Here is a 100,478-nt window from a genome sequence, read left to right as displayed (position 1 = left end):
CCTCGCCAAAGACTGGGAACGCTCCATCGAGAGCTCGACCGCGTGGGCGAATATCGCTTCTATCCGGATGCTAACCCGCAGAATTGCGCGACTTTCAGCCGCATGACAGACTTTTGAATCGGGCTCTTAGGCTTTGCCGCCTAGCAATGTGGCGTCCGCTCCGGGGATAAAAGTTTGGTGCGGGCCGGGAATATCGAGGACACATACAGGAGACCATGATGAAGCTTTTCCGTGACCTGCTCGCCAACGAAGACGGCGCGACCGCAATCGAATACGGCCTGATCGCCGCCCTGATCGCCGTCGCCGCCATCACCGCGATGGCTTCGCTCGGCAACTCGCTCTCGAACACCTTCTCGCTGGTGTCGAACGACATGAACAACGCGCAGGACGGCAAGTTCTAAGAACTTCCGCGCGCTTTGCGAAAACGGAAAACGGGTGGGGTTTCCCCGCCCGTTTTTTCGTGCGCGCAGCAAGTCTTCCAGTGCGCGACGATCCCTGGATGATGCACGCAACCGTCATCCGGGCGATGCATTCATCGCACAGGTTCATGGGAAGCGCGGCTGAGAAGCGGAATCACCCGCCGATGCGCAGGAACCGTTCCGCACGCAGGCTGCGCAGCGCTTCAGGCTTGCGCCCGGCCAGCCCGTCCAGTTCCTCGCCGATCGCCTTGGCCAGTGCCGCAGCGGCTGCTGCCGGATCGCGATGGGCCCCGCCGACGGGTTCAGGCACGATCCGGTCGATCACGCCCAGCGCAAGCAGATCCCGCGCGGTCACTTTCATGGCCTCGGCGGCGTCGGGTGCCTTCTCCGCAGTGCGCCACAGGATCGAGGCGCAACCTTCGGGCGAAATAACCGCATAGACCGCGTGTTCGAGCATCAAAACGCGCTCGGCGCTGGCCAGCGCAACCGCTCCGCCCGAGCCGCCCTCACCGACGATCGTGGCAACCATCGGCACACCGAGTGCAAGACAGGCCTCGGTCGAGCGGGCGATGGCTTCGGCCTGGCCACGTTCCTCAGCCTCAACCCCCGGAAACGCACCCGAGGTGTCGACCAGCGTTACGACCGGAAGGCCGAACCGGCTGGCCAGTTCCATCAGGCGCACCGCCTTGCGGTAGCCCTCCGGCTTGCCCATGCCGAAGTTGTGGCGGATGCGGCTTTGCGTGTCGTTGCCCTTTTCATGGCCGATCAGCATCACGCGGCGGTTGCCGAGTCGGGCAAAACCACCGACGATGGCCTGATCCTCGCCGTAAAGGCGGTCACCGCCCAACGGCATGAAATCGGCAAAGGCTTGCGCCACATAGTCTTGAAAGTGCGGGCGCGCCGGGTGACGGGCGACTTGCGTCTTCTGCCAAGGCGTCAACGCCTTGTAAGTGGCCGCAAGCAGTTCCGCCGACTTGGCCTCAAGCCGCCGAATCTCCGTTGAAAGATCCAGGTCACCGCTTGTGGCAGTGTCGCGCAATTCGGCAATGCGCGCTTCGAGCGCGGCGACCGGCTTTTCGAATTCGAGATACGAAATCATGACACTGCGCGCTACGCAGGCGGCGAGCTGCGGTCAACCACCGATACGCACTTGTCCCTGCGTGACCCCCAGCGGATGGCGTTGATTGACCAGCGTGACCAGCCGCGACGCATCGACATGGGTATAGATCTGGGTGGTGGCGATGTCGGCGTGGCCAAGCAGGGTCTGCAGAACGCGCAAGTCCGCCCCGCCTTCGAGCAAGTGGGTGGCAAAGGCATGGCGCAACACGTGCGGGCTGACCTTCTCGGGATCGAGCCCGGCGCGCGCGGCCAGATCGCGCAACAACTGGAACAGCCGCACCCGCGTAAGGTGCCCGCCACGTGGACTGGGGAACACATAGCGCCCACCGGCCACGCGCAAGTCCAGCCAGTGCGTCAGCGCTTTGCCCGCTCGCGTTCCCACCGGCACCAGCCGCTGCTGCCCGCCCTTGCCGGTTATCGTCACGAACGGCGCATCGCGCGGCACCGCCGCCAGCGGCAATGACACAAGCTCGGTCGCGCGCAGTCCCGAACCATAGAGCAGTTCGAGCAATGCCAGCAACCGCACGGCGACAGGATCGCCATGCGCGGCATCGGCCTCGGCCAGTTCGAACAGCGCGGTGATTTCGGCATGGCTGAGCAGGCGCGGCAATGGCCGGCGGGCCCGCGGACGCGGCAGCGCGCCGGATGGATCATCCTCGCGCAGGCCCTCGTCCTGCAGGAATGCGTAGAACTGCCGCAACGCAGACGCCTTGCGCGCCAGACTGGCCGGGGCCAGATCACCCCATGCTTGCCCGAGTTTCTGCAAAGCCGCCCGGTCGGCCCCGGCGAGATCACCGATGACCGCTGTGGCCCCTTTCAGATCGCGACCATAGGCGGCCAAGGTATTGGCCGATGCACCGCGTTCGGCGGACAGCATGGCCAGAAAAGCACGGACAGGATCATCCGATCCGGTGCTCATCAGACCCGCGACACCGCCTCTGCCGCGATCATCCGTGCTTCCCCGTCAAGCCCGACCCGGCGCAAGGCCGAAACGATGTGATACAAGTGCAGCCCGGTCATGTGGTCCCACCGATCGCCCTGCATACCGAACGCTGCGAGCAAAGCGACCAGCGCCGGATTGTCCGATTCCGCCGCGGCATCGATTGCGCGGGTCCAGCGGGTTTCGCGGGCCAGATCGAGTTTCAGCTTGGCAGCGACCTCGCGCGCGGTGTTGGCGTCGATCCGGCCAAGTCCGGCCAGCCCCGCGACAAGGAAGCGCGCGCGCAATTGATTGCTGCTGTCATCACCCGAAACGAACGAATCGAGGTTGGCGGTGGAGATTGCCGAGAGCTTGCCCGGAGAGGCGAGCATGATCAGCCCCCAAGCCTCGCTGCCGACCGACAGGTATGGTGCCCAGCGCGCAGCGTTACGATCCAGCCCTGCGGTCAGCATCGAGGCGATCAGCCCTTCGGCATCGCCCGACAGCCCCTGTTCGGGGACCATCCGGGCAGCGGCGTAGGCGGTGAGCACAAGGCGCGAAAAGGCCCGGTCGGGATCGCTCGCATCGCCCCACAGATCCTTGATCGCGCTCAGCCGATCGCCCGCCTCGGGGGCAGTATAAGCCGTGCGCAGTTTGCCGGCGAGCGGCCCCCATACGGCGTCGGGCTCTTCCAGCGCGGCAATCTGTGCGTAAAGATCGATCATTGCCGCGCTCGACAGCACGCCCCGTCCGGCAGCGATATCGGCGGCGCGCGCGCGCGCGGCGAGGCTCAACATCGGCGCGCGCGTCGCCAGCAAGGCATAGCCCGCACCCGATGAGGCGCGCAGCGATTCGGGCGGCTCGATCCCGGTGGCAAAGGCAAGGCCGGTGCGCCACGCGGTCAGCGCATCGACGCCCTTCCATTCGATCGTCACTGCCCGGCGCGAATGCGCGGCCGCTCCGGCAAATTTCTGCGCCAACAGGATGTCGATGCGATCGCCGGTGCCCTTGCGCATCGCCTGATCGAGCCGCGCCATCGCCGGGGCCCCTTCGCCCCCGGTGAAAGCAAGGCAGATCGCGCGCGACAGATCCCAGTCCCAGCCGGGATGCGCAGCAGCCGTCAGCGCGGTTACCGGGCAGATCCCCACCGGATCGGCAGTGGCCAGCATCGCTGCCAAGGCAGCGTCTTCAAGATTGCGGGTATAGAACCCGTTGTCGACGGCCTGAACCAGTTGCCGCGCAGCATCGGCCTCCCCCATGCGCAACAGCACTTGCGCGCGCGCTGCCGCCCAATCGGCGCCGTTCATGCCGACCGGCGTATCCAGCCTGCTCGCCAATGTGCGGCGCAACAGGATGTGCCCCCAGCGCGACACCAGCCGTCCTTGCAAATGGTCAAGGATCGGACCGACATAGGCGCCATTAAGGTAGTGCGTCGATGTAGCGGGCAGACCGCCATCGGCCTCCGCCAGAAAGCCGACCTGGGCCAAACTGCGCTGCGCCTGCGGCGGAATGTCGACCTTCGGCGTGGCCGAGCGGATCAACTGGTCGATCAACGCCGGATCGATATCGTCGAGATTGTCCACCGGCGCTGCTGCTATCTGCGCAGGTGCATCGCGACCGGTCGTGCCGGCACTGACTCCGGCGTCCTCGGGCACTTGGGCGACAAGTGGAGCGGGCCCGCGTGCAACTGGCTGAGCCGGGCGGGCAACAGGTGTTGCCGTACCGCCCGGTTTGGCCGCAGCAACAGGTCCGGTCGGCTTGGCGGCAGATTGAGCACCCGGCCGGGCGGCGGGCTTGGCGGTTGCAGAGGGTGTCTTGGCCGTCGCTGGCGCGCGCGGCGCACGTTGCGGCGCTGCGGGCTTGTCGTCAAAACCGGGTGGCAGAAGCGATTCCTGTGCAGCCACCGCTCCCGACAGCCCGGCAACGACCAGTCCGGCGCACATCAGCAGTTTCACGCGCCGCGACGTCATTGGCCGTTTCCAGCCGGTGATGCGCCTTGCGCTACCGGTTGCTCGATCCATGTCGTTGGCCGGGGGCCACCCATCATCCATGCCACCACCAGTAACACGGTCGCAGACGCCAGCAAAAGCGCGACAGCAACCAGCCAGAAACCCTTTTTCACCAGACGTTCACCCGGCTCGCTCCATCCGCATCGTGGTCAGGCCCCTTGCATCGCATCGCTCGGAAGCTTGCTTGGGGATGCACAGGTGCTTGCGCTTGGCCCTAGCGCAAGTATAGCCCGCCCGGCAATGGAGCATGACACTCTCACACCTGCGGAAATCGACCGCATCGCGCGCGCCATCGATCGCCCGGTCGTGCTGGTCGGCATGATGGGCGTGGGCAAGACCACCGTCGGCCGCAAGCTGGAAACACTCACCGGCCTGCCTTTCGTCGATGCCGACGAGGAGATCGAGCGCGCAGCCCACATGACCATCCCGGAAATCTTCGCCACTTACGGCGAAGCCTATTTCCGCGATGGCGAGCGGCGGGTCATCAGCCGGTTGCTTGGCACCGGCAGCCGGGAGGACGCCAAGATCCTTGCGACCGGCGGCGGCGCCTTCGTCGATCCCGACACCCGCGCGCGGACGCTGGAAAAAGCAATCGCGGTGTGGATCGACGGCAGCGTCGAAACCCTGCTCGAACGGGTATCGCGCAAGGACAACCGGCCGCTGCTGCGGCAGGGCAATCCGCGCGAAATTCTGACCCGGCTGCGCGACGAACGGGCGCCATTCTATGCCGAGGCGCCGATCCACATCATGAGCGGCCATCAGCCGCACGGCGTCACCGCGCACCGCATCTTGAGGGCAATCGACCAATGGCTGTGATCCCGGTCGCCATCGCTGGCGCTCCTTACGATGTGCGGATCGAGACAGGCGTACTGCGCAATGCAGGCCATCACTGCAGACCGTTCATCCGCAAGAACCACGTAGCCGTCGTCACCGACAGCAACGTTGCCGCGGCGTGGCGCGATACGGTCACGGATTCGTTCGCGGCAGAGGGCATCACATCGCACTGGCTGGTGCTGCCGGCGGGTGAGGCGACCAAATCGTGGGCGTATCTGGCGCAAGTGGTCGATTTCCTGCTGGCGCAGGAAGTTGAACGCCGCGACAACGTGGTCGCGCTGGGCGGCGGCGTGATCGGCGACCTGACCGGCTTTGCCGCCTCTATGGTCAAGCGCGGCTGCGGCTTCATCCAGTTACCGACCACACTGTTGGCGCAGGTCGATTCGAGCGTCGGCGGCAAGACCGCGATCAACACACCGCTCGGCAAGAATCTGGTCGGCGCGTTCCATCAGCCCTCGCTGGTACTGGCCGATCCGCTGGCGCTCGATACGCTGCCCTTGCGCGACACGCGCGCAGGCTATGCCGAAGTCATCAAGTACGGGCTGATCGATGATGCACCGTTCTTTGCATGGTGCGAAGAAAACGGCGCGAAAGTGCTGGCCGGTGACGCCACGGCACGCGAAATCGCCATTGCGCGCTCGGTTGCGGCAAAAGCGCGGATCGTGGCGGCGGACGAGAAGGAGACGGCGGGCGTGCGCGCGCTGCTCAACCTCGGCCACACCTTCGGCCACGCGCTTGAGGCAGAAACCGGCTACTCCGACCGCTTGCTGCATGGCGAAGGCGTGGCGCTTGGTATGGTGCTGGCCGCGCGGTTCTCGGTACGTCAGGGGTTGATGCACGGGCAGGATGCCGAGCGCATCGCCGCGCACATCGGATCGGTCGGCCTGCCCGCATCGCTGGCTGCGCTGGGCCTGGATTGCGACGGGCGCAAGCTCGCCGACCACATGCTCCACGACAAGAAGATGGACGCGGGCACCCTGCCTTTCCTGCTGCTGCGCGGCATCGGGCAGACGTTCCTGGCCAAGGACGTGAACCTTACCGACATCGCCGCGTTCCTTGACGAGGAGCTGGCGCGCAGTTGAGCTAACCGCTCAGTCGGGCACGAGATCGCCGGGCACCAGATCAATGGCTTCGAAGTCGGTCAGTGCCGACTGGCGCAGCAAGGTGCGATGGCATTCACAAGCCTGCCGTTCATAGCAAAGTAGCGCGGTGCGGCGCGTCCCGGCCAGTTCGCGCAACCGGCCTGCGGCGATGATCGCTTCGGGCAAGTCCAGTTGGACGGCATAGATCCGTTCGAGCGCAACATGATCGTGGCGGCGCGCGGCGGCGCGACCATCGGCCGGTGTGCCAAGCGCGCGGAAATGGACGTAGTCGATCCCCGCCTGACGCAAATTGGCTGCCAGCGCCGTCTTGGAAAAGCCGGGGCGACGCGACAGCGGCAGCGCGCGAACGTCGGCAACCACCTCCACCTGCGCCGCCAACAAGACGGCAAGGAAAGCGTCCATCGTCGTTTGTTCGTAGCCGACGGTCCAGACCGTGGGGACGTGGTTGCCGGCCATCAGAACAGCCTTGATCCGTTGGGCACCGGCTGGTCGGGCGCAAACAGCACGACGCGCCCTTCCTCGTCGGCGAAGCCCAGCGTCAGCACTTCGGACATGACCTTGCCGATCTGGCGCGGAGGGAAATTGACCACGGCGGCGACCTGACGGCCGATCAGCGCTTCGGGCGTGTAGTTCGCGGCCACTTGCGCGCTGGTCTTGCGCACGCCGATGCCCGGGCCGAAGTCGATGCGCAGCAACAGGCTGGGCTTGCGCGCCTGTGGGTATGGCTCGGCGGCAATCACCGTGCCGATGCGGATATCGACCTTCAGGAAATCGTCGAAAGCGATGGGCTCGCCCGCAGGAGCGGCGGGATCATGGTCAAGGTGCATGGCCCCTGAATCCACGATCCCGCCCGCATCGGCAAGCGTCTTACTTGCCGGTGAACTGCGTCTTGCGCTTTTCAAGGAAGGCAAGGATGCCTTCGGCGGCATCGGCGCTGTCACCGGCCTTCCACTGGCCTTCGGCTTCGGTCAGCAGGGCGGTCGGCAGATCGCTGTCGAGCGCCTTGGCCAGATTCTGGCGCATCGTGCCAAGCGCCACCGTCGGCCCGTTGGCAAGCCGCTCGGCCAGTGCCAGCGCCTCATCCTGCAAGACCTCGTCGTCGACCGCCTTGTAGATCAGGCCCCAGTCCTCGGCCTTTTCGGCACTGATCCGCTCGCCCAGCATCATCATCTGGGACGCGCGCGCCTTGCCGATCAGGCGCGGCAGGATCCAGCTTGCCCCGCCATCGGGAACCAGCCCGATGTTGACGAAAGCCTGCAGGAAATAGGCGCTCTTGCCCGCAATGGTGAAGTCACCGGCCAGTGCGATCGAGCAGCCTACGCCTGCCGCCGCGCCGTTGACCGCCATGACCACCGGCACCGGCAGGCGCGCGAACTTGAGGATCATCGGGTTGTACGATTCGGTCAGCGCCTTGTAGCTGCCCGCCCCGCCCGCAAGTGCGCGCTTGCCGGTTCCGGCGAGATCCGCGCCCGAGCAGAACGCCCGGCCCTCACCCGTCACCAGCACCGCACGCGCATCGCCGATCAGCGACAGCGCATCCGAAATCTCGACCGCCATGTTCGGCGGGCAGGCATTGAGCCGTTCGGGCCGGTTGAGCACGATGCGCGCAACATTGCCGACACGTTCAAGCCGGATCGTTTCGAAATCCATGGGCACTCTCCCTCGCCTCTTAATCGATCGATTAAGTCAAGAGCTAGGCGAGCGCGCCGATCTTGGCAAGTGGCCTGTTGGCGTGCCCGATCAGTTGGCGTGCGCGTGGGCGAAAGCCGCCGCTGCGCCGAACAGGCCTGGCTGCGGATGGGTGATCAGCTTGACCGGAATGCCCGCCATCATCTGCTCGAACCGCCCCTTGGCGCGAAACCGGTCGGCAAAGCCCGAGCGCACCAGCGTATCGCGGATGCGATATCCAAGCCCACCGGCCATGACCAGCGCGCTTGAGCCATGCGCCAGCACCAGATCACCCGCCACACTGCCCAACGACAGGCAGAAGCGATCCACCGCCGCCGCCGCCAGACTGTCCTCTCCGGAAGCGCCAAGCGTCCACAGCGCCTTGTCGTCCTGAGGGGTGAAGGGTTTGCCCTCGATTACGGCAAGCGTCTCGTAGATGTCGACGATGCCGGGCCCGGCAACCACGCGCTCGACCGAAACCCGGCGATGACGCTTGCGCAGCCGCGCCAGAATGGCGTCCTCGATGGCATCGAGCGGGGCATAGTCGATGTGCCCGCCCTCGGTCGGCTGGACATGATAGCTGCCGCCATTGCGCCACAGCATCGCCACGCCAAGGCCGGTTCCGGGACCGACGACACTGATCGTGCCGACTTCGGGCAAGGGTTCTTCGGGGCCAGTCAGATGCAGCAGGTGCTCGTCCTTGGCCTGCGCCACCGCGTGCGCAACGGCGGCAAAGTCGTTGACCACGACATAGTCATCGGCGCCCAGCTTCTCGGGGATCAGTGCAGGACGGATGATCCACGGGTTGTTGGTGAACCGGATGATGTCGCCGCCCACCGGCCCCGCCACCGCAATCGCCGCCGCACGTGGGAGATTGCCGCCCGAAAGCCGCTCGAACTCCTGCCAAGCGAGCTGGAAACTGGGGTGTTCGGCGGTCTTGAGCGTCACCGCCTCGCCCAGCGACACCACCGCGCCCGCGTCCACTTCGGCCAGCGCAAAACGGGCGTGCGTGCCCCCGATGTCGACCGCGACAACCTGCATCCCGTATCCCCCAATCCGAAAAGCTGTCAGAGACCCGCCGCCGCCAACATCGCCGACCCGCCACGTTCCGCCGGATCGGCATGGTGGCGCATCAGCGCGAACAGTTCGCGCCCTACGCCGAGGCCCTCGCCCGGAGCAACCGCTTCTTCGCGCGCAGCCCATTCATCAGCCGGAACCAGCGCTTCCAGATGACCGTCGACCGCGCAGACTCGCACCAAGTCGCCATCGCGCAGCTTGGCCAGCGGGCCGCCAAGCCGCGCCTCGGGCGAAACGTGGATCGCGGCGGGAACCTTGCCCGAAGCGCCGGACATCCGCCCGTCGGTGACCAGCGCCACCTTGAAGCCACGATCCTGTAGCACGCCCAGCGGCGGGGTCAGCTTGTGCAACTCGGGCATGCCGTTGGCGGCCGGCCCCTGAAAGCGCACCACCACGACCACATCGCGCTCAAGCTCACCGGCCTTGAACGCGGTCAACACGTCGTTCTGGTCGGAAAACACGCGGCACGGCGCCTCGATCGTCCAGCGCGAACTATCGACCGCGCTGACCTTGATCGTGCCCCGGCCAAGGTTGCCCTTGAGCAGACGGAAGCCTCCTTCGCGCTGGAACGGCGCGGAAACCGGGCGCAGCATCTTGTCATCGCCGCTCGCTTCGGGCGCCGGATCATAGCGCAAGGTATCGCCATCCATTACCGGATTGCGCGCGCCTTCTTCCAGCGACGCGCCATAGACGGTGCGGATATCGGCATGGGCAAGCCCGCCGCCGATCAGTTCGCGGATCACATAGGGCATGCCGCCCGCCGCGTGGAAATAGTTCACGTCGCCCGCGCCATTGGGATAGACGTTGGCGATCAGCGGAACGACCGCTGACAGCTCGTCCATGTCGTCCCAGTCGATCTGCACGCCCGCCGCGCGCGCAATGGCAGGCAAGTGGATGACATGGTTGGTCGAGCCGCCGGTGGCCAGCAGGCCGACGATGGCGTTGATGATCGCCTTTTCATCGACGCAATGGCCCAACGGACGGTAATCGTCGCCGTCCCAACCGATCTGTGCGATGCGGTGGACGGCGGCGCGGGTGAGTTCCTGCCGCAGCTTGGTGCCCGGCAGCACGAACGACGAGCCCGGCAGGTGCAGGCCCATCATCTCCATCATCATCTGGTTGGAGTTGGCCGTGCCGTAGAAGGTACAAGTGCCCGCCGAATGGTAGCTGGCGCTTTCACTTTCGAGCAGTTCGTCGCGCCCGACTTTGCCTTCGGCATAAAGCTGGCGGATGCGCACCTTTTCCTTGTTGGCAAGGCCGGTCGGCATCGGGCCCGAGGGCACCAGGATCGTCGGCAGGTGCCCGAAACGAAGGCTGCCGATCAGCAGGCCCGGCACGATCTTGTCGCAGATGCCCAGCAGCAGCGCGCCTTCGAACATCGCGTGGCTAAGGCCGACCACCGTGCTCATGGCGATGGTGTCGCGGCTGAACAGCGACAGCTCCATCGAATCCTGACCTTGCGTCACCCCGTCGCACATCGCCGGAACGCCGCCCGCGACTTGCGCGGTGGCGCCCACTTCGCGCGCGAACACCTTGATCAGGTCGGGGTAGCGGCCATAGGGCTGATGCGCCGAAAGCATGTCGTTGTAGGCGGTGACGATTCCGATGTTCATCGCCTTGCCGCTGCGGATGGCAAGCTTGTCCTCGCCCGATGCGGCAAAGCCGTGGGCAAGATTGCCGCACGACAGTTGCGGGCGGTTGAGGCCCTGATCCTTCGACCGCGCGATCAGATCGAGATAGGCGGCGCGAGTGGTTTGCGAGCGCCTGACGATGCGCTCGGTCACTTTGGCGACAACGGGGTGGATGGCCATCATGCGCTCCAGTAGATCGTGACAGGCGGGCCGAAGCCGCGCAGGAAATCGGCGACGGGGTAATCGGTGCAACCGTCCAGCACGCGCTCGATCAGCGCGCGCTTGCTGGCGCCGGTGACCACGAGGATGATCTCGCGCGAGGCCTTTAGCGCCTTTTCATTCAGGCTCAGGCGGTCGAACGGGGCTTCAGGCGGCAGCGGAATCGGGGTGGTGGCGATCACCGTCGGGCCGGGGCGGACCAGCGCCTGCATAGTTGGGAACAGTGAGGCGACATGCCCGTCTTCGCCCATGCCGAGCCATACCAGATCGAACGGCGCGACGGGCGCGCCCTCTGCCAGCCGCTCGAACGTGGCACCGCTGTCGCCCAAGGCGCCATGGATCTTGCCGAAGTTGCTGGCCGGGTGATCGTCGGGAACGCGGCGATCGTCGGTCAGGGCAATCGTCACCTGCGACCAGTAGAGCGGTCGATCCTTGAGCAAGGCCAGCACCTTGAGCGGAGTGGACCCGCCGGTGAACGCGATACGCTTGTGACCGGGCCGCGCCAGTTCGGCGGCGATGCGATCGGCCACGGCGGCGGCACCGCCGGGTTCGGCCCAGCGCGCCACGACGGGGGCAAGGCCGATGGTCGGATCAGTCATTCCAGCTACGCCCGTCGCGTTCGGTCAGCGCGATCGCCGCGTTCGGGCCCCAGCCTCCGGCGGCGTAAGGCTTCACCTCGTCGTCACCGCCAGCCCAGACCTTGCGGATGGCATCGACCCATTTCCACTGCGCCTCGACCTCGTCGCGCCGGACGAACAGCGTCTGTTCGCCTTCGATCAGATCGAGCAGCAAGCGCTCATAGGCGATACGCCGGCGCGTCTTGGCAAAGGCGGTGGTCAGCGACAGATCGAGGTTGACCTCGCGCAGCGTGATGCCGCCGCGATCGAGGCCGGGCTCCTTGGCCATGACCTGCATCCGCACGTATTCCTCGGGCTGCAGGCGGATCACCAGCCGGTTGGCGCGCAGCTTGCCGCCGCGCTCGGCAAAGATGTTGTGCGGCACGTTCTTGAACTGGATCACGATCTCGCTGCGCCGCTCGCCCAGCCGCTTGCCGTGACGCAGATAGAAGGGCACGCCCTGCCAGCGCCAGTTGTCGACGTGCGCCTTGATCGCAACGAACGTTTCGGTGTCCGAAGTGGTGCCCAGATCCTCGTGATAGCCTTTGACCGCTTGCCCGCCGACCGCGCCCGCGCGATACTGGCCGCGCACCATCTCCTCGGCCTTCACCGGACGCAGCGCGCGCAGCAGCTTGACCTTTTCATCGCGGATCGAGGTGGCATCGTAATCGCGCGGCGGTTCCATCGCGGTCAGCGCCAGCAGTTGCAGCATGTGATTCTGCACCATGTCTCGCAGCGCGCCGGTATCGTCATAGAAGCCCTTGCGCCCTTCAAGGCCCACAGTCTCGCTGACGGTGATCTGCACGTGATCGACGTTGGCCGCGTTCCACAGCGGTTCGAGCATCATGTTGCCAAAGCGCAGCGCCATCAGGTTCTGCACCGGCTCCTTGCCGAGATAGTGGTCGATGCGGAAGATTTGCCGCTCGTTGAACCCTGCGGCCACCGCGTCGTTGATGCGCGCGCTGGATTCCAGATCATTGCCCAACGGCTTTTCCAACCCGATCCGCACGTTGTCGTGCGCCAGTCCGGCATGGCGCAGGCCCTGAATGGTCGGCTCGAACAGCGCGGGCGCGGTCGACAGGAAGATCGAAAGGCCGCAGCTGATGTCGCCCAGCTTTTCGGCCAGCGCGGCAAACCCGTCGAGGTTCGAGGCATCGAGCGTCTGGTACGACAGCCGGTCGAGGAACGAGGCGATCTTGCCGGGATCGCGGCGGTCTTCGGGGAGGAAGTCGGTCAGCGCCTGCGCGGCAAAGGCGCGGAACTCGGCGTCGTCATGCTCGGAACGCGCGGTGCCGACGATACGCAGGCCCGGCTCGATCAGGCCATCTTCGTGCAGCCCGAACAGCGAGGGCAACAACATGCGCTTCGAAAGATCACCGGTGGCCCCGAACAGGAGCAGGGCTGAACAGCTTTTGGCGACCATCGATGCGAGTCTCCCCTTGGGGCCGGGATGCAGACCCCGATCTTCGGGGCCTGCCCTAGGCCGGAAATCCCGACGATTCACCATGCATAAGTATGCGAGTCATAGCTATGCATCGGCAGGCCGGGCGATAAGGTCATTTTGCACCGCACCATCAGCCAGCGCAATGGTCCTCATCTCGGGCGGAGCTGCAGATATAAGGCTTTCTTTATCTCCCCTCATTTCCCCGCGGGATGAAGCCGGATCGCCGCGCCGCCACCCGCCGCCAGCCACAGCGCGATGCTGTCGCCCTTCTTCACGGTGCGGGTCTCATAGGCGATCTTGTGGCGCGCTTCGGTCAGGTAGGTGGCCCCTTCCCCGTCCCTCCAGATGGTCGCGGTGTAGCTTTTCCCGGCATCGAGGAAATCGAGCGGCAGGGTCAGGTCGCGCGGTGTTGCATCGTTGACCCCGCCCAGATACCAGTCGGCGCTGTTGCGGTCCTTGCGCGCGAAGATCGCGTATTCACCGACTTCACCGGCGACCAAGTGGCTTTCCGCCCAGTCGGCCGGAACTTGCCGGATGAACTCCAGTTCCTTCGGATGGGCGGCCAGCGTTTCGGCAAAGTCGGCCGCCATCTGGATCGGCGAATAGATTGCCAGATAGAGCCCCAGTTGCTTGGCCAGCGTCGAGGCGAGCGGGGCGTGGTTGGCCCCTTCCAGACTGAGCACGCCCGGCGTGAAGTCCATCGGCCCCGACAGCATCCGGGTATAGACCAGCGTCGGTTCGTGCTCCGGCCCGTTGGCGAACTGGCCCCAGGCGTTGTATTCCATGCCACGCGCGCCTTCGCGGTCGATCCAGTTGGGATAAGTGCGGCGCAGGCCCGTGTCCTTGACCGGTTCGTGCGCATCGATGGCGATGTGATACTTGGCCGCCGTTTCCACGACCTTCAGGTGGTGTTGCACCTGCCGCTGGCCGTCGTGGTATTCCATTTGCGTGGTGCCCGGTGCTGCGCCCGGTGCGATGATCCCGCCCGCATCGGCGACGTACCCGGTCTTGACCGAATGGACGCCAAGGTTGGCATAAAGCTTCATGGCATCGTCAAGCTGCGCTTCGTAATTGGCGATGTTGCCGCCGGTTTCATGGTGACCGATCAACTGCACGCCCTTGCTGGCAGCATAGGCAGTCACCGCCTTCAGATCGAAGTCAGGGGTTGCCTGCGTATAGCTGAAGTCCTGCCCATGGCCGAACCAGTTGCCGTTCCAGCCCTTGTCCCAGCCTTCGACCAGCACCCCGCCAAAACCGTTCTTGGCGGCGAAGTCGATGTATTGCTTGGTGCGTTCGGTGGTCGCGCCGTGGCGTGGCCCTTCGGCCCAGGTCCAGTCGCCCCGGATCATGCCCCACCAGATTCCGATGTACTTCATCGGCTTGAACCAGCTTACATCGCCCAGCTTGTTCGGTTCGTTGAGGTTCAGTTCAAGGTCGTTTTCGACCAGCCCAGCCGCGTTATCGGCGATGCGGATCGACCGCCATGGCGTATGGAACGGCAAATCGCGCACCACCTTGGGCCCATTGGGCGAAGGCGAAAGGGTCGAGCGGAACTTGGTCCCCGTGATACGCTTGAACCACATCGCCGAATAATCGACCAGCGCGGCCTCATGAAACGCCAGGTGCGTGCCGTCGGCCAGCTTCATCGTGATCGGAGTATGCGCGGTCGAAACGCCCGAGATGGCGGTCTTTTGATAGACCTGTTCATAGCGGTTCCATTCGCCGCCCGGCATCCACCATGCGGTGCCATCCTGCGCGAGCGCGAACTCGGTCAGTTCATCGGCGATGCGCATGGTCTTCATGCCCGCCTGCTCTGGCATTTCATAGCGCAGCGCGAAACCGGTGTCGAACAGGCGGAACCGCACGTTCATCAGGCGGCCGCCCCACTCCGGGCTCTGCTGGAACCGGACCAGCAGATCGTTGTGGCGGTCGTTGACAAAGCGCCGCTCGCCCCACGGCTGCTCCCACGTTTCGGCGCCGCTGGAGGTTTCGCTGCCAAGGATGTGGTTGCCGCGCACCATCGTCGGCCCATCGGCAAGGATGAAGCCAAGGCTCGACGCCGCGATCAGCGGCTTGCCACGCCGGGTCAGCGCGTAAGTTGGCCGGCCATCGTTATCGATGCTGACGGCCACCACCAGCGAGCCGTCGGGCGATGCGGCGGTAACGGCGCGGTCGGGTGACAAGGCTGCCTGCGGCGGCTGCGCCAGCTCCGATTTCAGCGGCTCGGCAGCGAAAGCAGCGTCCGGAATCAGGACGCACGAAAAGGTCAGCGCCAGTGGCGCAGCAAGTCCGGCAGTGATGCGCATGTCAGTTCCCTTGTTCTACAAGCATCGCGGCAAAGGGCGGCAGCAGCCCGAATTGCGCGCCATTGACGGTAGTAAGCACGCGGCCCCCGACCGGCATTTCGGCAGGCCAGCCCACCGGCTGGTCCGAAAGGTTGAAGATGCCCATCACCGACTGCCCAGCGGCAGCAGCGGTCCGCCGCACGACCAGCCGCGCGTCATCGGCCAGCAGCACCTCGAAATCACCCAGCAGCAGCGCCGGATTTTCGCGGCGCAACACCAGCAGCTGGCGCGTCAGGTGGAGCAACGAGGCATCGTCCTGTTCCTGCCGGTCAACCGCACGGGCAGCGTTTTCCTCACCCACCGGCAACCACGGCGCGGCATCGCTGAACCCGCCGTTGGGCGATTGGGTGGCCCAGGGCATAGGCGTACGCACGCCATCGCGTGACAGGGTCAGCGGCCAGTTGGCAATCGCTTCGGGATCCTGCAACTGCTCGAACGGGATATCGACCTGCGTCAGCCCCAGTTCCTCGCCCTGATAGATGATGATGTTGCCGCGCAAGCTGGCAAACAACACCGCCTTCAGCCGCCCGAACGCATCGATCTGCTCGGGCGCGCACCAACGAGACAGCGCGCGCGGCGCATCGTGGTTCTCGAACGCCCAGCTTGGCCAGCCGATGCCCGGCGCGTCGGGCCATTTGGCCAGCACGTCGCGGACCAGTGCGGGGGTGATGGCGGGCGCATAAAGAAAGTCGAAGCCGTAGGCGCTGTTGAGATGCGTTTCGCCTTGTGTGAACGCCTTCATCTCGGTCTCGGCCAAGTCGCCGCCGACTTCGGCAACGGTGAACACCGCACCATAGCTGTCGCACAGCGCGCGGATGCGTTCGATGAAGCCGACGATTCCGGGGTGCGACTGGTTGTAGATCTTCAATTGGTAGTCGAACGGGCGGGTGCGACGGCGTCCATCATAAGGCGCGGGCGGATTGTCGCGCATCGCCGGATCGTGCATCAGGAAGTTCAGCGCATCGATGCGGAAGCCATCGACGCCGCGGTCCAGCCAGAAACGCATCACGTCAAGCAGGGCCTGCTGCACATCGGGGTTGTGCGCGTTCATCTGCGGCTGGCTGGCAAGGAAGTTGTGCAGGTAATACTGGCAGCGGCGCGCATCCCACCGCCAGGCCGGACCACCGAACACCGATTGCCAGTTCGACGGCGGCGAGCCATCGGGCTTGGGATCGGCCCAGACATACCAGTCCGCCTTGGGATTGTCGCGCGACTGGCGGCTTTCCTTGAACCAGTCGTGCTGCTCGCTGGTATGGGCATAGACCTGATCGATGGTGACTTTCAGGCCCAGTTCGTGCGCTCGCGCCACCAGCGCGTCAAAATCATCGAGCGTTCCGAAGATCGGATCGACCGCGCAATAGTCCGAGACGTCATAACCGAAATCGTCCATCGGCGACTGGAAGAACGGCGAAATCCAGATCGCGTCGACGCCCAGCCGCGCCACGTAATCGAGCCGCTGGGTGATCCCGGCCAGATCGCCCACGCCATCGCCATTGGTATCCTGAAAGCTGCGCGGATAAATCTGGTAGATCGCCGCACCGCGCCACCAGGGCGCGGGTTCTGCCGCGTTTGCGACTGCCGGCAGCGGTAAGGAATTGCTCGAATGCTTGGTCATTGGCCTGCCGAATGGTCTGGGGAGGGATCGGCCCGGCAGACTGCACTGCCGAGCGGGGGGAGTTCAAGCACCACCGAACCCGGCGCGGCAACGCTGGTCGGGCACATGCCGAACAGCGCCTGCAACCGCGTTGCGCCGGTTCCGATCATGCTGGAGGTGCGGATCGGCTGGTCGCTGGTGTTGAAAGCGATCAGGTATTCCGCGCCCGTCACCGGATCGAAGCGCGAAACGCTGAACAGGCCGGGCTTGTCGGCATAGCTGCGCACCACCTGTCGCCCGGTAACCAGCGCCGGATGCGCCTTGCGCAGCGCACCCAGCGCGGCGATCAGGCGATAGAGCGGGTGGCCCGGATCGAAGCTGGCGGTCGCGGTGGTGTGGTCGGTGCCCAACAGGCGGTTGTCGTTGTAGGATGCGACCTTGCAGGCGAACATGTCCTCGCGCGCATCGTTGTCGTTGCCGTCCCCGACAAAGCCCTGTTCATCGCCGTAATAGATCACCGGAGAGCCGCGCAAGGTCATCAGCATGACATGCCCCAGCATCACCCGTGCCAGCAACGCCTTGTCATCGATGCCGGGCCGGTCGGCACGAACAAGGGTGGCAAAACGCCCCATGTCGTGGTTGCCAAGGAAAGTCGGCAAAGCGAGCGCGGCCTGCTCGCCGCCTTCGTACAGCACGTCGCCTTCGAACAGCGCGGCCAGCGTGTCGGTGCCACGGCCCTTGCCCAGCACGTCGCGCACCGCGCTCTGGAACGCGAAGTCGAGCACCGCCGGATAGCCATCGCGGCGGGTGAACTGGGCAATATAGCCGTTGTCGGCAGTCTCGCGCGCCACTTCGCCAAAGATGGTGAAGTTGGGAATGCCGCGATCGTGCGCCGCCTTGAGCATCGCCGGAACGAATGCCTGCCAGAACCCGGAATCGACATGCCGCGCGGTATCGATGCGATAGCCGTCGATCCCGAATTCGGCGATCCATTGCGCATAAATCGCGATCATCCCGGCGCGTACGCGCGGATTCTCGGTGAACAGATCGTCCAGCCCGGCAAAGTCGCCGAACCGGGCACTTTCACCGGTGTAAGTCGAGTTGCCGCGATTGTGGTACAACGCCACATCGTTCAGCCAGTCGGGTACCTTGGCGTGTTCCTCGCCCTTGGGCACGAACGGGGTATAGGCGTAGGCCGGGTCGGTCAGCCGTTCGAAGTTGAATGCGCTGCTGTCTTCGTCCCCGGCAAAGCCTGAATTGATCGCCGGGCCAGCCAGCCCGCCCCGTCGCGAATAGGGATAGTCCGCGCGGCTGCGATAGGCATAGCCCAGCGCCGCCCCTTCGCGGTACTGGATCACGTCGGCGGTGTGGTTGGCGACGATGTCCATGTAAACTTTTAGCCCACGGGCATGCGCGGCATCGACCAGTGCCTTGAAATCGGCATTGCTGCCGAAGTGCGGATCGACTTGCGTGAAGTCGGTAATCCAGTAGCCGTGGAAGCCTGCGCTTTCCTGACCCGCAGCGCCCTGCACCGGCTTGTTCTTGAAGATCGGCCCGACCCACAGCGCGGTCGCACCAAGTCCCTTGATGTAATCCAACCGGCCGATCAAACCCTTGATGTCACCGCCGTGATAGAAGCCCTTGGCCCCCGGATCGAAGCCCGTCACCAGCCGTCCGCCGACAAGGCCACCCTGATCGTTGCCCTGATCCCCGTTGTCGAAACGGTCGGGCAGCACGAAATAGACGGTCTCGCCGGCGGCCGGCCGCGCCCGCACCGCTTCCTGCGCCTGCACGCTACAGAGCGGGGCGGCGAGGGAACCGCCCAGCAGCAGCGCGGCGAGGATCAGCCGAGGCATCATGCAGCAGCGCCTATGCGCTGGGGCTGCGCCGCGCAGTGCCGCGCGATGTAGTCGGCATGCGCGGGGTAACGCCCCATTTCGCGGGTGTAGAGCGCGTTGATGGTATCGAGATAAGCCTTGAGGTCGGCTTCGGGGATCGCCTCGGCCATGGCGTGGCTGGTGCGCGGCACGATGCCTTGCCCCGCCATCACCTGAAACCACGCCACTTCGCTGAACAGCTCGGTGCCTTCACGGAAAATGTGCCCGCTCTGGCGGAACAGCTCGATCCGCTCAGCCAGGCTGCCGGGCAGTTCCATGTCGCGCAGATGGCGCCAGAACGGCTCGTCGCGTTCGTTGAGCGTGTAGTGCAGCACGATGAAGTCGCGGATGCGCTCCATCTCGAAGGCCGTCTGGCGGTTGTACTCGGCGCGCTCTGCAGGGGCGATCGACCTGCCCGGCAGGAACGCCAGGATGCGCGAGATCGCCGACTGGATCAGGTGGATCGAGGTCGACTCCAGCGGCTCAAGGAACCCGCTGGAAAGCCCGACGGCGATGACGTTGTGCTTCCACGCCTGCGCCCGGCGGCCGGTGGTGAAGCGGATCGGGCGCGGATCGGCCAGCGCCGGGGCATCAAGGTGCGCCAGCAGGCTGTCGGCCGCCGCCTCGTCACTGATGAAGCTGCTGCAATAAACCCGCCCGTTGCCGGTGCGATGCTGCAAGGGAATGCGCCATTGCCAGCCCGCATCGTGCGCGGTGGAGCGGGTATAAGGAGTGAAATCGGCCACCCGCTCGCTTGGCACGGCGAGCGCGCGATCGCACGGCAGCCAGTGGCTCCAGTCCTCATAGCCCGAACCCAGCGCCTCGCCGATCACCAGCGCGCGCAGGCCCGAACAGTCGATGAACAAGTTGCCTGCGACCACTTCGCCCGAGCGCAGTTGCACGGCGGTAACGTCGCCGGTCTCGCCGTGGCGCAGCACCGCCTCGATCAGGCCTTCGGTGCGGATCACGCCACGCGCCTCGGCAAACCGGCGCAGGAACGCGGCGTAAAGCCCGGCGTCGAAGTGATAGGCATGGGGCATCTGAGGCACCGTCTGCGCGGTCAGCGCCGGGCCGCGATGCATCTTGCCGGCATACGCGGCCAGTTCGTTGAGACAGTAGTCACCGGTCCCGCCCGCAAACCCGGCGCGCTTGCCGCGCGACCAGTAATGCTGGAACGCGCAGAGCCCAACCGGGCGACCGACATCGCCAAACGCATGCATGTAACGGGTGCCCGGCCGCAGCCAGTCGACGAACTCGATGCCCAGCTTGAAGCTGGCCTGCGTCGCCCGGATGAACGCGTCCTCGTCGATGCCCAATGCCTGATTGAACATGCGGATCTGCGGGATCGTCGCTTCACCGACACCGATCGTACCGATGTCCTCGCTCTCGATCAGCCTGACCGAAAAGCCGCGGTCAAGAAAATGGCCAAGCGCAGCCGCCGTCATCCAACCGGCCGTGCCGCCGCCGACGATGACGATGGAAACCGTGTTCGCCTGCGTCATGACCACTCCCCCTATCCATGCCGACTAACCACGCCAGTCGGCAGATGACCGGGCGGGAACTTTGCCCCTGCCCGGTCAACCGCGACCCGAACCTCAGAACTTGTAGCTGAGGCCGATGTAGTAGTCGCGCCCATAGCGCTGATAGTCGATCACCTGACGCGGATCGTTGTTCTGGTAGGTGATGAACGGGCGGTCGGTCAGGTTCTTGGCCTGGAACAGGATCGACAGACCGGCCAGCGCCGAACCGGGCTGGAATTCATACCCGATCTGCGCGTCCAGAATGCCCTCGGCCTTGGCCTGACGGAACGTCGGGTTGGCCGAAAGGCCCGCGACTTCGGCCAGGAACATCGACCGGTAGCGGTAGTTGGCGCGCACCTGGAACCCGTTCTTCTCGTAATAGAGCGAGGCATTGCCCACCCAGTCCGAAAGGCCCGGCAGGGTGATCGACGAGCCGGGGTTGGAACCCAGTTCGATCGAACTATCGGTGTACGAAGCGCTGCCAAAGAAGCCGAACCCGTCAAGCGAGGGCGTGAACAGGTTGAACGGCAGCGAGGCGGTGACTTCGGCGCCCTTCACCGTGCCGCGCCCGTTGTTGGCCGGGGCGTGGACAAGGCCCAGCGTCGTGCCAAGCTGCGCCACCACGTTGGCCGGAAGCCCAGCTGTGGCCGCCTTGAAATCGTAGATGAAGCTGTTGTTGGCATCGACGTAGTCGGTCAGGCGCTTGTAGTACGCGGCCGCCGAGACGTAGCCGCCCTTGGCGAAGTAGTGCTCGACCGAGGCATCGACGTTGAACGACATGTACGGGCGCAGGCGCGGGTTGCCGCCGTTCGAGCTGAACACGCTCTTGGCCGGATCGGTCGACCCCAGATGGGTGAAGTCGATGCCGAACTCCTGGTTGACCCGCTCCTGATCCATGCGCGCGCGCACCATCGTCAGCGAGCTGGCAACCTTGACGTAGGTTCCGTTCGACACTTCCAGCGCCACGCTGGCGCTGGGCAGCACGCGCCAGAACTTGTCGCCGCCATTGGCGGGGTAGACACTGACCGTACCGTTCGAGAAGTTCGAGATCGAACCGTCCGAGCTCTGGTTGGTGTAGACCGCCTGCACGCCGATCGAGCCGGTCAGCTTCTTGCCCGCAACGTCGCCATCCAGCTTGAGCATGGCATAGCCGGTCAGCACGTTTTCGGTCACGCTGTTGTCGCGCACCAGCGACACCGGGCGGTTGTCGTACACGCTTTGCAGCGAATTGTTGTACAGGTACACCGGGTCGAGCGCGATCATGCTGGGCACGCCAAGGTAGCCCAGCGGAACGCTGCCGATGATCGCTGCCTGCGGGATCGGTGCAAACAGCGTGGTGCCGCTGGCGACCGTGCAGTTGGTGCCGGTGCCCTTGGGGCACAGGAAGTACGAAAGGAAGTTGCTGGTCTTCTTGCGGTGGCTGAAGTTGGCGCCGACTTCCCAGCCCTTGATCGGCCCCGCATTGGCGAATTCACCGTCGAGGCTGGCGCGCAATGCCGCCAGATCGTCCTTGAAGCTGGGCTGGTTGAGGAAGCCTGCCTGCACCACGGCGGTGGTGCCGTTATAGCCCCAGCCGCGCGGATCGGTCAGGCCGAACAGCGCCTTGTCGGCATAGTTCAGCGTCGGCACGATGCTGAAGGTGCCATTGGGGTTGGACGAGATGTGCAGCGTGTCCGATGCCCCGGCGGTGTTGTAGCCGGTGCCGGTGTACGTTTCGAGCAGGAAGTCGGTGCGCTTGGCATGGCTGTAGCTGGCATCGACCGTCAGGTGGGTGGTGTCGCTCAGGTTGACGACGTTGTTCCAGCCCACCGAGAAGTTGTCGGCCTTGCGCTTGTTGTAGTCGTTGCGCTGCACCGCGTGGACGCCGGTGATGGTGGCGTCGGTGACCAGCCCGTCGCTGACCTTGTAGCCGGGCGAAACGGCCGCACCCGAACCCCAATCGGGCGCGATCGGGAACTCGATGCCGCGCAGCCGCTGGGTTTCCTCGAACTTCGAATAGAGCACGTCGAGTGTCGAATGGAAGTTGTCGTTCGGCTGCCATTCCAGCGTCGCCACCGCGCCATAGCGCTTCAGCTTGTTCGACTGGACGTAAGGCTTGGCCCCGCCCAGCAGCAGGGCATTGCCGGTGGCCGACGAATTGGGGAAGCCCCAGGCATTGTAGCGCTCGTCTTGCGAAGGCGCGTCGGTGGCTGAAACGCCCAGCGCGATGCCGAAGGTGTCATCGGCGAACTTGTCGACATAAGCGGCCGACGCGCGATAGCCATAGCGGCCCGAATCCGGGTTGAGCGACTTCATGCCGTTCATCTGGCCGCGCAGCTGCACGGCGACAATGCGGTCACGCTGGGCCAGCGGACGCAGCATGCGCAAATCGACCGTGCCCGAGATGCCGGCGGCAACCAGCGACGGGTCGGCGGCCTTGTGCACCACCACGTTCTTGAAGAATTCGCTGGGATACTGGTCGTATTCGACGCCACGGTTGTCGCCGACGGTAACCTGTTCGCGGCCGTTGAGCAGCGTGGTCGAGAAATCCGGGCCAAGGCCGCGGATCGACAGGCGCTGGTCGCGCCCTTCGAGGCGCTGTGCGGTCACGCCGGGCAAACGCGCCAGCGAGTCCGCGATCGACACGTCGGGCAGCTTGCCGATGTCTTCGGCCGAAACCACTTCGACGATGGCCGGCGCAGCGCGCTTGATCGAGGCCGAAGCGTTGAGCGAGGCGCGGATGCCCGAAACGACGATGGTGCCGCTATCCGTGTCGGTACCGGCGGTGTCGGCAGCGGGCGCTGTCGCGGCTGCGGATGCATCTGCGGCAAAGGCCGGTGTGGCAGCAAGGGCCACCGTGAGTGCGGCCAGCGAGCAGCCGACGCTGCGCGCAATGGAACTGTGGTGTGTCATGGACTTGTTCACTCCCCCCGAACCGGCCGTTGGCCGGCCTGAAACGCTTCCGGCTTGAAACCGGACCCTGCATGACGACTCCGGACCGCTTGGGCGGTTGCCGGACCAATCGCTGGCCAATACGTACGGCGCGCAGGGCGGCGAGCGAAGATGGCATACGTATACCGCCGGGGCCCAAGTCTCAGGCGTAACCATATGCCACGGTAAACAGCCCATGTTTCGGGCAATCACTCGACAAACTGGCCGATGCCCGCAAAGCCGCTTTGCATAATTTCGATATTATGCCTAAATTGTTTGCAATGACCCGGGAACGACATCGGGCAGCACCGGGATTGGGGACAGCATGGGTCGGAAACCTTCGAACAAGCCGACGAGCTTCGACATCGCCTATCTGGCCGGGGTATCGCAGCCTACTGTGAGCAGGGCACTGCGCGGCAGCACGACCGTCAGCCTCGCGACCCGCCAGAAGATCGAGGCGATTGCCCGGCAACTCAACTATACCGTCGACAAGAACGCGTCCTCGCTGCGCTCGCAACGCTCGAACACGCTGGCGCTGCTGTTCTTCGAAGACCCGACGCCCGATGAATCGAACATCAATCCGTTCTTCCTCTCGATGCTCGGCTCGATCACCCGCCACTGCGCGGCGCGCGGGCTGGACTTGTTGATTTCGTTCCAGAAACTGGAAGATGACTGGCACACCCGCTATCAGGAAAGCCACCGCGCCGACGGGCTGATCCTGCTCGGTTATGGCGATTACGCGCTTTATGAAAACCGCCTGCGCCAACTGGTGCGCTCGGGCACCCATTTCGTGCGCTGGGGCTCGGTCGATTCCGGCACGATCGGGGCAACGGTGGGTTCGGACAACTTCGGCGCTGGCCGCCTGGCGGGCGAGCACCTGTTGGCGCGCGGGCGCCGCACCATCGCCTTTCTGGGACAGGCGGATTCGCACTATCCCGAATTCCAGCAGCGCCACGCGGGGCTGTTGCGCGCCATCGCCACGGCGCGCCTGCAATCCGATCCGGCGCTGGTGGTCGATGCCATTTCGTCAGAGGATTCAGGCTATCAGGCGGCACGCCGTTTGCTTGAGCGCGATCTGCCATTCGATGCCGTGTTCGCCGCCAGCGACCTGATCGCAATCGGCGCCATCCGCGCGCTTGCCGAAGCCGGCCTTCGCGTGCCGGACGATATCGCCGTGGTCGGTTTCGACGACATTCCCGCCGCTTCGTTCACCAGCCCGCCATTGACCACGGTTGTGCAGGACATGCGGTTGGCGGGCGAAGCGCTGGTAGAAACCGTGCTGGCCCAGATCGAAAGCCGCCCGCCGCCGGTCTCGGTCCTGCCCACGCGACTGGTGGTGCGCGCCAGCAGCGGTGGCTGAACACACCAGAAACCAGCTCGAAACATGCTCGAAGCATGCTCGAAGCATGCTCAAATCATGCCCCAAACACGCATGGCATTCGTATGCATCTCGCCTGAATGCGGCAAAGACGGCATCGCGGCAGCAAGAGCAAGGACCGAGGGTCATGGCCCCGGAGAGGAAAGCCGATGAGCACCAGCGCACCGCGCACCAAGCCGCACCAGAGTTTTGCCGGGCTGTGGAACACCAGTTTCGGCTTTTTCGGCATCCAGATCGCGTTCGGGTTGCAGAACGCCAACGTCAGCCGCATTTTCCAGTCGCTGGGCAGCAATGTCGATGATCTGGCCTTCCTGTGGATCGCCGGGCCGGTCACCGGACTGCTGGTGCAACCGCTGATCGGCCATTGGTCGGACCGGACATGGACCCGCTTTGGCCGCCGCCGCCCGTGGTTCGTCGCTGGCGCTCTGCTTGCCGGACTGGCGCTGGTCGGCCTGCCAAACTGCGGCGTATTGCTGCTAGCGGCCGCTTTCCTGTGGCTGCTCGATGCCTCGCTCAACGTGTCGATGGAGCCGTTCCGCGCCTTTGTCGGTGACATGACATCGGCCGACCAGCGCGCGCAGGGCTTTGCCGTGCAGACCGGATTCATCGGTGCCGGGGCGGTTATCGGCAGCCTTGCGCCCACGGTTCTGGGCGCACTCGGGGTCGCCAGCACCGCACCCGAAGGCGTGATCCCGCCCTCGGTGCGCTATGGTTTCTATCTTGGCGCGGCGGCCATCGTGCTAGCCGTGGGCTGGACCGCGCTGCGGGTGCGCGAATATTCGCCGCAGGAGATGGCCGCGTTCAGCCCGGCACCTGAAGGCGGCGCCGAGCACGAGCCTCTGGCCTATCCGGCGAACGGCCGGTGGTGGCTGGTTGCGGGCGTCGCGCTGGTTGCCGCCGTCTGGGCGCTCCACCTCGACAAGCAATTGCTCGTGCTCGGTGGTGGGCTCGCCATGTTCGGAGCGGCGCAAGTCTTGCTGCGTTTGCGGCGCAGTGCGGGCACGCTCGCCCAGATCAACAGCGACCTTGCGCGGATGCCGCAGACCATGCGGCAACTGGCGCTCGTCCAGTTCTTCACCTGGATCGCGCTGTTCATCCTGTGGATCTACACGACGCCGGTGGTAACACAGGGCACGTTTCACGCCACCGACACGAGCGGGGCGGCCTACAACGCCGGAGCCGACTGGGTTGGCGTGATGTTCGCGTTCTATAACGGCGTGGCGGCGCTGGCCGCTTTTGCGCTGCCGCTGCTGGCCAAGCGGCTGGGCAACGCGCGGACCCATGCCCTGTGCCTGCTGGCGGGCGCGGCAGCGTTTGGCCTGCTGCTGGTGATCCACGACAGGCTGTTGCTGCTGGTGCCGATGGCGCTGTTCGGTCTTGCCTGGGCGTCGATCCTCACCATGCCGTACGTGATGCTCACCCGCACGCTCCCGCCCGCGAAGTTCGGCATCTACATCGGCGTATTCAACGTGTTCATCGTCGTGCCGCAACTGATCGTGGCGACGGTCATGGGCGGCGTGATCCGCGCTTTTTTCCCGACCGAACCGGCGTGGACGATGCTGGTGGCCGCGCTTGTGATGATCACCGCTGCTGTTGCCACCTTGCGCGTGCGCGAGGGCGGTTGACCGCACAGGCCAACCGGCAAGACCGACCCGCAATGTCCCTCGCAAATCGTTAACCGATTTGGCCTAATCTGTGACGATGGTTCCCGCAGCGGGCCGCAACCGGCTGATCGAAGGCTTTCTGCCCCGGTCCTGCAAGGTGGTCGATGCGCGGTAAGAACCTGTCGCAACGAAGGCCACTGAAGTGTCACATTTAGGAATTTCTGAAGGTTTTTCCGTCATTCGACACAAGCCAATCGGTGCCGTCCCGGCCCGGATGGCGACAGGAAGCGGCAGCGTTGTGCCAAAGTTGCAAAGAGCAGAGTGGCAAAGCCACCTGACGGACGAAAAGGGGCTGTCGGCATGAGCGCATTTGGCCGCAAGAGCGGAATGGGCGGAGGCGCCGCTCCGCTGCGTCCGTCGTTCGGCGTCGCCCGGCCGATGAAGTCGGGCGAAGGGTCGGGCTCGGCGACGCCGGCCGTGCCGGTTCCCGGTGGCGGCGACCAGTTTCCCTCGTTGCAGGCGTTCGATCCCCTCGATCAGGCGCAATCGGCGGCAGGAGCCAAGTCGGACGCCATGACCCGGCTGGCCGACCGTGCCAACCAGGTCGTCGACAATCTCTATACCGCCGACGGATTTGAAGCCTCGGTCCACAAGATCAAAGAGCAGGTGCTGCCGCGCCTGCTCGAACGGGTCGACCCCGAAGCCGCCGCCACGCTGACCAAGGACGAACTTTCCGAAGAGTTCCGCCCGATCATTCTGGAAGTGCTGGCCGAACTGAAGGTCACGCTCAACCGGCGCGAACAATTCGCGCTGGAAAAAGTGCTCATCGACGAGCTGCTGGGCTTCGGCCCGCTTGAAGAGCTGCTCAACGACCCCGACATTTCGGATATCATGGTCAACGGTCCCGACCAGACCTACATCGAAAAGAAGGGCAGACTGGTCCTTGCGCCGATCCGGTTCCGCGATGAAGCGCATTTGTTCCAGATCGCCCAGCGCATCGTCAATCAGGTCGGCCGCCGCGTCGACCAGACCACGCCGCTGGCCGACGCCCGTCTGAAGGACGGCAGCCGCGTCAACGTCATCGTTCCCCCGCTGTCGTTGCGCGGCACCGCCATCTCGATCCGCAAGTTCTCGGAAAAGCCGATCACGCTCGACATGCTGCGCGATTTCGGCTCGATGAGCGACAAGATGTGCACCGCGCTGAAGATCGCGGGCGCCTGCCGCATGAACGTGGTCATCTCGGGCGGTACCGGTTCGGGCAAGACGACGATGCTCAACGCATTGTCGAAGATGATCGATCCGGGTGAGCGCGTGCTGACGATCGAGGACGCCGCCGAACTGCGGCTGCAACAGCCGCACTGGCTGCCGCTCGAAACGCGCCCGCCCAACCTTGAAGGACAAGGTGCCATCACGATCGGCGATCTGGTCAAGAACGCGCTGCGTATGCGCCCCGACCGGATCATTCTGGGCGAAATCCGTGGCGCTGAGTGCTTCGATCTGCTCGCCGCGATGAACACCGGCCACGATGGCTCGATGTGTACGCTGCACGCCAACTCTCCGCGCGAATGCCTTGGCCGCATGGAAAACATGATCCTGATGGGTGACATCAAGATCCCCAAGGAAGCGATCAGCCGCCAGATTGCCGAATCTGTCGATATCATCGTTCAGGTCAAGCGCCTGCGCGACGGGTCACGCCGCACCACCAACATCACCGAGGTGATCGGGATGGAAGGCGACGTGATCGTCACGCAGGAACTGTTCAAGTTCGAGTACCTCGACGAAAGCGCCGACGGCAAGATCATCGGCGAATTCCGCCCCACCGGCTTGCGCCCCTATACGCTTGAAAAGGCGCGGCAGTTCGGGTTCGATCAGGCCTATCTCGAAGCCTGCCTCTGATTGTCGCACGTTCATTGCCCATTGGTGAGCGCAGACTAGGGGTGGTTACCCAAGGCACGAGTAAGCGCTTGATTGTCAGCCTTCGCGCCGCCAATGGCAAAGCGACATGAGCGGCGTTCATCCATGAGGGCAACCCAGCAACCGATGCTGGCGCTGGGCCTGCGTCTGTGCTCGGCCATGCTGCTTTCGTTCATGCTGCTGCTGGTCAAGCTGACCGGCGAACGGGGGATCGCGCTGAGCGAAACGATGTTCTGGCGGCAGTGCATTCCGGCCATTGCCATCGTCGGCTGGCTGGCGGCGCGCGGCGGGTTGCAGCAACTCCGCACCGAACGGCCGTGGGTTCACGCCCGCCGGGCCGCCATCGGCACATCGGGCATGTTCCTGACGCTGGGGGTAGTGCAGATCCTGCCACTGGCGGAATCGACCGTGCTGGGCTTCACCGCACCGTTGTTCGCGGTCATTCTGTCGGCACTGCTGCTGCGCGAAATGCCGGGAAAATGGCGCATTACGGCGGTCCTGCTCGGGCTTGCCGGGGTGGCGATCATCGCCGGCCCTGATCGTGCGCATCTGCCGTTGAAGGGGCTTGTCGTCGGCATCGGCGCGGCGTTCATGGTGGCGCTGGTGTCGATCCAGTTGCGCGACCTTGGCCGTACCGAACAACCGCTGACTGTCGTGTTCTACTTTTCGGCGTTCAGCGTGATCGCGCTGGCTCCGCTGGCCTTGTGGACCGCCACCCCGCACGATGCCACCGGCTGGCTGCTGATCCTGGGCATCGGCCTCAGCGGGCTTGCCGCGCAAGTGCTGATGACCGCCGCGTTGCGCTTCGGCACCGTCGCCAGCGTGATGGTCATGGACTATTCGCAACTGTTCTGGGCCACCTTATGGGGCTGGCTGGCGTTCGGTCACGTGCCGCCGACCTCGACATGGATCGGCGCGCCGGTCGTGGTCACCGCCGGTCTGGTCGTCGCCTGGCGCGAACACATCGCCGCACAGGCAAGGGCGCGCGGGCCCAGAAAGCCATTGCCTTAAGACTCTGCCTTAAGTCGCTGCCTTAAGTCTCGCGTCAGCGCCGCAGGATTGCCCGGAATTCGTAGCTGTGGTGGATGAAAAGTCCGGGTTGTTTTGCGCGCGTCAAATCGAGGATGACCCGCGCCAGATCGGAAGCGCGGATAGACCGGAAGCGCGTCCACTTGCCCTTCAGCAACGGGTCGATCAGGGGCGAGAGCCACTGTCCGACTTGCTCGGCGGGGCGCAGGCGCCCTGCCCTGCGCCCGCGCAGCATGCCGGGCCGAAGAATGTCGAGCCGGGCAAAGCCGATCCGGGCCAGTTCCACCTCGGTCTGACCTTTGACGGATAAGTAGAAATTGCGCGAGTCCGGGTCAGCGCCGACCGACGAAACGGCGATGGCATGACGAACACCGCCCGCGTGGGCCGCGCGTGCGCAAGTCAGCACAAGGTCATGATCGACTGCGCGGAAGGCGTCGCGATCGCCCCCGACCGTCGCAATCGTCGTGCCCAACGCGATCACCAGCACATCGGGCGCAACCCGCGCGATCATCTCGGGCCAGCCTTGCGGATCGGCCAGCACCAGTTCCATCCGCGCGCCTTGTGGCAAGGCGATTTCGCGCCGCGCCAGCGCGACCAGTCGCATCTTGGCGGCCCGGATCTGCGGATCACTGACCGAAGCGTCAATCACCGCGCGTCCGACCAGACCGGTCGCGCCCACCAGCAACACGCGCAAGACCGAAGCACCAGACATTGCGGAATCAGACATTGCGCAAACCCTCCGGCACCACCCCGAACAGACGGGCATAGCAGTCCATCGCATAGCGATCGGTCATCCCGGCAATGAAATCGGCGATATGACGGCTGCGTTGGGGTTCGGCCTCGGGCAGTTCGGCCAGCCAGCGCGGCGGCAAGGCTGCCGGATCGGCGCGATAGGCATCGAACAGCGCCGCGATCACTTTTGTCGCCTGCTCCGCCGCCGCCATTTGTTCGGGATGATAGTACAGCCGCTGGTACATGAAGCGCTTGAGCGCGCGCTCCTCGGCCCGCAATTCATCGGAAAAGCCGCATAGCACCCGTCCGACGGCGCGCACGTCCTCGACCGTGCGCACGCCGCTCTCCGCCACGCGGCGGCGGGTCTCGGCGATCACGTCGTTGACCATCCGCCCGATCTGCCCGCGCACCAGCTCGCCGTGCAACCGTTCGGCGGCCACTCCCGGAAAGCGCTCGACGATCGGCCGCCATTGCGCCTCAAGCGAAGGAAGTTCCAGCAAGTCCTCAAGCGACAGGAAGCCTGCGCGCAGGCCATCGTCGATGTCGTGATTGTCGTAGGCAATGTCATCGGAAATCGCCGCCACTTGCGCCTCAAGCGAAGCGTGGCTTGCCAGATCGAGCGGAAAGCCCGCGTCAAGTTCGGCCAGCGCCCAGGGTGCGTTCGCCACCGGCCCGTTGTGCTTGGCCAGCCCTTCGAGCATCTCCCAGCTCAGATTCAACCCCAGATGCTCGCAATAGGGGCTTTCCTTGCGCATCAGCACGCGCAGGGTGTTGGCGTTGTGATCGAACCCGCCGTGCCCGTCCATCGCCTGTTCAAGCGCATCCTCACCGGCATGGCCAAAGGGCGGGTGGCCGATATCGTGCGCCAGGCACAGCGCTTCGGTCAGGTCTTCGTCCAGACCCAGCGCACGGGCAATGACCCGGCCGATCTGCGCCACCTCCAGACTGTGCGTCAGCCTTACGCGATAGTGATCGCCATCGGGCGCAATGAACACCTGCGTCTTGTGGCGCAGCCGCCGAAACGCGATCGAATGGATGATCCGGTCGCGATCGCGCTGGAAGTCGCTACGCGGACCGCGTGCGGTCTGGTGTTCAAGCGCGAACTCGCGCCCCCGCGAGCGTGCGGGATCGCTCGCATAGGAAGCGCGTTCCATGTCAGGCGCCCGGCACCCCGTCGCCCAATATCCAGTCCACCGCCGCGTCGGCATGGATCGCAGTGCCGTCATAGACCGGCAGCACCGTGGCATCGACGTCGATCACCATGTCCAGTTCGGTGCAGCCCAGCACCACCGCCTGCGCGCCGGCTTGTCCGAACGTGGTCATCATGGTGCGGAAAGTGCGCTCCGCCGCGCGCGTCGGCCTTCCCTGCATCAATTCTTCGTAGATGATGCGATCGGTTTCCTCGACATATTCCATCGCCGGGGGCAACAGCGTGACGCCGTGGGCCACCAAGCGCTTGCGATAGAAGCCTTCGACCACGACGTTGCGCGATCCGATCAGCGCGACCGTCTTGATCCCGTCGGCCTCAAGCCGCCTCCCCACCACATCGGCAATGTGGATAACCGGAATGGCCACCGCGTCGGCAACGCGATCATAGACCTTGTGCATGGAATTGGCACCGATCAGCAGGGCAGTGGCACCCGCCGTTTCCAGTCGCCGCGCGGAATCGACCAGTACCCCGGCCGCATGATCCCATTCCTCAGCGCTCGACAGACGCGAGAGCGGTGCGAAGTCCAGACTCTCGATCAGCAAGGGCGCGCTGGTGAGCGGGGTCGTGCGCGCCTGAACCTTGCGGTTGATGGTCTCGTAATAGGTGCGGGTCGAAACCCAGCTCATCCCGCCGATAAGGCCGATCTTGCGCAAGTGCCGATTCTCCATCCGGGGGCGTCTGTGGCCCCTCCTTCACGGTGAATCCTTAGGCAAGCTGCGGGCCTACGTCCAGCGCAGGCCCGCCACTCTGATGCATCAACCAATCAGTACGGCCCGATCAATGCGCCAGGGCCTTGATGATGTCCTCGACCATCTTCTTGGCGTCGGCGAGCAGCATCATCGTCTGGTCCATGTAGAACACGTCGTTGTCGACCCCGGCATAGCCGACCCCGCCCATCGAGCGCTTGACGAAGAAAATCGTCTTGGCCTTTTCGACGTCGAACACCGGCATGCCATAGATCGAGCTGGACTTGTCGGTCTTGGCCGCCGGGTTGACCACGTCGTTGGCGCCGATGATGAAGGCCACGTCGGCTTGCGCGAACTCGCCGTTGATGTCCTCCAGCTCGAACACTTCGTCATAGGGCACGTTGGCTTCGGCCAGCAGCACGTTCATGTGACCGGGCATCCGGCCCGCGACGGGATGGATCGCGTACTTGACGTTGACGCCCGCCTTCTTGAGCTGGTCGCCCATCTCGCGCAGCACGTGCTGCGCCTGAGACACCGCCATGCCGTAGCCGGGGATGATGATGACGGTTTCGGCTTCCTTCATGATGTAGGCCGCGTCCTCGGCAGACCCGCGCTTCCACGGGCGCTGCTCCTTGGCCGGACCGCCGCTGGCCGGGCCAGCATCGGCTCCAAAGCCACCCGCGATCACCGACAGGAACCCGCGATTCATCGCCTTGCACATGATGTAGGACAAGATCGCGCCTGATGAGCCCACGAGCGCGCCTGTGATGATCATCGCGGTGTTGTGCAACGTGAAGCCCATCGCCGCCGCTGCCCAGCCCGAATACGAGTTGAGCATCGAGACGACCACCGGCATGTCCGCGCCGCCGATCGGGATGATCAGCAGGAAGCCGATGATGAAACTCAGCACCGTGATCGTGGCGATCACCCACTGGCTTTCATCCTGCGTGAAATAGCCGACCAGTCCGATGATCGCGACCAATGTGCCCAGATTGAGCACGTGGCGGCCGGGCAGCAGGATCGGCGAGCCACTCATCTTGCCCGCCAGCTTGAGGAAGGCGATGACCGAGCCCGAGAACGTGATCGCCCCGATGGCGATGCCAAGACCCATCTCGATCCGACTCTGCGGCTCGATCAAGCCATCGGCGCCGGTGATGCCGAACGCCACCGGGTTCAGATAGGCGGCAAGGCCGACCAGCACGGCTGCAAGGCCCACCAGCGAGTGGAATGCCGCCACCAGTTGCGGCATGTCGGTCATCTTGATCTTGCGCGCGGTGATGAAGCCCACACCGCCGCCGATCGCGATGGCGCCTGCGATTTCAGGCAAGCTGGCAATGCCGTGCGTGACCAGCGTGGTGACCATCGCGATGGTCATGCCGATCATGCCGTAACGGTTGCCTGCGCGTGACGTTGCGGGGCTGGAAAGCCCGCGCAGCGCCAGGATGAACAGCACACCGGCGATCAGATAGGCCAGACCGACCCACGCAGGAGGCGACAAGGAAGGAGAGATGACCTGTTCCATCACTTCTTCTCCTTCTTCTTGTACATCGCCAGCATGCGCTCGGTCACGGCAAAGCCGCCGAAGATGTTGACCGAAGCCAGCACCACCGCGCCAAGGCCCAGCCACTTGGACACCGCCGAACCCTCAGCCGCCGCAGCGACCAGCGCCCCGACCACGATGACCGAGGAAATCGCATTGGTCACCGCCATCAGCGGGGTGTGCAAGGCCGGGGTCACCGACCAGACAACGTAATACCCCACGAAGCAGGCCATCACGAACACGCTCAGGATTGAAATGAAGTCCATATCAGCAAGTGACTCCAACAGAGTCTCACCCCAAGGGGGAGATTGTACGCGTTCAACCCAGCAATCTGGGGTTCACTACCTGCCCGCCCTGAGTAAGGCGGATGGCGTTGCCGATTTCCTCATCGAGCACCGGCTTGCCCTGCTCCTTGTCCCAGAACGCGGAGAGGAAGTTGTAGAGGTTGCGGCTGAACAGTGCCGAGGCGTCTGCGGCCAGATGCGTCGGAGTGTTGGAAAAGCCGATGATCTTGACGCCGTGCTTGACCACGACCTGATCGGGCACCGAGCCTTCGACGTTGCCGCCCTGCGCCACGGCAAGGTCGAAGATGACCGAGCCGGGCTTCATGCTGGCGATCTGCGCATCGGTGACCAGCCGGGGCGCGGCGCGGCCGGGGATCAGCGCGGTCGTGATGACGATATCCTGCTTGGCGATGTGGCTGGATACCAGTTCGGCCTGGGCCTGCTGGTATTCGGCGCTCATTTCGGTGGCATAGCCGCCGGCGCCTTCGCCCTCGATACCGGCGACGCTTTCCACGAAGATCGGCTTGGCGCCGAGCGACTGGATCTGCTCCTTTGTGGCAGAGCGCACGTCGGTGGCCGAAACTTGCGCGCCCAGCCGTCGCGCGGTGGCGATGGCCTGAAGCCCCGCCACACCGACGCCCATCACGAACACGCGCGCGGCGCTGATCGTGCCGGCGGCGGTCATCATCATCGGGAAGGCGCGACCATAGGCGCCCGCCGCCTCGATCACCGCCTTGTAACCGGCCAGGTTGGACTGGCTCGACAGGATGTCCATGCTTTGCGCGCGGGTGATGCGCGGCATGAACTCCATGGCCAGCGCCTCAAACCCGGCGGCGGCATAAGCATCGACCCGGTCGCGCCGGGTGAAGGGGTCAAGGCTGGCAACGATCCAGGCACCGGGGTTGGCACCGGCCAGCAAGTCGCCTTCCGGCCCCTGCACGCCCAGCACGATGTCGGCACCATTCACCACGCCTTCGCTGCGGATTTCGGCGCCGGTGGCCTGATAGTCCGCATCGGCGATGGAGGCGGCAAGTCCGGCCCCGCTTTCGATCACGACCTTCGCGCCAAGCGCGGTGAACTTCTTCACCGTTTCGGGCGTTGCCGCGACCCTGCTCTCCCCGTCGGCCCTTTCACGAAGGACGCTGATCGTTGTTGCCACCCGCGATTGCCCTTTTATTGTATGATATAAATGACGAAAGCGACGATCGCGATGATCACCGGAACCGAAACCTTGATCAGGCCGATGAAGCCTTCGTAGGTTTCGCGTGCGGCCTTGATGTTGTTGACAGAACCCATTTTGTCCATTCCCCTGGCTTGGTGACGTTCAGGCGCATGACACCCAAATTCCTCCAAGCTCTAGCTGCCACCTGTTCATCGCTCAAGTGCCAAGGTCCAGTGATCGGCTTAATTGGCTTTTTACCTGGATAGGCTACGAAGTGACCTGATCAAAAGACCGGCCCTGATCAAAATACCGGGTGATCGGAACCTTTCGGGGACATGATGGCAGAGCCTGAAGACCGCGTATTGATGCTGATCGACGATGAACCGGCGCAAAGCCGGTTGATCACCGCGCTTGCCGCACGCGAAGGCTGGCGCACGCTGGTGGTCAGGGATTCGGAGACCGCCATCGCCACGCTTGGCACGCGTCAGGGCATGCAGTTGGGCGCGATCATCCTTGATCAGTGGGTGCCGGGCGATGAAGCCTGCAGCCTGATCGCCGAGTTGAAAGCCCGCCGCCCCGCGCTGCCGATCCTCATGCTGACCGCCAGTTCCTCGCCTCTGCTCGCGGTGGAAGCGATGCGCGCCGGGGCTACGGATTACCTGATCAAGCCGGTTGCGCCCGATCGCCTGTTGCAAGCCTTGCGCGCAGCAACCACCCGCGAAACGCCGAATGACGAATTGCAGCCGCTGACCGAAAAGCTCGGTGCCACGCTCGATTTCGATTCGATGATCGGCGCCGCACCCGCCTTTCGCGCCGCACTGGCCGTTGCCGCAAAGGCCGCGCGGACGCAGGCAACCGTGCTGATCGAAGGCGAGACCGGTACCGGGAAAGAGATGCTGGTGCGCGCGATGCATGCGGCCAGTCCGCGCGCAAAGTCCCCGTTGCGCATCGTCAATGCGGGCGGAATCCCCGCAAACCAGATCGAATCGGTGCTGTTCGGGCACGAAAAGGGTGCATTTCCGGGTGCTTTCGAACGTCATGTCGGCGCCTTGCAGCAAGCCGACATGGGCACGCTGGTGATCGACGAGATCGACCGCTTGGCCCAGCCGGTGCAGGAGCGGCTCGCGCAGTTCCTGTCGCGCGGCGACGTGCAGCCGATCGGCGCGCGCCATTCGTTCCGGCTCGATGTGCGGGTGATCGTGTGCAGCAACGCCAACTTGCGCGACCTGACCGCTGCAGGCCTGTTCGACCAGACCTTGCTCGATATCCTGACGGTCGGGGCGCAAGTGCTGGTCCCCGCGCTGCGCAACCGCGCCGCCGATATTCCGGCGCTCACCCGCTATTTCCTCGCTCGCATCGGTGAGCAGCCGGGCCTGCGACCGCTGGGTATCAGCGATGGCGCGCTGTCGCTTCTCGCCGCTTACGACTGGCCGGGCAATGTCCGCCAGTTGCAGGCCACGCTGTTCCGCGCCGCCGTGTTCTGCGACGGTGAAGTGCTGACCGCGCAGGATTTCCCCAATCTTTCGACGATGGTCGGCGAAGCTCCGCGCATCGCCCCGATGATCAGCGAAGGTGCGGGCGTGACGTTGTACACCGCCGACGGCAACTTGCGCCCGCTTGAAGACATCGAGGCCGACGTCATCCGCCTTGCCATCGGCCATTATCGCGGCCGCATGACCGAAGTCGCCCGCAGGCTCGGGATCGGCCGTTCGACGCTGTACCGCAAGCTGAGCGAACTGGGCATCGAAAGCGCCGCCTGATAGCGCCCAAGCGCTGTCATCAGGCAGTTGCCGCTGCACCGCCCCGACCCGAATGGGCCGAAGCGGTGCCATTGTTCAGCGTGTCTGGCAGCGTGTCCGGTTTACTCGGGGATCTGCCAGCGGATCACGTTGCTGTAGCGCCCGGCCACCGCATCGCCGGTTTCGTTGCTGGCCGGAGCGAACTGTGCGCGCTGGGCGATTTTGTTGCAGGTTGCCGCATCAAGATCGGCCGAACCGCTCGAGCGTGTGATCGCGCAGTCGCGCACCCGCCCATCGGGTCCGATGGTCAGGGTGAACCCGGTGACCCCCTGTTCCCCACGCCGCAGCGCGTTCGTAGGATAATCGGACGCGGAAACCCAGCGCCCCGGCGCGTTGAGCGGACGGGCCGCGCGCGGTACGAAGGCAGCCTTTGGTTGCGTTATCGGCTCTGGCCGGTCGACAACCGGACCGGGACCGAACGGCAGGGCGCTGGTGTCGATCGCGATGTCGATGGTCGGCACCGACCCGCTAAGATTTTCCAACGGCTTGCTGACGAAAGCGCGATCATCGCGCTGGCGCGTCTGGCGCGTATCAACGGGTTTCATTGTCGGCAATGACGAAGGAGGATCGAGCGGCAGTGCGTAGTCCTGCGCCTGTAGCGTGCGATCCACTTGAGTCTTGATGATGCCCCCGGCGAAACCGGTCAGGATCGCGACCGCCAGCGCACCGTGGAGCGCGGTGACCGCGCCCAGCGATGCGAGCCGTTTGCGTGGGTTGATGGGAGACAGGTAAGCCATGCGTCCTCTCCTCGCTTTTTGTCGGCCGGCACGGATGCAGCGGAGCGCGGGAGAACGACCAAACGAACAATCCCGGGCAAGCAACGCGGGTCGAACGACTTGTTATTCGAATAGATTAAACCTCCGCCCGACCCACGCCAAGCAGAAACTCAACCATTATGATGGAGAATTCGGTAGCAAGTCGCAACCGATCACCGAATTGCAGCCCCGCCTACCACCTCAAGGCCTCTGCAATGCCGCGTGATCGTCGCGCCAGCGGGCGATGCCGCGCCTTGCGTCCTGCACAAAGCGCGAGCGACGCACCCCTTCGAGGAACAGGTTGCCGACCAGCCAGCCGATGGGGCCGACCGGGCGCTTGAACTGCACCAGCAGGACGATGCGCGTCTCGTCACTGTCGTTGCGCACTTCGTGGTTGTAGACGTCGTCAAACACGAGGCACTTGCCTTCGCGCCATTCGAGCCAACGATCGACCACACGCATGCGGCATTTCTCGCTCTCACGCGGAACTTGCAGGCCGAGGTGGCAGGTCAGGAACGACTTGGACACGCCGGTATGCGACGGCAATTGCGTATCGGGCACCAGCACCGAGAAGAACGCCGAGTTGAGCCCTGGCACCTGCGCCACCAGCGCGGCGGTGCGCGGACAGCGCCGGCAGTTTTCCTCATCCCGGTAGCGATAGCCGACCAGAAAGAACGAGCGCCAGCGTCCGGCCGGGGCGATCCGGCGATGGTCCGGCGAAATCGTGGCCAACGGCGGCACGCTTTCCAGATCCTGCAGCACCGCGGCAGCTTCGGCGCGGATGACCTCCCAGTTGTCCTCAAGCAGCTTGACCCACGGGAAGGTCGCGGGCGGATCATCGTAGACCGGAATGTCGGGAATGCGCGAACTGCGCGCGATCCAGCGGTTCGTCTTGGGCTGGATCCATTTGCCGAACCGCAGCACCAGCGACTTTTTGGGCAAGAGCTTGCTGCTCGGCGGCAACTTGGCGTCAAGCGAATCCGGGATGGTGGCGGGTGCGGTTTCGGTCATCGCCCCGCGCTATACTGTGGCGGGGGCGCAATCGAACAGAGCTAATCCGCAGCCAATGCCACGATTATGGCGCAAGTTCAGACCGATAGGTCCAATTGCGAAAAGTCGGTCAGCGCCGCATCACGCAAACCGCGCCATACGTGCAGCGCCTGCACGGTTTCAGGAACATCGTGGACTCGGATCACGTGCGCCCCGGCCTGCGCTGCCTGTATCGCCAGCATAATCGATCCACCCAACCGCTTGTGCGCGGGCGCCTCGTTCGACAGCGCACCGATCATGCGCTTGCGGCTGGCGCCGAACAACAAGGGCTGGCCCAGCGCATGGAATAGTGCCAGCGCGTTCACCAGCGCTAGGTTCTCGGCCAAAGTCTTGCCGAAGCCGATGCCCGGATCGAGCAGGATTTTTTCGCGTGCGATGCCCGCCGCCAATGCCGCGTCGCGCCGATCGCGCAAGCCATCGAACACATCGAGCACGACGTCGGCATAGTCGCCGTCGGCGTGCAGATCCTCGGCATTGCCGGGAGCGTGCATCAGCACCACCGGAGCACCACTGCGCGCCACGATTTCGGCTGTGCGCGCATCGTGGCGCAAAGCCGACACATCGTTGACGATATGCGCGCCCGCTGCCAGCGCCGCCTCGATCACGGTCGAGCGGCGGCTGTCGATGGAGATGGCTGCGCCGCTGGCGGCAAGCCGCTCGATCACCGGAACCACGCGCCGCGCCTCATCCCCCTCCCACACCGCCGCCGCGTTGGGACGGGTGGATTCACCGCCCACGTCGATCAATGCGGCGCCGGCTTCCAGCATCGCGTGGGCATGATCGAGCGCAGCCTCGGGCTTGTCGAGAAACTGTCCGCCATCCGAAAAGCTGTCGGGCGTGACGTTGAGGATGCCCATGACCAGCGGCTGATCGAAGCGCAACGTGCGCGCGCCCAAAACCAACGGCGCATGCGCCCTGCGCAAGGCCTGCCATTGCCGCGTGCCTTCTTCGGCCAACGCATCGGGCAGCCCGCTCAAGGCTGCGGCGATGCCCGAAGCGCCCACCACCCTGCGCGAGACGATCTTTCCGGTCTTGCGCACGATCACGGCGAAGCGCGTGGCAACGCTCAGCCCGCCGACCAGCCTTACCGCTTCGCCATCATCGGACTGCGGGCTTTCACCCAGCGCGATCGGACGGATGTAGATGCGCGCCGTCATCGACGTGTCTCGTCAGTCCTCGACCGCAAGAAGGTAGAGTTGGCGCAAGCTGTCGAGCGGCTTGACCTCGCCCTCATGCTCAAGGTGCCAGAATGTCCAGCCATTGCACGATGGCGCACCTTGCAAGGCGGCACCCAGTCCGTGGATCGAGCCGATCTGTCCCTCGCTCGCCAGCAGCGAACCATCGGCGCGAACGCTGGCCGACAGGCGGCGTTTGCGGTCGAACAGCACTGTGCCCGGAGCGATCCAGCCTGCTTCGACCAGCGCGCCGAACGCGACCTTGGGCGCGGTCTTGCGGCTTTGCATCGTCACCAGCGCGGATTCATCGAGCGGCAGCGCAGCGGCGATGCGCTCCTCGGCCACGGCGATGTAATCATCCTCGCGCTCGCAGCCGATCCAGTCGCGCCCAAGGCGCTTGGCGACGGCGCCGGTGGTGCCGGTGCCGAAGAACGGGTCGAGCACGACATCGCCCTTGTTGGTGGTGGCGAGCAGCACGCGATAGAGCAGCGCTTCGGGCTTTTGCGTCGGGTGCGCCTTGGTCCCGCCTTTGCGGATGCGTTCCTGTCCTGAACAGATCGGCAGCACCCAGTCCGAGCGCATCTGCAATTCGTCGTTAAGCGTTTTCATCGCGCGGTAGTTGAAGGTGTACTTCGCCTTCTCGCTCTTGGCCGCCCAGATCAGCGTTTCGTGCGCGTTGGTAAAGCGGGTGCCCTTGAAGTTGGGCATCGGATTGGCCTTGCGCCAGACGATGTCGTTCAGGATCCAGAAGCCCAGATCCTGCAGGATCGCGCCGACGCGGAAGATGTTGTGATAGCTGCCGATCACCCAGATCGAGCCATCGGGCTTGAGCAGGCGGCGCGCTTCGGCCAGCCATTCGCGGGTGAACTTGTCATAGGTGGCGAAACTGTCGAACTTGTCCCAGTCGTCGGTCACCGCATCGACCGCGCTGCCATCGGGGCGCGACAGATCGCCACCCAGTTGCAGGTTGTAGGGCGGATCGGCAAAGATCATGTCGATCGAGGCGGCAGGGAGTGCGCGCATCTGTTCGATGCAATCGCCCTTCAGGATGCGGTTGACCGGCAGCGCCGGGCGCACCACCGCAGGAGCAGGCGATGCCTTCAGCGCGCGCGCCTTGACCCGCGTCCCAACCCTGTCCTGAACCAGCGTAACCATTGCCACAAATCCCTTGTCGATTGAGCCCAAGGGTGAATCATCCGGGGACTCGCGTCAAGCCGCGACTCGCCCAATTCCGCCGAGTCGCTGTGATTCCAGAGGCGGAACGGAACGAGTCCGAAAGCACATCTTGAGTCCGTTTGGCCGATGGGACTCAAGATGTGGTGTAACGCTGCGCACGGAAAATATTTGCCCGACGCAGATCAGGGCAGCCTCAAACGAGCAGCATCTGCGCAACCGGGGCAAAGCTGCGGCGGTGCAGCGGCGTCGGCCCATGTTCACGCAGGGCAGCCATGTGCTTGGCAGTGCCGTACCCGGCATTGCGCTCCCAGCCAAACTGCGGATGGAGCAACGCCGCCTCACGCATCAGGCGGTCGCGATGTTCCTTCGCCACGATCGATGCGGCGGAGATTGCGGGTTCGCTGGCGTCGCCACCAACGATGGCGCGCGCAGGCCAAACCCAGCCGGGGCTGCGCCCGGCCGGCGTCTGCTTGCCGTCGACGAGCACGAGCGCCACAGGCTCATCGCAAAGCGTTACCAGCGCGGCAACTGCACGGGTCATCGCCAGCATCGTCGCACCGAAGATGTTGAGCCGGTCGATCTCGGCAACATCGGCAAGGCCAAGGGCCCAGCGGCAATCGGCATGGATCGCCGTTTCCAGCCGGGCACGGGCGCGGGCGGTCAACTTCTTGGAATCGTTCAGGCCCGCAGGCATCGTGGTGCCCAGCACCACGGCGCCCGCTACCACCGGCCCCGCCAGCGGCCCGCGTCCGGCTTCGTCGACGCCGATCACCAGCCCGTTCGGGGCAAGGCTTGGGAGCGCACTGGCAATTGCCCGCGGATCATGCTTTGACGGCGCCATGGATCGGTCCTTTCGCCTAGCGCCTTCGCCCGTCGTTGCCGCCGTTGCAAGGCCTTGCGCTTGCACGCCGGTGTCCTGCTGATGGCGTTCGACCCCACACGCGTCGATTGCTGGGTGTTTGATCTGGACAACACGCTCTATCCGCCATCGACCCGGCTGTTCGACCAGATCGACGTGCTGATGGGCCGCTACATCTCGGATTTGCTTGGCTGCGATCTGGTTGAGGCCAAGCGCATCCAGAAGATGTACTTCCATGACCACGGCACCACACTGGCCGGATTGATGCACTACCATACGGTCGATCCGTATGATTTCCTCACGTTCGTCCACGATGTCGACATGACCGCGTTGGCCGCAGCCCCACGCCTTGCCGAGCGGCTGCTGGCGCTGCCCGGCCGGCGGCTGGTGTTCACCAACGGCGACGGACCTTATGCCCAGCGCGTGCTGGAAGCACTCGACATCGCGCACTGCTTCGACGGCACGTATGATATCCACGCGATGACCTATCGCCCCAAGCCTGAACCATCGGCCTATACCGGCTTCGTCGAGGCGTTCGGCGTCGATCCGGAGCGTTCGGTGTTCGTCGAGGATAGCGCGCGCAACCTCGGCCCGGCCAAGGCCTTGGGCATGCAGACGATCTGGCTCGATCTTGGCACCGAATGGGGTGACCGGGCCAAGGACGATGCCGCGATCGATGAAGTGATCGCCGACATCGTGCCCTGGCTCGACCGCGCCCTTGCCACGCTTGCCCCCGAGGGCCGGGTGGGCTAGGCGCCAGCGCGCTTTTACCGCCCGCTGTTCAAGCCCGCCGTTTCCGGGAGAGATACCATGACCACCGCCCCCTTCACGACTCTGGCCACCGCCATCGAAGCTGCGTGGGAAAACCGCGCCGACGTGACCCCTGCCAGCGCCGATGTGCGCGAAGTGGTCGATGCCGCGCTCGAATTGTTGGACAGCGGCAAGGCGCGCGCCGCCGAAAAGATCGACGGGCATTGGGTGGTCAACCAATGGCTGAAGAAGGCTGTGCTGCTCTCGTTCCGCCTGAACGACAACGCTGTGGTCGAAGGCGGTGCGGGCGGTGCCCCGGCCTTTGACAAAGTGCCATCGAAGTTTGCCGGCTGGGGGGAAAACCGCTTTCGCGACGCCGGATTCCGCGTCGTGCCGGGCGCGGTCGCCCGCCGCGGTGCGCACATTGCCAAGGGCGTGGTGCTGATGCCCAGCTTCGTCAACATCGGCGCCTTCGTCGATGAAGGGACGATGGTCGATACCTGGGCCACGGTCGGTTCATGCGCACAGATCGGCAAGAACGTGCACATTTCGGGCGGCGTCGGCATCGGCGGCGTGCTCGAACCGCTGCAGGCCGGACCGGTGATCATCGAGGACGGCGCCTTCATCGGCGCACGTTCGGAAGTGGCAGAAGGCGTGATCGTGGGCGAAGGCGCGGTGCTGTCGATGGGCGTGTTCCTTGGCGCCAGTACCAAGATCATCGACCGCGCCACCGGCGAAGTGCACATCGGCCGCGTGCCGCCTTACGCGGTGGTCGTGCCCGGTTCGCTGCCGGGCAAGCCGCTGCCCGATGGCACACCGGGTCCGTCGCTCTACTGCGCGGTCATCGTCAAGACGGTGGACGCACAGACCCGCAGCAAGACCGGGATCAACGAACTGCTGCGCGACTGAGTACAAGGGGGGCACGCCACTGATGGGGCCTGCCCCGGCAGGAGGATGGCAGGAATGAGTGGCTCGCGCGTGGTCGGCTGGAAACTGTCCGAGCCGTGCAGGGCCCGCCTGCTGGACTTGTTCCCGCCGCGCCACGCCCGGCTGGTGGCCGATCATGTGACCTTGCACCCCTTTGCGGGGGTCGACGCTGTGCCACCGCCGGCGCTGCTGTCCGCCCGGATCATCGGCCATGCCGATGACGGCACCGGGGTAGAAGCGCTGGTCGTGGCGATCGATGGCAGCACCGAGCGGCCCGGTGGCGGCACGTGGCACGTCACCTGGTCGCTGGCCGAAGGACGCCGCGCGCGCGACAGCAACGATCTTCTGGCACGCGGCGATTGGCGGTTGTGCGACGGCGGCGCGATCGAACTGCTCCCCGCTGTCTGGTAATGCGCGACACGAGACCGGGAACATCGCCATCCGCCCGGAGTAAGTACTTCAGGAAAGACTCTCTTGAAGGACAGCGACGATGGAACGCGAGGGCGAGGAAACCCATGTCACCCCGACCGAATCCAGCGGCGGAGGCGGCCCGCGCATTATGCGCTCGGTACTGCTGATCAGCCTTACGCTGACAATCGTGCTGCTTTCGGCCATCTGGATGTTCGGTGCCAGCCGCAGCGCCCAACCCAACAGCACCACGATCAGCGGCCAGGCAACGCCGACTTCCTGAGCGTAATCGCTTGTTGGCGGATGCGGTTGACAGGCGGTGTCGCGCCTTGAATGGTGCGGCGATGGCAACCGCATCCGACTTGATCCAGCACTTGCAGCTCGAACCTCATCCCGAAGGAGGCTGGTATCGCCAGACATGGCGCGCAGAAGCAGCCGATGGCGCAAGGCCTGCCGCCACGCTGATCCATTTCCTGCTGGAACCCGGTCAGCGCTCGCACTGGCACACGGTCGATGCCGACGAGATCTGGCTGTGGCACAGCGGCGATCCGGTAGCCTTGTCGCTTGCGCCCGATGATGCCGGGCCAGTCAGCGTCATTGAGCTTGGCGCCGATGTGCTTGGCGGACAATCGGCGCAGGCAGTCGTGCCGGTCGGCCAGTGGCAGGCAGCGGCCCCCCTGCCCGGCCCGCACGGCTATGCGCTGGTTTCCTGCGTGGTGGCCCCAGGCTTCGACTTTGCCGGTTTTCGGCTTGCCCCGTCAGGATGGGAGCCGGGCGCATGATCCGTTCCGTGCTGCGCGTCGTCCTTGCGCTGTTCTATGCATTGGCTGGCGTGGTCCACATCGTCGCCCCGCATCCGTTCCTGCTGATCACGCCGGGCTGGGTGCCCTTTCCCGAACTGACCATCCTGTTGACGGGGATAGCCGAACTGGCGGGCGCGGTCGGGCTGTTGCAACCGTGGTCGGTGCCGTTGCGGCGGGCGGCCGGATGGGGCCTTGCGCTTTACGCCGTCTGCGTATTCCCGGCCAACATCAACCACTTCATCATCGACATGCAGCGGCCCGACCATGGCTTTGGGCTGGGCTATCACATTCCGCGCATGTTCGCCCAGCCGGTGCTGGTGTGGCTGGCGCTGTGGGTGGCAGATGCTATTCCCGCTTCATGGTCCAGAAGCGCGGTCCGCCGCCGCTGACCTGCCATTCACTGATCACGGCAAAGCCCAGCGACCGATAGAGGCCGACGTTGCTTTCGGTCGCGGTTTCCAGCACCGCGGGGACATTCAGCTCGGCCGCACGCACCAATCCGGCTCGGATCGCCAACCCGCCCAGCCCCTGCCCCTGTTTGTCGGGGCGCACCCCGGCCATCCGTAGATAGAACTGCGCCTCACCCGCAGGCAAATGCCGAAAGATCGTCCGGTCCAACCGTTCGGCGTGCAGCACGCGAAGGCCGAACATGCGCACGAACCCGACGATGGCCAATGGCGTCAATGGCGCATGGCGGTGGACCGTGCCCGGCGGTCGCCACAGCGTAACCGCCTCGGCACCCGGCGTGCCCAGCACCAACCCGTTGGCCAGATGATCGTCCACCGACCACGCCATCAACCTCGGCAGACGGCGCGTCCGCACCACTGGATCGGGGATCATCCACGACATCGCCGGATCGTCCTGAAAGGCGAGCGCAAGCGTGGCGATCGCCGCTTTGCGCTGGTCGGGACCAAGGGTGACTATGTTGCGATCCATCGGCGTCATCCTTGCGCACAGGGTGATGTCTTGCGGGCAATCTTGCGACAATCACCAGACTTGGCAAGCGCCCTGATCCCCGCAGATCAGGATGTTCACGAGATCCCCAACCGCAACGGGCGTCAGGCAAACACACCGTTACGGCACGAATCAGGTGTCGATAGCACTGCATTTGGTTCATGCCTCAGCCGGACCAATCCGGTTCTTGCAGGCAAGTCGCTCCCTTTCGTGCAGTTCGTCGCGATTGCCGGATTTCGAAATCCTTAAAAATCATTACAGTTGCGTTTCATGCAAGTTGCGTCGCAGCAAATACATTTGCGACTTCGCAGGCGCAGCATCACATGCGGCCCATCGGAATTGCATAGATTGAACATCACGGGTGCTCTGAGGGCAATCCCTCTACCCCAGCGGAGTTACTGCCATGATCAAGACCATTCTCGCCGCCACCGCTCTGACCGTTGCCGCAGCTGCTCCGGCGATCGCCGCTGAAGACGGCTCGTTCAACCACAAGGGCGTTGCGTACAACTACACCACCGAAGACAAGGCCGGCGAAAAGATCGTTCGCGGCACGGCCTATGCCGGCAAGGTGCCCTTCGAACTGCACATCAAGAAGAAGTCGGTCACCGGCACCTTCAACAACAAGCCGGTCGAATTCCGCCTGGCTGACGTCCAGAAGCTGGGCATCGCAACCAACTGATCGGGACACGCCGCTTCCTCCCCCCGGAGGCGGCACCCATCATGTTGCAGCAAAAAGGCTCCGTGCGCTCACCAGCGCCGGGGCCTTTTTCTATGGCCCACCCCCCTTTTCCGGTCTGCTCCGTCTTTGGCACCAGCCCTACCCCATGGTGACAAAGATCTCGGCCTCGATCACCCATTGCCCGCCTGTTTCGCGCCATTTGGCGGCGTAAGTCCCGCTTGCCAGCACCGTGCCGTCGCCCGAGCGCGCTCCTTGCCAGCGCCCGATCTCCATCGCGATGGGTTCGACCGGCGAGCCCGTGACGCTTTCGGGCGTGCGCGTGTAGACCACGCGCTCGGCCGCCGCGAATTCGCGTTTCCATGCCAGCAATTGCGCCTTGCGCCCGGCAATCGCGGCGCTGTCGCTGCCGGTCACCAGCACCACGTTCGGCGCGAGCAGCGGACCGATCGCGGCAAGGTCGGCTTCGGCCAGTGCGCGGTTGAACGCCGCTCGGCGCAGACGAATGGCAAGATCGGGTGTCGACATGGCCTGCGTCTAGGCAAGCGCCCGCGCTTGGGCAAGGCGGGTCACATCGCCCCTCCCCAAACCCGCGCCAACCTGCCATGGGCTGCGCAACAAGGAGATTTCCCATGGCTGGCGATGATGAAGACTATGTCTACGACGAAGTGAGCGGCGAATGGCTGCCTGCCTCCGAACTGGCGGCCAAGCAAGCTGCCGATGCCGGACAGGATGACGATACCGTGCAAGTGCGCGACGCGGTCGGCAATCTGCTGGCCGACGGGGACTCGGTCACACTGATCAAGGATCTCGACGTCAAGGGCGCAGGGCAGACGCTCAAGCGCGGAACGGTGATCCCCTCGATCCGCCTGACCGGCGACGCGCAGGAAATCGACTGCCGCTACCCGGGTATCAAGGGCCTGGTGCTGCGCGCCGAGTTCGTGAAAAAGCGCTGAAACTGATGGAGCGGGGGCGCGACCTGCTGACCCGATCGCGCCCCCGCCCTCACTCTGCTGCGGGCATGTAAAGATCACCGCCCGCGCGGTACTTCTCGCTCATTTCCGCCATACCGCGCTCGGCGTCCTCTGCCGCGACGAAGGTTTCAACGCCCGCGTTCTGCTTGGCGGCAAATTCGCGCACTTCCTGCGTGATCTTCATCGAACAGAACTTGGGGCCACACATCGAGCAGAAGTGCGCGGTCTTGGCGCCCTCTGCCGGAAGCGTCTGGTCGTGGTACTGTTCGGCGGTATCGGGATCGAGCGACAGGTTGAACTGGTCGCGCCAGCGGAAGTCGAAGCGGGCCCGGCTCAGCGCATCGTCGCGCAGACGCGCGGCGGGATGACCCTTGGCAAGGTCAGCGGCGTGGGCGGCCAGCTTGTAGGTGACCACGCCGACCTTCACGTCATCGCGATCGGGCAGGCCAAGGTGCTCCTTGGGCGTGACATAGCACAGCATGGCGGTGCCGAACCAACCGATCATCGCCGCACCGATACCACTGGTAATGTGGTCGTAACCGGGTGCGATGTCGGTAACCAGCGGCCCCAAGGTGTAGAACGGCGCTTCGCCGCACGCGGCAAGCTGCTTGTCCATGTTCTCCTTGACCTTGTGCATCGGCACGTGTCCGGGGCCCTCGATCATCACCTGCACGTCGTGTTCCCACGCGCGCTTGGTCAGTTCGCCCAGCGTGTAAAGCTCGGCGAACTGCGCTTCGTCGTTGGCATCGGCGGTCGATCCGGGGCGCAAGCCGTCGCCCAGCGAATAGGCGATGTCATAGGCCTTCATGATCTCGGTGATCTCGTCGAAGCGTTCGTACAGGAACGATTCCTTGTGGTGCGCCAGACACCACTTGGCCATGATCGAGCCGCCCCGGCTGACGATGCCGGTCACGCGCTTGGCGGTCAGCGGAATGTAGGGCAGGCGCACACCGGCGTGGATGGTGAAGTAGTCGACGCCCTGTTCGGCCTGTTCGATCAGCGTGTCGCGGAACACTTCCCAGGTCAGGTCTTCGGCAATGCCGCCGACCTTTTCCAGCGCCTGATAGATCGGTACGGTGCCGATCGGCACCGGGCTGTTGCGCAAGATCCATTCGCGCGTGTCGTGGATGTTGCGCCCGGTCGACAGGTCCATCACCGTGTCGGCGCCCCAGCGGATCGACCAGACCATCTTGTCGACTTCGTTGGCGACGTTCGAGGCCACCGCCGAGTTGCCGATGTTGGCGTTGATCTTGACGAGGAAGTTGCGCCCGATCGCCATCGGCTCGCTTTCGGGGTGGTTGATGTTGTTGGGGATGATCGCCCGGCCGCGCGCCACTTCATCGCGCACGAATTCGGCGGTGACGTAATCGGGGATCGAAGCGCCCCAATCCTGCCCGTCGCGGACCAGCGCTTCCTTCAACTGGCGGCGACCAAGGTTTTCGCGGATGGCGACGTATTCCATTTCGGGCGTAATGATGCCCTGCCGCGCATAGTGCATCTGCGACACGTTGTGCCCGGGTTTTGCACGCAGCGGGGTCTGCACCACCTTGGGAAACGGCGGCACCCCGCCCGACCGGTCCGGCCCAAGCTGGCCATTGTCCTCAGGCCGGGTAGCGCGCCCTGCATATTCCTCGACATCGCCGCGGTCGCGAATCCAGTCGCGGCGCAGTTGCGGCAGACCGGCGGCGATATCGATCGCCATCTTGCTGTCGGTGTACGGACCCGAAGTGTCATAGACCCGCAGCGGCGGCTCGCCCGATGACGGCTCAAGGCTGATTTCGCGCATCGCCACGGTCAGCCCCGGAAAGCGCGGGCTTTCGACGTGGATCTTGCGGCTGCCCCGGATCGGTCCGGTAGTGACGCCGATTTCCAGCGGAGAATTGATGTCGGCCATGCGCACGCTCCTTCAACGGGGCGAACGGGAGTGTGCAGCAGGCAATGCGGCCAGCCCTCCCTCCGCCCGTGCTAACGGGTTCAGGTTCAACGGGTCGGGCTGCGTGACCAGCCCCTCTCAGCCAGCACTGGCTCCCCGGGGTATGGAATCGCTTTACGGCCATTCACGGCAGGCGTCCACCTGCAACACGAGACAGTCTCGCATAAGGCAGCGCTAGTGATCGCAAACCCTCTGGACTTTAATCGAATGATTAAACATACTCTGCGGCAAGCCTGTCGCCAAAGACGGGCGCTTGGAGTGGGAACATGGCAACGGCAACGCTTGCGCACGACCGTGCGATCAGCCCCTATGACGTCAGCGAGAACGCGCTCTATACGCAGAACACCTGGCGTGATCCCTTTGCCTGGTTGCGCGCCAACATGCCGCTCAGTTGGCGGCAGGACAGCCCGTTCGGCGGCTACTGGTCGGCGGTGACGCACGATCTGATCCAGCAGATCGAACTGCAACCCGACGTGTTCTCGTCATCATGGGAACGCGGCAATATCACCATTGCCGACACCGTAGGCGGCACCGACTTCCCCAATTTCATTGCGCAGGATCCGCCGATCCACACCGCGCAGCGCAAGGTCATCGCGCCTGCCTTTGGGCCTAGCCAGATGGTCAAGCTGGACCGGCTGGTGCGCGACCGCGCGCGTGGATTGATCGAAACGCTGCCTCTCGGCGAAAGCTTCGACTGGGTCGATCGAGTCTCGATCCCGCTCACCATCGGCATGTTGTGCATCCTGTTCGACATGCCGTTCGAGGAATGGGCGGATATCAAGCGCTGGTCGGATTGGGCCAGCGGCGTGTCGGCAGACAATCTCAACGATGCCTATCGCGCCGAATTTCAGGTCCAGATGGGGCAGATGCTCCAGCGCTTTGATCGCGAACTTGAAGCGCGTCGGCAATTGCCGCCCAGTGATGACCTGCTCAGCCGCATGGTCCATTCCGAGGCGCTCGGCAGCCTGTCGCCGCTTGAACGGATCGCCAACATCGCGCTGCTGATCGTGGGCGGGAATGACACCACACGCAATTCGATCAGCGGCCTGATCGAGGCGCTCGACCGCTATCCGTCCGAGTTGGACCGGCTGCGTGACGATCCGAAGCTGGCCGCCAATGCCGCACAAGAGATCATCCGCTGGCAATCGCCGGTCACGCACATGCGCCGCACGGCCACGCGCGATCACGAAATCGGCGGGCAATTGATCCGCGAGGGTGAGAAGATCGTGCTGTGGTACATCTCGGGCAACCGCGACGAAGCCGTGTTTCCCGACGCCGAACGCTTTGACGTCACGCGCGAAAACGCCCGCCGACACGTCGGTTTTGGCCATGGCATCCACCGCTGCGTCGGGGCGCGCCTTGCCGAAGTGCAGATCGCCACGGTGATCGAGGAATTGGCAACGCGCCGGCTGCGTGTCATTCCCGAAGCCGCACCCACCCGCCTTGCCAGCCCGTTCCTGCATGGCTTCACCGCCATGCCGGTCCATCTCGTGCAAGACTGACGGGGAGATAAAGCACATGGCACTTCCCAAAGTCTGCATCATCGGCGCCGGTTGCTCGGGCTTTACCGTGGCCAAGCGGCTGAAGGATCACGGCATTGCCTATGACCAGTTCGAAGCCTCCGACAACATCGGCGGCAACTGGTATTACAACAACCCCAACGGCATGTCGGCCTGCTATCAGAGCCTGCATATCGACACATCGAAATGGCGGCTCGCGTTCGAGGATTTTCCCGTCCCAGCCGAATGGCCCGATTATCCGCACCACGCCAATCTGCTGCAATATTTCCACGACTATGTGGATCACTTCGGCGTGCGCGATGCGATCACCTTCAACACGCGGGTCGAAAAAGCGCGGCGGCAACCCGGCGGTGGCTGGGAGATCGCACTATCGAGCGGAGAGGTCCGCCGCTACGACGCGCTGGTGGTCGCCAACGGCCACCATTGGGCCGCGCGCATCCCCGAGTATCCCGGCCACTTCGATGGCGCTCAGATCCACAGCCACGCCTATCGCAGCCCGTTCGAGCCGGTCGCCTGCGTCGGCAAGCGCGTGCTGGTGGTGGGCATGGGCAACAGCGCGATGGACATCGCTTCGGAGCTTTCGCAGCGACCGATAGCCGCCAAGCTGTTCGTCTCGGCCCGGCGTGGCGTCTGGATCTTCCCGAAGTACTATCAGGGCCAGCCGCTCGACAAGAACCCCGCCCCGGCCTGGATGCCCAAGCGGTTGCGGCAATGGCTGGGCGGCCGCATGGTCAAGAAGCTGGTCGGACGGATGAGCGATTACGGCCTGCCCGAGCCGGAGATCGCCCCGTTCGAAAGCCACGGCACCGTCTCGGGCGAGTTCCTGCTGCGCGCCGGATCGGGCGACTTGACGATGAAGCCGGGAATCGAGCGGCTCGATGGCGACAGCGTCGTGTTTGCCGACGGCAGCCGCGAGCAGGTCGATGTCATCGTCTGGGCGACGGGGTACGACATTCGTTTCCCGTTCTTCGACGATCCCGCGTTTTGCGCTGATGCCGACAATCGGCCGCCGCCTTTGTTCAAGCGGATCATCAAACCCGGCGTGCCCGACTTGTTCTATGCCGGATTGGGTCAACCACTGCCGACTCTGGTCAATTTTGCCGAACAGCAATCCAAGCTGATCGCGGCCTATCTGGCGGGCAAGTATGCGCTGCCCGCACCCGATGCGATGGAGCACACGATCGTCGCTGACGAGAAATTCCACACCGGCCAGTACTACGCGGCAAGGCGCCACACCATCCAGTTGGACTTCGACGCCTATGTCCGCGATCTGAAGCGCGAGATCGCGCGGGGGGAGAAGCGGGCCAGCGATCGCGGCAACCCGCTGCCGGTGCCGGGACGTGCAGTCGAGGCGGCATGACGGTAGAGCATACCATACTCCGGATAGCCGACCCTACCCCGGATAGCCGACAAGCCGGACGATTCCCAGCCAGAGCGGCGCATCGATCACCAGCGGCACCAGCATCAGTGGCCCGACGGAAGCCGCAATGGTCCATAAGTAAGGCTTGAACCAGACCCCGCTGGCAAGGCGGTCCCTGATGGCAATGGCCAGAATCACCAGTCCCACCAGCAACCCCACGCCCGCAATGTTCAGCGGACTGAATTGGCCGGTGATCGCAGTGACCAGTCGTACCATTCCGGTCGGCAGGATCACCGCGACAACGCAAGCAAGATAGCGCCGATGATCGGCGATGCGCCCGGCCTTTGCTGCACGGATCGCCAGAACGAACATCGCGACGATCACGGGAAGGCCGACCAGGTTGACGAATCCGACCGCTTGCCGCGCGGTCAGCCCGTCACCCACGCCGCGCGGCTCTGACAGCATCCGCCATACCGCGACGAGGATCGACACGGCCAGCGCCGCGAACCACAGTCGGGCGATGGCGCCAAGTCGGCGGTGCCAACCGAACCGGCCCGTCGCAATCAGCCAGGGCTGCGTCACCATGATCAGCAGCCAACCCGTCGCCCATAGGCCATGCACCGTGCGGAACGGCTCGTTCTGCGTCGGATCGGCGTAAAAGCTTGGCCAGAACCCCGCGACGATGATCACTGCGGCCAGCGAGAATGCCAGCGCATATTGCAGTTCGATGCGCATACCACGGGCCTCCGGAGACCAATCTGCAGCTCCGGGCTCGAAAGCTACGCCATCGCCGGGTGGCATTCAATCCGCATGCCGAACTCAAAGATCATCGGATGCCCCCCGGCGCGCCGACCGGGGGGGTAGTGAGGCTTCGGCGAACTATTCGGCCGCTTCCAGAGCCTTTGCCGATGCGGGAACACCATCGTAGACGAACTCGGGCGCGTCCAGATCGATGGCCGGGATCGCGTCGCGTTCCAGCCAGTAGTTCTGGTTGTGCCGCCATTCGTCCTTGGCGCCGCGTTGGGGCAGCTTGGCCAGATCGCGCATGAGATACCCCGGATTGAAGCTTTCCGGTTCAATCCACGGCAGGATTTCCATGCCTTCATCTTCGGGCCGCAGCGCCACTTCAACGCGATGCGAGCCGTGCTCGTCCATATGGCGCAGCAGGCGGCAAACGAAGTCGCCGAGCAAGTCGACGCGCAGCGTCCATGAGGCGCGGAAATAGCCGAATACCCAGACCAGATTGGGCACCCCGGTGAACATCATCCCCCGGTACGTAACGGTATCGCCCCAGTTGACCGGCTTGCCATCGACGCTGAACGGAATGTCGCCCAGCACCGACAGATGGAACCCGGTGCACGCCACGATGATGTCCGCCTCGATCAACTGGCCTGAACTGGTCAGCACGCCGGTCTCGGTGAAGCGGTCGATCGTGTCGGTCACGACCGTGGCCTTGCCCTCGGCCGCAGCGCGGAACAGGTCGCCATCGGGACAGAACGCAAGCCGCTGCTGCCATGGGCGATACTTGGGCTTGAAATGCGGTTCGAACGCGAAATCCTCGCCCGCATAGACTTTGGCAAGTTCACGCAGCTCGGCCGCCACCACATCGGGCTCATCGACGCAGCGCTGGTCCATCACCGCCTGATCGTGCATGATCTGCGCGCGCACAACCCGGTGCACCGTCGGTTCGTCGATGCCGATCTGGCGCAAGCGATCGGCCAGCTCATTCTGGTTGGGGTGGCAATAGAAATACGTCGGCGAGCGCTGCAACATGGTGACGTGCGCCGCCTTTTCGGCAAAGGCCGGGATCACCGTGGCCGCCGTGGCCCCCGAACCGATCACGAGTATCCGCTTGCCGGCATAGTCGGTTTGCGGATCCCACAGCTGGGCGTGGACAAACTGGCCCTTGTAGTCGCCAACCCCCTGCCAGTCGGCGGGTATGTAGGGCTTATGGTGGTCATAATAGCCCTGGCACATCCAAAGGAAGTTGGCGGTGAAAGTCTTTTCAGCGCCGTCATTGGTCCGTGCCGTAACGGTCCACAGATTGGTGGCGCTGTCCCAGGCACAAGCCGTGATCCAGTGACCATAGCGGATATGCGCGTCGATCCCGTTCTCGGCGATCACCTCGCCCATGTAGTCGAGGATGGCCTGCGCGCTGGCGATCGGCGCGCCGACCCAAGGCTTGAATCGATAGCCGAAAGTGTAGAGATCCGAATCGGAGCGTACACCGGGATACTTATGGGTTTCCCAGGTTCCGCCGAAAGTGTCCTTGCCTTCCAGAATAACGTAACGCTTTTCGGGATACTGGTCCTGAAGATGATAGGCCGAACCGATCCCTGAAATGCCTGCACCGACGATCAGCACGTCGACATGCTCGGCGTTTTCGCCTTGGGCCATCTCTCTCTCCTCGTTCGCTCTTGCCGCGATCCGGCCTGATGCCGCTACGTTGCAGCCTGGCCGGCGGCCTTTTTGACCTGCGGCCATGGTGTCGCAACGTTTGTTATCATCCTTGATACATATCAAAATGCAATGCGGAATCGTGCGGTGACGATGAAAATCCGCCCGCTGGATACCGCTCGGGCCCGCTTCGGCAATGGCCAGCAACGCATCCGGCCCGAAAGGGTTTGTTGCGCCCGGCAGGACGAGCGCCTAACCGGATTTCGATGACCGAGCAGCACTGCGACATAGCGATCCTTGGCGGCGGCCTGTCGGGCGGTCTGATCGCATTGGCGTTGGCCGCCAGACGGCCGGACCTGAAGGTGTCCATCCTCGAAGCGGCACCGGCGCTTGGCGGCAACCATGTGTGGTCGGTGTTCGACACCGATCTCCAGCCAGGTGCAGAGGCCTTGCTTGCACCGCTCGTCACTGCCCGGTGGGAAGGGTACGACGTGCGCTTCCCGGCCCATTCCCGGCAGCTAGACACGCCCTATGCAACGATGACGTCGGCCCGGCTCGATGCAACGCTGCGCGCAACGCTTCCTGCTGACGCGATCCACTGCAATGCCACGGTCGTGTCCGCCACCCCGCGTGAGGTTCGGCTGGCTGATGGTTCACGATTTGCCGCAGATGCCGTGATCGATACCCGAGGTTTGAAGGATTTCTCTGCATTCAAAGGTGGTTGGCAGAAGTTTGTAGGACTTCACCTGAAGTTGTATCGCCCCCACTTGTTGACCCGACCAATCGTGATGGACGCTACTGTCGACCAGCACGATGGCTATCGTTTCGTCTACAGCCTGCCCTTCAATGCCACCGAAGTCTTTGTCGAAGACACCTATTATGCCGACGGCCCGGCGCTTGATGTGACGTCGTTGCGCCAGCGCGTGCTGGCCTACGCCGAAAGTCAGGGATGGGCCGTGGCGCAAGTGGTGGCGGAAGAACAGGGCGTCCTGCCTGTCGTTGCCGGTGGCGATTTCGATACATTGTGGCCGCAGTCCGGGCGCGATATGCCTCGCGCCGGCACCCGCGCCGGACTGTTCCACCCGCTTACCAGCTATTCGGTCCCCGACGCTGTCCGCTTTGCCCTCGCGCTGGCCGATCGTATCGATCTGACTTCGAACGGACTTGCGGATTTTTCTCAACGATGGTCGTCAAAGCATTGGAAAGAAGGATCATTCTTTCGAATGCTGACCGCCATGCTGTTCGCAGCAGCCGATCCTGACAAGCGCTACCGAGTGCTTGAACGGTTCTATCGGCTCGATTCCCGATTGATCGAGCGCTTCTACGCCGGTCAACCAACGCTATTGGACAAAGTGCGGGTGCTTGCGGGCAAACCGCCGGTTCCGCTGGGGCGCGCCATCGGCGTGATCAGCGGGCTCGGCAACCGCCCTGCACCCTTGCAACATCCGCGACGACAGGAGCATTGATGAAACGTGCATGTGTGATCGGCGCCGGTTTCGGCGGCCTCGCGCTGGCCATCCGGCTACAGTCGGCCGGTATCGCCACCACCGTGATCGAGGCCCGCGACAAGCCGGGTGGCCGCGCCTATCACTGGCAGCGCGATGGCTTCACGTTCGATGCCGGGCCAACGGTGATTACCGACCCGCCATGCCTTGAAGAACTCTGGGCACTCAGCGGGCATCACATTTCGGAGGATGTCGACCTGATGCCGGTGATGCCGTTCTACCGGCTCAATTGGCCCGACGGTACCAACTTCGACTATTCCAACGACGAAGCGGTCCTGCGTTCCGAAATTGCCAAGCTCAACCCGCGTGACGTTGCGGGCTACGACGCGTTTCTCGACTACTCAGCCGGCGTCTTCCGCGAAGGCTACGTCAAGCTTGGGTCGGTGCCCTTCCTCGATTTTGCCAGCATGATCCGTGCCGCGCCCGCGCTGGCGCGCTATCAGGCTTGGCGCTCGGTTTACTCGGTCGTCTCGAGCTATGTCGAGAACGAGAAACTGCGCGAGGCGTTCAGTTTCCACAGCCTGCTGGTCGGCGGCAACCCGATGACCACCAGTGCGATCTACGCGCTGATCCACAAGCTGGAAAAAGACGGCGGCGTATGGTGGGCGCGCGGCGGCACCAACCAACTGATCGCTGGAATGCTGCGCCATTTCCAGCGGATCGGCGGCGAAGCGCGCATCGGCGATCCGGTCACCAAGATCCACTCGCTGGGCGATCGCGTGACGGCGGTCGAAACGCAAAGCGGCTGGCAGGCCTCGTTCGACGCGGTTGCCTCAAACGGTGACATCGTCCACTCCTATCGTGATCTGATGCCCGATAATCCGCAAGCGCAGCGCCGGGCCAAATCGCTCAAGAAAAAGAAGTTTTCGCCGAGCCTGTTCGTCGTGCACTTTGGTATCGAGGGCACCTGGCCGGGAATTCCGCATCACATGATCCTGTTCGGCCCGCGCTACAAGGGGCTGCTCGACGACATCTACAAGCATGGCGTGCTGCCCGAGGACTTCTCGATCTACCTGCACCACCCCAGCGTCACCGACCCCTCGGTCGCGCCCGAAGGCAAGAGCACGTTCTACGCGCTGGTGCCGGTCGCCAATATGGGCAAGCTGCCGGTCGATTGGAACGAGGTGGGCCCGCTGCTCGAAAAGCGCATTCTGGACGAGGTCGGGCGGCGCCTGATCCCCGACATCCACAGTCGCATCGTGACCAAGTTCCACTACGCTCCCAGCGACTTTCAGACCGACCTTTCCTCGCATCTGGGCAGCGCGTTCAGCCTTGAACCGCTGTTGACGCAATCGGCGTTCTTCCGCGCGCACAACCGCGATGATGCCATCCGCAACTTCTATCTGGTTGGCGCAGGCACTCATCCCGGCGCAGGTATTCCCGGTGTTGTCGGCAGCGCCAAGGCGACAGCCAAGCTGATGATCGAGGATCTTGCTTGACCGTCCGAACGTTCCGTCGGCTTGCCGTTTACTGCGGGTCGGCCAGCCCCGCCGATCCGCGTTACGTTGCGCTCGCCAGAGATGTGGGCGGCGTGCTCGCCCAGCGGGGGATCGGCGTGGTCTATGGTGGCGGCAAGCGCGGACTGATGGGCGCGCTGGCTGATGGCGCGCTGGGTGCGGGTGGAGAGGTCATCGGGGTGATCCCCGAAGCGCTCGCCAATGCCGAAATCGCCAATCCGGCCTGCACCGAACTGCGTGTGGTAACGGGAATGCATGCGCGCAAGCAGGCGTTTGCCGATCTATCGGACGGGTTCCTTACCCTCCCCGGCGGGGTCGGCACGATGGACGAGTTGTGGGAGGCGGCAAGCTGGTCGCAACTTGGCTATCACGCCAAGCCGGTCGGCCTGCTGAACGCATTCGGCTTCTTCGACCATCTGCTCGCGTTCAATCGCACGATGATCGACACCGGCTTCGTGCGTGAGGCACATGCGGGCATCCTGATCGCCGATTCTTCCATTGAAGCGCTGCTGGATCGGATGGCGGCGCACCAACCGCATACACCGGTCTTTGCCATGAGCGCGAACCAGTTGTAACGTTGCGGCCATGGACACGCGCCAGAGCCTGGTTGATGCCGCCGAGCAGACCATCCGCAAGGGATCGAAGAGCTTTGCCGCGGCCAGCCGCCTGTTCGACCGGACCACGCGCGAACGGGTGTGGTTGCTTTACGCCTGGTGCCGGGCCTGTGACGATCTGATCGACGGGCAGGAGCTTGGCGGAGAACTGACCCGGCCCGAGGATGTCGACGACCGTCTCGTAACGGTGCGCCGATTGACCTCGCAAGCCTTTGCCGGCGTACCGACAGGCGACGTGGCGTTCGACGCGCTGGGGCTTGTCGCCCGCGAGACCGGCCTGACCCTGGCGATGGCCGAGGACGTGATCGCCGGCTTCGCGCTCGACGTGGCCGACTGGCAACCGCGTAGCGAGGCCGACCTGATGCGTTATTGCTGGCACGTTGCCGGAGCGGTCGGTGTGATGATGGCGGTGGTCATGGGTGTTTCCCCCGGCGATGACGAGACGCTGGAGCGCGCGGGCGACCTTGGCCTTGCCTTTCAGCTTGCCAACATTGCCCGCGACGTGGCCGAGGACGACCGCGCCGCGCGGTGTTACGTACCGGCTGAGTGGTTGGCGGAAAACGGAATTCCTCCCGGCGAGCAGATGAAACCACCCTATCGCGCAGGGTTGGTGTCGGCTGTCACGCGACTGTGCCAACTGGCCCATGCGCACGAGTGTTCGGCTCGGCTGGGCGCAGCCCGTTTGCGCTTTCGCCAGCGTTGGGCAATCCTTTCGGCGGCGGGAATCTATGGCGAGATCGCGCGCGCGGTGCAAAAGCGGGGTGCGCAAGCTTGGGACAACCGCACCGTGGTGAGCGATCGGCGCAAGCTGATGTGGATCGTGCGCGCGGCATTGCGCGCCCTGCGGCCGGTGCCGCGATCGAGCCAGCGTGCTGCTCAGACACGGCGATTTACCCGCCGCGAGCTGGCAGGGCAGGCGTAACGTCACGCAAAAGCGGCGCATCGCAGTGTAACTTCCGCGCGACTTGTTCCGAACTAAGCTTAGTGCTGGCGATCGGGTCAGCACGGTGGCACTGTGACGCAGCGCGGGGAGATGTGGCATGGCCGAACGAGCATTGGTCTATCGGACGAAGCTGCCGGTCCGGCTTTGGCACTGGCTGAACGCCCTTTGCATCTTCATCATGCTGATGAGCGGGATGATGATCTTCAACGCGCATCCCCGGCTTTACTGGGGCAAATTCGGCGCCAATCCAGACCCTGCGTGGCTTGAGATCGGGCATCATGGCGTTAACGGCTACCTCAACCTGCTCGGGACTGAGATTCCGACGACCGGGGTGCTTGGCCATGCGATGGGGACCGCAGAGGCGTTCCCGCCGCTGGTCACGATCCCATCAAGCTACAGCCTGACGATAGCGCGTGAATGGCACTTTTTCTTTGCCTGGCTGCTGGTTCTGGGCGGGATCGCATTTCTGATTTATGCCATTTTTTCAAGACACTTGCAGGATGATCTTCTGTTGACGTCCGAAGAGGCGAAGCCGCGCAATCTGTGGCACGATATCAAGCAGCACGCCCGGCTGCGCTTCCCCACGGGGGCCGCGGCACGGCGTTATAATCCCGTGCAGAAACTGGCCTACCTCTCGGTCCTGTTCGTGCTCCTGCCGCTGATCGTGTTGACAGGATTGACGATGTCACCCGCGCTCAACGCCGCGTGGCCATGGCTGCTGGAAGTATTTGGCGGTCGGCAATCGGCGCGCTCGATCCACTTTCTGTGCGCGACCGGTTTCGCGCTGTTCATCGTGGTGCACCTGCTGATGGTCCTGCTGGCCGGGCCGGTGAACGAGTTGCGCAGCATCATTACCGGCTGGTATCGCCTACCTGCGGAGCGCCGCCCATGACCTCACCACTGATCACCCGCCGCAACGCCCTGATCGGAACGGGTGGCCTGCTGCTGGCAGGGTGCGACCGGATCACCGCATCGCCCACCGTCAAGCGCGTGCTGACCTTGGGCGAGAAGGCAACGATGAGCGCGCAGCGTCTCGTAACGGACCGCCATGCACTTGCGCCCGAGTTCACCCGCGCCGACCTGTCGCCAGTGTTTCGCGTCAATGGCACCCGCAGTCCCAACGATGGTGGCTACGCCGCGCACGTCGCCAACGGCTTTGCCGATTGGCGGCTGGAAGTCGGTGGCATGGTCGCCAAGCCTTCGCGTTTTTCCCTTGCGAATCTGCGTGCTGCGCCTGCGCGAACGCAGATCACGCGGCACGATTGCGTCGAAGGCTGGAGCGCTATCGGAGAATGGAGCGGGGTGCCTTTGGGGCTTCTGCTGCGGCAGGTCGGGCTGTCGGGTAACGCCCGCTACATCGTGTTCCACTGCGCCGACACGCTGGAAGGCAAACCCTATTACGAGAGCATCGACATGGTCGACGCCTTCCACCCGCAGACGATTCTGGCGCACAGCCTCAACCGCCAGCCGCTCAGCATCGGGCACGGCGCACCCTTGCGACTGCGGGTAGAACGGCAACTGGGCTACAAGCAGGCCAAGTACGTGATGCGGATCGAGGCTGTCGCTGCGCTGGACGGCATTGCCGGCGGCAAGGGCGGCTTCTGGGAGGATAACCGCGGCTACCAATGGTACGCCGGGATCTGAACCCGTTCCCCCTTCCCCCGGCACCCCCAACGCCTGTCGTAACGTAACGCTATACTTTGACCACCCCGCGCTCGATCAGGCTGCGCGCGCAATCGACGATCGAGTCTTCGGGCGGGCGGGTTTTCCAGCCCAGCACGACAAAGGCATGATCGGCGCTGGCATCGCGAATATTGCCCAGTTCGCCGGTGATCTGTCGGATCATCGGGTTGAACAGCGCGGAAAACCGCACCAGCCAATCGGGCAGGCCGCGCGTCGGAACCTTGCGCGACTGTTGCGGCAACCGCTCCTTGAGGATGCGCGCGACGTCGATCAGCTTGAGGAAAGGCCCGGCCGCGATGAAGCGCTCACCCGCGATGCCCGGCGCAGTCAGCGCGCGCACGTGCAGGTCCGCAACGTCACGCACATCGACGATGCCGAAGCCGATATCCGGACAGCCCGGTAGCGCGCCAGACAGAAGCTGCTTGACCACCTCGATCGACGCGGAGAAGTCATCGTTCCAGACTGGCCCAAGCACCGCCGACGGGTTGACCGAAACGAACTCCATCGCTCCGCCTTCGACCGCGATCCAGTCGCGCGCGGCGCGCTCGGCGATCGTCTTGGACTTGACGTAGGCATAGACATCGGGACCGTTGACATCGGTCCAGTCTTTTTCGGTAAACCGGTGCACACCCTTGCCATGGCCATAGGCGATCGCGGCCACTGACGAGGTCTGGACGAACCGTACGACACCTGCATCGCGCGCGAAACGTAACGCGCGCAGCACGCCTTCACGCGCGGGCACGATCAGGTCATCCTCGTGCTTGGGGGCGTTGGTCGAAAACGGCGAAGCGACGTGCGCGACGTGGCTGCATCCGGCCACCGCAGCCTCCCATCCGGCGTCGGAGGTGAGGTCGGCGGCAAACACCTTCAGCGTCTCTGCCGTCCCGCCAAGCAACTGACGCAAAACGGGTTCCTTGGCCAGGCTACGCACGGTGGCGTGCACGGTCCAGCCTTCTGCCAGCAACTGGCGGATCGTGAACCCGGCGATGTAGCCACTGCCGCCGGTAACCAGAACGGTCTTGGTCATGAGCGTCTCCTCAGGTTGCGCCAGGTCAGAACGAAAGCATGATGCGTCGGACCAGCCAGGGTGCAAGATTGTTCAGAATTGCCAAAATCCGGACGATGCCGACGTTGGCCTCGGTCGCGTTACGTTGCATTGCCGCCACGATCTGGCGTGCGCATTCCTCTGGCGACAGCTTGCTACCGGTGCGGGCCGCGGTCATCGCGGTATCGACCACGGGGGGCAGCGCCTCAAGCACATGGATGTGCGTGTCCTTCAGCTGCGAGCGCAGCGCCTGGGTATAGCTGCGCAAGGCCGCCTTGGTCGCGCAATAGACGGGCGCACCGGTGCTGGGTGCAATCGCGAGCCCCGAGGTGACGTTGACGATCATCGCCTCGGGCCGGTCACGTAACGCAGGGATCATCCCCGCGATCAGGCGGATCGGCGCATGGAGATTGAGGTAGAGCGTGCGCTCGTCCTCATCGGCCACGGGCGCGCCCTCGCGAAAGTCATGGGTGCCCCCCATCCCGGCATTGTTGACCAGCACATCGAATTGGCGACCGGAGATCGCGGCCAACAGCCCTGCGACACCGTCGGGCCCGGCAAGATCGGCAGGCAGGACTTCGAAGCCTTCGGCCTGCGCGGCGGCAATACGCGCCGCCGTCCGCCCGGTCATCGTCACCTTCGCCCCAGCGTCACGTAACGCACGTGCAAGCCTCAAACCGATCCCGTCGGTGCCGCCGGTGACGAGCACCACCTTGCCTGCAAGCTGCATCGCCGTTCACTCCCCCTGAAATTATCAAGGGCCAGCTTACGCGAAAGGTTGCGAGTTGCAACCTTATTTGAGTAGCACCAGCTCCTCAGCCATTGAGGGGTGCAACGCGACGGTATCGTCAAAGGCGGCCTTGGTCAGCCCGGCCTTTACCGCAATCGCAGCAGCCTGCAGAATCTCGGGCGCTTCGGGTCCGATCATGTGGATGCCCAGCACCCGGTCGGACGCCGCATCGACCACCATCTTGTACAATCCGCGCTCGGGTCGATGCCCGAAGATGTTCTTCATTGGTCGGAAGTCCGAAGTATAGACCTTGACCGAGCCGTAACGGTTGCGCGCCTCGCCTTCGGTCAGCCCGACAGCGGCCAGCGGTGGCTGCGAGAACACCGCGCTGGGGATGCAGTCATACGAGATCCTGGTGTCTTTCCCACCGAACACGCGGTCGGCGAAGGCCTGCCCTTCACGGATGGCGATCGGGGTCAGTTGCACGCGATCGGTAACGTCGCCCACGGCATAGATGCTCGGCACGTTGGTGCGACCGGTCGCATCGACCAGCACTTCACCCTTTTCGCCAAGTTCCACCCCGACATCTTCAAGCCCGAGCCCATCGGTCTTGGGACGGCGGCCGGTCGCGACCAGCAGCACATCGGCTTCGAGCGCCTGCGTCTGGCCGCCCAGATGGATCGCCAGCGAGCCATCCTCGCGCTTTTCCACCCGCTCGAACGGGCAGTTGAACTTGTATTCGATGCTGCGCGCCATGGTGATCTGGAGCAAGCGGTCGCGCAGCGCCGCGTCGTACCCGCGCAGCAACGTCTCGCTACGGTTGACCACTGTTACGTGACAGCCCAGCGCATTGAAAATTCCGGCGAATTCGAGCGCGATGTAGCCCGCACCGGCGATGACCACCCGCTTGGGCAGGGTTTCGAGATGGAACACCTCGTTCGAGGTGATCGCATGCTCCGCCCCCGGAAACGAAGGCCTCACCGGCCAGGCTCCAGTGGCGATCAGGATATACTTGGCGGTGATCTCGCGCCCCGATGCCAGGCGCACGGTGTTGGGACCAACGACGGTGGCGCGTTCAAGGAAGCGCTCGACCTTGTTGCTTTCCAACGTCGAGGTGTAGGCCGCGTTGAGGCGATCGACGTCCCTGAGCACGGCATCGCGCAGCTTTGCCCAGTCGAACGTCATCTTCTCGACCGTCCAGCCATAGTTGGCCGCGTCCTGCAGTTCCTCGGCAAAGTGCGAGCCGTAGACGAGCAGCTTTTTGGGCACGCAGCCGCGGATCACGCAAGTCCCGCCAACGCGGAACTCCTCGGCCACGGCCACACGCGCGCCATGCGCCGCCGCGATCCGGCTGGCGCGAACGCCCCCCGATCCCGCTCCGATGACAAACAGATCGTAGTCCCAAGCCGCTTCGCTCATGCCTCGCTCCTTCAGAGCGCCTCATATGGGAGCGAGCGGGACTTGCGCCAGTGCTATTGCGCAAAAGCAGCGGACCGTAACCGGAAAATCCCGGTTACGGCCCATTGGTATTCAGGCGTTTGCCGCGCCGATCCCGGCAGCCGCCAGCAGGGCCTCGGTCGAAGGGTCGAAACCCTCGCCGCCGCCCGCGTCAATCTGCTTGGCGATCGCCTTGCCCAGTTCGACGCCGAACTGGTCGAACGGGTTGATCTCCAGCAGCATCGCAGAAACGAACGTGCGCTGCTCGTGGAACGCGATCAGCGCGCCCAGCGTGGCAGGGTTGAGGTCGTCAGCCAGAATCGTCGCCGAAGGACGGTCGCCCGGATAGGCGCGCGCGCCGCCAAGCGCGTCGCCCGCATCGGCCGCCTTGCCCGCCATCAGCGCCGCGCCTTGGGCAAAGCAGTTCGACAACAGGATCTGGTGGTGCAGCGGATCAAGGTCGTGACCGGGGATCTTTACCGCCAGAAAGTCGACCGGGATCAGATGGGTGCCCTGATGCAACAACTGGAACACAGCGTGCTGCGCATCGGTGCCCACGCCGCCCCACGTGATCGGCGCACTGGGCCGTCCGAGCGGGGTACCGTCGGCCTTTACCCGCTTGCCGTTCGATTCCATCTCGAGCTGCTGGAGGTAGTCGGGCAGCAATGCCAGACGTTCGTCATAGGCGAACACCGCGCGGGTCTGGGTGCCGCAGGCTTGCGTATAGTACAAATCGGCAAAGGCCGCGCGCACGACCACGTTTTCGGCCAGCGGCGTGTCGATGAAATGCTGGTCGATGGCCGCCGCGCCATCGAGGAATGCCTGAAACGCGTCCCAGCCCAGCGCCAACGCGACAGGAAAGCCGATCGATGACCACAGCGAATAGCGTCCGCCGACGGTCTCTGAGAACGGCAGCACGCGTGTTTCATCCACGCCCCATTCCACTGCCTTGTCGGGGGCGGCGGTCAACGCGACGACGCGACCGAAGGGATCGTCGACCCCGCCTTCGCGCAACCAGTCGAGCGCCGAGGCCGCATTGGTCATCGTCTCGGTCGTGGTGAAAGTCTTGGAGGCCAGTGCAATCAGGGTTGTCGCCGGATCGCAGGCCTTCATAGCGGCTTCAAGCGCGCAACCGTCGATGTTGGAGACGACATGGACGTTCACCAGCGTGTCGTCGCGACCGAGCGCGTCGATGGCCAGCGCCGGGCCCAAGGCCGATCCGCCGATGCCGATATGGATCAGGCTCTTGACCTCGCCCAGCAGGCCTTCGTGGATCGCCTCGACCAGACCCTTCATGCGGGCGTGCAGCGCTTCGGCCTCGACCACGGCGTTGGTTGCGCCGATGCCGCGCTCGGCGCTGTGTTCGGCGGCGCGGCCTTCGGTGTTGTTGATCTTTTCGCCGGCGAACAGCGCCGCCCGGCGTCCGGCAAAATCGGTTGCCGCGGCGATCTTCTCCAATATGCCCTCGATCGCGGGCGAAAGATGGGTCTTGGACCAGTCGAACCGAATCGGCCCGCCGGGCAGGTCAAGATCGCGGGCATAGCGCGCCAACCGGCCCGGATCGCCAAAAAGCTCTGAAAGCGTTGGAGTTTCAAGGCCTTCAAGTTCCTGCCAAAGGCTTTCGAGCTGTTCGGTCATCGCGTCTTGTCCTTTCGCAACTGCAGCGAGGCGCTACATGCCCGCTCCTTTCTTATCCGCCAAGCGTTGCCATTGTTCGACCAACGTCCGTGCAAAGCTATGCGCGCGGCCATATCATGCGGCACTTCCTGCTTGACGAGAGGCTTTGCCCTTCACATGACCGCGACCATGAGCGATCCTATCGAAAACGCGCCCGCTGCCGCCCCGTCGCTCGCGACTCCTGTCGGCAAGCCAGCCAAACCGCAGAAGAAGGAGGACAGCTTTCCTGTCTTTCTCATCAAGCTGGTGCTGGTCGTTGCGATCTTCCGCAGCTTCATTTTTTCGCCGTTCAACATTCCGTCGGAATCGATGCTCCCCCGGCTGGAAAACGGCGACTACCTGCTCGCGGCGAAGTGGCCCTATGGCTATTCGAAATACTCGCTGCCGTTCAGCCTGCCGCTGGTCCCCGGTCGCTGGTTCGCAGCCCAGCCCAAGCGCGGCGACGTCGCCATCTTCAAGGCTCCGCCAGGCAACGATGTCGATTACATCAAGCGCGTGATCGGTCTGCCGGGCGATACCATCCAGATGATCGGCGGCGTGCTGCACATCAACGGCAAGCCGGTGAAGAAGGAGCGCATTGCCGACTTCGTCATCGCGGTTTCGGCCAATACCAATTGCCTGACGCCCGATTTCGAGGTCGAGGAGAAGGATGGCACGGCCACCTGCCATTACCCCCAGTTCCGCGAGACGCTGCCCGAAGGCAAGCAGTACAACGTGCTCGACCTTGGCTATCGTCCGCAGGATGATACCGCGCCGGTGGTCATTCCCGAAGGCCGCCTGTTCCTGATGGGCGACAACCGCGACAACTCGATGGACAGCCGCTTCCCCGCGATCGAAGGTCAGGGTATCGGTCTCGTCCCGCAGGAAAACCTTGTCGGCCGCGCCACCATCGTGATGTGGTCGACCGATGGCAGCGCCAACTGGTTCCTGCCCTGGACGTGGTTCACCGCAGCGCGCTGGAACCGCATCGGGGGGACGTTCTGACCAAGCCCGCCGGTCCTGACACGCTGGCCGCGCCGACAGCGGCCTATCTTGAACACCTGACGGGCTTTGCCCCGGCCAATCCCGCCTTGTGGTGCGAAGCACTCACCCATGGCTCGATGGGCGAGCCGCGCGATTACCAGCGGCTCGAATTCCTTGGCGACCGCGTGCTGGGTCTGGCCATCGGCGAATGGCTGCACGAGCGCGCCGAGGGGCCCGAGGGCAAGCTCTCGCAGCGGCTCAACGCGCTCGTCTCGCGTGAGACGTGTGCCGATCTGGCGCGCAAGCTGGGCATCCCGCTGCACATCCGGCTGGGCAAGCAGGCCCGCGACGATGGCGGCGCCAACAGCGACAACATTCTGGGTGACGTGATGGAAGCGCTGATCGGCGCGCTGTTCGTCGAGCGCGGATATGAAGCGGCGCGCGCCATGGTGCGCCGTGTCTGGGCGGCGCCGCTCGCCGGGGGCACCGGGCAGCGTAAGCATCCCAAGGCCGCGCTGCAGGAATGGGCGGCTGGCAACCGTCGCAAACCCCCGATATACACTCTGGTCAGCCGTGAAGGGCCCGACCACGCCGCCGTGTTCGTCGTCAAGGTCGCCGTCAATGGCGTGGGCGAAGCCGAAGCGCGCGGCTCCAGCAAGCAGGAGGCCGAAACGAGTGCCGCCCGCGATTTCATGAAAGCATACGGATGACCGAAGCCACCAACCAAGCTCCCGACCGCTGCGGCCTTGTTGCTGTGCTGGGGGCGCCCAATGCGGGCAAATCCACGCTGGTCAACGCACTGGTCGGCCAGAAGGTCGCGATCGTCTCGGCCAAGGCGCAAACGACCCGCGCGCGGTTGATGGGCATCGCGCTCGAAGGGCGCACGCAGATCATTCTGGCAGATACCCCCGGCCTGTTCGAGCCCAAGCGACGGCTCGACCGGGCGATGGTCAGTGCGGCATGGGATGGCGCACACGAAGCCGACGCGATCCTGCTGGTGGTCGATGCGCGCAAGAAGAAGCGCGAATACCTCGAAGGCATCCTCGAAGGATTGAAAGACCGGCCCGAGCGCAAGATCCTTGTGCTCAACAAGGTTGATTCGACGGCCAAGGAGCCATTGCTGGTCATGGCCGAAGAACTGTCCCCTGCGGGCAATTTCGACGAAGTGTTCTTCGTTTCCGCGCTGACCGGCGACGGCGTGGCCGAACTCAAGACCCGGCTGGCCTCGCTGATGCCCGAAGGCGTGTGGCACTATCCCGAAGATCAGGTGTCGGACGCCTCGGAGCGGCTTTTGGCGACCGAGATCACCCGCGAGCAACTCTATCGCCAACTCCACGACGAACTGCCCTATGACAGTGCGGTGCGACCTGAAAGCTATCAGCATCGCGCCGATGGCTCGATCGAGATCCACCAGCAGATCGTCATCGCGCGCGACAGCCAGCGCGGCATCGTGCTGGGCAAGGGCGGATCGAAGCTCAAAGCCATCGGCGAGGCTTCGCGCAAGGAACTTGCCACCCTGTTAGGCGTCAAGGTCCACTTGTTCCTGCACGTGAAGGTTGAGGAAAACTGGGCCGAAAGCCGCGAGATCTATGAAGAGATCGGGCTCGACTGGGTCAAATGACCGACATGTTGCATGAGGCAGGACTGATGCTGGAGCCCTGGTCGTTGCCCTTGACCGGCGCGCTGCTGTTGCTGGCGATGGTCGTGGCTTATCTGCTCGGCCGCAACTGGGCGGCGCATCATGCCGGAAACCCGCTCGACAATCCGGTGCTTTCGGGGATGTTCGGCCTGCTCGCGCTGCTCATGGCCTTTGCGCTCAGCCTTGCCATCGGCCGTTTCGAGGAACGGCGGCGGCTGGTGGTTGCCGAGGCCAATGCGATAAGCACCATGGACACAAACCTTGCGCTGCTTTCAAGCGAGGAGACACGCTCGCTCAAGCCGGGCCTTGCCGAATATGCGGCTATCCGTGTCGCGGTGGGGAACACGGCGGACGATGCAGCTTGGCAGATCCGCTGGAACGAAGGCAACGCGCAGCGTGCGCGATTTGGCAAAGACCTGTTCGCGATCCTGCGCAGCGGTCCGCCTGACACACGCACACCGCTGCTGGCGCAGTCCTACAGCGCGATGGGCGATGCCGCCACGATGCGCCATGCCGCACGGCAGGCGCACCTGCCCGGCGAAGTTCTGGTCCTGCTTGGCCTCTATTGCCTTGCCGCAGCGGGGGTATTGGGCAGCGCCCATGCGCACAAGCACGGCTCGGGACTTGTCGGTGCAAGCCTGTTGCTCGCGCTTCTGGCGTCAGCCTTCGTGGTGATTCTCGATCTGGATCAGCCCCGCCGAGGCACCATCATCGTTCCGCAAGACGAACTGGCAGCGGTGGCCGCGCAATTGCATTCACAACGATAACTTCATAACGAAAACTCTGCGGCCTTGCAGCGGCTTAGGCAGCGTGGGGCAAATAACCCAGGGCGCCCCGCCGTTTTAGAACCAGGCCCACCCCCCCCCCCCTGTAGGGCGGGGGCCAAACTGCCGCGGGGCCCCGGGTTATTTGCCCCACGCTGCCTCACACCCACTCCCCAACGAAGAAGGTAACCCGCGCGAAGGGAACGAACGTGCGCTGCGTTTGTTTCGCGAAGAACACTTCGTTGGAGTGCATGAATGACCGAAACCGCCGGTGTCCTAGTCGTGCCGAAAGGCGCCGGAAAGCTTCACCTGCCGCCCCGCATTCGAACCGCCTCGCAGACGGGCACTTGGCCTGCCGCTGCAACCCTGTTCGCATTCTATGCGGCGGCGACACTGGCTTTCCGATTCATGCTTATCGGCAACCCACTCGTTCACGTCGATGAGCAATTCTACTTATTGGTTGCTGACCGTTGGGCGCATGGGGCGCTGCCCTTCGTCGACATATGGGATCGCAAACCGGTCGGGCTGTTCGTGCTCTACCGGCTTTTCCTGCTGGTGCCGATCGATCCGGTGCTGTCGTACCAATTGTTCGGCATCGCCAGTACCGCTGCAACTGCGCTGGTGATCGAACGGCTGGCGCGCAAGATCGCGCCTCCCACCGCCGCATGGCAGGCCGGTCTGGTCTATGTTTTTGCGATGCCCGGCTTCAGTTGCGCGTTTGGTCAGGCTCCGGTGTTCTACAACCTGCTCATGGCCATGGCCGTGCTCGTGCTGGTCGACATCTGGAAGCGGCCTGAAACCACCGGCTTGCTCGCGCGGGGCTGCGTGGTCATGGCGCTGGCCGGCCTCGCGATGCAGATCAAGTATTGCGTGCTGTTCGAAGGGATCGCGTTTGGCCTGATCCTCATGGCCCGTGCGTGGGTCGATGGGCGCTCGGTGGCGCTAATCTGCCGGATGGCGATCGTTTGGGTTGCAGTGGCGCTGCTGCCTACGCTGCTTGCGCTTTGCGCCTTCATGGCGATCGGGCACGGCGCGGACTTCATTCAGGCGAATTTCGTCTCGATCTTCCAACGGCTTCCCGATGGTCCTGAAGCGACGCTGCGGCTTTTCAATCAGACACTGGCGCTGACCCCGTTCTGGCTTGCCATCTTTCTGGCGCCCCGGCTGATGAGCCTGCCTGTCCCGCAGAGCCTGGCCGCGCGCAATGTGTTACGCATGTGGGGTCTGGCGGCGGTTGTGGGCTATCTGGTGTTCGGAACGTGGTACGATCACTACGTCGCGCCGATGCTGCCGCCGCTATGCGTACTTGCCGCCCCCGCCCTTGCCCGGACAATTCCGGGAGAGCGGTGGATCGGACGTCTCCTGCTCGGAGCTGCGGCACTGGGCGGGCTTATCGTGATGGGCATCCAGTTGAAGAACCACGGCAACGCGACCGAGGCGGAAGCCTTGACGGGTTTGATCCGTCAGCAGGTCCACAGCCGCAGCTTCTACATGTACGATGGAGATCCGGCGCTCTACCGCATGGTCGGCGCGCCGATTCCCACGCGCTACGCCTTTCCCACGCACCTCAACACATGGACCGAGGCGCCCGCGATCGGAACTGATCCGGTCCGTGAGATCGCGCGGATCATGACCGGCCAACCCGACGTGGTGATGATCGGCGAATGGAGCGATCCCTACCAACCCAACCACCAGTCACGAGCGGTCGTGCAGGCGTTTCTGGCGCGCGATTACGAACGCTATGCCGGTTTCGTGCTCGGCACCCACCGTTTCGGGCTCTATCGCCTGCGCTCGCTCTAACCGAGCAAGCGCAGGCGACCGCTCCTCAGTTAGCCTTGGCCTTGGCGGCAGCGGGCTTTTTGGCGGCAGGTTTCTTGGCAGGCGCCTTCTTGGCCGCGACTTTCTTTGCCGGAGTGCCTTCGCCGGCTTCCGCTGCTTTGGCTTTGGGCGCGGCTTTCTTGGCGGGCGCCTTCTTCGCGGGCGACTTCTTCTTGCCCTTGGCCGGAGCCTTGGCGGCGCGTTCGTCGATAAGCGCAATTGCCTCGGCCGCGGTCAGCGTCTCTGCCTGTTTGTCCTTGGGCAAGGTCGCATTGGTCGTACCGTCGGTGACGTAAGCGCCATAGCGCCCCGCGAGGAGCTTGATTTCGCCGCCCGTGGTCGGATGGGCGCCGAACAGCTTGAGCGGCTCTGCCGCCGTCCGACTGCCGCGCGCACCCGCGCCGCTCGCCGCTTCGGCCAGCTTCACAACTGCCGCATTCATGCCCGTCTCGAACACTTCGGCGGTGGAACGCAGCCGCGCATACTTACCATCATGGGCGAGATATGGCCCGTAACGCCCTATGGATGCTGTAATATTTTTTCCTGATTCCGGATGCACGCCCACTTCGCGTGGCAACCCGAGCAGCTTGAGCGCCCACTCCAGATCCAGCTCGCCGATGTCCTTGGGGATCGATGCACGCTTGGCTTCCTTGCCATCGCCCAACTGGACATAAGGCCCGAAACGACCGGTCCGACGGAATACGTCGAGCCCGGTGACAGGGTCCGTGCCCAGCCCTTCATCCTCGCCAGCGCCGCCTTCGCCTGCACCACCCGGTTGGGCAAACTTGCGCGTGAACTTGCACTCGGGATAGTTCGAGCAAGCGACGAATGCGCCATAGCGCCCGCCACGCAGCGACAACCGCCCGACGCCGCACTTGGGACAAACGCGGGGATCGGCTCCATCGGCCTGCGGCGGGAACAAGTAATCCTGCAGGAACACGTCGAGTTCGGCGGTCACCTCGCTCGGCTTTTTGTCCATCACCTCGTCGGACTTGGGCTTGAAGTCGCGCCAGAACGCCCGCAGCACGTCTTTCCACATCGCGCGCCCGCCCGACACGTCGTCGAGCTCGTCCTCCATGCCTGCGGTGAACTGGTACGCAACGTAACGCTCGAAGAATCGTTCGAGGAAAGCGGTCAGCAACCGTCCTGATTCTTCGGCAAAGAACCGGTTCTTCTCGGTTCGCACATAGGCGCGATCCTTGAGTACCTGCAGCGTGGCCGCATACGTCGAAGGCCTGCCGATGCCGAGTTCTTCGAGCCGCTTGACCAGCGATGCTTCGGAATAACGCGGCGGTGGCTGGGTGAAGTGCTGTGTAGCATCGACCCCCCGTTTGCCCGGAGTATCGCCCTTTTCCATCGCGGGCAGCAGGCCGGATTCATCGTCCTCGGCACTGGCTACCTGATCGCGCCCTTCTTCGTAGACGGCCAGGAACCCGGGAAACTTGATCACTTGCCCGGTAGCGCGCAGCTCGTGCTTGCCAGTGCCTTCGCGTAACGTGACGGTGGTCCGCTCGATGTTGGCAGAGGCCATCTGGCTGGCCAGCGCCCGCTTCCAAACCAGATCGTAAAGCCGTCCTTCGTCGCCCGTGCCGTAACGATCGCGGCCGAAGTCGGTCGGCCGGATGGCTTCATGCGCTTCTTGCGCATTTTTGGCCTTCGTTTCGTAATGGCGTGGTTTTTCAGGCAGATAGTGGCCGTTGTAGCGGTCGGAGATCGCAGCCCGCGCCGCCGAGATCGCGCTAGGGTCCATCTGCACGCCGTCGGTACGCATGTAAGTGATGGCACCGGCCTCATACAGCGTCTGCGCCACACGCATCGTGTGGCTGGCCGAAAAGCCCAGCTTGCGCGCCGCTTCCTGTTGCAGCGTCGAGGTCGTGAACGGGGGCTGGGGGTGGCGGCGGGTCGGCTTGGTTTCGACCTCCTCTACCCGGAAAGTCGCGGCCTCGACCACGGCTTTGGCCTTCATCGCCGCGCCTTCATCGCCGAGCGACAGCTTCTCAAGCTTTTCGCCGTCAAAGCGGACAAGACGCGCGGCAAATTCGGTGCCGCGCTGTTCAAGCCGCGCGATGACCGACCAGTATTCCTGCGAGCGGAAAGCTTCGATCTCGCGCTCGCGCTCGACGATCAGTCGCAGCGCCACCGATTGTACCCGGCCCGCCGACTTCGCGCCGGGCAACTTGCGCCACAGCACCGGCGACAGCGTGAAGCCGAACAGATAGTCGAGCGCACGACGAGCAAGGTAGGCGTCGATCAGATCCTGATCGAGTTCGCGCGGATGGCGCATCGCCTCGGTTACCGTTGCCTTGGTGATCGCGTTGAAGGTGACGCGCTGCACGTCCTTGGGAAGTGCCTTGCGTTTGCCAAGGTACTCCTTGACGTGCCACGAAATCGCCTCGCCCTCGCGATCAGGGTCGGTCGCCAGAATCAATCGGTCGGCGTGCTTGGCCTCATCGACGATGGCCTTCACCCGGCTCTGCTTGTCGCCATAGAGTTCCCAATCCATGGCAAAGTCCTCGTCCGGGCGGACGGAACCATCCTTGGGCGGCAGATCGCGGATGTGACCAAACGAGGCGAGCACCTTGAAACCAGGACCGAGGTACTTCTCGATGGTCTTGGCCTTGGCCGGAGATTCGACAATGACGAGTTGCATGGCCTGAAACGAGCACCTTCTACGCGTATGTGTACGCGCGAGGGTGGCGGGAAACGCGCCAGTCCGTCAACACGTCGAGTGAACGCCCCTTAGATTCAACCGAACACATCGTCGAGTGCGGCCGTCGCATTGCCGATCAACCCATACAACGAACAGGCCAACAAGCTGATCACCACAGAGATGAACCCGCCGAATGCATTGCCGCCGACCGAGGCGATCGTGGTTTCGGCAACAGCCTGTTTGGTCAGCTCCGCGATCAGGCCCAGCAGCAGCAGGCCGCCGACAAAAGCCAGGCCGATCAACACATAGCTGATCACGATCGTCCACGCTGCATCAGCGGTGCGCCGCCACGATTCGCGCAGCGATTCGATCGCGCCCAGACCTTCGCCGATGACCAGCGCATCCGACAATGACCAGCGCGCGGCAACGTATAGCCCCGGCACGATCAGCAGCAGCATGGCGCCACCTGCACCCAGCGTCGACAGAAATGCCGCGCCAAAGGCCGAGCCATAATGCCGCCCACCGACAGGCGTACCGAAATCGCGATTGAGAACATATTCGACCAAGTGGTACTGAACGAAGAACGAAGCGAAGCTGAGCGCCAGTTGACCGCCCTTTTCGCCCAGAGTCAGATCGATCAGCACGCCAAGGACTGCGATCAGCCCGCCTGCCAGTGCACAGACAGCACCATGGCGGCGGAGCGTTGCAAACCAGCTTGTCAGGACACTGCCAACCGTTACCACTTCATTGCTCATTGCATGTCTGCCCCCGGCGTCCAAACGCACGCCCGACGGCAATCTGAACCGGACCACATGGCTTGGCAATGCGCTTTGCCAAAACAGGTCAGCCCGCCAGCGACACCCGCCCCCCAGCGTGACGCAACAGCCGACCCGCCAGTTCGAGTTCGAGCAAGGCCATCTGCACCGCGCCGGCAGCTGCGCCGCTCTGGCGGATGAGTTCATCCACCCCGATCGGAGGAACGCCCAGCAGGCCGACCAGATCGACCGATTCGACCTCGTCCGTGCCGAAGGACGTTTCATGCCGGACATCATCCATGCCATCCGGTTGAAATTCACGCACGCGCGAACGCGGCGCGCCATCGAATCCGCGCAGCAGTTCCAGAATGTCGGCAGGGCTCTGCACCAGAACCGCGCCATCGCGGATCAACTGGTTGCAGCCATGCGAGCGCGCATCGAGCGGCGATCCGGGCACGGCCATCACCTCGCGCCCCGCCTCACCGGCCAACCGCGCGGTGATCAGTGAGCCCGACTTCGGCGCAGCTTCAATCACCACGGTTCCGGCCGCCAGCCCGGCGATGATACGGTTGCGGGTAGGGAAATGGCGCGCCAGTGGCTCTGTCCCCGGAGGCATTTCGGCGATCAGCAGCCCCATCGTGGCCACCTGTTCCTGCAGTGCCGCGTTTTCGGGCGGGTACGTGATGTCGATACCGCTGGCGATCACGCCGATCGTGCCACCACCCTGCGCCATACCGGCAAGTGCACCTGAATGCGCCGCAGAATCGATGCCGCGAGCAAGGCCCGAAACCACGGCAAGCCCTTCTGCCGCGAGCGCCGCAGCGAATTCCCGCGCGATCCGCACTGCTGCTGCCGAAGCATTGCGCGCGCCAACCAGCGCCACGGTCGGCTGCGCCGCCAATGCGACATCGCCGCGCACGGTCAGGATCGGTGGTGGACTGTCTAGCGCGCCAAGCGCATCGGGATAGTCGGGCGCATCGTGGAACAGATACCGCGCGCCACAGGCTCGCACAGCGGCAATTTCGGCGCTGATCCGCGCAACTTCGGCCAACTTGTACCGGCCACCGCCGCGCGCCGCGAGATCAGGCAGCGCCTCAAGCGCGTCGGCGGCAGTGCCAAACCGTCTTACCAACTGCGCATAGCTGACCGGCCCGACATTGGGAGAACGCAGCAGGCGGATGCGCGCGAACGCTTCGTCGCGCGTCAGCATTGGCGCGTCGGTCACGTTCACCCTTTCGCGCCGATCCTTGGCTCCGTCCCGGCGCGCAGGCGGCCGATGTTGGCGCGGTGCAGCCACAGCACCAGCACGGCAAGTCCGGCCAGAACGGGCGCGTAGTTGGCATAGCCGGTCACGACTGCGGCCAGCGGAGCCGCCACCGCGGCGCTCATTCCGCCAAGCGACGATACCCGGGTGCCGAACAGCACCGCCAGCCAGACGAGCGCATAGGTCAATCCGATTGGCCAGGCGAGTGCGAGCGAGACCCCCATCAGCGTCGCCACGCCCTTGCCCCCGCGAAAGCGCAGCCAGACCGGGTAGCAATGGCCCAGTACCGCACCGGCAGCGGCCAATGCCTCAAACCCCGGAAGGTAGGCCCGCACGATCAGGACCGCCGCTGCGCCCTTGGCCATGTCGAGCAGCAAGGTGGCTGCAGCCAATCCCCTGCGCCCGGTTCGCAGCACGTTGGTGGCACCGATGTTGCCCGATCCGATCGCACGCAGATCGCCTGCGCCGGTAAGGCGGGTCAGGATCAGGCCAAAGGGCACCGAACCCAGCAGGTAGGCAGCGACAAGCGCGATCAGAGCATCCATGCACCGTGCATAAACTGCCTTGGCGACAAAAGGGAGGGGCCCCCTTCCCTTTTCGCCTCCACTGTCGATAGAACCTGCGCCATGACCGTCGATCCTGCCGCACCGATCCTGTTGTTCGATTCCGGCGTGGGCGGGTTGTCCGTGCTGGGCAAGCTGCGCGCGTTGCTGCCCGACGCGCCGGTGCTCTATGCCGCTGACAATGCCGGTTTGCCCTACGGCAGCAAGAGCGAAGCCCAGATCGCCGCGCGGGTTTCCGGCCTGTTGGGCCGCATGACCGAACGCTTTCGGCCAAGATTGGTGTGCATCGCCTGCAACACCGCCTCGACAATCGCGTTGGCGTCGGTGCGCGAGGTGCTGGAAGTACCGATCGTCGGCACCGTGCCTGCGATCAAGCCCGCATCGGCGATGACCCGCAGCGGTGTCATCGGATTGCTCGGCACGCAGGCGACGATCCGTCAGGGCTATGTCGACAGACTGGAAGCCGAATTCGCGGCCGACAAGCGCCTGCTGCGCCACGCCGCACCCGAACTTGTCGCCGCTGCCGAAGCGCGCCTGCGCGGCGATGACGTCGATCCTGCGGTGTTCCAGCGCGTCGCGGCAAAGCTTCACGCGATGCCCGATGGCGCGCGGATCGATACGCTTGTGCTGGCATGTACCCATTTCCCGCTGGTCCAAGCCGACCTTGCCGAAGCGTTCGGACCCGATGTGTCGTTTATCGACGGCTCGGACGGGATTGCGCGCCGCATCGCGCACTTGGTCGATGGGCAGGAATTCACGCGCACGGCGCCCGACACGGCGCTGTTCACCCGGTACGACGACGAAGCCCGCCAGCTTGCTCCGGCGCTCGCACGATACGGACTCGATCGCCACGTCGGGTTCTAGGCTGCGTGGACAGATTGTGGGGGGGGGGGGGTGGACGAATTGTCCAACCTTCGGACGAGGTTGCAAATGCCACTGGCAAACCGGCCAAGCCCGGCGTAAAGCCCGCCTCTGCGCCGGGCGGCAACCTTTTGGGGGAGGACGTCGCTGGGAGACAGAACAGTCTCCAGTTGGAAAAAGGAGCGGCGGGTGAATTACGACCAGGTTTTCGATTCCGCGATCGATCGTCTGCATTCCGAAGGACGCTATCGCGTTTTCATCGATATCCTGCGCAACAAGGGCGCCTATCCCAACGCGCGCTGCTTTGCCGGTCACAACGGGCCCAAGCCGATCACGGTATGGTGTTCGAACGACTATCTGGCGATGGGCCAGCACCCCAAGGTGATCGCCGCGATGGAAGAGGCGCTGCACGATGTCGGCGCAGGTTCCGGCGGCACCCGCAACATCGGCGGCAACACGCACTACCACGTCGATCTTGAGCACGAACTGGCCGATCTGCATGGCAAGCAAGGCGCTTTGCTGTTCACCTCGGGCTATGTCTCGAACGATGCCACGCTTTCAACGCTGGCCAAGATCCTCCCAGGCTGCGTGATCTTTTCCGACGAATTGAACCACGCCAGCATGATCGCGGGCATCCGCAACTCGGGCGCCGACAAGAAGGTGTTCCGTCACAACGATCTTGAACACCTTGAGCAGTTGCTGGCTGAAACCGACATCGCACTGCCCAAGCTGATCGCGTTCGAATCGGTCTATTCGATGGAGGGCGACGTCGCGCCGATCCATGCGATCTGCGACCTTGCCGAAAAGTACAATGCGCTGACCTACATCGACGAAGTCCACGCCGTCGGCATGTACGGTCCGCGTGGTGGCGGTATCACTGATCGTGATGAAGCCGCCCACCGCATCGACATCATCGAAGGCACGCTGGGCAAGGCATTCGGCGTGATGGGCGGCTATATCGCTGCAGACAACCGGATCATCGACGTCATCCGGTCGTATGCGCCGGGCTTTATCTTCACCACCAGCCTGTCGCCGGTGCTGGTTGCCGGCGTGCTCGCCTCGGTGCGTCACCTGAAGGCATCGAGCGTGGAGCGCGAGGCGCAGCAGGCCGCCGCCACCCGGCTGAAGGAGCTGTTCCGCGAAGCAGGCCTTCCAGTGATGGATTCGACCACACACATCGTGCCGCTGATGGTCGGCGATCCGGTGCGCGCGAAGAAAGTCAGCGACATCCTGCTGGCCGAATACGGCGTCTACGTGCAGCCGATCAACTTCCCCACCGTGCCGCGCGGAACCGAGCGCCTGCGCTTCACCCCCGGCCCTGCGCACACCGAGCAGATGATGCAATCGCTGACGCGCGCGCTGTCGGAAATCTGGGAACGACTGGAACTTGAGACGCGCCGCGCGGCCTGATCCGACCTGCAGGAGCCGCAGCATCCGTATGAACCGCGGTACAGGCCGCTAACCCGTTGGTGCAGTTGCCATAGGTTGACAAAATCTTAGACTCTATGTTGCAATTGTTACCGGACTGGTGGAAAACTGGATCTTGTAACTGTGTCCGGTCGCAAATGACCGTACCCCGGCAACGGGGGCAACAGGGGGGTTTCGCATGACTGAATTCCGGCCTCAGGGCCGACGCGCGTTGCGTCTTGCCATGTCCGCCAGCGTTTTGGCGCTGACGTTTCCGATGACCGCATGGGCGCAAGATGTCGCCCCTTCTCCGGCCGCACCTGACGCGGCGAAGGCTCCCGCCCGCGATGACGTCATCGTCGTTACCGGCACGCGCATTCGCCGTCCCGACTATGCCACTGCAAGCCCGACGGTCAGCTTCGGCACGACCCAGCTCGTTCAGGCTGGCACCACCAATGTCACCGACTTCCTCACCTCGATGCCCGCACTGATCGGCTCGTCGACCTCGCGCGACAATTCGGGTGATCGCGCCGGCATCGGTGCCACAGGGCTCAACCTGCTGAACTTGCGCAACCTTGGCACTGACCGCACGCTTGTGCTGGTCGATGGCCGCCGCCATGTCTCGGGCCTCGACGGTTCGCAATCGGTCGACATCAACACCATCCCCGAAGACCTGATCGAGCGGGTCGACATCCTGACGGGCGGCGCTTCGGCCATTTACGGTGCCGACGCGGTCAGCGGCGTCGTCAACTTCATCATGAAGAAGAAGTTCAGCGGCATCACGATGCGCGGCCAATCCGGCATTTCTAAGTACGGCGATGCCGGCAACCAGCTCATCGCTGTCACTGCCGGGCACAACTTCGATCGTGGCAACATCACGCTGTCGTACGAGTACAATCAGGAAGATCGGCTCGAATCGCACCAGCGCCCGGAATACAGCGGCACAGCGTCGGTCGGGTTCTTCCGCAACCCCGACTATGACAAGACCAAGCCGGGTTCCTATTCGCGCATTCCGCAGTCCGACGTACGGTATGAGTGGACTTCGCGCGTCGGTGCGGTCGATGTCACGGGCGACGGCGTTCCCGACTTCACCGGGACGGGCAAGGTCTACAACCTTGGCACTGAAATCCCCGGCGGCTATTCGAAAGGCAGCGATGACACGCTGGTATCGGACTACGCCAACGATCTGCGCCCATCGATCAAGCGCCATATCGTCAACATGTTCAGCACGTTCAACCTGTCGGATAGCATCGAGGTTTACAGCGAACTGAAGTACGCCAACATCAAGGCGTACTCGCTCGCCCAGCCGACGTTCGACTATTACATGTTCGTGCCGGGTGACAATCCGTTCATCCCGACCGCGATCCAGAATGCCATCTCCCCCGATATGGGCGGTGTTCTGGTGACCCGCGACAACTTCGATCTGGGGCAGCGCGGCGAAAGCATCAAGCGCGAGACAGTGCGCGGCGTGCTTGGCGCGCGGGGGGATCTCAGCTCCAACCTGCACTATGATGTAAGCTGGGTGTTCGGCCAGACCGACGTCACCAACAACTTCATCAACGACCGCTATACCGACCGTTGGAACGCCGCGATCGACGCGGTGACCGATCCTGCAACCGGGCGGCCGACCTGCCGCGTCAACCTTGATCCCACCGCAGCAGCGCACACCACCTTCAAGCCGGGCGAGTGCGTACCGTTCAACCTGTTCGGCGAAGGCGTCAGCTCGCAGGCCGCCCTGAACTTCATCCGTGCCAACACGACCGAGCATTCACGCATCCGCCAGAATGTCGTGAACGCCTCGCTGAGCGGCGACACGGCCAAGTTCCTGCGTTTGCCGGGTGGTCCGATCGGATTTGCCGTCGGTGGCGAATACCGCAAGGAAAGTTCGCGGTTCCAACCCGATGCGCTGGAGGTCCAGGGACTCACCTTCTCGAACAAGCTGCTCCCGTCCAATGGCAGCTTCGATGTGAAGGAAGCCTTCGGCGAACTCGATCTGCCGCTGCTCAGAGACGTACCGTTCTTCAAGGTGCTCGATCTGAGCGCAGCATTGCGTTACGCCGACTACTCGACCACCGGCCATGCCACCACCTGGAAGGTCGATGCCAATTGGGCACCGATCAACGACATCCGTTTCCGTGGCACGGTGTCACGCGCGGTGCGGGCGCCCAATATCTCCGAACTTTTCGGCGCCGCTTCACAGACTTACGCCTTCTTCGATGACCCTTGCCTTCCCAGCAACCTTGGCCTCGGCAAGTCCACACGCACGGCCAACTGCCAGGCGATCCTGTCAAAGGCCGGTCTGACGCCTGACCAGATCGCCAATTTCGAGGATACCCGCACGACCAACATCGCGGGCGTGGCAGGCGGCAACAGCAAGCTGACGCCAGAAGTCGCCAATACCTGGACCGCAGGCATCGTGCTGCAGCCCAGCTTCATCCGTGGCCTGCAGATCTCGGTCGACTGGTACGACATCAAGCTGAAGCAGGCGATCAACACCGTCACGGCGCAGCAACTGTCGGAACTTTGCGTCGACTCGCCCACGATCGACAACCAGTTCTGCGCCAACATCACCCGCGCCACGGGCACCGGCCTGATCACCAGCTTCGCGCTGCAACCGCAGAACGTTGCCAGCTTCAAGACCGCCGGTCTCGACGTGAACCTCACCTACCGGTTCGAACTGTCCAAGATCGGCCAATTCGAGCTGCGTGTGGTGGGTAACTACCTCGACAAGTTGAGCAAGGTCGGCGTTCCCGGTGCCGATCCGACCGACGAACTGGGTCAGTACGACTATTTCTCACCGAAATATCAGGCTTATACCACCCTCAGCTATGCCAGCGGTCCGGTGACACTGAACTATAACTGGTCATGGTTCGACAAGACACGCCGTTATACGCTCGATAAGTACAAGAACACTAGCTACGTCGCCCCCGAATATGCCTTCGTGAAGGCCCGTTCGGTCCACAACGTCTATGGTGCGTTGCGGGTCAACGAGAAGTTCGAGTTCTATGGCGGTGTGACCAACTTGTTCAACCAGAAGCCGGATCTTGGCTTCAGCACTTACCCGACCGAGGCCATCGGCACGTCGTTCTACGCCGGTTTCCGCGCGAAGTTCTGATCGCCACCCTTACGACCCGCGTCGCGCACGGCGACGCGGGTCTTGCCCTGCTCTCCGTTTCGTTTAATCGATCGATGAAACGAAACGGAGGATGCAGCGATGACCGAGGAAACCACCCCTTCGCCGGATGCTATGGCTGGCTATGACGCCATCGTGCGCGGTCGCCGCAGCATCAGGGGTTTCCTCGACAAGCCGGTGCCGCGCGCGGTGCTTGAAGACGTGTTGGCGCTCGCACTGCGCGCACCCTCGTCGCACAACACGCAGCCGTGGAATTTCACCGTCGTAACCGGCGAGGCGCTCGACCGCATCCGTGCCGGCAACGTCGAACGCAATCTGGCCGGGGTTCCTGACTCGCGCGAATTCCGCAAGGACGCCGTACAGGGCCCGCAACATCGTGCCCGCCAGATCGAAGTTGCCAAACAACTGTTCGGCGTGATGGGCATCGCCCGCGAGGACAAGGATGGGCGGCTCGACTGGGTACTGCGGGGTTTCCGCCAATTCGATGCGCCGGTCTCGATCATCGTGACTTACGACCGCGAATTGCACGGCAGCGACATCGCGCCATTCGACTGCGGCGCGGTGACCAATGCCATCGTCAATGCCGCATGGTCGCGCGGTTTGGGCTGCGTGATCAACAGCCAGGGTATCATGCAAAGCCCGGTGGTACGCGAACATGCCGGGATTGCCGAGGATCAGGTGATCATGATCTGCATCGCGCTGGGCTGGCCCGATGAGACATTTCCTGCCAACACTGTGATCTCCAACCGCAAGAGCGTGGCCGAGGCCACCCGCTTTGTCGGCTTTGACAAGCAGGGCTGAGCCTTCAAGCCGGTCGGGTCAGATCCGGGTGCTCTTTTCCTGCACCTCGGCGATCAGCCCGACCACCATAGGCTTGAGCTGTTCGGCGTAAGCAAGCACTTCATCGCGCAGTGCATCGCGCCAGGCGACGAAGCGGTCGACCCGTGCGTCGTCCCAGCCCGCCTGCAGCGCTGCCACGCACTGATCGAGCGCCGCTTCATAGCGCTGGCGCTGCTCATCCAACCGTTCGTGGATCACCGCATCAACCCGCGCGATCGAAGCGCGCGGATGATAGGGCAGGCGCATGGCTGCCGCCGTCGGCGCATCGAGCGGAAGGTAGGTGGTGTTCCACGCATCATAGGGCATCAAACCAAGTGCTTCGACGAGCCAGCGCCCTACCGCTGTATTGAACACCCCTTCGCCGAACACGTAGAACGGGCGGATGGCATTGTGTCCGTGCCGCCTGAGCAGTTCGTCCTCAAGCCCGGTGCGGAGGGCCTCTTGCGAGATGTAGGAAGCAAATACCTTGCGGTCATGATCACCGGGTTCGGGCAGAGGTTCGGCAGTGTCGCCCACATGCGGACCAAGCCGCTGCAAGACGTCTGCATGGGCAACCCATTGTGCAAGCCCTACCGGGCCGGCAAGACCGCCGGGAACCGCTGGTGGTTCGGGGAGCACGCGATAGCTGTCTGACGCCTCGGCCAGATGCGGCATCTCGGCAGCCGCATCCGTAACCGGCTCGTCCGGTTTAAAGACCTCGCGCTTGCCAAATCGTGCCCGTTGCCGGGAAGCGAACATCGTTCCCTCCATCGCAGCTTTTGCCTGTTTATAGGCCACCTGCGCGGAAGTAAGTAAAATAACGATGAACGGCTTCAATAATTAAACAAGTTACGGGCCAGCACACCTAAGCACTGGCCCGTAATTGTGATCCAGGTCACACTATCAATGATAGTGTGACAATCAGCGCAACGAAACCACATTGTCACTGACGCGCGAGTCGCGGCGGTCGCCACGATACTGGCTTGCCATTGGCTCATCGCTGACGACGAACACTTCATTGGCATCAAAGCCATTGAAGGCCGTCTTCATCGCCGCGCCATACGCGCCCAGCATGCCGATCTCGATATAGTCGCCAACACGGATATCGGCGGGCAGTTCGAACGGACCTTCCATGTGATCCATATCGTCACAGGTTGGGCCATAGAAGCTGTAGGGCACCAGCTCCTCGCTCATCGCCGCGCCCTCAGCGCGCAGCACGCGCACCGGGAAACGCCAGCCGACATGCGCCGCATCGAACAACGCGCCATAGGCGCCGTCGTTGATGTACAACTCGTTTTCGCGGCGCTTTTCCACGCGTACGATCATCGAATTGTATTCCGCGCAAAGCGCCCGACCCGGTTCGCACCACAGTTCGGCCGAATAGCTGACCGGCAGCGATTCATATGTGCGATCGATGAGCGCGAAATAGTCTTCGAGCGGCGGTGGGTTCATGCCCGGGTAGATCGACGGGAAGCCGCCACCGACATCGATGATGTCGACAGTAACGGCCGCATCGACGATGGCCGCGCGCGCCTTTTCCAGCGCTTGGACATAGGCATGCGGGCTCATCGCCTGGCTGCCGACGTGGAAGCAGATGCCCAGGCAATCGGCGACCTGACGAGCGGCCTGAAGCAGTTCGCGCGCGTGCGAAAGCTCGCAGCCGAACTTCGCCGCAAGGCTGAGCTCGGAATACTCGGACGATACCCGCAACCGCACGCACAGCGTCAAATCGGTCGGCAGCTCGCCACCGTTGGCCTGTGTGGTTGCACGGACGATCTTGTCCAGTTCCTCAAGCGAATCGAGGCTGAACACGCGCACGCCATGCACGCCATAGGCTTCGGCAATCGCGCTGGGCGACTTGACCGGGTGCATGAAGCACAAGGTCGCATCGGGCAACGTGGCGCGAACCATGCGGACTTCGCCGATAGAGGCGACGTCGTAATGGGTCACACCCGAATCCCACAGGATGCGGATCAGATCGGGTGAAGGATTGGCCTTTACTGCATAGAGCGACTTGCCCGGAAACTTCTCGACGAAGAAGCGGGCGGCGCGCGCAGCAGCATGCGGACGATTGAGAATGGCAGGTTCGTCAGGCGCGCAGGTGCGCGCTACGGCCAAAGCATCGAGGTGAATGTGCAACTCAAGGGACCCCCAACGGAACAGTTGAACAAAGCTGCCTTGCGGTTTGGAAGTCCCCATGGGGCAGCGAAAGGGGTAAATAGGCCCCTCTCGCCGAACTTCAAGTGTAAATGCGTGCACTCAGAAATTTGTCATGAAAATGACTTATTAGCCCTGCGACATACTATTTATCAGTCACTTAGCGCAGACGCCAGCGCAGTCCAGGCAGGCAAAGAGTGCGGATCGTTGGCGCCATTGGCGGCAATGGGGTGCGACGCGAATCGTGCGATGACCAATTCATGCGCCGGATCGACCCACAAGGTCTGCCCATGGATGCCGCGCGCGCTGAAACAGGCGTTCGCACCCGCCGGGGTATGCCACCACTGGTTGCCATAACTCCACCCCGTCAAAGCCGGGTAGCGGTCTGCCGGAAACAGCACGGGATCGCCGCCCTGCCGAATGGCTGCGACGGCCGCCGGATCGATTACGCCAAGTCCGCCAAGCCGCAGCGCCTCGCCAAACCGAGCAAGGTCTTCGAGCTTCAGGTTCAGCCCGCCACCAGCGAAGGGTGAGCCTGCCGGGTCGACCAGCAGGTCGGCGTCACCGGTCATGCCCAAGGGCTGCCACAACCGCTCGCTCAACACTTCGGCGAACGGGCGGCCTTCGACGCGGGCGACGATCCACGCCAGCACATCGGTGTTCGGCGTCCGATAGGTGAACCCCTGCCCGTGCGGCCCGGCCCCGGCGATTGTCGGCAAGTAGGAATAGAGATCCGCCGCGCCAGCATACCCAGCCGGGCGCGGCATCAGGTTGAGCGCCGTGCTGTAAGCGCCGATGCCCGACTTGGGATCGGCGTACTCCTCGGAAAAGTCGAGATTGGTGGTCATCGCCAGTACTTGCGCCACGCTGGCCGAACCGAAGCCACTCGCCGCCAATTCGGGCACATAGGCAGCAACCGGCGCAGCAGGGTCAAGCCGCCCTTCGGCCACCAGCATCGCGGCCAGCGTACCGACAAAGCTTTTGGTGACCGAAAAGGCGATGTGGCGGGTCTGCGGCCCGGTGACGCCGAACCAGCGTTCGAACACGACCTTGCCCCGATGCAGCACCAGAATGCCGTCGGTGAATGCGGCCAGCAGGCCTTCATCCACTGAGATCGCGGCCGTCTCCCCGATCGGCACGAACGTCACCTGCCCCAGATCGTCGCGCAGGGCCCGCTCGAACGGCCTGCCATCCCCTGAAGCCGCGATCCGCACCGAGGGCACCAGTTCGCGCATATGCGAAAAGGCCCAACGCGTGGTGGGGAAGCGCAAATGATCGCCGCGCGACCACAGCACCTGCTTGTCAGCCGGCGGCGGCGCCCCTTGCATCCAGCCAAGCGCGACCGGATCGCTGGTCACGCCATCAAGCACCTTGTCAGCCATTGACTCTCTCCCGGCGTTGATCGCCGCCAGAAGCATGCATGCCCTACGAAAGGCGGTCGCGGAAGTCCTCGTAGCTGAAGCGGCGGACGCATTCGAGCGCGTCGGTCTCGCTGTCCCACAACCAGATCGATGGCAGCGGCACGCCGTTGAAGGTCGTGGTCTTGACCATCGAATAATGAGCCTGATCAAGGAACGCAAAGCGCGCGCCCGCTTCAGTCGGGACCGGCAGGCGATAATCGCCGATCACGTCCCCGGCCAGACACGAAGGTCCGCCAAGCCGCACCGGTGGCGTGCCATCGCTGCCGCCATCCTCGTATTCGTCGATCGGCAGTTCCCCCAACATCGCCGGACGATAGGGCGCCTCGATCACGTCGGGCATATGGCAGGTGGCCGAAATGTCGGTGATCGCCAGCGGCATGCCGTTCCAGTGCGTGTCGAGAACCGTCCCGACCAGTATCCCCGCATCAAGCGCCACCGCCTCGCCGGGTTCGAGATAGATCTCGCAACCCGTCTGCGCCTTGACCTGCTGCAGGAACGCGACAAGCTCGTCACGCTGGTAATCGGCGCGGGTCACGTGATGGCCTCCGCCAAAGTTCAGCCACGACAAGCCGGGCAGGAACGCTTCAATGCGCGGCAGCAACGCGTCCCAGGTGCGCTGAAGTGGCGCGAAATCCTGCTCGCACAGAGTGTGGAAGTGCAGTCCGTTGATGCCCTCCAGATGCTCTGCCCGCAACTGGTTGACCGGAAAGCCAAGCCGCGAATGGGGCGCGCACGGGTCGTAGCGCGGCACATCGCCTTCGGCGTGCAAGGGATTGATCCGCAATGCGACGTCGAACGCGTGGCCCTCGGCCCGCGCGGCGGCGATCAGCGGGCGGAACCGTTCATGCTGGCCCGGCGAATTGAAGATCACATGGTCCGACAGGCGCAGGATCTCGGGCAGGTCCGCCGCCTTGTACGCTGCACAATACGTCGCGATCTCGCCGCCCCTTGCGCCAGAAGCGTAGTGCTCGGCAGCCAGTTGCGCTTCCCACAGGCCCGATGTGCATACCCCGTCGAGGTATTCCCCGACGATCGGCGCAACCTTCCACATGCTGAACGCCTTGAGCGCTGCCAGCACCTTGATTCCCGCGCGATCGCGAATGTCGGCCAGCACCGCCAGATTGGCGCGCAGACGCGCCGCATCGACGACGAAGGCAGGGCTGTCGACACGCGACAGGTCGAATCGGGCAAAGGCCCCGGGATCGCCGGCTCTGGTTTCCATGCGGCGCGGTCTACTTGACAACCAACCGGGGTTGAAGTCTATTTTCCAAGACAAATTGTCGGACGGCGGGGACGACGAAATGGATGACCAGCTTGCCTTCGAGCAAAAGAAATGGGCCGACGAACTCGAACTCAGGAAGCTTGAAGCAGAGTTGAAGGCAAAAGAGGCAAGCCCCTCTTTATTCAAGAATCCTATCGCGGTCACTGTTCTTTCGGCCATCGTCGCGGGCATCATCAGCGTGATCACCAACTACGTTGATTCGACCAACAAGATCGCGCTTGAAGAGCGGAAGTCCGACCTGAACCTGCTGACCAACCTGATTCAGGTGAAAGACCAAAACCTGATCCGCAAGAATCTCGAGTTCGTCGTCAAGGCCAAGATCATCCGCAACGACAAGCTGCGCGACGATCTCGACAAATACCTCAAGTCGGTTTCGACCAGCGATCTTCCCGCCATCACCAGCCAGTTGATCACCAGGGAGAACGTTGCTGCATTCGATATCTGCAAGAATGTTGGCGACAAAAAGTATTCGGTCCAGTTCGTTCCCCTCACCGATCAGGACATTGCCGGACTGGCTTCCGAGTTCTCGCTCGACAAGCCGACCATCCAAGCCTTCATCAAGGTCGAGAACGCAAGCGGGCGCCTGCCCGACGGAAGGCCCAAGATCCTGTATGAGCGGCATATCTTCAACAGGTTGACCACCGGGAAATTCTTGGCGGCCAATCCGGCATTGGCCAACCCCGTTGCCGGTGGCTATCTCGGCGGTGCCGCAGAATACAGCAGGGTCCAACAAGCGGCGAACCTCGACTGCGACGCGGCTCTATCGGCGACATCGTGGGGGACCGCACAGATCCTTGGGCGCGAGTTCAAAAGGGCGGGATTCGACAACGTCCAGTCATTCGCAAAGGCAATGTTGACGTCCGAACCCGACACCCTGCGCGCGAACCTGACCTTCGTCCAGAACGCGGGCGCAATCGACGCCTTGCGCAACCATGATTGGGCGCAGTTTGCGCGGCAATACAACGGCCCGATATATGCGCGGTTCGGTTACGACAAGAAGCTCGATGAGGCCTTCAAATCGTACTCGAACCAGTGAGCTTGCGCGCAGCCAACACAAGCTCAAGTTCAAGCTGACGGGGCCAAGCCAGAATGCCCGGCCCCATCGGCCGGGTCAGAACTCCAGCGGGCCTTCCAGTTCCTTGACCTGCCAGGGCAGGCCGTGCTGGTTGAGCATGTCCATGTAGGGGTCGGGATCGAACTGTTCGATGTTGAATACGCCCGCACCGCTCCACACGCCCTGCACCAGCAATGCCGCGCCGATCATCGCCGGAACGCCGGTGGTGTAGCTGACGGCCTGATTGCCGGTTTCGGCAAAGGCATCCTCGTGGTCGCAGATGTTGTAGATGTAGAAGGTCTTGTCGACGCCGTCCTTTTGGCCGGTCGCGATATCGCCGATGTTGGTCTTGCCCTTGGTCGTGGCGCCAAGCGAGGCAGGCTCGGGCAGCACGGCCTTGAGGAACTGGAGCGGGATGATCTCCTTGCCCTCGTAGATGACCGGATCGATCCGGGTCATGCCCACTGCCTGCAGCACGGTCAGATGCGTGATATAGGCATCGCCGAAGGTCATCCAGAAGCGGGCGCGCTCCATTTCCGGAACGAACCGGGCGAGGCTTTCCAGCTCCTCATGGTACATCAGGTACATGTTCTTCGGGCCGACGGCCTCGAAATCGAAAGTCTGCTTCGTGCTGAGCGGCGGGGTTTCGACCCACGCGCCCGCTTCCCAGTGGCGGGCAGGCGCGGTCACTTCGCGGATGTTGATTTCCGGGTTGAAGTTGGTGGCAAATGCCTGCCCATGGTCGCCGCCGTTGCAGTCGAGGATGTCGAGCGTGCGGATCGTGTCGAGCTTGTGCTTCTTGAGCCACATCGCGAACACGCTCGTCACGCCGGGGTCGAAGCCCGAGCCGAGCAGCGCGGTCAACCCGGCGGCCTTGAACTTGTCCTGATAGGCCCACTGCCATTTGTATTCGAACTTCGCCTCGTCGCGCGGTTCGTAGTTGGCGGTGTCCATGTAGTTGACGCCAGCGGCAAGGCAGGCGTCCATGATCGCCAGATCCTGATAAGGCAGCGCCAGATTGACCACCAGCGCGGGCTTGATCCGGTTGAGCAGATCGGTGGTGGCAGCCACGTCATCGGCGTCGATCTGATAGGTCGCGATATCCACGCCCGTACGCTGCTTGACCGACACGGCGATGGCGTCACACTTTGCGACGGTGCGGCTGGCAAGGTGGATGTCGCTGAAGATGTCGGGGTTCATCGCCATCTTGTGAACGGCGACCGAGCCGACGCCACCGGCGCCGATGACAAGGACTTTGGCCATGGGAAACTCCGCTTGTTTCGGAAAAAGTTCTGCAGGCCCGTTTTTCGCGCGACTGCCATTGGTCGGGGGCTTTAGGATATCGTGATGACAAACCCAAGTCCCCAAGTTCACCCCGCATCGCCTTCCCCCGAGCGCGCCCCCACCGCCGCAGGCGTGGAGCGCGCGCAAGCCAAGATCGCCGCGCTGTTGCCCGAAACGCCGCTGCTGCCGCTCGATCTGCCCAGCGGCGCTACGGTGTGGTGCAAGGCCGAAAGCCTGCAACCGGTCGGCGCGTTCAAGATTCGCGGCGCGTGGCACCGCCTGTCCGACATGGTTGAGGCAGAGCGCACGCGCGGCGTGGTCGCGGTGTCGAGCGGCAACCATGCGCAAGGCGTGGCGTGGGCGGCGCGCCGACTTGGGATATCGGCCACCATCGTGATGCCGCGCGATGCCCCTGCGGTGAAACTTCAGTCAACCGCTGCGCTGGGTGCGCAGATCGTCCTTTATGACCGCATGCGTGAATCGCGCGACGCAATTGCCGCCGAGCTTTGCGCCCGAACCGGTGCGATCCTCGTCCATGCCTATGGCGACCCATGGGTGATCGAGGGGCAGGGTAGCGCCGGGATGGAACTCTTGGCGCAAATGGAGCGGCAGTCGGGCGGCCCACCGACCCGCGTGGTCTGTCCGTGCGGGGGCGGCGGACTGACCGCCGGGCTGGCGCTGGCATTGCCCGACGCGCAGATCGTGCCGGTCGAGCCTGAGCATTGGGATGATGTGACACGCAGTCTGGCGCTCGGTCGCATCGTCGGGGTCGAACCTGCGCCGCCATCCACGGCGTGCGACGCCTTGCAGACCCCAGCGACATTCCCGATCAACTTTGCGGTCATGCAGGCACGCGGGCTTCAGGGCATCACCGTGACCGAGGCTGAAGTGCGCGCGGCACAGCGACTGGCCTTTGCCCGGCTGCGACTGGTGGTCGAGCCGGGCGGCGCGGCGGGTCTTGCCGCACTGCTGGCGGGCAAGGTTTCCGCTGACGGGCGCACGGCGGTTATCCTGTCGGGCGGCAATGTCGACCCGGCCTCCTTCGCTGCCGTTCTGGCGGACTAGCGGCCTAAAGCCATCAACCTGCGTGCTGGATTGAGTTGCAATTGACAATCTTTCAATCTCGCCACAAATTCGCCCCCAACGGACGCTCAACGCGCCGAACGGGGGAGAACAAGAATGCCTGTAAGCGCGAGCCCAATCCTGCAACCGGTGGTCGCGCTGGCGATCTGGACGTTCGTGATGTGGGTGTGGATGTACGCTACCCGGATTCCGGCGCTCAACAAACTGCCGCAAACCAACCAACCGGGCGCAGACGTGGGCTGGACCGGCGCCAAGCTGGAAGGCCTGATCCCGCCGCACATCCAGTGGAAGGCGCACAATTACAACCACCTGCACGAAGCGCCGACGGTGTTTTATGCCATCGCGCTGGTGCTGGCCATTACCGGCAATGGCGGCGGCCTGAACGCACAGATTGCTTGGGCCTATGTCGCCTTGCGCGTCGCCCACTCGATCTGGCAGTCCACCGTCAACAAGGTGATGCCGCGCTTCGGCCTGTTCGCACTGTCAAGCCTGGCGCTGCTGGCGCTGGTCGTGCACGCGGCGATGGCGGTATTCTGAAACCGTCAATCGCGGACGAACAGGCTGGCCAGTTCCACATGAGTCGACCAGCGGAACTGGCCAACCGGGCGCAGCCCGGCAAGGCGATAGCCGCCCGCCACCAACGTCACGGCATCGCGCGCCCAACTCGCAGGGTTGCAACTGATGTAGACCACGCGCGGAACCTTTGATTCTGCGATCAGGGTCACTTGCTCGCGCGCTCCGGCACGCGGCGGATCGAGCAGCACCCCGGCAAAGCGGTCCAGTTCTTCTGGGCGCAGCGGGTTGCGGAACAAGTCGCGGTGCAGCGCGACAACCGGACGGCCATGCATCCGCGCCGCACTTTGGCAGGCAAGATGCGCGTCGCGCGCGGCCTCGACCGCCAGCACCTTTGGCGCGGGCGCGCCGGGTTTTCCTGCAAGCGCGAAGGCAAACGTGCCCAAACCCGCAAACAGGTCGACAACGGTCGCTGCACCGGCCAGCCATTCGACCGCCGCACCGACCAGTGCAGCCTCGCCATCGCGGGTGGCCTGCAGGAACGCGACCGGTGGCAGCGTGACCGGGGTTCGGCCAAGCGTTACCGTCGCCGGGTCAGGTTCCCACGTGGTTTCCGCGCCATAGCCGTTGTCGAGCGTCAGCCGGGCCAGATTGTGTTCTGCGGCAAAGGCCAGCAGCGCCTCGGTCTGGGCAAGGTTTTCGGCAGCAAGGCCAGAAAGGCCCACGGCCACGCCTTGATCGGCCAACGTGAGTTCGATATCGACCGCCAACTTGCGATCGGCCCACGTTTCCAGCAGGCGGCGCAGCGGAGCAACCAGCGCGAAAAGCTCTGGCACAAGCACGGCGCATTCGCGCAAGTCGATGATCTTGTGCGATCCAGCCTCACGAAAGCCCACCACCACGCGGCGGCCGATGGCCTGCGCATGGAGCGTTGCGCGGCGGCGGCTGAACGGTGGAGAGAGGTGCGCCGCGCCCACTTCGCCGGGATCGAGCCCCTGTCCGCGTGCGGCACCTGCCACGCGGTCACGCACATAGTCGGTCAGCGCCCGTTCCGACAAGTGCTGCAACTGGCAACCGCCGCAAGTGGGAAAATGGCGGCAGACCGGCGCGACATGATCCGGCCCGTGCGTGAGAGATCCATCCGCCTCCAGCACGTCACCGGGTGCTGCCAGCGCGATATAGCGCCCGTCAGCCGTAGCGCCTTCGCCCTTGGCGGCCACGCGCACGATCAGGCCCGGTTCGCTTTCATTCGACACAAAAATACCCTTCAAACAGCAATCGCAGTGGCCATAGCGTCGCGGATGGCGTGCGCCAGACCGCTTGCGGTGAAGGCCGCGCCAGCCAACGCCGCCGCACGACCATGCAGCCACAGCCCTTCGCCAGCCGCCTGCACCGGATCGGGGTGAACCGCAAGGCGGCTTGCGATAGTGCCTGCCAGCACGTCGCCCGTGCCCGCTACCGACAACCATGACGAAGCGCGTGGACCAACCACCAACCTGCCATCGGGCGCCGCGATTACGGTATCAGGGCCCTTGAGCACAACTACCGCCCTGCTCAGAGCCGCCAGCGCCAACGCCCGTTCACGGCGCAAACCTGTGCCTGCCGACCCGAATGCGTGCTCAAGTGCGGCCATTTCGCCTTCGTGCGGGGTCAAGACTGCGATCGGGGGCAATGCCAGGTCGGGCCCAAGCAGCATCAGCGCATCGGCATCGATCACGGTCGGCCTGCCCTGTGCCAGAAGATCGGCAAGCAGCGCGCGCGCAGCGTCACCGCGGCCGAGCCCCGGCCCGACCAACAGCGCTGCCATGCGCGGATCGTCCACGCCGCCCAATGTCACAACCAGTTCGGGCGGCACCGGATTGCCAGCGCGCCAACCCGGATCCTGCGCCAAAAGACGGACGTAACCCGCGCCTGCGCGCTGTGCCGCCTCGGCCGCCATGATCGCGGCACCCGGCATGTCACCCACGACAATGCCCAGCAGTCCGCGCCGATACTTGTGCGCATCGGGCGCAGGCGCGACCATACGCGGTCGCTCCAGTATGCGGGCAGCGCCCGGCATTGCGCCAAGGCCGATATCGACCAGCCGCAAGGCGCCCAAGCTGGCGCAAGCTGGCATGGCAAAGTGGGCATGCTTCCAAGCGCCCAGCGACACGGTCAGATCGTTGTGTGGCAGACCGGGGTTGAGCGCTACGCCACTATCGGATTCGACGCCGCTTGGCAGGTCTATGGCGATAACATGGCGGTGCTTGGCAGCCTGCTGCTGCAACAGCGCCAGCGTTTCGGGCGCAAGCGGCCGCGTCAATCCCGATCCGAACAGGCAATCGACCAGAACGTCACCGCCTTCCGTTGCGCCTTCTGGTCCTACGACATGCCCAGTAAACAGATTGCGCGCATTCCATGCCGCCTGCGTGACCGGTTCCATCGCGGCCAGCACCTTTACCGGGTTGCCATTTGCGGCCAGATGTTGTGCGATGACATAGCCGTCCCCGCCATTGTTGCCGGGGCCACACAGCACCGTGACCACGCGCCCTGCGGCGATCCGGCGGACATATTCCCCCGCGCCATGCCCGGCGATCTGCATCAGCGCGTCCTCGCCTGTCCCGGCAGCGATAAGCGCGGCCTCGGCGGCGCGTGTCTGCGCAACCGTAAGTACCTGTGCGAGGTCGGCGTCAGGGTGTCTTGGCATCGTCGGGCCTTACCGTGGCAGGAAAGCGATAACGGTCCTGCCCGACCGCGACTTCCAGTATGCCGCCTGAAATCCATCGGACCTTGGCCGGTTCCGCGCCATCGGCCACGATCACGCCGCGCCCATCGTCAACCCGCTGGAACCGGCGGAAACCGCCATCGGGATGATGGACGACCAGCACCCTTCCGGCGACTTCGACCCGACATTCGCCAAGAAACGGGTGCGATTCACCCAGCGCGCAGTCGATCGTGCGCATGGCCGGGTCGCGGCTGCCCGCAGGCCCGCCGCAGCCCGTCAACCCCAGCACCAGACCCAAGGCAAAAGGACGCTTCATGCCGCGCATGATCGCCCCTCAAGCCCCTGTCGGTCAAGCGATGGTATCACTGCTCCTTGCGGCTTGCCCTGCGCAGGCCGGACAGATCGCGCACCGCGCCACGCGCCGCGCTGGTGGCCATCGCGGCATAGGCCTGCAAGGCAAGGCTGACCTTGCGCGGGCGGGGCTTGACCGGAGTCCATGCATCGTCGCCACGGGCCTCTTGCGCGGTGCGACGGCGGGCAAGCTCATCGTCGCCGACCAACAGCGTTATCGAGCGGCCGGGAATGTCGATGGCAACCTCGTCGCCGGTTTCGACCAGCCCGATCGTTCCGCCCTCCGCCGCTTCGGGCGAGACGTGGCCGATCGACAAGCCCGACGTGCCACCCGAAAAGCGTCCGTCGGTGACCAGCGCGCACGCCGCGCCCAGCCCCTTCGACTTGATGTAGCTGGTGGGATAGAGCATTTCCTGCATGCCCGGCCCGCCGCGCGGACCTTCATAGCGGATGACCACGACGTCGCCCGCCTTGACCTGCCCGGTCAGAATGCCGGTAACGGCGGCATCCTGGCTTTCGAACACGACCGCTGGGCCGCGGAATTTCAGGATCGATTCATCGACACCGGCCGTTTTCACGATGCAACCATCCGCCGCGACGTTGCCGGTCAGCACCGCCAGCCCGCCGTCCTTGCTGAAGGCGTGTTCGGCGCTGCGGATGACGCCCGTTTCGCGGTCGAGGTCGAGCGATTCCCAGCGCCGGTTCTGGCTGAACGCCACTTGGGTCGGCACGCCGCCGGGCGCAGCCTTGAAGAACTCTTGCACCGACGGCGCGTCGGTGCGAGAAATGTCCCACTTGTTCAGCGCATCGCCCAGCGTGCGGCTGTGCACGGTCGGCAGATCGGTGTGGAGCAGACCGGCGCGATCGAGCTGGCCAAGGATGGCAAAGATGCCGCCCGCGCGGTGAACGTCCTCCATGTGCACATCGGACTTGGCCGGAGCGACCTTCGACAGGCACGGCACGCGGCGCGAAAGTCGGTCGATGTCGGTCATCGTGAAATCGACCCCCGCTTCGTGCGCCGCGGCCAGCAGGTGCAGCACGGTGTTGGTCGAACCACCCATCGCGATATCGAGGCTCATCGCGTTTTCGAACGCGCCAAACCCGGCAATCGTGCGCGGCAGCGCGGTTTCATCGTCCTGCTCGTAATAGCGCTTGCACAGATCGACCACGAGGCGCCCGGCCTCAAGGAACAGGCGCTGGCGGTCTGCATGGGTGGCCAGCGTCGAGCCGTTGCCGGGCAGCGACAGGCCCAGCGCCTCGGTCAGGCAGTTCATCGAGTTGGCGGTGAACATGCCGCTGCACGATCCGCAGGTGGGACATGCCGAGCGCTCGATGGTCTGCACTTCCTCATCGGTATACTTGTCGTCGGCTGCGGCAACCATGGCATCGACCAGATCGAGCGCGGTTTCCTTGCCACGCAGCACGACCTTGCCCGCTTCCATCGGTCCGCCGGAGACGAACACCACCGGAATGTTGATACGCAGCGCCGCCATCAGCATGCCCGGTGTGATCTTGTCGCAGTTGGAGATGCAGACCATAGCGTCGGCGCAATGGGCGTTGACCATGTATTCCACGCTGTCGGCGATCAGATCGCGGCTGGGCAGCGAATAGAGCATGCCATCGTGGCCCATGGCGATGCCATCATCGACCGCGATGGTGTTGAATTCCTTGGCGACGCCGCCCGCAGCCTCGATCTCGCGCGCAACCATCTGGCCAAGATCCTTGAGGTGCACGTGGCCCGGCACGAACTGGGTGAAGCTGTTGACCACGGCGATGATCGGCTTGCCGAAGTCCGAGTCCTTCATGCCGGTGGCCCGCCACAGTCCGCGCGCGCCCGCCATGTTGCGGCCATGGGTGGTGGTGCGTGAGCGATAGGGGGGCATGCGATTTCTCCGAATGACCGGACTCGACCAGTGGACTGTGCCTGAGTCAGGTTGTCATTTGCGACCGATTGCGCCCTCTAGCCGCTCTGAGCGACGGAATCGAAGGTATTATTTGCGACCAACCGAAAGGCGCGTTGGTTACCCCGCCAGCGCAATGGCAACCTGGTTGGCGATGCGGCCCAGACGCTCGGCCCATTCGGTTTGCCCTGCGGGGGTCGAGATCAGATCCTGACGGACTTCTACACCGAGATAAGGGCGCCCTTCGGCCTCGCCGTGACGGTCCATCGACTCGTTCAGATCCTTGCCCGAATAGGGTTCCTGATCGCCCACGCACAGACCTTCTGCCTGCAACAGCGGGATCGCCAGCCGGGCGGCGCGATCGTCCGCATTGTACAGAACGCCCACATGCCAGGGGCGCTTTTCCTCAGGATTGCTCGCCAGTTGGGGGGTAAAGCTGTGCAAGGACAGCAACAGCGCCTGCGGCACCCGGTCGAGCAAGGCAGCCAGCGTTTCGTGGTAGGGAGCGTGGAAACGCGCCAATCGGGCCGTTCGTCCCGCAAGGTCGAGCGCGTTGCCAGGAATGGCATGGCCGTCGCTGGTCACCGGAAAGACGCTTGGTTCATCGGCCGCGCGATTGAGGTCACAAACCAGTCGGCTGACGTTGCCAAGGTAGGCAGCGATGCCGGGGCGCTGCGCGAGCAATTCCGCCACGGCGCCCACGCCGATATCAATGGCGATGTGCTCGTTCAGCAGGTGTGACGCAATGCCAAGCTCGATGTCATCGGGCACGCGGTTCGACGCATGGTCCGAAACCACAAGGATACCGCCGAACTTGGGCTCCCCGATCAGGCGGAAAGCTTCATGTTCCATCACCGCAGGCTCCCGCAAAGTGTCCACCACGCGGGCGGCAAGGTCGAATGCGCAAGATCGCGCTGCTCGGCGTTATCATAGAGCGCAAAGCAGGTTGCGCCCGATCCGCTCATCCGGACGAGCCAGGCGCCGCTGCGGGCCAGAACGCCCAGCACATCGCCAATCTGCGGCACCAACGCCAGCGCCGGGGCTTCAAGATCGTTGCGTCCGGCCAGCGCGATGGTGCGCAAGTCGCCTTCCGGCATCGGACCGCGATCGACGCCATCCCAGCCCTTGAACACCGGTCCGGTGCTCAGTGGAATGCGCGGATTGACCAGCAGCACAGCGGTTCCGGCAAGATCGTTGGCGACGGGTTCCAGCTCGGTACCGGTGCCGCGCCCGATGCAGGCAACGCTTTCGACACAAGCGGGCACGTCAGCCCCCAGCTTGGCCGCGCGGGCATGCCAGTCATCGGGCAGGCCATGGGCCCTGCGAGCCAGACGGAACACCGCGCCTGCATCGGCCGAACCCCCGCCAAGCCCAGCCGCCACGGGCAAACGCTTGTCGAGCGTCACGTCCCAGCCGTCCCCGTGCGGCAAGGCCGACAGCGCCTTGGCCACGATGTTGTCGAAAGGGTTATCGAGGCCGTCGGCAAATTCGCCCATCACATGCAGCCGGTCCTGCAGCGCCGGGCGCGCCACCAGTTCATCGCCTGCATCGACGAAGGCGAAAAGCGTTTCAAGCTCGTGGTAGCCATCATCGCGCCGCCGCCGCACATGCAGGGCAAGGTTGATCTTGGCATAGGCGGTTTCGCGCAGGCTCATCGCACTCCCGATAACGCAGCGAAGCGCCGAGGCAACCCCCGGCGCTTCGCCTTTTGACCGTCGTGACCCGTCCGGTCACATGTTCGGGTAGTTCGGGCCGCCGCCGCCTTCTGGCGTTACCCAGTCGATGTTCTGCGTTGCATCCTTGATGTCGCAAGTCTTGCAGTGGACGCAGTTCTGCGCATTGATCTGCAAGCGCGGTGCGCCTTCCTCAACCCCGACGAACTCGTAAACCCCGGCAGGGCAGAAGCGCGCTTCAGGCCCCGCATAGAGCCGCAGGTTGACGTTCACCGGCACCGACGGGTCTTTCAACACCAGATGGCACGGCTGATCTTCTTCGTGGTTGGTGTACGAAAACGCCACATTGGTCAGCCGGTCGAAGGTGATCACGCCATCGGGCTTGGGATAGGAGATCGGCTTGTACAGGTCGGCGCGCTGGGTCGCTTCGGCATCGGTGTGATGCTTCATGCCCTTGAACGGATTGACCTTGAGCGTGCGCGCCCACATGTCGGCGCCCGCCAGCACGGTGCCGAGCGAGCCGCCGAACTTGGCGACCAGCGGCTGGGCGTTCTGCACCAGCTTCAGTTCCTTGGCGATCCAGCTTTCGCGCACGGCGGCATCGTAATCGTCCAGCGCGTCATGCTCGCGACCCGACGCAATGGCGGCCGCGATCGATTCGGCGGCGAGCATGCCGCTTTTGATCGCGGTGTGGCTGCCCTTGATCCGGGGTACGTTGACGAAGCCGGCCGAGCAACCGATCAGCGCGCCGCCGGGGAAAGCCAGCTTGGGTACCGACTGCCAGCCGCCTTCGTTGATGGCGCGCGCACCGTAAGACACGCGGCGCCCGCCTTCGAGAATGGCGCGGATTTCCGGGTGCTGCTTCCAGCGCTGGAACTCCTCGTACGGATAGACATAAGGGTTGGCGTAATCGAGCGCGGTGACGAAGCCCAAAGCCACCTGGTTGTTGGCCTGATGGTAGAGGAACCCGCCGCCCCACGAATTGCTTTCCGACAGCGGCCAGCCCTGCGTGTGCAGCACGCGTCCGGGCACGTGCTTGTCGGGATCGATGTCCCACAACTCCTTGATGCCGATGCCATAGACTTGCGGCTGGCAATCGCGCTCAAGATCGTACTGCGCTTTCAACCGCTTGGTCAGGTGACCGCGCGCGCCTTCGGCAAAAAGGGTGTATTTGGCCAGCAATTCCATGCCGGGCTGATAATCGCCCTTCTTTTCGCCGTCCTTGCCCACGCCCATGTCGCCGGTGGCGACGCCGCGGACCGCGCCGCTCTCATCGTACAGAACTTCGGCGGCCGGGAAGCCTGGGAAGATCTCGACGCCCAGTTCGGTCGCCTGCTCGGCCAACCAGCGGCACAAGTTGCCAAGACTGCCGGTGTAGTTGCCATGGTTCGACATGAACGGAGGCATCGGCCAGTGCGGGATCGCTACCTTGCCGGTTCGGGTCAGCACCCAATGCCAGTTGTCGGTGACCGGCGTTTCGGCCATCGGACAGCCTTGCTCACGCCATTCTGGCAACAACTCGTCCAGCGCGCGCGGATCGACCACCGCGCCCGACAGGATATGCGCCCCGATTTCGGACCCTTTTTCAAGGATGCAGACCGAAATGTCAGGGTTGACCTGTTTCAGACGGATTGCCGCTCCCAGCCCCGCCGGCCCCCCGCCGACGATGACGACGTCATACGGCATCGACTCCCGCTCGCTCATTCCCCGCTCCGACTTGCTAAACGTTCGATTGAATTACCGCTTGGCCTTGAAAGCTGCGGCGCACAAGGTCAATAGCATAGAGTGATGCGGCAGATGGACTGGTGAAAACGGGCGGGAACCACCCGGGGGCGCAAACTCTCGCGATCGCGCCTGATATCGCGGCCGCGATCGATTGGTGGCGCCTCGCCGGTGTCGAAGGCGACCTTGTCGATGATCCGCAGGACTGGCTTGCGTCCAGCAAACTACAGGCAAATCCCGACAAACCCACACCAAAGCGCACGCCAAAGCCGCCTGTAACGCCCGACCAGCCTGCGATTCCGGTGCTTGGTGGTCCGCGCGAAAGCTGGCCGGAAACGCTTGCAGACTTTGCGGCGTGGTGGCTGAGCCAGCCCGATCTTGCACCATCAGGCATGCCCCGTATACCCCCCACCGGGCCCGCGCGCGCGCCGCTCATGGTGCTGGTCGCCATGCCCGAAGCCGATGACGCCGAAGGTCTGCTAACCGGACGGGCGGGCGCTTTGCTCGATTCGCTGCTGCGCGCCTGCGGCCTTGAGCGCGATGGCGTCTATCTGGCCTCGGCCCTGCCTGCACGAATCGCGGTGCCGGACTGGATCGCGTTGAAGGAACAAGGACTGGGCGCGGTACTGGAACGCCATGTCGCGTTGGCAGCACCGCAGCGGGTACTTGTTTTCGGGCAAGCATGGGTTTCGGCGCTGCTTGGCAACGATTCGCCGCAAAGCGCTGCGCATTTACGCTCACTTAACCATGAACAGGGCACGGTCGCGGCGCTGGCCACGTACGAACTGGGCTATTACCTGTCGAAACCGGCAGCAAAAGCGGGTTTGTGGCTGCGCTGGCTGGACTGGACCGTGTTGCAACCGGAAGTGGGGACCGAACCATCGTGATGCCATCGCGCCTTTTGCGCACACTGCTTACCGCTGCGGGCCTGCTGGCTGCCGCTGCGAGCGTGGCGCCGACGGCGCAGGCCAACAGTGCGGCGGCCGACTACTTCCGCTCGCGCGCCGACCGCACCGCCGTCCCCACCCTGCTGACCGAGGATGATCGCGGCTTCTATCGGCAACTTTTCGGAGCGATCGAAAAGCAGGACTGGACCAATGTCCAGCTGATGCTCACCCAGCGCACCGATGGCCCGCTTCACGCGGTGGCCCGTGCGCAATTCTACCTTGCCGCCGGATCGCCCAAAGCTGACCTGCAACGCCTGACTGAACTGCTGACGCTTGCGCCCGACTTGCCCTGGTCGGAT

General features: G+C 64.1%; 90 protein-coding genes, 1 pseudogene and 1 riboswitch (1 of these 92 cut by a window edge). Of the genes and pseudogenes, 39 read left to right on the top strand and 52 right to left on the bottom strand.

Features of this window, described 5'->3' with window-relative positions; translation table 11 throughout:
• Positions 1-106, top strand: a pseudogene (locus tag LDN95_RS06925) (IS5/IS1182 family transposase); the annotation flags it as partial.
• Positions 107-218: 112 nt separating this feature from the next.
• A complete protein-coding gene (locus LDN95_RS06920) occupies positions 219-401 on the top strand; it encodes a Flp family type IVb pilin (RefSeq protein ID WP_226016912.1) in 183 nt (60 codons plus the stop codon).
• Between the two features lie 172 nt (positions 402-573).
• Here the strand turns inward: LDN95_RS06920 and LDN95_RS06915 are convergent, their stop codons facing one another.
• The 3 genes from LDN95_RS06915 to LDN95_RS06905 are packed head-to-tail and all read right to left on the bottom strand — an operon-like array spanning position 574 to position 4,427.
• The gene (locus LDN95_RS06915) at positions 574-1,518 is read right to left on the bottom strand and encodes an acetyl-CoA carboxylase carboxyltransferase subunit alpha (RefSeq protein ID WP_226016911.1); all 945 of its coding nucleotides are present in this window, start codon (positions 1,516-1,518) and stop codon (positions 574-576) included.
• Positions 1,519-1,551: 33 nt separating this feature from the next.
• Positions 1,552-2,457 (bottom strand): tyrosine recombinase, encoded by a 906-nt coding sequence (locus tag LDN95_RS06910; protein WP_226016910.1) that lies wholly within the window; start codon positions 2,455-2,457, stop codon positions 1,552-1,554.
• Positions 2,457-4,427, bottom strand: coding sequence for a hypothetical protein (locus LDN95_RS06905; protein WP_226016909.1), 1,971 nt, complete (start codon positions 4,425-4,427; stop codon positions 2,457-2,459). Before LDN95_RS06905 ends, LDN95_RS06910 begins: the two co-directional genes overlap by 1 nt.
• A 279-nt stretch (positions 4,428-4,706) precedes the next feature.
• Here LDN95_RS06905 and LDN95_RS06900 point away from each other — a divergent pair, with 279 nt between their 5' ends.
• Together LDN95_RS06900 and aroB are read left to right on the top strand one after the other, a co-directional pair.
• Positions 4,707-5,282 (top strand): shikimate kinase, encoded by a 576-nt coding sequence (locus LDN95_RS06900; protein WP_226016908.1) that lies wholly within the window; start codon positions 4,707-4,709, stop codon positions 5,280-5,282.
• Positions 5,273-6,382, top strand: coding sequence for a 3-dehydroquinate synthase (aroB, locus tag LDN95_RS06895; RefSeq protein ID WP_226016907.1), 1,110 nt, complete (start codon positions 5,273-5,275; stop codon positions 6,380-6,382). The genes LDN95_RS06900 and aroB overlap by 10 nt, the downstream gene beginning before the upstream one ends.
• 9 nt (positions 6,383-6,391) lie before the next feature.
• On the opposite strand, the gene LDN95_RS06890 is transcribed toward aroB, so the two are convergent.
• From LDN95_RS06890 to LDN95_RS06835, 12 genes are all read right to left on the bottom strand, one after another.
• Positions 6,392-6,859, bottom strand: coding sequence for a DUF488 family protein (locus LDN95_RS06890; RefSeq protein WP_226016906.1), 468 nt, complete (start codon positions 6,857-6,859; stop codon positions 6,392-6,394).
• Positions 6,859-7,230 (bottom strand): tRNA-binding protein, encoded by a 372-nt coding sequence (locus tag LDN95_RS06885; RefSeq protein WP_226016905.1) that lies wholly within the window; start codon positions 7,228-7,230, stop codon positions 6,859-6,861. Before LDN95_RS06885 ends, LDN95_RS06890 begins: the two co-directional genes overlap by 1 nt.
• Before the next feature lie 40 nt (positions 7,231-7,270).
• Positions 7,271-8,053 carry an enoyl-CoA hydratase-related protein gene (locus LDN95_RS06880; RefSeq protein ID WP_226016904.1) on the bottom strand — a complete coding sequence of 261 codons (783 nt, stop codon included), beginning with the start codon at positions 8,051-8,053 and terminating at the stop codon, positions 7,271-7,273.
• A gap of 90 nt (positions 8,054-8,143) precedes the next feature.
• Entirely contained in the window at positions 8,144-9,112 is a 969-nt protein-coding gene (locus tag LDN95_RS06875; RefSeq protein ID WP_226016903.1) for a glucokinase, read from the bottom strand.
• 26 nt (positions 9,113-9,138) lie between these two features.
• Positions 9,139-10,962 carry a phosphogluconate dehydratase gene (gene edd / locus LDN95_RS06870; protein WP_226016902.1) on the bottom strand — a complete coding sequence of 608 codons (1,824 nt, stop codon included), beginning with the start codon at positions 10,960-10,962 and terminating at the stop codon, positions 9,139-9,141.
• Entirely contained in the window at positions 10,959-11,597 is a 639-nt protein-coding gene (locus LDN95_RS06865) for a 6-phosphogluconolactonase (RefSeq protein ID WP_226016901.1), read from the bottom strand. Before LDN95_RS06865 ends, edd begins: the two co-directional genes overlap by 4 nt.
• A complete protein-coding gene (gene zwf, locus LDN95_RS06860; RefSeq protein ID WP_226016900.1) occupies positions 11,590-13,038 on the bottom strand; it encodes a glucose-6-phosphate dehydrogenase in 1,449 nt (482 codons plus the stop codon). The genes LDN95_RS06865 and zwf overlap by 8 nt, the downstream gene beginning before the upstream one ends.
• A gap of 215 nt (positions 13,039-13,253) precedes the next feature.
• Positions 13,254-15,365 carry a glycoside hydrolase family 97 protein gene (locus tag LDN95_RS06855; RefSeq protein WP_226016899.1) on the bottom strand — a complete coding sequence of 704 codons (2,112 nt, stop codon included), beginning with the start codon at positions 15,363-15,365 and terminating at the stop codon, positions 13,254-13,256.
• Position 15,366: 1 nt separating this feature from the next.
• Positions 15,367-17,019 (bottom strand): alpha-amylase family glycosyl hydrolase, encoded by a 1,653-nt coding sequence (locus LDN95_RS06850; RefSeq protein WP_226016898.1) that lies wholly within the window; start codon positions 17,017-17,019, stop codon positions 15,367-15,369.
• A complete protein-coding gene (locus LDN95_RS06845; RefSeq protein WP_226016928.1) occupies positions 17,016-18,854 on the bottom strand; it encodes an alpha-amylase family glycosyl hydrolase in 1,839 nt (612 codons plus the stop codon). The genes LDN95_RS06850 and LDN95_RS06845 overlap by 4 nt, the downstream gene beginning before the upstream one ends.
• Positions 18,854-20,377, bottom strand: coding sequence for a tryptophan halogenase family protein (locus tag LDN95_RS06840; RefSeq protein WP_226016897.1), 1,524 nt, complete (start codon positions 20,375-20,377; stop codon positions 18,854-18,856). Before LDN95_RS06840 ends, LDN95_RS06845 begins: the two co-directional genes overlap by 1 nt.
• Before the next feature lie 93 nt (positions 20,378-20,470).
• The gene (locus LDN95_RS06835; protein ID WP_226016896.1) at positions 20,471-23,287 is read right to left on the bottom strand and encodes a TonB-dependent receptor; all 2,817 of its coding nucleotides are present in this window, start codon (positions 23,285-23,287) and stop codon (positions 20,471-20,473) included.
• 343 nt (positions 23,288-23,630) lie between these two features.
• Between LDN95_RS06835 and LDN95_RS06830 the strand changes: the two genes are divergently transcribed.
• The 4 genes from LDN95_RS06830 (at position 23,631) to LDN95_RS06815 (ending at position 29,212) form a co-directional block, all read left to right on the top strand.
• Positions 23,631-24,665: a LacI family DNA-binding transcriptional regulator gene (locus tag LDN95_RS06830; RefSeq protein WP_226016895.1), complete on the top strand. Its 1,035-nt coding sequence runs from the start codon at positions 23,631-23,633 to the stop codon at positions 24,663-24,665.
• Between the two features lie 167 nt (positions 24,666-24,832).
• Positions 24,833-26,308 (top strand): MFS transporter, encoded by a 1,476-nt coding sequence (locus tag LDN95_RS06825; protein ID WP_226016894.1) that lies wholly within the window; start codon positions 24,833-24,835, stop codon positions 26,306-26,308.
• A 339-nt stretch (positions 26,309-26,647) separates the two neighbouring features.
• Positions 26,648-28,183 carry a CpaF family protein gene (locus tag LDN95_RS06820; RefSeq protein WP_226016893.1) on the top strand — a complete coding sequence of 512 codons (1,536 nt, stop codon included), beginning with the start codon at positions 26,648-26,650 and terminating at the stop codon, positions 28,181-28,183.
• Between the two features lie 123 nt (positions 28,184-28,306).
• Complete coding sequence (locus LDN95_RS06815) at positions 28,307-29,212, top strand: DMT family transporter (protein ID WP_226016892.1); 906 nt, start codon at positions 28,307-28,309, stop codon at positions 29,210-29,212.
• Positions 29,213-29,246: 34 nt separating this feature from the next.
• Here the strand turns inward: LDN95_RS06815 and LDN95_RS06810 are convergent, their stop codons facing one another.
• From LDN95_RS06810 to LDN95_RS06780, 7 genes are all read right to left on the bottom strand, one after another.
• Positions 29,247-29,957, bottom strand: a complete 711-nt coding sequence (locus tag LDN95_RS06810; protein WP_226016891.1) for an NAD(P)H-binding protein — start codon at positions 29,955-29,957, stop codon at positions 29,247-29,249.
• Positions 29,950-31,116 carry a deoxyguanosinetriphosphate triphosphohydrolase gene (locus LDN95_RS06805; RefSeq protein WP_226016890.1) on the bottom strand — a complete coding sequence of 389 codons (1,167 nt, stop codon included), beginning with the start codon at positions 31,114-31,116 and terminating at the stop codon, positions 29,950-29,952. Before LDN95_RS06805 ends, LDN95_RS06810 begins: the two co-directional genes overlap by 8 nt.
• 1 nt (position 31,117) lies before the next feature.
• Positions 31,118-31,825, bottom strand: coding sequence for an aspartate/glutamate racemase family protein (locus LDN95_RS06800; RefSeq protein ID WP_226016889.1), 708 nt, complete (start codon positions 31,823-31,825; stop codon positions 31,118-31,120).
• A gap of 124 nt (positions 31,826-31,949) precedes the next feature.
• Complete coding sequence (locus LDN95_RS06795) at positions 31,950-33,380, bottom strand: NAD(P)(+) transhydrogenase (Re/Si-specific) subunit beta (protein WP_226016888.1); 1,431 nt, start codon at positions 33,378-33,380, stop codon at positions 31,950-31,952.
• The gene (locus LDN95_RS06790) at positions 33,380-33,664 is read right to left on the bottom strand and encodes an NAD(P) transhydrogenase subunit alpha (RefSeq protein ID WP_226016887.1); all 285 of its coding nucleotides are present in this window, start codon (positions 33,662-33,664) and stop codon (positions 33,380-33,382) included. Before LDN95_RS06790 ends, LDN95_RS06795 begins: the two co-directional genes overlap by 1 nt.
• Positions 33,665-33,716: 52 nt before the next feature.
• Entirely contained in the window at positions 33,717-34,841 is a 1,125-nt protein-coding gene (locus LDN95_RS06785; RefSeq protein WP_226016886.1) for an NAD(P) transhydrogenase subunit alpha, read from the bottom strand.
• 14 nt (positions 34,842-34,855) lie between these two features.
• The gene (locus LDN95_RS06780) at positions 34,856-34,978 is read right to left on the bottom strand and encodes an aa3-type cytochrome c oxidase subunit IV (protein ID WP_226016885.1); all 123 of its coding nucleotides are present in this window, start codon (positions 34,976-34,978) and stop codon (positions 34,856-34,858) included.
• 204 nt (positions 34,979-35,182) lie between these two features.
• Here LDN95_RS06780 and LDN95_RS06775 point away from each other — a divergent pair, with 204 nt between their 5' ends.
• Positions 35,183-36,604: a sigma-54 dependent transcriptional regulator gene (locus LDN95_RS06775; RefSeq protein ID WP_226016884.1), complete on the top strand. Its 1,422-nt coding sequence runs from the start codon at positions 35,183-35,185 to the stop codon at positions 36,602-36,604.
• Positions 36,605-36,705: 101 nt separating this feature from the next.
• On the opposite strand, the gene LDN95_RS06770 is transcribed toward LDN95_RS06775, so the two are convergent.
• From LDN95_RS06770 to LDN95_RS06750, 5 genes are all read right to left on the bottom strand, one after another.
• Entirely contained in the window at positions 36,706-37,380 is a 675-nt protein-coding gene (locus tag LDN95_RS06770) for an energy transducer TonB (protein WP_226016883.1), read from the bottom strand.
• Between the two features lie 219 nt (positions 37,381-37,599).
• Complete coding sequence (locus LDN95_RS06765; RefSeq protein ID WP_226016882.1) at positions 37,600-38,409, bottom strand: aspartyl/asparaginyl beta-hydroxylase domain-containing protein; 810 nt, start codon at positions 38,407-38,409, stop codon at positions 37,600-37,602.
• Positions 38,410-38,486: 77 nt separating this feature from the next.
• Positions 38,487-39,605 carry a dihydropteroate synthase gene (gene folP / locus LDN95_RS06760; RefSeq protein ID WP_226016881.1) on the bottom strand — a complete coding sequence of 373 codons (1,119 nt, stop codon included), beginning with the start codon at positions 39,603-39,605 and terminating at the stop codon, positions 38,487-38,489.
• Positions 39,606-39,617: 12 nt separating this feature from the next.
• Positions 39,618-40,778 carry a site-specific DNA-methyltransferase gene (locus tag LDN95_RS06755; protein ID WP_305082576.1) on the bottom strand — a complete coding sequence of 387 codons (1,161 nt, stop codon included), beginning with the start codon at positions 40,776-40,778 and terminating at the stop codon, positions 39,618-39,620.
• A 214-nt stretch (positions 40,779-40,992) separates the two neighbouring features.
• Positions 40,993-41,640: a ribonuclease HII gene (locus tag LDN95_RS06750; RefSeq protein WP_226016880.1), complete on the bottom strand. Its 648-nt coding sequence runs from the start codon at positions 41,638-41,640 to the stop codon at positions 40,993-40,995.
• Between the two features lie 81 nt (positions 41,641-41,721).
• On the opposite strand from LDN95_RS06750, the gene LDN95_RS06745 reads away from it, so the two are divergent.
• From LDN95_RS06745 to LDN95_RS06720, 6 genes are all read left to right on the top strand, one after another.
• Positions 41,722-42,411, top strand: a complete 690-nt coding sequence (locus LDN95_RS06745; protein WP_226016879.1) for a pyrimidine 5'-nucleotidase — start codon at positions 41,722-41,724, stop codon at positions 42,409-42,411.
• Positions 42,412-42,468: 57 nt separating this feature from the next.
• Positions 42,469-43,317 carry a 2,3,4,5-tetrahydropyridine-2,6-dicarboxylate N-succinyltransferase gene (gene dapD, locus LDN95_RS06740; protein WP_226016878.1) on the top strand — a complete coding sequence of 283 codons (849 nt, stop codon included), beginning with the start codon at positions 42,469-42,471 and terminating at the stop codon, positions 43,315-43,317.
• A 54-nt stretch (positions 43,318-43,371) separates the two neighbouring features.
• Positions 43,372-43,746: a hypothetical protein gene (locus LDN95_RS06735; RefSeq protein ID WP_226016877.1), complete on the top strand. Its 375-nt coding sequence runs from the start codon at positions 43,372-43,374 to the stop codon at positions 43,744-43,746.
• Positions 43,747-43,825: 79 nt separating this feature from the next.
• Positions 43,826-44,026 carry a hypothetical protein gene (locus tag LDN95_RS06730; RefSeq protein WP_226016876.1) on the top strand — a complete coding sequence of 67 codons (201 nt, stop codon included), beginning with the start codon at positions 43,826-43,828 and terminating at the stop codon, positions 44,024-44,026.
• 61 nt (positions 44,027-44,087) lie between these two features.
• Positions 44,088-44,525, top strand: coding sequence for a cupin domain-containing protein (locus LDN95_RS06725; protein ID WP_226016875.1), 438 nt, complete (start codon positions 44,088-44,090; stop codon positions 44,523-44,525).
• Positions 44,522-44,935 carry a DoxX family protein gene (locus LDN95_RS06720; protein WP_226016874.1) on the top strand — a complete coding sequence of 138 codons (414 nt, stop codon included), beginning with the start codon at positions 44,522-44,524 and terminating at the stop codon, positions 44,933-44,935. Before LDN95_RS06725 ends, LDN95_RS06720 begins: the two co-directional genes overlap by 4 nt.
• On the opposite strand, the gene LDN95_RS06715 is transcribed toward LDN95_RS06720, so the two are convergent.
• A complete protein-coding gene (locus tag LDN95_RS06715) occupies positions 44,892-45,482 on the bottom strand; it encodes a GNAT family N-acetyltransferase (RefSeq protein ID WP_226016873.1) in 591 nt (196 codons plus the stop codon). The two genes, LDN95_RS06720 and LDN95_RS06715, sit on opposite strands and share 44 nt — an antisense overlap.
• A gap of 421 nt (positions 45,483-45,903) precedes the next feature.
• Between LDN95_RS06715 and LDN95_RS06710 the strand changes: the two genes are divergently transcribed.
• Entirely contained in the window at positions 45,904-46,179 is a 276-nt protein-coding gene (locus tag LDN95_RS06710; RefSeq protein ID WP_226016872.1) for a hypothetical protein, read from the top strand.
• 138 nt (positions 46,180-46,317) lie between these two features.
• Here LDN95_RS06710 and LDN95_RS06705 read toward each other — a convergent pair whose 3' ends face one another.
• Positions 46,318-46,704: a nuclear transport factor 2 family protein gene (locus tag LDN95_RS06705; protein ID WP_226016871.1), complete on the bottom strand. Its 387-nt coding sequence runs from the start codon at positions 46,702-46,704 to the stop codon at positions 46,318-46,320.
• Between the two features lie 104 nt (positions 46,705-46,808).
• On the opposite strand from LDN95_RS06705, the gene LDN95_RS06700 reads away from it, so the two are divergent.
• Positions 46,809-47,132 carry an alkylphosphonate utilization protein gene (locus LDN95_RS06700; protein ID WP_226016870.1) on the top strand — a complete coding sequence of 108 codons (324 nt, stop codon included), beginning with the start codon at positions 46,809-46,811 and terminating at the stop codon, positions 47,130-47,132.
• A 49-nt stretch (positions 47,133-47,181) separates the two neighbouring features.
• Here the strand turns inward: LDN95_RS06700 and thiC are convergent, their stop codons facing one another.
• The gene (gene thiC / locus LDN95_RS06695; protein WP_226016869.1) at positions 47,182-49,044 is read right to left on the bottom strand and encodes a phosphomethylpyrimidine synthase ThiC; all 1,863 of its coding nucleotides are present in this window, start codon (positions 49,042-49,044) and stop codon (positions 47,182-47,184) included.
• Between the two features lie 40 nt (positions 49,045-49,084).
• Positions 49,085-49,192: riboswitch (TPP riboswitch) on the bottom strand.
• A 157-nt stretch (positions 49,193-49,349) separates the two neighbouring features.
• Here thiC and LDN95_RS06690 point away from each other — a divergent pair.
• Both LDN95_RS06690 and LDN95_RS06685 read left to right on the top strand, forming a co-directional pair.
• Positions 49,350-50,585, top strand: coding sequence for a cytochrome P450 (locus tag LDN95_RS06690; protein WP_226016868.1), 1,236 nt, complete (start codon positions 49,350-49,352; stop codon positions 50,583-50,585).
• 16 nt (positions 50,586-50,601) lie between these two features.
• Complete coding sequence (locus tag LDN95_RS06685) at positions 50,602-51,963, top strand: NAD(P)/FAD-dependent oxidoreductase (RefSeq protein ID WP_226016867.1); 1,362 nt, start codon at positions 50,602-50,604, stop codon at positions 51,961-51,963.
• Between the two features lie 33 nt (positions 51,964-51,996).
• Here LDN95_RS06685 and LDN95_RS06680 read toward each other — a convergent pair whose 3' ends face one another.
• On the bottom strand, positions 51,997-52,698 hold the full coding sequence (locus tag LDN95_RS06680; protein ID WP_226016866.1) for a hypothetical protein: 702 nt from the start codon (positions 52,696-52,698) through the stop codon (positions 51,997-51,999).
• Positions 52,699-52,842: 144 nt separating this feature from the next.
• Positions 52,843-54,360, bottom strand: a complete 1,518-nt coding sequence (locus LDN95_RS06675; protein ID WP_226016865.1) for an NAD(P)/FAD-dependent oxidoreductase — start codon at positions 54,358-54,360, stop codon at positions 52,843-52,845.
• Between the two features lie 266 nt (positions 54,361-54,626).
• Between LDN95_RS06675 and crtY the strand changes: the two genes are divergently transcribed.
• The 6 genes from crtY to LDN95_RS06645 all read left to right on the top strand — a co-directional run bounded on the left by crtY (position 54,627) and on the right by LDN95_RS06645 (position 60,523).
• The gene (crtY, locus tag LDN95_RS06670; protein ID WP_226016864.1) at positions 54,627-55,826 is read left to right on the top strand and encodes a lycopene beta-cyclase CrtY; all 1,200 of its coding nucleotides are present in this window, start codon (positions 54,627-54,629) and stop codon (positions 55,824-55,826) included.
• Positions 55,826-57,304, top strand: coding sequence for a phytoene desaturase (locus LDN95_RS06665; RefSeq protein WP_226016863.1), 1,479 nt, complete (start codon positions 55,826-55,828; stop codon positions 57,302-57,304). The genes crtY and LDN95_RS06665 overlap by 1 nt, the downstream gene beginning before the upstream one ends.
• Positions 57,301-57,897 (top strand): TIGR00730 family Rossman fold protein, encoded by a 597-nt coding sequence (locus LDN95_RS06660; RefSeq protein ID WP_226016862.1) that lies wholly within the window; start codon positions 57,301-57,303, stop codon positions 57,895-57,897. Before LDN95_RS06665 ends, LDN95_RS06660 begins: the two co-directional genes overlap by 4 nt.
• Positions 57,898-57,907: 10 nt before the next feature.
• On the top strand, positions 57,908-58,858 hold the full coding sequence (locus LDN95_RS06655) for a phytoene/squalene synthase family protein (RefSeq protein ID WP_226016861.1): 951 nt from the start codon (positions 57,908-57,910) through the stop codon (positions 58,856-58,858).
• 118 nt (positions 58,859-58,976) lie between these two features.
• Entirely contained in the window at positions 58,977-59,771 is a 795-nt protein-coding gene (locus LDN95_RS06650; RefSeq protein ID WP_226016860.1) for a cytochrome b/b6 domain-containing protein, read from the top strand.
• Positions 59,768-60,523 carry a molybdopterin-binding protein gene (locus LDN95_RS06645; protein WP_226016859.1) on the top strand — a complete coding sequence of 252 codons (756 nt, stop codon included), beginning with the start codon at positions 59,768-59,770 and terminating at the stop codon, positions 60,521-60,523. The genes LDN95_RS06650 and LDN95_RS06645 overlap by 4 nt, the downstream gene beginning before the upstream one ends.
• A gap of 49 nt (positions 60,524-60,572) precedes the next feature.
• On the opposite strand, the gene LDN95_RS06640 is transcribed toward LDN95_RS06645, so the two are convergent.
• From LDN95_RS06640 to pgi, 4 genes are all read right to left on the bottom strand, one after another.
• On the bottom strand, positions 60,573-61,589 hold the full coding sequence (locus LDN95_RS06640; RefSeq protein WP_226016858.1) for an NAD-dependent epimerase/dehydratase family protein: 1,017 nt from the start codon (positions 61,587-61,589) through the stop codon (positions 60,573-60,575).
• A gap of 25 nt (positions 61,590-61,614) precedes the next feature.
• Positions 61,615-62,337 (bottom strand): SDR family oxidoreductase, encoded by a 723-nt coding sequence (locus LDN95_RS06635; protein WP_226016857.1) that lies wholly within the window; start codon positions 62,335-62,337, stop codon positions 61,615-61,617.
• 63 nt (positions 62,338-62,400) lie between these two features.
• Positions 62,401-63,756 carry a glutathione-disulfide reductase gene (gorA, locus tag LDN95_RS06630; RefSeq protein WP_226016856.1) on the bottom strand — a complete coding sequence of 452 codons (1,356 nt, stop codon included), beginning with the start codon at positions 63,754-63,756 and terminating at the stop codon, positions 62,401-62,403.
• Positions 63,757-63,867: 111 nt separating this feature from the next.
• On the bottom strand, positions 63,868-65,412 hold the full coding sequence (gene pgi / locus LDN95_RS06625; protein WP_226016855.1) for a glucose-6-phosphate isomerase: 1,545 nt from the start codon (positions 65,410-65,412) through the stop codon (positions 63,868-63,870).
• Between the two features lie 168 nt (positions 65,413-65,580).
• Here pgi and lepB point away from each other — a divergent pair, with 168 nt between their 5' ends.
• The 5 genes from lepB (at position 65,581) to LDN95_RS06600 (ending at position 70,617) form a co-directional block, all read left to right on the top strand.
• A complete protein-coding gene (gene lepB / locus LDN95_RS06620) occupies positions 65,581-66,435 on the top strand; it encodes a signal peptidase I (protein WP_226016854.1) in 855 nt (284 codons plus the stop codon).
• Positions 66,408-67,124, top strand: a complete 717-nt coding sequence (gene rnc, locus LDN95_RS06615; RefSeq protein WP_370631662.1) for a ribonuclease III — start codon at positions 66,408-66,410, stop codon at positions 67,122-67,124. The genes lepB and rnc overlap by 28 nt, the downstream gene beginning before the upstream one ends.
• A complete protein-coding gene (gene era / locus LDN95_RS06610) occupies positions 67,121-68,035 on the top strand; it encodes a GTPase Era (RefSeq protein ID WP_226016852.1) in 915 nt (304 codons plus the stop codon). Before rnc ends, era begins: the two co-directional genes overlap by 4 nt.
• Positions 68,032-68,820, top strand: a complete 789-nt coding sequence (locus tag LDN95_RS06605) for a hypothetical protein (RefSeq protein ID WP_226016851.1) — start codon at positions 68,032-68,034, stop codon at positions 68,818-68,820. The genes era and LDN95_RS06605 overlap by 4 nt, the downstream gene beginning before the upstream one ends.
• A 252-nt stretch (positions 68,821-69,072) precedes the next feature.
• Positions 69,073-70,617 (top strand): hypothetical protein, encoded by a 1,545-nt coding sequence (locus LDN95_RS06600; RefSeq protein ID WP_226016850.1) that lies wholly within the window; start codon positions 69,073-69,075, stop codon positions 70,615-70,617.
• Positions 70,618-70,642: 25 nt separating this feature from the next.
• Here the strand turns inward: LDN95_RS06600 and topA are convergent, their stop codons facing one another.
• The 4 genes from topA to plsY form a co-directional block, all read right to left on the bottom strand.
• Positions 70,643-73,285 (bottom strand): type I DNA topoisomerase, encoded by a 2,643-nt coding sequence (gene topA, locus LDN95_RS06595; RefSeq protein WP_226016849.1) that lies wholly within the window; start codon positions 73,283-73,285, stop codon positions 70,643-70,645.
• A gap of 95 nt (positions 73,286-73,380) precedes the next feature.
• A complete protein-coding gene (locus LDN95_RS06590) occupies positions 73,381-74,040 on the bottom strand; it encodes a hypothetical protein (RefSeq protein ID WP_226016848.1) in 660 nt (219 codons plus the stop codon).
• 88 nt (positions 74,041-74,128) lie between these two features.
• Entirely contained in the window at positions 74,129-75,250 is a 1,122-nt protein-coding gene (dprA, locus tag LDN95_RS06585; RefSeq protein WP_226016926.1) for a DNA-processing protein DprA, read from the bottom strand.
• A 17-nt stretch (positions 75,251-75,267) separates the two neighbouring features.
• Complete coding sequence (plsY, locus tag LDN95_RS06580) at positions 75,268-75,849, bottom strand: glycerol-3-phosphate 1-O-acyltransferase PlsY (protein ID WP_226016847.1); 582 nt, start codon at positions 75,847-75,849, stop codon at positions 75,268-75,270.
• 81 nt (positions 75,850-75,930) lie between these two features.
• Between plsY and murI the strand changes: the two genes are divergently transcribed.
• The 4 genes from murI to LDN95_RS06560 all read left to right on the top strand — a co-directional run bounded on the left by murI (position 75,931) and on the right by LDN95_RS06560 (position 82,069).
• Entirely contained in the window at positions 75,931-76,731 is an 801-nt protein-coding gene (gene murI, locus LDN95_RS06575; RefSeq protein WP_226016846.1) for a glutamate racemase, read from the top strand.
• Positions 76,732-76,917: 186 nt separating this feature from the next.
• Positions 76,918-78,138: a 5-aminolevulinate synthase gene (hemA, locus tag LDN95_RS06570; protein ID WP_226016845.1), complete on the top strand. Its 1,221-nt coding sequence runs from the start codon at positions 76,918-76,920 to the stop codon at positions 78,136-78,138.
• A gap of 196 nt (positions 78,139-78,334) precedes the next feature.
• Entirely contained in the window at positions 78,335-81,250 is a 2,916-nt protein-coding gene (locus LDN95_RS06565; protein WP_226016844.1) for a TonB-dependent siderophore receptor, read from the top strand.
• A gap of 99 nt (positions 81,251-81,349) precedes the next feature.
• Positions 81,350-82,069, top strand: coding sequence for a nitroreductase (locus LDN95_RS06560; RefSeq protein WP_226016843.1), 720 nt, complete (start codon positions 81,350-81,352; stop codon positions 82,067-82,069).
• 18 nt (positions 82,070-82,087) lie between these two features.
• Here LDN95_RS06560 and LDN95_RS06555 read toward each other — a convergent pair whose 3' ends face one another.
• From LDN95_RS06555 to LDN95_RS06540, 4 genes are all read right to left on the bottom strand, one after another.
• Entirely contained in the window at positions 82,088-82,846 is a 759-nt protein-coding gene (locus LDN95_RS06555) for a hypothetical protein (RefSeq protein ID WP_226016842.1), read from the bottom strand.
• 162 nt (positions 82,847-83,008) lie between these two features.
• On the bottom strand, positions 83,009-84,226 hold the full coding sequence (locus LDN95_RS06550; protein WP_226016925.1) for a type III PLP-dependent enzyme: 1,218 nt from the start codon (positions 84,224-84,226) through the stop codon (positions 83,009-83,011).
• 170 nt (positions 84,227-84,396) lie between these two features.
• The gene (locus LDN95_RS06545; RefSeq protein WP_226016841.1) at positions 84,397-85,626 is read right to left on the bottom strand and encodes a serine hydrolase; all 1,230 of its coding nucleotides are present in this window, start codon (positions 85,624-85,626) and stop codon (positions 84,397-84,399) included.
• Positions 85,627-85,669: 43 nt separating this feature from the next.
• Positions 85,670-86,887 carry a carboxynorspermidine decarboxylase gene (locus LDN95_RS06540; protein WP_226016840.1) on the bottom strand — a complete coding sequence of 406 codons (1,218 nt, stop codon included), beginning with the start codon at positions 86,885-86,887 and terminating at the stop codon, positions 85,670-85,672.
• Here LDN95_RS06540 and LDN95_RS06535 point away from each other — a divergent pair.
• Positions 86,886-87,983, top strand: a complete 1,098-nt coding sequence (locus LDN95_RS06535) for an N-acetylmuramidase family protein (protein WP_226016839.1) — start codon at positions 86,886-86,888, stop codon at positions 87,981-87,983. The two genes, LDN95_RS06540 and LDN95_RS06535, sit on opposite strands and share 2 nt — an antisense overlap.
• 75 nt (positions 87,984-88,058) lie before the next feature.
• Here LDN95_RS06535 and LDN95_RS06530 read toward each other — a convergent pair whose 3' ends face one another.
• On the bottom strand, positions 88,059-89,264 hold the full coding sequence (locus tag LDN95_RS06530; RefSeq protein ID WP_226016838.1) for a saccharopine dehydrogenase family protein: 1,206 nt from the start codon (positions 89,262-89,264) through the stop codon (positions 88,059-88,061).
• 84 nt (positions 89,265-89,348) lie between these two features.
• Here LDN95_RS06530 and LDN95_RS06525 point away from each other — a divergent pair, with 84 nt between their 5' ends.
• Positions 89,349-90,350 (top strand): threonine/serine dehydratase, encoded by a 1,002-nt coding sequence (locus tag LDN95_RS06525; protein ID WP_226016837.1) that lies wholly within the window; start codon positions 89,349-89,351, stop codon positions 90,348-90,350.
• Positions 90,351-90,464: 114 nt separating this feature from the next.
• Positions 90,465-90,905 (top strand): MAPEG family protein, encoded by a 441-nt coding sequence (locus LDN95_RS06520; protein WP_226016836.1) that lies wholly within the window; start codon positions 90,465-90,467, stop codon positions 90,903-90,905.
• Positions 90,906-90,910: 5 nt separating this feature from the next.
• On the opposite strand, the gene LDN95_RS06515 is transcribed toward LDN95_RS06520, so the two are convergent.
• The 7 genes from LDN95_RS06515 to LDN95_RS06485 all read right to left on the bottom strand — a co-directional run bounded on the left by LDN95_RS06515 (position 90,911) and on the right by LDN95_RS06485 (position 99,214).
• The gene (locus LDN95_RS06515) at positions 90,911-92,137 is read right to left on the bottom strand and encodes a class I SAM-dependent RNA methyltransferase (protein WP_226016835.1); all 1,227 of its coding nucleotides are present in this window, start codon (positions 92,135-92,137) and stop codon (positions 90,911-90,913) included.
• An 11-nt stretch (positions 92,138-92,148) separates the two neighbouring features.
• Positions 92,149-93,567, bottom strand: a complete 1,419-nt coding sequence (locus LDN95_RS06510) for an NAD(P)H-hydrate dehydratase (protein ID WP_226016834.1) — start codon at positions 93,565-93,567, stop codon at positions 92,149-92,151.
• On the bottom strand, positions 93,551-93,901 hold the full coding sequence (locus tag LDN95_RS06505) for a hypothetical protein (RefSeq protein WP_226016833.1): 351 nt from the start codon (positions 93,899-93,901) through the stop codon (positions 93,551-93,553). Before LDN95_RS06505 ends, LDN95_RS06510 begins: the two co-directional genes overlap by 17 nt.
• Positions 93,902-93,947: 46 nt before the next feature.
• Positions 93,948-95,819: a dihydroxy-acid dehydratase gene (gene ilvD, locus LDN95_RS06500; protein ID WP_226016832.1), complete on the bottom strand. Its 1,872-nt coding sequence runs from the start codon at positions 95,817-95,819 to the stop codon at positions 93,948-93,950.
• Between the two features lie 138 nt (positions 95,820-95,957).
• Entirely contained in the window at positions 95,958-96,689 is a 732-nt protein-coding gene (locus tag LDN95_RS06495; protein ID WP_226016831.1) for an N-formylglutamate amidohydrolase, read from the bottom strand.
• Entirely contained in the window at positions 96,689-97,492 is an 804-nt protein-coding gene (locus LDN95_RS06490) for a 4-(cytidine 5'-diphospho)-2-C-methyl-D-erythritol kinase (RefSeq protein ID WP_226016830.1), read from the bottom strand. The genes LDN95_RS06495 and LDN95_RS06490 overlap by 1 nt, the downstream gene beginning before the upstream one ends.
• A 75-nt stretch (positions 97,493-97,567) precedes the next feature.
• Entirely contained in the window at positions 97,568-99,214 is a 1,647-nt protein-coding gene (locus tag LDN95_RS06485) for an electron transfer flavoprotein-ubiquinone oxidoreductase (RefSeq protein ID WP_226016829.1), read from the bottom strand.
• Positions 99,215-99,315: 101 nt separating this feature from the next.
• On the opposite strand from LDN95_RS06485, the gene LDN95_RS23295 reads away from it, so the two are divergent.
• Together LDN95_RS23295 and LDN95_RS06475 are read left to right on the top strand one after the other, a co-directional pair.
• The gene (locus LDN95_RS23295; RefSeq protein ID WP_226016828.1) at positions 99,316-100,119 is read left to right on the top strand and encodes a uracil-DNA glycosylase family protein; all 804 of its coding nucleotides are present in this window, start codon (positions 99,316-99,318) and stop codon (positions 100,117-100,119) included.
• Positions 100,119-100,478: the beginning of a lytic transglycosylase domain-containing protein gene (locus LDN95_RS06475; protein ID WP_226016827.1), read on the top strand. The gene runs 1,422 nt beyond the window's last position; 360 of the gene's 1,782 nt are visible here — the first part of the coding sequence; the start codon lies at positions 100,119-100,121; its stop codon lies off the right edge, out of view. Before LDN95_RS23295 ends, LDN95_RS06475 begins: the two co-directional genes overlap by 1 nt.

The organism is Novosphingobium sp. FKTRR1, from assembly GCF_020404405.1.
Classification (GTDB): Bacteria; Pseudomonadota; Alphaproteobacteria; order Sphingomonadales; family Sphingomonadaceae; genus Novosphingobium.
Note: the sequence above shows the minus strand (reverse complement) of the source record. Positions and strands in the feature narration are given on the sequence as shown.

Coding starts and splice junctions, on each gene's coding strand:
- LDN95_RS06920 (WP_226016912.1), top strand. CDS start 219: ATGAAGCTTTTCCGTGACCTGCTCGCCAACGAAGACGGCGCGACCGCA.
- LDN95_RS06915 (WP_226016911.1), bottom strand. CDS start 1,518: ATGATTTCGTATCTCGAATTCGAAAAGCCGGTCGCCGCGCTCGAAGCG.
- LDN95_RS06910 (WP_226016910.1), bottom strand. CDS start 2,457: ATGAGCACCGGATCGGATGATCCTGTCCGTGCTTTTCTGGCCATGCTG.
- LDN95_RS06905 (WP_226016909.1), bottom strand. CDS start 4,427: ATGACGTCGCGGCGCGTGAAACTGCTGATGTGCGCCGGACTGGTCGTT.
- LDN95_RS06900 (WP_226016908.1), top strand. CDS start 4,707: ATGGAGCATGACACTCTCACACCTGCGGAAATCGACCGCATCGCGCGC.
- aroB (WP_226016907.1), top strand. CDS start 5,273: ATGGCTGTGATCCCGGTCGCCATCGCTGGCGCTCCTTACGATGTGCGG.
- LDN95_RS06890 (WP_226016906.1), bottom strand. CDS start 6,859: ATGGCCGGCAACCACGTCCCCACGGTCTGGACCGTCGGCTACGAACAA.
- LDN95_RS06885 (WP_226016905.1), bottom strand. CDS start 7,230: ATGCACCTTGACCATGATCCCGCCGCTCCTGCGGGCGAGCCCATCGCT.
- LDN95_RS06880 (WP_226016904.1), bottom strand. CDS start 8,053: ATGGATTTCGAAACGATCCGGCTTGAACGTGTCGGCAATGTTGCGCGC.
- LDN95_RS06875 (WP_226016903.1), bottom strand. CDS start 9,112: ATGCAGGTTGTCGCGGTCGACATCGGGGGCACGCACGCCCGTTTTGCG.
- edd (WP_226016902.1), bottom strand. CDS start 10,962: ATGATGGCCATCCACCCCGTTGTCGCCAAAGTGACCGAGCGCATCGTC.
- LDN95_RS06865 (WP_226016901.1), bottom strand. CDS start 11,597: ATGACTGATCCGACCATCGGCCTTGCCCCCGTCGTGGCGCGCTGGGCC.
- zwf (WP_226016900.1), bottom strand. CDS start 13,038: ATGGTCGCCAAAAGCTGTTCAGCCCTGCTCCTGTTCGGGGCCACCGGT.
- LDN95_RS06855 (WP_226016899.1), bottom strand. CDS start 15,365: ATGCGCATCACTGCCGGACTTGCTGCGCCACTGGCGCTGACCTTTTCG.
- LDN95_RS06850 (WP_226016898.1), bottom strand. CDS start 17,019: ATGACCAAGCATTCGAGCAATTCCTTACCGCTGCCGGCAGTCGCAAAC.
- LDN95_RS06845 (WP_226016928.1), bottom strand. CDS start 18,854: ATGCCTCGGCTGATCCTCGCCGCGCTGCTGCTGGGCGGTTCCCTCGCC.
- LDN95_RS06840 (WP_226016897.1), bottom strand. CDS start 20,377: ATGACGCAGGCGAACACGGTTTCCATCGTCATCGTCGGCGGCGGCACG.
- LDN95_RS06835 (WP_226016896.1), bottom strand. CDS start 23,287: ATGACACACCACAGTTCCATTGCGCGCAGCGTCGGCTGCTCGCTGGCC.
- LDN95_RS06830 (WP_226016895.1), top strand. CDS start 23,631: ATGGGTCGGAAACCTTCGAACAAGCCGACGAGCTTCGACATCGCCTAT.
- LDN95_RS06825 (WP_226016894.1), top strand. CDS start 24,833: ATGAGCACCAGCGCACCGCGCACCAAGCCGCACCAGAGTTTTGCCGGG.
- LDN95_RS06820 (WP_226016893.1), top strand. CDS start 26,648: ATGAGCGCATTTGGCCGCAAGAGCGGAATGGGCGGAGGCGCCGCTCCG.
- LDN95_RS06815 (WP_226016892.1), top strand. CDS start 28,307: ATGAGGGCAACCCAGCAACCGATGCTGGCGCTGGGCCTGCGTCTGTGC.
- LDN95_RS06810 (WP_226016891.1), bottom strand. CDS start 29,957: ATGTCTGATTCCGCAATGTCTGGTGCTTCGGTCTTGCGCGTGTTGCTG.
- LDN95_RS06805 (WP_226016890.1), bottom strand. CDS start 31,116: ATGGAACGCGCTTCCTATGCGAGCGATCCCGCACGCTCGCGGGGGCGC.
- LDN95_RS06795 (WP_226016888.1), bottom strand. CDS start 33,380: ATGGAACAGGTCATCTCTCCTTCCTTGTCGCCTCCTGCGTGGGTCGGT.
- LDN95_RS06790 (WP_226016887.1), bottom strand. CDS start 33,664: ATGGACTTCATTTCAATCCTGAGCGTGTTCGTGATGGCCTGCTTCGTG.
- LDN95_RS06780 (WP_226016885.1), bottom strand. CDS start 34,978: ATGGGTTCTGTCAACAACATCAAGGCCGCACGCGAAACCTACGAAGGC.
- LDN95_RS06775 (WP_226016884.1), top strand. CDS start 35,183: ATGGCAGAGCCTGAAGACCGCGTATTGATGCTGATCGACGATGAACCG.
- LDN95_RS06770 (WP_226016883.1), bottom strand. CDS start 37,380: ATGGCTTACCTGTCTCCCATCAACCCACGCAAACGGCTCGCATCGCTG.
- LDN95_RS06765 (WP_226016882.1), bottom strand. CDS start 38,409: ATGACCGAAACCGCACCCGCCACCATCCCGGATTCGCTTGACGCCAAG.
- folP (WP_226016881.1), bottom strand. CDS start 39,605: ATGACGGCGCGCATCTACATCCGTCCGATCGCGCTGGGTGAAAGCCCG.
- LDN95_RS06755 (WP_305082576.1), bottom strand. CDS start 40,778: ATGGTTACGCTGGTTCAGGACAGGGTTGGGACGCGGGTCAAGGCGCGC.
- LDN95_RS06750 (WP_226016880.1), bottom strand. CDS start 41,640: ATGGCGCCGTCAAAGCATGATCCGCGGGCAATTGCCAGTGCGCTCCCA.
- LDN95_RS06745 (WP_226016879.1), top strand. CDS start 41,722: ATGGCGTTCGACCCCACACGCGTCGATTGCTGGGTGTTTGATCTGGAC.
- dapD (WP_226016878.1), top strand. CDS start 42,469: ATGACCACCGCCCCCTTCACGACTCTGGCCACCGCCATCGAAGCTGCG.
- LDN95_RS06735 (WP_226016877.1), top strand. CDS start 43,372: ATGAGTGGCTCGCGCGTGGTCGGCTGGAAACTGTCCGAGCCGTGCAGG.
- LDN95_RS06730 (WP_226016876.1), top strand. CDS start 43,826: ATGGAACGCGAGGGCGAGGAAACCCATGTCACCCCGACCGAATCCAGC.
- LDN95_RS06725 (WP_226016875.1), top strand. CDS start 44,088: ATGGCAACCGCATCCGACTTGATCCAGCACTTGCAGCTCGAACCTCAT.
- LDN95_RS06720 (WP_226016874.1), top strand. CDS start 44,522: ATGATCCGTTCCGTGCTGCGCGTCGTCCTTGCGCTGTTCTATGCATTG.
- LDN95_RS06715 (WP_226016873.1), bottom strand. CDS start 45,482: ATGGATCGCAACATAGTCACCCTTGGTCCCGACCAGCGCAAAGCGGCG.
- LDN95_RS06710 (WP_226016872.1), top strand. CDS start 45,904: ATGATCAAGACCATTCTCGCCGCCACCGCTCTGACCGTTGCCGCAGCT.
- LDN95_RS06705 (WP_226016871.1), bottom strand. CDS start 46,704: ATGTCGACACCCGATCTTGCCATTCGTCTGCGCCGAGCGGCGTTCAAC.
- LDN95_RS06700 (WP_226016870.1), top strand. CDS start 46,809: ATGGCTGGCGATGATGAAGACTATGTCTACGACGAAGTGAGCGGCGAA.
- thiC (WP_226016869.1), bottom strand. CDS start 49,044: ATGGCCGACATCAATTCTCCGCTGGAAATCGGCGTCACTACCGGACCG.
- LDN95_RS06690 (WP_226016868.1), top strand. CDS start 49,350: ATGGCAACGGCAACGCTTGCGCACGACCGTGCGATCAGCCCCTATGAC.
- LDN95_RS06685 (WP_226016867.1), top strand. CDS start 50,602: ATGGCACTTCCCAAAGTCTGCATCATCGGCGCCGGTTGCTCGGGCTTT.
- LDN95_RS06680 (WP_226016866.1), bottom strand. CDS start 52,698: ATGCGCATCGAACTGCAATATGCGCTGGCATTCTCGCTGGCCGCAGTG.
- LDN95_RS06675 (WP_226016865.1), bottom strand. CDS start 54,360: ATGGCCCAAGGCGAAAACGCCGAGCATGTCGACGTGCTGATCGTCGGT.
- crtY (WP_226016864.1), top strand. CDS start 54,627: ATGACCGAGCAGCACTGCGACATAGCGATCCTTGGCGGCGGCCTGTCG.
- LDN95_RS06665 (WP_226016863.1), top strand. CDS start 55,826: ATGAAACGTGCATGTGTGATCGGCGCCGGTTTCGGCGGCCTCGCGCTG.
- LDN95_RS06655 (WP_226016861.1), top strand. CDS start 57,908: ATGGACACGCGCCAGAGCCTGGTTGATGCCGCCGAGCAGACCATCCGC.
- LDN95_RS06650 (WP_226016860.1), top strand. CDS start 58,977: ATGGCCGAACGAGCATTGGTCTATCGGACGAAGCTGCCGGTCCGGCTT.
- LDN95_RS06645 (WP_226016859.1), top strand. CDS start 59,768: ATGACCTCACCACTGATCACCCGCCGCAACGCCCTGATCGGAACGGGT.
- LDN95_RS06640 (WP_226016858.1), bottom strand. CDS start 61,589: ATGACCAAGACCGTTCTGGTTACCGGCGGCAGTGGCTACATCGCCGGG.
- LDN95_RS06635 (WP_226016857.1), bottom strand. CDS start 62,337: ATGCAGCTTGCAGGCAAGGTGGTGCTCGTCACCGGCGGCACCGACGGG.
- gorA (WP_226016856.1), bottom strand. CDS start 63,756: ATGAGCGAAGCGGCTTGGGACTACGATCTGTTTGTCATCGGAGCGGGA.
- pgi (WP_226016855.1), bottom strand. CDS start 65,412: ATGACCGAACAGCTCGAAAGCCTTTGGCAGGAACTTGAAGGCCTTGAA.
- lepB (WP_226016854.1), top strand. CDS start 65,581: ATGAGCGATCCTATCGAAAACGCGCCCGCTGCCGCCCCGTCGCTCGCG.
- era (WP_226016852.1), top strand. CDS start 67,121: ATGACCGAAGCCACCAACCAAGCTCCCGACCGCTGCGGCCTTGTTGCT.
- LDN95_RS06605 (WP_226016851.1), top strand. CDS start 68,032: ATGACCGACATGTTGCATGAGGCAGGACTGATGCTGGAGCCCTGGTCG.
- LDN95_RS06600 (WP_226016850.1), top strand. CDS start 69,073: ATGACCGAAACCGCCGGTGTCCTAGTCGTGCCGAAAGGCGCCGGAAAG.
- topA (WP_226016849.1), bottom strand. CDS start 73,285: ATGCAACTCGTCATTGTCGAATCTCCGGCCAAGGCCAAGACCATCGAG.
- LDN95_RS06590 (WP_226016848.1), bottom strand. CDS start 74,040: ATGAGCAATGAAGTGGTAACGGTTGGCAGTGTCCTGACAAGCTGGTTT.
- dprA (WP_226016926.1), bottom strand. CDS start 75,250: ATGCTGACGCGCGACGAAGCGTTCGCGCGCATCCGCCTGCTGCGTTCT.
- plsY (WP_226016847.1), bottom strand. CDS start 75,849: ATGGATGCTCTGATCGCGCTTGTCGCTGCCTACCTGCTGGGTTCGGTG.
- murI (WP_226016846.1), top strand. CDS start 75,931: ATGACCGTCGATCCTGCCGCACCGATCCTGTTGTTCGATTCCGGCGTG.
- LDN95_RS06565 (WP_226016844.1), top strand. CDS start 78,335: ATGACTGAATTCCGGCCTCAGGGCCGACGCGCGTTGCGTCTTGCCATG.
- LDN95_RS06560 (WP_226016843.1), top strand. CDS start 81,350: ATGACCGAGGAAACCACCCCTTCGCCGGATGCTATGGCTGGCTATGAC.
- LDN95_RS06555 (WP_226016842.1), bottom strand. CDS start 82,846: ATGTTCGCTTCCCGGCAACGGGCACGATTTGGCAAGCGCGAGGTCTTT.
- LDN95_RS06545 (WP_226016841.1), bottom strand. CDS start 85,626: ATGGCTGACAAGGTGCTTGATGGCGTGACCAGCGATCCGGTCGCGCTT.
- LDN95_RS06535 (WP_226016839.1), top strand. CDS start 86,886: ATGCGGCGCGGTCTACTTGACAACCAACCGGGGTTGAAGTCTATTTTC.
- LDN95_RS06540 (WP_226016840.1), bottom strand. CDS start 86,887: ATGGAAACCAGAGCCGGCGATCCCGGGGCCTTTGCCCGATTCGACCTG.
- LDN95_RS06530 (WP_226016838.1), bottom strand. CDS start 89,264: ATGGCCAAAGTCCTTGTCATCGGCGCCGGTGGCGTCGGCTCGGTCGCC.
- LDN95_RS06525 (WP_226016837.1), top strand. CDS start 89,349: ATGACAAACCCAAGTCCCCAAGTTCACCCCGCATCGCCTTCCCCCGAG.
- LDN95_RS06520 (WP_226016836.1), top strand. CDS start 90,465: ATGCCTGTAAGCGCGAGCCCAATCCTGCAACCGGTGGTCGCGCTGGCG.
- LDN95_RS06510 (WP_226016834.1), bottom strand. CDS start 93,567: ATGCCAAGACACCCTGACGCCGACCTCGCACAGGTACTTACGGTTGCG.
- LDN95_RS06505 (WP_226016833.1), bottom strand. CDS start 93,901: ATGAAGCGTCCTTTTGCCTTGGGTCTGGTGCTGGGGTTGACGGGCTGC.
- ilvD (WP_226016832.1), bottom strand. CDS start 95,819: ATGCCCCCCTATCGCTCACGCACCACCACCCATGGCCGCAACATGGCG.
- LDN95_RS06495 (WP_226016831.1), bottom strand. CDS start 96,689: ATGGAACATGAAGCTTTCCGCCTGATCGGGGAGCCCAAGTTCGGCGGT.
- LDN95_RS06490 (WP_226016830.1), bottom strand. CDS start 97,492: ATGAGCCTGCGCGAAACCGCCTATGCCAAGATCAACCTTGCCCTGCAT.
- LDN95_RS06485 (WP_226016829.1), bottom strand. CDS start 99,214: ATGAGCGAGCGGGAGTCGATGCCGTATGACGTCGTCATCGTCGGCGGG.